This window comes from Pseudomonas sp. C2.3V (assembly GCF_058536325.1).
In genome coordinates this window covers 56,958-167,095 of record NZ_JBZUBN010000003.1, presented here as the reverse complement: position 1 = coordinate 167,095, position 110,138 = coordinate 56,958, and the positions used below count along the sequence as shown (strand labels likewise).

Annotated in this window: 122 protein-coding genes and 5 pseudogenes (1 of these 127 only partly in view); 69 read left to right on the top strand and 58 right to left on the bottom strand. The window is 55.0% G+C overall.

The features are described from left to right. The 5 genes from copD to AC4LF3_RS23875 all read right to left on the bottom strand — a co-directional run. Window positions 1-114, bottom strand: partial view of a copper homeostasis membrane protein CopD gene (gene copD / locus AC4LF3_RS23895; protein WP_125889720.1) — the 5' end (the start) only. It extends 825 nt beyond the left edge of the window; 114 of the gene's 939 nt are visible here — the first part of the coding sequence; the start codon lies at window positions 112-114; its stop codon lies beyond the left edge, outside the window. Between the two features lie 4 nt (window positions 115-118). After that, window positions 119-499 (bottom strand): copper homeostasis periplasmic binding protein CopC, encoded by a 381-nt coding sequence (gene copC, locus AC4LF3_RS23890; protein ID WP_019364380.1) that lies wholly within the window; start codon window positions 497-499, stop codon window positions 119-121. Window positions 500-600: 101 nt separating this feature from the next. Then, a complete protein-coding gene (locus AC4LF3_RS23885) occupies window positions 601-1,440 on the bottom strand; it encodes a copper resistance protein B (protein ID WP_100217705.1) in 840 nt (279 codons plus the stop codon). A 61-nt stretch (window positions 1,441-1,501) separates the two neighbouring features. Further along, window positions 1,502-3,403 (bottom strand): copper resistance system multicopper oxidase, encoded by a 1,902-nt coding sequence (locus AC4LF3_RS23880; protein ID WP_125889721.1) that lies wholly within the window; start codon window positions 3,401-3,403, stop codon window positions 1,502-1,504. Window positions 3,404-3,577: 174 nt separating this feature from the next. After that, the gene (locus tag AC4LF3_RS23875) at window positions 3,578-3,778 is read right to left on the bottom strand and encodes a co-regulatory protein PtrA N-terminal domain-containing protein (RefSeq protein ID WP_026003883.1); all 201 of its coding nucleotides are present in this window, start codon (window positions 3,776-3,778) and stop codon (window positions 3,578-3,580) included. Between the two features lie 323 nt (window positions 3,779-4,101). On the opposite strand from AC4LF3_RS23875, the gene AC4LF3_RS23870 reads away from it, so the two are divergent. From AC4LF3_RS23870 to AC4LF3_RS23845, 6 genes are all read left to right on the top strand, one after another. Next, window positions 4,102-4,791: a heavy metal response regulator transcription factor gene (locus AC4LF3_RS23870; protein WP_019365347.1), complete on the top strand. Its 690-nt coding sequence runs from the start codon at window positions 4,102-4,104 to the stop codon at window positions 4,789-4,791. Continuing rightward, the gene (locus AC4LF3_RS23865; RefSeq protein ID WP_019365348.1) at window positions 4,784-6,193 is read left to right on the top strand and encodes a heavy metal sensor histidine kinase; all 1,410 of its coding nucleotides are present in this window, start codon (window positions 4,784-4,786) and stop codon (window positions 6,191-6,193) included. The genes AC4LF3_RS23870 and AC4LF3_RS23865 overlap by 8 nt, the downstream gene beginning before the upstream one ends. 518 nt (window positions 6,194-6,711) lie before the next feature. Continuing rightward, window positions 6,712-7,971 (top strand): TolC family protein, encoded by a 1,260-nt coding sequence (locus AC4LF3_RS23860; RefSeq protein WP_010799570.1) that lies wholly within the window; start codon window positions 6,712-6,714, stop codon window positions 7,969-7,971. Next, on the top strand, window positions 7,964-9,451 hold the full coding sequence (locus tag AC4LF3_RS23855) for an efflux RND transporter periplasmic adaptor subunit (protein WP_010799569.1): 1,488 nt from the start codon (window positions 7,964-7,966) through the stop codon (window positions 9,449-9,451). Before AC4LF3_RS23860 ends, AC4LF3_RS23855 begins: the two co-directional genes overlap by 8 nt. Further along, window positions 9,448-12,612 (top strand): efflux RND transporter permease subunit, encoded by a 3,165-nt coding sequence (locus AC4LF3_RS23850; RefSeq protein ID WP_019365351.1) that lies wholly within the window; start codon window positions 9,448-9,450, stop codon window positions 12,610-12,612. Before AC4LF3_RS23855 ends, AC4LF3_RS23850 begins: the two co-directional genes overlap by 4 nt. Further along, a complete protein-coding gene (locus AC4LF3_RS23845) occupies window positions 12,609-12,965 on the top strand; it encodes a copper-binding protein (protein WP_010799567.1) in 357 nt (118 codons plus the stop codon). Before AC4LF3_RS23850 ends, AC4LF3_RS23845 begins: the two co-directional genes overlap by 4 nt. Before the next feature lie 134 nt (window positions 12,966-13,099). Here the strand turns inward: AC4LF3_RS23845 and AC4LF3_RS23840 are convergent, their stop codons facing one another. From AC4LF3_RS23840 to AC4LF3_RS23825, 4 genes are all read right to left on the bottom strand, one after another. Further along, the gene (locus AC4LF3_RS23840) at window positions 13,100-13,744 is read right to left on the bottom strand and encodes a class I SAM-dependent methyltransferase (RefSeq protein WP_010799566.1); all 645 of its coding nucleotides are present in this window, start codon (window positions 13,742-13,744) and stop codon (window positions 13,100-13,102) included. A 177-nt stretch (window positions 13,745-13,921) separates the two neighbouring features. Next, the gene (locus AC4LF3_RS23835) at window positions 13,922-14,833 is read right to left on the bottom strand and encodes a cation diffusion facilitator family transporter (protein ID WP_125912973.1); all 912 of its coding nucleotides are present in this window, start codon (window positions 14,831-14,833) and stop codon (window positions 13,922-13,924) included. Window positions 14,834-14,842: 9 nt separating this feature from the next. After that, entirely contained in the window at window positions 14,843-16,270 is a 1,428-nt protein-coding gene (locus tag AC4LF3_RS23830) for a heavy metal sensor histidine kinase (RefSeq protein ID WP_125912972.1), read from the bottom strand. Then, a complete protein-coding gene (locus AC4LF3_RS23825) occupies window positions 16,267-16,941 on the bottom strand; it encodes a heavy metal response regulator transcription factor (RefSeq protein ID WP_010799563.1) in 675 nt (224 codons plus the stop codon). Before AC4LF3_RS23825 ends, AC4LF3_RS23830 begins: the two co-directional genes overlap by 4 nt. A 488-nt stretch (window positions 16,942-17,429) precedes the next feature. Between AC4LF3_RS23825 and AC4LF3_RS23820 the strand changes: the two genes are divergently transcribed. From AC4LF3_RS23820 to AC4LF3_RS23805, 4 genes are all read left to right on the top strand, one after another. Next, the gene (locus AC4LF3_RS23820; protein ID WP_148100951.1) at window positions 17,430-18,647 is read left to right on the top strand and encodes a TolC family protein; all 1,218 of its coding nucleotides are present in this window, start codon (window positions 17,430-17,432) and stop codon (window positions 18,645-18,647) included. A 36-nt stretch (window positions 18,648-18,683) separates the two neighbouring features. Beyond that, the gene (locus AC4LF3_RS23815) at window positions 18,684-20,009 is read left to right on the top strand and encodes an efflux RND transporter periplasmic adaptor subunit (RefSeq protein ID WP_019365354.1); all 1,326 of its coding nucleotides are present in this window, start codon (window positions 18,684-18,686) and stop codon (window positions 20,007-20,009) included. 31 nt (window positions 20,010-20,040) lie between these two features. Continuing rightward, the gene (locus AC4LF3_RS23810) at window positions 20,041-23,196 is read left to right on the top strand and encodes a CusA/CzcA family heavy metal efflux RND transporter (RefSeq protein ID WP_125912970.1); all 3,156 of its coding nucleotides are present in this window, start codon (window positions 20,041-20,043) and stop codon (window positions 23,194-23,196) included. 181 nt (window positions 23,197-23,377) lie between these two features. Next, window positions 23,378-23,596: a YnfA family protein gene (locus tag AC4LF3_RS23805; RefSeq protein WP_425326537.1), complete on the top strand. Its 219-nt coding sequence runs from the start codon at window positions 23,378-23,380 to the stop codon at window positions 23,594-23,596. A gap of 110 nt (window positions 23,597-23,706) precedes the next feature. On the opposite strand, the gene AC4LF3_RS23800 is transcribed toward AC4LF3_RS23805, so the two are convergent. The 12 genes and pseudogenes from AC4LF3_RS23800 to merT all read right to left on the bottom strand — a co-directional run bounded on the left by AC4LF3_RS23800 (window position 23,707) and on the right by merT (window position 35,432). Continuing rightward, the gene (locus AC4LF3_RS23800) at window positions 23,707-24,039 is read right to left on the bottom strand and encodes a DUF2790 domain-containing protein (RefSeq protein WP_019365355.1); all 333 of its coding nucleotides are present in this window, start codon (window positions 24,037-24,039) and stop codon (window positions 23,707-23,709) included. Between the two features lie 191 nt (window positions 24,040-24,230). Then, window positions 24,231-24,440 (bottom strand): hypothetical protein, encoded by a 210-nt coding sequence (locus AC4LF3_RS23795; protein ID WP_019365356.1) that lies wholly within the window; start codon window positions 24,438-24,440, stop codon window positions 24,231-24,233. A gap of 182 nt (window positions 24,441-24,622) precedes the next feature. Further along, window positions 24,623-25,951, bottom strand: coding sequence for an OprD family porin (locus AC4LF3_RS23790; protein WP_073450586.1), 1,329 nt, complete (start codon window positions 25,949-25,951; stop codon window positions 24,623-24,625). Window positions 25,952-26,195: 244 nt separating this feature from the next. Then, window positions 26,196-27,740 (bottom strand): annotated as a pseudogene (locus AC4LF3_RS23785) (heavy metal translocating P-type ATPase); the annotation flags it as partial. 34 nt (window positions 27,741-27,774) lie between these two features. Further along, a complete protein-coding gene (locus tag AC4LF3_RS23780; RefSeq protein ID WP_001138070.1) occupies window positions 27,775-30,741 on the bottom strand; it encodes a Tn3 family transposase in 2,967 nt (988 codons plus the stop codon). A 2-nt stretch (window positions 30,742-30,743) separates the two neighbouring features. Beyond that, complete coding sequence (locus tag AC4LF3_RS23775; protein ID WP_003124096.1) at window positions 30,744-31,304, bottom strand: recombinase family protein; 561 nt, start codon at window positions 31,302-31,304, stop codon at window positions 30,744-30,746. Window positions 31,305-31,434: 130 nt separating this feature from the next. Further along, a complete protein-coding gene (locus AC4LF3_RS23770) occupies window positions 31,435-32,424 on the bottom strand; it encodes a DUF3330 domain-containing protein (RefSeq protein ID WP_003132006.1) in 990 nt (329 codons plus the stop codon). Next, a complete protein-coding gene (gene merE, locus AC4LF3_RS23765; RefSeq protein WP_003132004.1) occupies window positions 32,421-32,657 on the bottom strand; it encodes a broad-spectrum mercury transporter MerE in 237 nt (78 codons plus the stop codon). The genes AC4LF3_RS23770 and merE overlap by 4 nt, the downstream gene beginning before the upstream one ends. Next, a complete protein-coding gene (gene merD / locus AC4LF3_RS23760) occupies window positions 32,654-33,019 on the bottom strand; it encodes a mercury resistance co-regulator MerD (RefSeq protein WP_000995360.1) in 366 nt (121 codons plus the stop codon). Before merD ends, merE begins: the two co-directional genes overlap by 4 nt. A 17-nt stretch (window positions 33,020-33,036) precedes the next feature. Next, a complete protein-coding gene (gene merA, locus AC4LF3_RS23755) occupies window positions 33,037-34,722 on the bottom strand; it encodes a mercury(II) reductase (RefSeq protein ID WP_003158917.1) in 1,686 nt (561 codons plus the stop codon). Window positions 34,723-34,793: 71 nt separating this feature from the next. Continuing rightward, complete coding sequence (gene merP, locus AC4LF3_RS23750; protein ID WP_003131987.1) at window positions 34,794-35,069, bottom strand: mercury resistance system periplasmic binding protein MerP; 276 nt, start codon at window positions 35,067-35,069, stop codon at window positions 34,794-34,796. Between the two features lie 12 nt (window positions 35,070-35,081). Further along, on the bottom strand, window positions 35,082-35,432 hold the full coding sequence (gene merT / locus AC4LF3_RS23745; protein ID WP_003131974.1) for a mercuric ion transporter MerT: 351 nt from the start codon (window positions 35,430-35,432) through the stop codon (window positions 35,082-35,084). Window positions 35,433-35,503: 71 nt separating this feature from the next. Between merT and merR the strand changes: the two genes are divergently transcribed. Further along, complete coding sequence (merR, locus tag AC4LF3_RS23740) at window positions 35,504-35,938, top strand: mercury resistance transcriptional regulator MerR (RefSeq protein WP_003131969.1); 435 nt, start codon at window positions 35,504-35,506, stop codon at window positions 35,936-35,938. 19 nt (window positions 35,939-35,957) lie between these two features. Here merR and AC4LF3_RS23735 read toward each other — a convergent pair. Beyond that, window positions 35,958-37,202, bottom strand: a pseudogene (locus AC4LF3_RS23735) (cation transporter); the annotation flags it as partial. A 78-nt stretch (window positions 37,203-37,280) separates the two neighbouring features. Here AC4LF3_RS23735 and cadR point away from each other — a divergent pair. Further along, window positions 37,281-37,730: a Cd(II)/Pb(II)-responsive transcriptional regulator gene (gene cadR / locus AC4LF3_RS23730; protein WP_073450584.1), complete on the top strand. Its 450-nt coding sequence runs from the start codon at window positions 37,281-37,283 to the stop codon at window positions 37,728-37,730. Window positions 37,731-38,033: 303 nt separating this feature from the next. On the opposite strand, the gene AC4LF3_RS23725 is transcribed toward cadR, so the two are convergent. Further along, the gene (locus AC4LF3_RS23725; RefSeq protein WP_010799555.1) at window positions 38,034-38,423 is read right to left on the bottom strand and encodes a TetR/AcrR family transcriptional regulator; all 390 of its coding nucleotides are present in this window, start codon (window positions 38,421-38,423) and stop codon (window positions 38,034-38,036) included. After that, window positions 38,423-39,850, bottom strand: a complete 1,428-nt coding sequence (locus tag AC4LF3_RS23720) for a hypothetical protein (protein WP_125912969.1) — start codon at window positions 39,848-39,850, stop codon at window positions 38,423-38,425. The genes AC4LF3_RS23725 and AC4LF3_RS23720 overlap by 1 nt, the downstream gene beginning before the upstream one ends. Window positions 39,851-39,955: 105 nt before the next feature. Here AC4LF3_RS23720 and AC4LF3_RS23715 point away from each other — a divergent pair, with 105 nt between their 5' ends. From AC4LF3_RS23715 to AC4LF3_RS23680, 8 genes are all read left to right on the top strand, one after another. Further along, window positions 39,956-40,333 (top strand): hypothetical protein, encoded by a 378-nt coding sequence (locus AC4LF3_RS23715; RefSeq protein ID WP_019364527.1) that lies wholly within the window; start codon window positions 39,956-39,958, stop codon window positions 40,331-40,333. 4 nt (window positions 40,334-40,337) lie between these two features. Further along, entirely contained in the window at window positions 40,338-40,601 is a 264-nt protein-coding gene (locus AC4LF3_RS23710) for a hypothetical protein (protein WP_019364528.1), read from the top strand. 47 nt (window positions 40,602-40,648) lie between these two features. Further along, on the top strand, window positions 40,649-40,804 hold the full coding sequence (locus tag AC4LF3_RS23705) for a hypothetical protein (RefSeq protein WP_019364529.1): 156 nt from the start codon (window positions 40,649-40,651) through the stop codon (window positions 40,802-40,804). Then, complete coding sequence (locus AC4LF3_RS23700) at window positions 40,804-41,268, top strand: DUF4326 domain-containing protein (protein WP_019364530.1); 465 nt, start codon at window positions 40,804-40,806, stop codon at window positions 41,266-41,268. The genes AC4LF3_RS23705 and AC4LF3_RS23700 overlap by 1 nt, the downstream gene beginning before the upstream one ends. Before the next feature lie 69 nt (window positions 41,269-41,337). Further along, window positions 41,338-41,757 carry a hypothetical protein gene (locus AC4LF3_RS23695; protein WP_019364531.1) on the top strand — a complete coding sequence of 140 codons (420 nt, stop codon included), beginning with the start codon at window positions 41,338-41,340 and terminating at the stop codon, window positions 41,755-41,757. Window positions 41,758-41,804: 47 nt separating this feature from the next. Continuing rightward, window positions 41,805-41,987: a hypothetical protein gene (locus tag AC4LF3_RS23690; RefSeq protein ID WP_019364532.1), complete on the top strand. Its 183-nt coding sequence runs from the start codon at window positions 41,805-41,807 to the stop codon at window positions 41,985-41,987. Between the two features lie 163 nt (window positions 41,988-42,150). Continuing rightward, window positions 42,151-42,453: a hypothetical protein gene (locus AC4LF3_RS23685; RefSeq protein WP_019364533.1), complete on the top strand. Its 303-nt coding sequence runs from the start codon at window positions 42,151-42,153 to the stop codon at window positions 42,451-42,453. Window positions 42,454-42,518: 65 nt separating this feature from the next. Further along, a complete protein-coding gene (locus AC4LF3_RS23680; protein WP_019364534.1) occupies window positions 42,519-42,923 on the top strand; it encodes a hypothetical protein in 405 nt (134 codons plus the stop codon). Window positions 42,924-43,338: 415 nt separating this feature from the next. Here the strand turns inward: AC4LF3_RS23680 and AC4LF3_RS23675 are convergent, their stop codons facing one another. Together AC4LF3_RS23675 and AC4LF3_RS23670 are read right to left on the bottom strand one after the other, a co-directional pair. Next, the gene (locus tag AC4LF3_RS23675) at window positions 43,339-44,394 is read right to left on the bottom strand and encodes an RNA-guided endonuclease InsQ/TnpB family protein (RefSeq protein ID WP_125912968.1); all 1,056 of its coding nucleotides are present in this window, start codon (window positions 44,392-44,394) and stop codon (window positions 43,339-43,341) included. Next, window positions 44,394-45,005, bottom strand: coding sequence for a hypothetical protein (locus AC4LF3_RS23670; RefSeq protein ID WP_019367224.1), 612 nt, complete (start codon window positions 45,003-45,005; stop codon window positions 44,394-44,396). Before AC4LF3_RS23670 ends, AC4LF3_RS23675 begins: the two co-directional genes overlap by 1 nt. A gap of 156 nt (window positions 45,006-45,161) precedes the next feature. On the opposite strand from AC4LF3_RS23670, the gene AC4LF3_RS23665 reads away from it, so the two are divergent. Both AC4LF3_RS23665 and AC4LF3_RS23660 read left to right on the top strand, forming a co-directional pair. Beyond that, a complete protein-coding gene (locus AC4LF3_RS23665) occupies window positions 45,162-45,455 on the top strand; it encodes a hypothetical protein (RefSeq protein ID WP_237719513.1) in 294 nt (97 codons plus the stop codon). A 106-nt stretch (window positions 45,456-45,561) separates the two neighbouring features. Further along, window positions 45,562-45,813: a DUF1654 domain-containing protein gene (locus AC4LF3_RS23660; RefSeq protein ID WP_026004153.1), complete on the top strand. Its 252-nt coding sequence runs from the start codon at window positions 45,562-45,564 to the stop codon at window positions 45,811-45,813. 37 nt (window positions 45,814-45,850) lie between these two features. Here AC4LF3_RS23660 and AC4LF3_RS23655 read toward each other — a convergent pair whose 3' ends face one another. Both AC4LF3_RS23655 and AC4LF3_RS23650 read right to left on the bottom strand, forming a co-directional pair. After that, on the bottom strand, window positions 45,851-46,471 hold the full coding sequence (locus AC4LF3_RS23655; RefSeq protein ID WP_019367227.1) for a DUF4113 domain-containing protein: 621 nt from the start codon (window positions 46,469-46,471) through the stop codon (window positions 45,851-45,853). A 60-nt stretch (window positions 46,472-46,531) separates the two neighbouring features. After that, window positions 46,532-47,002, bottom strand: a pseudogene (locus AC4LF3_RS23650) (Y-family DNA polymerase); the annotation flags it as partial. Window positions 47,003-47,288: 286 nt separating this feature from the next. Here AC4LF3_RS23650 and AC4LF3_RS23645 point away from each other — a divergent pair. From AC4LF3_RS23645 to AC4LF3_RS23615, 7 genes and pseudogenes are all read left to right on the top strand, one after another. Further along, window positions 47,289-47,715, top strand: a pseudogene (locus tag AC4LF3_RS23645) (arsenate reductase ArsC). Next, complete coding sequence (locus AC4LF3_RS23640) at window positions 47,712-48,068, top strand: metalloregulator ArsR/SmtB family transcription factor (RefSeq protein WP_019367229.1); 357 nt, start codon at window positions 47,712-47,714, stop codon at window positions 48,066-48,068. The pseudogene AC4LF3_RS23645 and the gene AC4LF3_RS23640 overlap by 4 nt, the downstream one beginning before the upstream one ends. 25 nt (window positions 48,069-48,093) lie before the next feature. After that, the gene (locus AC4LF3_RS23635; RefSeq protein WP_491836864.1) at window positions 48,094-49,377 is read left to right on the top strand and encodes an arsenic transporter; all 1,284 of its coding nucleotides are present in this window, start codon (window positions 48,094-48,096) and stop codon (window positions 49,375-49,377) included. Between the two features lie 16 nt (window positions 49,378-49,393). Then, on the top strand, window positions 49,394-49,864 hold the full coding sequence (locus AC4LF3_RS23630; RefSeq protein ID WP_019367231.1) for an arsenate reductase ArsC: 471 nt from the start codon (window positions 49,394-49,396) through the stop codon (window positions 49,862-49,864). Window positions 49,865-49,911: 47 nt separating this feature from the next. After that, complete coding sequence (arsH, locus tag AC4LF3_RS23625) at window positions 49,912-50,625, top strand: arsenical resistance protein ArsH (protein WP_019367232.1); 714 nt, start codon at window positions 49,912-49,914, stop codon at window positions 50,623-50,625. 26 nt (window positions 50,626-50,651) lie between these two features. Next, on the top strand, window positions 50,652-51,074 hold the full coding sequence (gene arsC / locus AC4LF3_RS23620; RefSeq protein WP_019367233.1) for an arsenate reductase (glutaredoxin): 423 nt from the start codon (window positions 50,652-50,654) through the stop codon (window positions 51,072-51,074). A gap of 39 nt (window positions 51,075-51,113) precedes the next feature. Then, entirely contained in the window at window positions 51,114-52,184 is a 1,071-nt protein-coding gene (locus AC4LF3_RS23615) for an ArsO family NAD(P)H-dependent flavin-containing monooxygenase (RefSeq protein ID WP_019367234.1), read from the top strand. Window positions 52,185-52,254: 70 nt separating this feature from the next. On the opposite strand, the gene AC4LF3_RS23610 is transcribed toward AC4LF3_RS23615, so the two are convergent. The 3 genes and pseudogenes from AC4LF3_RS23610 to AC4LF3_RS23600 form a co-directional block, all read right to left on the bottom strand. After that, complete coding sequence (locus tag AC4LF3_RS23610; RefSeq protein WP_019367235.1) at window positions 52,255-52,806, bottom strand: arsinothricin resistance N-acetyltransferase ArsN1 family B; 552 nt, start codon at window positions 52,804-52,806, stop codon at window positions 52,255-52,257. Between the two features lie 121 nt (window positions 52,807-52,927). Beyond that, window positions 52,928-53,041, bottom strand: a pseudogene (locus AC4LF3_RS23605) (Y-family DNA polymerase); the annotation flags it as partial. After that, window positions 53,034-53,477 carry a LexA family protein gene (locus AC4LF3_RS23600; protein ID WP_019367236.1) on the bottom strand — a complete coding sequence of 148 codons (444 nt, stop codon included), beginning with the start codon at window positions 53,475-53,477 and terminating at the stop codon, window positions 53,034-53,036. The gene AC4LF3_RS23600 and the pseudogene AC4LF3_RS23605, both read right to left, overlap by 8 nt. Before the next feature lie 489 nt (window positions 53,478-53,966). Between AC4LF3_RS23600 and AC4LF3_RS23595 the strand changes: the two genes are divergently transcribed. After that, window positions 53,967-54,203 carry a hypothetical protein gene (locus AC4LF3_RS23595; protein WP_010799301.1) on the top strand — a complete coding sequence of 79 codons (237 nt, stop codon included), beginning with the start codon at window positions 53,967-53,969 and terminating at the stop codon, window positions 54,201-54,203. 1,051 nt (window positions 54,204-55,254) lie between these two features. After that, a complete protein-coding gene (locus tag AC4LF3_RS23590; RefSeq protein WP_239382979.1) occupies window positions 55,255-55,530 on the top strand; it encodes a hypothetical protein in 276 nt (91 codons plus the stop codon). 86 nt (window positions 55,531-55,616) lie between these two features. Here AC4LF3_RS23590 and AC4LF3_RS23585 read toward each other — a convergent pair whose 3' ends face one another. The 9 genes from AC4LF3_RS23585 to AC4LF3_RS23545 form a co-directional block, all read right to left on the bottom strand. After that, on the bottom strand, window positions 55,617-55,883 hold the full coding sequence (locus tag AC4LF3_RS23585; RefSeq protein ID WP_019367239.1) for a hypothetical protein: 267 nt from the start codon (window positions 55,881-55,883) through the stop codon (window positions 55,617-55,619). Between the two features lie 13 nt (window positions 55,884-55,896). Then, the gene (locus tag AC4LF3_RS23580; protein WP_019367240.1) at window positions 55,897-56,097 is read right to left on the bottom strand and encodes a hypothetical protein; all 201 of its coding nucleotides are present in this window, start codon (window positions 56,095-56,097) and stop codon (window positions 55,897-55,899) included. Between the two features lie 211 nt (window positions 56,098-56,308). Continuing rightward, window positions 56,309-56,635: a hypothetical protein gene (locus AC4LF3_RS23575; protein WP_073450571.1), complete on the bottom strand. Its 327-nt coding sequence runs from the start codon at window positions 56,633-56,635 to the stop codon at window positions 56,309-56,311. A gap of 19 nt (window positions 56,636-56,654) precedes the next feature. Beyond that, window positions 56,655-57,410 (bottom strand): PRTRC system ThiF family protein, encoded by a 756-nt coding sequence (locus AC4LF3_RS23570; RefSeq protein ID WP_019367242.1) that lies wholly within the window; start codon window positions 57,408-57,410, stop codon window positions 56,655-56,657. Next, a complete protein-coding gene (locus AC4LF3_RS23565; protein WP_019367243.1) occupies window positions 57,407-58,108 on the bottom strand; it encodes a hypothetical protein in 702 nt (233 codons plus the stop codon). Before AC4LF3_RS23565 ends, AC4LF3_RS23570 begins: the two co-directional genes overlap by 4 nt. After that, window positions 58,101-59,492 (bottom strand): hypothetical protein, encoded by a 1,392-nt coding sequence (locus tag AC4LF3_RS23560; RefSeq protein WP_019367244.1) that lies wholly within the window; start codon window positions 59,490-59,492, stop codon window positions 58,101-58,103. Before AC4LF3_RS23560 ends, AC4LF3_RS23565 begins: the two co-directional genes overlap by 8 nt. A 102-nt stretch (window positions 59,493-59,594) precedes the next feature. Further along, on the bottom strand, window positions 59,595-59,807 hold the full coding sequence (locus AC4LF3_RS23555; RefSeq protein WP_019367245.1) for a PRTRC system protein C: 213 nt from the start codon (window positions 59,805-59,807) through the stop codon (window positions 59,595-59,597). Window positions 59,808-59,818: 11 nt separating this feature from the next. Next, a complete protein-coding gene (locus AC4LF3_RS23550; protein WP_125913228.1) occupies window positions 59,819-60,268 on the bottom strand; it encodes a PRTRC system protein E in 450 nt (149 codons plus the stop codon). Between the two features lie 23 nt (window positions 60,269-60,291). Then, entirely contained in the window at window positions 60,292-62,055 is a 1,764-nt protein-coding gene (locus AC4LF3_RS23545; RefSeq protein WP_125913227.1) for a PRTRC system ParB family protein, read from the bottom strand. Window positions 62,056-62,441: 386 nt separating this feature from the next. On the opposite strand from AC4LF3_RS23545, the gene AC4LF3_RS23540 reads away from it, so the two are divergent. The 15 genes from AC4LF3_RS23540 to AC4LF3_RS23470 all read left to right on the top strand — a co-directional run bounded on the left by AC4LF3_RS23540 (window position 62,442) and on the right by AC4LF3_RS23470 (window position 69,610). Continuing rightward, window positions 62,442-62,795, top strand: a complete 354-nt coding sequence (locus AC4LF3_RS23540; protein ID WP_125913226.1) for a hypothetical protein — start codon at window positions 62,442-62,444, stop codon at window positions 62,793-62,795. 15 nt (window positions 62,796-62,810) lie between these two features. After that, a complete protein-coding gene (locus AC4LF3_RS23535) occupies window positions 62,811-63,296 on the top strand; it encodes a hypothetical protein (RefSeq protein WP_181123720.1) in 486 nt (161 codons plus the stop codon). Between the two features lie 207 nt (window positions 63,297-63,503). Then, on the top strand, window positions 63,504-63,728 hold the full coding sequence (locus tag AC4LF3_RS23530) for a hypothetical protein (protein WP_125913255.1): 225 nt from the start codon (window positions 63,504-63,506) through the stop codon (window positions 63,726-63,728). A gap of 65 nt (window positions 63,729-63,793) precedes the next feature. Further along, a complete protein-coding gene (locus AC4LF3_RS23525) occupies window positions 63,794-64,234 on the top strand; it encodes a hypothetical protein (protein WP_150345843.1) in 441 nt (146 codons plus the stop codon). Further along, window positions 64,231-64,629 (top strand): hypothetical protein, encoded by a 399-nt coding sequence (locus AC4LF3_RS23520; RefSeq protein ID WP_125913247.1) that lies wholly within the window; start codon window positions 64,231-64,233, stop codon window positions 64,627-64,629. The genes AC4LF3_RS23525 and AC4LF3_RS23520 overlap by 4 nt, the downstream gene beginning before the upstream one ends. Before the next feature lie 8 nt (window positions 64,630-64,637). Beyond that, complete coding sequence (locus AC4LF3_RS23515; protein ID WP_125913248.1) at window positions 64,638-64,964, top strand: hypothetical protein; 327 nt, start codon at window positions 64,638-64,640, stop codon at window positions 64,962-64,964. A 28-nt stretch (window positions 64,965-64,992) separates the two neighbouring features. After that, window positions 64,993-65,478 (top strand): SPFH domain-containing protein, encoded by a 486-nt coding sequence (locus AC4LF3_RS23510; protein ID WP_125913249.1) that lies wholly within the window; start codon window positions 64,993-64,995, stop codon window positions 65,476-65,478. Window positions 65,479-65,510: 32 nt separating this feature from the next. After that, a complete protein-coding gene (locus tag AC4LF3_RS23505; RefSeq protein ID WP_150345842.1) occupies window positions 65,511-65,819 on the top strand; it encodes a hypothetical protein in 309 nt (102 codons plus the stop codon). 9 nt (window positions 65,820-65,828) lie between these two features. Then, window positions 65,829-66,467, top strand: coding sequence for a hypothetical protein (locus AC4LF3_RS23500; RefSeq protein WP_181123723.1), 639 nt, complete (start codon window positions 65,829-65,831; stop codon window positions 66,465-66,467). A 419-nt stretch (window positions 66,468-66,886) separates the two neighbouring features. Next, the gene (locus tag AC4LF3_RS23495; protein WP_313727705.1) at window positions 66,887-67,186 is read left to right on the top strand and encodes a hypothetical protein; all 300 of its coding nucleotides are present in this window, start codon (window positions 66,887-66,889) and stop codon (window positions 67,184-67,186) included. Continuing rightward, the gene (locus AC4LF3_RS23490) at window positions 67,186-67,614 is read left to right on the top strand and encodes a hypothetical protein (protein ID WP_181123727.1); all 429 of its coding nucleotides are present in this window, start codon (window positions 67,186-67,188) and stop codon (window positions 67,612-67,614) included. Before AC4LF3_RS23495 ends, AC4LF3_RS23490 begins: the two co-directional genes overlap by 1 nt. Next, window positions 67,611-67,811 (top strand): hypothetical protein, encoded by a 201-nt coding sequence (locus tag AC4LF3_RS23485; protein ID WP_010799339.1) that lies wholly within the window; start codon window positions 67,611-67,613, stop codon window positions 67,809-67,811. The genes AC4LF3_RS23490 and AC4LF3_RS23485 overlap by 4 nt, the downstream gene beginning before the upstream one ends. Window positions 67,812-68,061: 250 nt before the next feature. Further along, window positions 68,062-68,613 carry a hypothetical protein gene (locus tag AC4LF3_RS23480; protein WP_125913165.1) on the top strand — a complete coding sequence of 184 codons (552 nt, stop codon included), beginning with the start codon at window positions 68,062-68,064 and terminating at the stop codon, window positions 68,611-68,613. A 103-nt stretch (window positions 68,614-68,716) separates the two neighbouring features. Then, a complete protein-coding gene (locus AC4LF3_RS23475; protein WP_125913166.1) occupies window positions 68,717-69,079 on the top strand; it encodes a hypothetical protein in 363 nt (120 codons plus the stop codon). A 288-nt stretch (window positions 69,080-69,367) separates the two neighbouring features. Further along, window positions 69,368-69,610 (top strand): hypothetical protein, encoded by a 243-nt coding sequence (locus AC4LF3_RS23470; RefSeq protein ID WP_125913167.1) that lies wholly within the window; start codon window positions 69,368-69,370, stop codon window positions 69,608-69,610. Window positions 69,611-69,657: 47 nt separating this feature from the next. On the opposite strand, the gene AC4LF3_RS23465 is transcribed toward AC4LF3_RS23470, so the two are convergent. Together AC4LF3_RS23465 and AC4LF3_RS23460 are read right to left on the bottom strand one after the other, a co-directional pair. Further along, window positions 69,658-70,137: a hypothetical protein gene (locus AC4LF3_RS23465; protein ID WP_125913168.1), complete on the bottom strand. Its 480-nt coding sequence runs from the start codon at window positions 70,135-70,137 to the stop codon at window positions 69,658-69,660. 301 nt (window positions 70,138-70,438) lie between these two features. Continuing rightward, a complete protein-coding gene (locus AC4LF3_RS23460; RefSeq protein ID WP_125913169.1) occupies window positions 70,439-71,335 on the bottom strand; it encodes a LysR family transcriptional regulator in 897 nt (298 codons plus the stop codon). A gap of 99 nt (window positions 71,336-71,434) precedes the next feature. On the opposite strand from AC4LF3_RS23460, the gene AC4LF3_RS23455 reads away from it, so the two are divergent. Further along, window positions 71,435-72,175: an SDR family oxidoreductase gene (locus tag AC4LF3_RS23455; RefSeq protein ID WP_125913170.1), complete on the top strand. Its 741-nt coding sequence runs from the start codon at window positions 71,435-71,437 to the stop codon at window positions 72,173-72,175. 263 nt (window positions 72,176-72,438) lie between these two features. After that, window positions 72,439-73,230 (top strand): Rossmann-fold NAD(P)-binding domain-containing protein, encoded by a 792-nt coding sequence (locus tag AC4LF3_RS23450; RefSeq protein ID WP_125913171.1) that lies wholly within the window; start codon window positions 72,439-72,441, stop codon window positions 73,228-73,230. 251 nt (window positions 73,231-73,481) lie between these two features. Here AC4LF3_RS23450 and AC4LF3_RS23445 read toward each other — a convergent pair whose 3' ends face one another. The 12 genes from AC4LF3_RS23445 to AC4LF3_RS23390 all read right to left on the bottom strand — a co-directional run bounded on the left by AC4LF3_RS23445 (window position 73,482) and on the right by AC4LF3_RS23390 (window position 84,273). Next, entirely contained in the window at window positions 73,482-73,925 is a 444-nt protein-coding gene (locus AC4LF3_RS23445; protein ID WP_125913172.1) for a TIR domain-containing protein, read from the bottom strand. 11 nt (window positions 73,926-73,936) lie between these two features. Beyond that, window positions 73,937-75,373 carry an SIR2 family protein gene (locus AC4LF3_RS23440; protein ID WP_125913173.1) on the bottom strand — a complete coding sequence of 479 codons (1,437 nt, stop codon included), beginning with the start codon at window positions 75,371-75,373 and terminating at the stop codon, window positions 73,937-73,939. A gap of 24 nt (window positions 75,374-75,397) precedes the next feature. Then, window positions 75,398-75,895, bottom strand: coding sequence for a toll/interleukin-1 receptor domain-containing protein (locus tag AC4LF3_RS23435; protein ID WP_125913174.1), 498 nt, complete (start codon window positions 75,893-75,895; stop codon window positions 75,398-75,400). Between the two features lie 98 nt (window positions 75,896-75,993). Beyond that, window positions 75,994-76,995, bottom strand: a complete 1,002-nt coding sequence (locus AC4LF3_RS23430; protein WP_125913175.1) for an endonuclease — start codon at window positions 76,993-76,995, stop codon at window positions 75,994-75,996. Further along, window positions 76,992-77,819, bottom strand: coding sequence for a hypothetical protein (locus AC4LF3_RS23425; RefSeq protein ID WP_125913176.1), 828 nt, complete (start codon window positions 77,817-77,819; stop codon window positions 76,992-76,994). The genes AC4LF3_RS23430 and AC4LF3_RS23425 overlap by 4 nt, the downstream gene beginning before the upstream one ends. A 58-nt stretch (window positions 77,820-77,877) precedes the next feature. Then, the gene (locus AC4LF3_RS23420) at window positions 77,878-78,933 is read right to left on the bottom strand and encodes a S49 family peptidase (RefSeq protein WP_181123729.1); all 1,056 of its coding nucleotides are present in this window, start codon (window positions 78,931-78,933) and stop codon (window positions 77,878-77,880) included. A 2-nt stretch (window positions 78,934-78,935) separates the two neighbouring features. After that, on the bottom strand, window positions 78,936-81,164 hold the full coding sequence (locus AC4LF3_RS23415; protein ID WP_125913178.1) for a DNA topoisomerase 3: 2,229 nt from the start codon (window positions 81,162-81,164) through the stop codon (window positions 78,936-78,938). Further along, window positions 81,161-81,766 carry a TonB C-terminal domain-containing protein gene (locus AC4LF3_RS23410; protein WP_181123732.1) on the bottom strand — a complete coding sequence of 202 codons (606 nt, stop codon included), beginning with the start codon at window positions 81,764-81,766 and terminating at the stop codon, window positions 81,161-81,163. The genes AC4LF3_RS23415 and AC4LF3_RS23410 overlap by 4 nt, the downstream gene beginning before the upstream one ends. Continuing rightward, entirely contained in the window at window positions 81,763-81,990 is a 228-nt protein-coding gene (locus AC4LF3_RS23405) for a hypothetical protein (protein ID WP_167517147.1), read from the bottom strand. Before AC4LF3_RS23405 ends, AC4LF3_RS23410 begins: the two co-directional genes overlap by 4 nt. Beyond that, window positions 81,990-83,180 (bottom strand): TonB C-terminal domain-containing protein, encoded by a 1,191-nt coding sequence (locus tag AC4LF3_RS23400; RefSeq protein WP_125913180.1) that lies wholly within the window; start codon window positions 83,178-83,180, stop codon window positions 81,990-81,992. Before AC4LF3_RS23400 ends, AC4LF3_RS23405 begins: the two co-directional genes overlap by 1 nt. An 18-nt stretch (window positions 83,181-83,198) precedes the next feature. After that, window positions 83,199-83,966 (bottom strand): hypothetical protein, encoded by a 768-nt coding sequence (locus AC4LF3_RS23395; RefSeq protein WP_125913181.1) that lies wholly within the window; start codon window positions 83,964-83,966, stop codon window positions 83,199-83,201. After that, the gene (locus AC4LF3_RS23390; RefSeq protein ID WP_010799353.1) at window positions 83,959-84,273 is read right to left on the bottom strand and encodes a hypothetical protein; all 315 of its coding nucleotides are present in this window, start codon (window positions 84,271-84,273) and stop codon (window positions 83,959-83,961) included. Before AC4LF3_RS23390 ends, AC4LF3_RS23395 begins: the two co-directional genes overlap by 8 nt. Window positions 84,274-84,431: 158 nt before the next feature. On the opposite strand from AC4LF3_RS23390, the gene mobH reads away from it, so the two are divergent. The 21 genes from mobH to traN all read left to right on the top strand — a co-directional run bounded on the left by mobH (window position 84,432) and on the right by traN (window position 107,075). Beyond that, complete coding sequence (gene mobH / locus AC4LF3_RS23385; protein WP_125913182.1) at window positions 84,432-87,170, top strand: MobH family relaxase; 2,739 nt, start codon at window positions 84,432-84,434, stop codon at window positions 87,168-87,170. Next, the gene (gene traD / locus AC4LF3_RS23380) at window positions 87,163-88,992 is read left to right on the top strand and encodes a conjugative transfer system coupling protein TraD (protein ID WP_125913183.1); all 1,830 of its coding nucleotides are present in this window, start codon (window positions 87,163-87,165) and stop codon (window positions 88,990-88,992) included. The genes mobH and traD overlap by 8 nt, the downstream gene beginning before the upstream one ends. A 19-nt stretch (window positions 88,993-89,011) precedes the next feature. Then, window positions 89,012-89,596, top strand: a complete 585-nt coding sequence (locus tag AC4LF3_RS23375; protein WP_019365470.1) for a hypothetical protein — start codon at window positions 89,012-89,014, stop codon at window positions 89,594-89,596. A 65-nt stretch (window positions 89,597-89,661) separates the two neighbouring features. Beyond that, entirely contained in the window at window positions 89,662-90,246 is a 585-nt protein-coding gene (locus AC4LF3_RS23370) for a hypothetical protein (RefSeq protein WP_010799356.1), read from the top strand. Continuing rightward, window positions 90,203-90,832 carry an IncC plasmid conjugative DNA transfer DtrJ family protein gene (locus AC4LF3_RS23365; RefSeq protein ID WP_125913184.1) on the top strand — a complete coding sequence of 210 codons (630 nt, stop codon included), beginning with the start codon at window positions 90,203-90,205 and terminating at the stop codon, window positions 90,830-90,832. Before AC4LF3_RS23370 ends, AC4LF3_RS23365 begins: the two co-directional genes overlap by 44 nt. Before the next feature lie 186 nt (window positions 90,833-91,018). After that, window positions 91,019-91,300: a type IV conjugative transfer system protein TraL gene (traL, locus tag AC4LF3_RS23360; protein WP_125890224.1), complete on the top strand. Its 282-nt coding sequence runs from the start codon at window positions 91,019-91,021 to the stop codon at window positions 91,298-91,300. A 2-nt stretch (window positions 91,301-91,302) separates the two neighbouring features. Next, window positions 91,303-91,929: a type IV conjugative transfer system protein TraE gene (locus tag AC4LF3_RS23355; protein WP_230382308.1), complete on the top strand. Its 627-nt coding sequence runs from the start codon at window positions 91,303-91,305 to the stop codon at window positions 91,927-91,929. An 11-nt stretch (window positions 91,930-91,940) separates the two neighbouring features. Then, window positions 91,941-92,957, top strand: a complete 1,017-nt coding sequence (locus AC4LF3_RS23350) for a TraK domain-containing protein (RefSeq protein WP_197873359.1) — start codon at window positions 91,941-91,943, stop codon at window positions 92,955-92,957. A gap of 2 nt (window positions 92,958-92,959) precedes the next feature. Then, the gene (locus AC4LF3_RS23345; protein WP_219653488.1) at window positions 92,960-94,309 is read left to right on the top strand and encodes a TraB/TrbI/VirB10 family type IV secretion system protein; all 1,350 of its coding nucleotides are present in this window, start codon (window positions 92,960-92,962) and stop codon (window positions 94,307-94,309) included. A 97-nt stretch (window positions 94,310-94,406) separates the two neighbouring features. Next, entirely contained in the window at window positions 94,407-95,006 is a 600-nt protein-coding gene (traV, locus tag AC4LF3_RS23340) for a type IV conjugative transfer system lipoprotein TraV (protein ID WP_197873358.1), read from the top strand. Then, a complete protein-coding gene (gene traA, locus AC4LF3_RS23335) occupies window positions 95,003-95,434 on the top strand; it encodes a TraA family conjugative transfer protein (protein ID WP_232235679.1) in 432 nt (143 codons plus the stop codon). Before traV ends, traA begins: the two co-directional genes overlap by 4 nt. 146 nt (window positions 95,435-95,580) lie before the next feature. Further along, on the top strand, window positions 95,581-96,006 hold the full coding sequence (locus AC4LF3_RS23330) for a hypothetical protein (protein ID WP_232235678.1): 426 nt from the start codon (window positions 95,581-95,583) through the stop codon (window positions 96,004-96,006). 878 nt (window positions 96,007-96,884) lie between these two features. Then, window positions 96,885-97,154, top strand: a complete 270-nt coding sequence (locus AC4LF3_RS23325; RefSeq protein WP_125890181.1) for a hypothetical protein — start codon at window positions 96,885-96,887, stop codon at window positions 97,152-97,154. A gap of 175 nt (window positions 97,155-97,329) precedes the next feature. Continuing rightward, the gene (locus tag AC4LF3_RS23320) at window positions 97,330-98,058 is read left to right on the top strand and encodes a thioredoxin fold domain-containing protein (RefSeq protein WP_125913207.1); all 729 of its coding nucleotides are present in this window, start codon (window positions 97,330-97,332) and stop codon (window positions 98,056-98,058) included. After that, on the top strand, window positions 98,058-100,718 hold the full coding sequence (traC, locus tag AC4LF3_RS23315; protein ID WP_125913206.1) for a type IV secretion system protein TraC: 2,661 nt from the start codon (window positions 98,058-98,060) through the stop codon (window positions 100,716-100,718). Before AC4LF3_RS23320 ends, traC begins: the two co-directional genes overlap by 1 nt. Further along, entirely contained in the window at window positions 100,715-101,248 is a 534-nt protein-coding gene (locus AC4LF3_RS23310; protein ID WP_125913205.1) for a hypothetical protein, read from the top strand. Before traC ends, AC4LF3_RS23310 begins: the two co-directional genes overlap by 4 nt. Next, on the top strand, window positions 101,245-101,439 hold the full coding sequence (locus AC4LF3_RS23305) for a hypothetical protein (protein ID WP_125913204.1): 195 nt from the start codon (window positions 101,245-101,247) through the stop codon (window positions 101,437-101,439). The genes AC4LF3_RS23310 and AC4LF3_RS23305 overlap by 4 nt, the downstream gene beginning before the upstream one ends. Then, a complete protein-coding gene (locus AC4LF3_RS23300) occupies window positions 101,426-101,953 on the top strand; it encodes a S26 family signal peptidase (protein ID WP_125913203.1) in 528 nt (175 codons plus the stop codon). The genes AC4LF3_RS23305 and AC4LF3_RS23300 overlap by 14 nt, the downstream gene beginning before the upstream one ends. After that, complete coding sequence (locus AC4LF3_RS23295) at window positions 101,928-103,286, top strand: TrbC family F-type conjugative pilus assembly protein (RefSeq protein ID WP_125913202.1); 1,359 nt, start codon at window positions 101,928-101,930, stop codon at window positions 103,284-103,286. Before AC4LF3_RS23300 ends, AC4LF3_RS23295 begins: the two co-directional genes overlap by 26 nt. After that, entirely contained in the window at window positions 103,283-104,368 is a 1,086-nt protein-coding gene (locus AC4LF3_RS23290) for a TraU family protein (protein ID WP_232235677.1), read from the top strand. The genes AC4LF3_RS23295 and AC4LF3_RS23290 overlap by 4 nt, the downstream gene beginning before the upstream one ends. A gap of 13 nt (window positions 104,369-104,381) precedes the next feature. Further along, window positions 104,382-107,075 (top strand): conjugal transfer mating pair stabilization protein TraN, encoded by a 2,694-nt coding sequence (gene traN / locus AC4LF3_RS23285; protein ID WP_197873357.1) that lies wholly within the window; start codon window positions 104,382-104,384, stop codon window positions 107,073-107,075. A 58-nt stretch (window positions 107,076-107,133) separates the two neighbouring features. Here the strand turns inward: traN and AC4LF3_RS23280 are convergent, their stop codons facing one another. The 4 genes from AC4LF3_RS23280 to AC4LF3_RS23265 all read right to left on the bottom strand — a co-directional run bounded on the left by AC4LF3_RS23280 (window position 107,134) and on the right by AC4LF3_RS23265 (window position 109,898). After that, entirely contained in the window at window positions 107,134-107,673 is a 540-nt protein-coding gene (locus tag AC4LF3_RS23280) for a hypothetical protein (protein ID WP_125913200.1), read from the bottom strand. Window positions 107,674-107,687: 14 nt separating this feature from the next. Next, window positions 107,688-108,485 (bottom strand): hypothetical protein, encoded by a 798-nt coding sequence (locus AC4LF3_RS23275; RefSeq protein WP_313727702.1) that lies wholly within the window; start codon window positions 108,483-108,485, stop codon window positions 107,688-107,690. 114 nt (window positions 108,486-108,599) lie between these two features. After that, the gene (locus tag AC4LF3_RS23270; protein ID WP_232235676.1) at window positions 108,600-109,253 is read right to left on the bottom strand and encodes a hypothetical protein; all 654 of its coding nucleotides are present in this window, start codon (window positions 109,251-109,253) and stop codon (window positions 108,600-108,602) included. A gap of 321 nt (window positions 109,254-109,574) precedes the next feature. Next, window positions 109,575-109,898, bottom strand: coding sequence for a DUF6794 domain-containing protein (locus tag AC4LF3_RS23265; protein ID WP_125913232.1), 324 nt, complete (start codon window positions 109,896-109,898; stop codon window positions 109,575-109,577). Window positions 109,899-110,138 lie beyond the last annotated feature (240 nt).

Below are 110,138 nucleotides of genomic sequence, written 5' to 3'. Positions count from 1 at the left end.
AGCTAGGCGCTCTTCTCCACGCAAGGCATAAAGACCAAAAAGTGGTAAGCCAAACAGCAGCATGAGGTCAGCGTAGAGCGCAAACCGAACAGCAATATTTATCCAGTCGCCCATGGCATCACTTCACTTTGAAAACAACACTGCCCGTGATGGGATGGGTGTCAGAGGACACTGCACGCCAGTCAACCTTATAGGTGCCTGCCACCAAAGGCTTTGCCGGGGTAATAACCATAACCTTGGGATCATTACTGCCAGAGACTTTGGCCTCTATATTCATGGGCGGATGCTTCATGCCTGGCATTTCAGTCATGGTGAGTTTTGCACCTGAAAATTGGGTAGAAAGCTTTTCCGAAAATTTGAGCTCTATGTTCGCAGGGGAGGACACCTCGGCATTGGCTGCCGGGGTTGATGCAACAAGCTCAGGGTGAGCCTGGGCCAGGCTGCTCAGCAGCAAGCCAGACGTCATCGCTACGATGCCAAAAAGGGTACGTACATACATGCAAGGCTCCTTACAGATAGGACTGTATAGTGAGTTATAGACACTGTTTTCTGGAACAACTTAAGTGATCGCTCAATCGCTAAACAGGCGATACCGAACCGCTAGAACCACATACGGACACCCGCGACAAAGCGGGCTTCGCTCCTGTCCTCGCCTTCCTCTCGGGCATAGTCGGCCGTGTTTCCATAAGTACGGTTCCACGTCACGCCAATGTAGGGCGCAAACTCCCGGCGGATTTCATAACGAAGCCTGATTCCGATCTCAGTATCAGAGAGACCTGAGCCGATACCGCGGGCAGGATCGTTTTTTCCGTAGAAATTGGCTTCGGCAGTTGGTTGAAGTATCAGGCGGTTGGTCAGCAATATGTCGTAATCGCCTTCCAGGCGGGCGGCGGTCTGTCCATTTTCACCAATGAAAGCCGTGGCCTCTGCTTCAAAGTTATAGAGAGCCATTCCCTGTATGCCAAAGGCAGCCCACGTCTGTGGAGAGCCAGGTTTGAAATCCTGCCGGATACCGCCCACTACATCCCACCAGGGACCAATAGCATGGCCCCAGAGGGCCTGTACTTCTGCTTCTTCCGTTTTGCCATTGGTTCGCTCACCTTCAGAGCGAATCCATAAGCGATCAATATCACCGCCTATCCAGCCTTGAGCATCCCAGCTTAGGGCGCTGCCTTCATCAGCATCCTGCCACTCAAGCTGATCAAGCAGGAAAAAGGTATTAAGAGCCTTATCGTGTACAGCGTGGCCATCGGAATCAATGAAGACCGCTGCGCGATCCGCGTCTGTTAACTCAGGAATAGGCGTGCGGCTCTGGGTTACTTTCTCCTGTCCCATAGCCTGCATCTGACTATGATCCATGCCTTGCATCTGGCTATGGTCCATACCCTGCATCTGAGCTTCTGCCGCCAAGGCTACAGGTATCTGCGCAGCACCCAGCATTACAGCGAGAGCGCCGGCCAGCGTGTTCTTTGATCCAATCAGGTGCGACATATCGATATCCTCATTCTTCCACACGGACTTCACGGAACATGCCCATTTCCATGTGATACAGGAGGTGGCAGTGATAGGCCCATCGTCCGAGGGCATCTGCTGTCACACGATAGCTGCGCCTTGATCCAGGAGGCATATCGATGGTGTGTTTACGTACCATGAAGTTACCGCTCTCATCTTCCAGGTCGCTCCACATTCCATGAAGGTGGATGGGGTGCGTCATCATGGTGTCGTTCACCAATACGATCCTTACACGCTCTCCATATTTGAGGCGAATGGGCTCTGCGTCCGAGAACTTCACACCGTTAAAGGACCAGGCAAATTTTTCCATGTGTCCGGTGAGATGTAGTTCGATGGTCCGGCTGGGATCACGGCCATCTGGATCCGGAAAGGTGCTTCTGAGATCGGCATAGGTCAGAACACGACGGCCATTGTTTCGAAGCCCCAGACCTGGGTCGTCGAGTTTTGGGCTGGTGCTCATTGCCTGCATGTCCACGAGGGGATTGTTTTGCTCGGAAGCGGGATGGGACTGCATAGCTCCCATTCCAGCCATACCGCCCATTGAGGACATGCCCTGCATTTGGCTATGGTCCATGCCTTGCATTTGGCTGTGATCCATTGCCTGCATCTGCCCACCTTCCATACCGGTCATGCCCTTCATACCCTGCATCTGACTATGATCCATACCCTGCATGGACTGGCTGCCACTCATGGTAGACATGCCCTGCATTGAATCCTGAGTCATGCCCTGCATTTGGCTATGATCCATTCCCCCCATACTTCCATGGTCCATCCCACCCATCCCCATATCATCCATGGTGACAAGAGGGCGAAGATCAAGAGGGGGGACGGGCGCTGATAAACCCTCACTAACCGCCAGGGTGCCTCGGGCAAAACCAGTGCGGTCCATGGACTGAGCAAAAAGGGTATAGGCCTCCTGGGTAGGCTCAACAATCACGTCGTAGGTCTCGGCGACAGCAATTCTTAGCTCATCAACGGAAACCGGATTCACATAAAGCCCATCAGCAGCCACAACCGTCATCTTTAGGCCCGGAATCCGAAGATCAAAGTACGTCATGGACGAGCCATTTATGAACCGTAGTCGTAAACGCTCACCCGGTCGGAAGACACCTGTCCAGTTATCATCCGGCGCTTTGCCGTTTAGCAAGTAGGTGTAGGTATAACCACTGACGTCGGCCAGATCCGTGGGGTTCATCTTCATCTCGGCCCACATCTTGCGATCAGCCATGGTTGCAGACCAACCTTTCTCACTGACGTCGTTGATGAAGTCGCCTACGGTGCGCTTGTTAAAGTTGTAGTAGTCCGCCTGCTTCTTGAGCTTTTTCATCAAGCGGACAGGATCCTCGTCGGTCCAGTCGGTCAGCATCACCACATAGTCACGATCGTAGGTAAAAGGCTCAGGGTCCTTGGCATCAATGACCAACGGCCCATATACCCCTGACTGCTCCTGGAAACCGGAATGACTGTGATACCAGTAGGTACCGTTCTGCTTGACCTTGAACCTGTAGACATACATGCCATCGGGCTCGATGCCATGAAAACTAAGCCCTGGTACGCCATCCATGTTGGCCGGCAGGATAATGCCGTGCCAGTGGATGGAGGTTGTATCCTTCAAGCGATTTCGGACTCGAAGCGTCACCGTATCACCCTCACGCCAGCGCAGCAGAGGGCCTGGCAGCCCACCATTGATGGTCATGGCGGGTTTCGATTTACCGGCGATAATGACTGGCGTCTCTCCGATCAGGAGGTCAAACTCGGTACCGGTCAATACATTCGGCACGCCAGGACTTGTGATCGCCCAAACTGGGTTACGCCACAAGCCCAGTCCACCCAGTAGGCCTCCGGCGGCCATACCCTTTACGAACGTTCGCCTTGAAGTTTTGGATTGCATGCCGTGTGTCCAATCAGTCATTGAGTCAGAGCCGTTATGAAAGGAAGGTGTACAGGGCAAGGCAGACATTACCAGCCCTTATGTCAACGCTTACCAGCCTACAAGCGCGACGAAAATGCCATATTTGAGTAAGCCGCATGATTACATTTCTGTAAGGTTGGCCTGCTCAAGCGCTTAGCAGTGCGAGTGCTTCCTGGTCTCCTTATCCTCCGCGACTATGGTGGCTGCTTTGGACTCCTGAGTTTGCATGGCAGCGACCGATGCTTCACGGGCCTGAGCCATACGGTCAAAGACACGATCACCACCGCTTTCGGCCATAGCCAAAGAGGAGAGCATTAGTGCAGAAGCAATAAAGAATGATTTAACAGCGTTCATTTTCAGTACCCTCATGTGATTAAGTATTCCCTGTTCGCCTCTAGGTAATCGCAGGGAAAGCGTTAAGCTCGGGATAACCTTAATCACTCAAGCCTGTCGGCAGGATGAAGTGAAAATTACAGTTTAGTCAGCTGGGGGAAAACGCTGGGCGTCCCTGTCAGGAACTCAATAGGATTGCGGCCTGCAGACCTTGCTGTAACAAACATTGACACTAGACGAGCAACCTGACTGCAACCTTAGCGGCACATTACATTTCTGTAAGGTTCTCGTCAGCTCCACTACGCTAGAGGCACAATCCTCTTTTCTACCTGGGGTACTGTCGTATGAAAATCCTTATTGCTGAGGACGAACCCAAGATAGGAATGTACTTACAGCGAGGACTAGGCGAGGCAGGCTTTACCGTTGACCGCGTGACCTCTGGTACCGAGGCACTCCAACAGGCGCTGGGCGAGGCTTATGATCTATTGATTCTGGACATCATGATGCCTGGTCTTGATGGCTGGGAGGTACTCAAGGTACTGCGCGCGGCCGGCAAAAGTGTACCAGTGCTTTACCTGACGGCTCGGGATCAGGTTGAAGACCGAGTCAAGGGACTTGAACTGGGCGCAGATGACTATTTGATCAAACCGTTTGCCTTTTCCGAATTACTTGCGCGTGTCAGAACGCTGTTACGTCGGAGTACTAGCGCACCAACCCAGACCCAGATGAGCATTGCCGACCTTGAGGTCGACCTTATGAAACGCAGGGCATTTCGGGGTGGAAAACGCATCGATCTGACGTCCAAGGAATTTGCGCTGCTTGAGCTTCTCTTGCGTAGACGGGGTGAGGTCCTGCCTAAATCGCTGATTGCATCCCAGGTCTGGGACATGAATTTTGATAGCGATACAAATGTCATCGAGGTAGCCGTGCGGCGTCTACGGGCAAAGATTGACGACGGCTTTGACGTCAAGCTTATTCATACTTCACGAGGTATGGGCTATATGCTTGAAGGACCGGAAGAAGACAATGGGTAGGCAGCCCTCATTAACAGCCCGCATCAGCTTGATGTTTATGCTGGTCGTTGCAATAGTCCTTACTGCAGCTGGGCTCATTTTCACCCACCTCAGCCATAAGCACTTCCAGATGATGGATCAGATGGCTCTGGAGGAGAAACTGCACGCCGCTGAAAATACGCTTAAGACCTTATCGAGCGTGGCAGATATCGGGCTTTTACACCCTCAACTAAAAGCCCTTTTAAGCGCTCATGAGGAACTCGTGGCCGTTATCCAGGATCATGCTGGAAATGAGCTGTTTGCAAGCTCAAGCCAGCGAACTATTCCCGCACAATTCAGCTCAGAAAAAGCAGGGCAAATCTGGGAATGGCATGATCAGGAGCATATGTTTCGTGGCCTTACCGATCATGTCACCCTACCAGAAGAGCCGCCCCTCACCATTATGGTTGCGCTTGATGTAACCATGCACATGACCTTTTTTGAGTCCTTGCAAAAGTGGTTCTGGATCGGATTGGTGTGCAGTGCGCTGATTAGCGCCGCATTGGGCTGGGTAGTTGTACGCAAAGGACTTCGACCGATTGGACAGGTAGCCAGGGTTGCAGCATCTGTATCAGCCAAATCGTTAAAGGCACGCATTCCCCTGGCGCCTGTTCCGTATGAGTTGCAGGAGTTGGTGTCATCGTTCAATGCCATGCTTGATAGATTGGATGACTCATTTGTTCGACTGTCCAACTTCTCCGCTGATATCGCACACGAGCTACGTACGCCTGTAGCGAATCTAACAACGCATACCGAGGTTATCCTTTCCCGCAAGCGGAATATCGAAGACTATGAGGAAAATCTCTACTCAAATCTTGATGACCTCAAGCGCATGGCTCGCATGATTGATGACATGCTGTTCCTGGCCAAAGCGGATAATGGATTGATCATTCCTGCCCGGCAGAACGTAGATCTACGCGAAACGGCGGAAAAGCTTGCGGAGTACTATCAGCTGCTTGCCGATGAAAAGGACATCAAGTTGATCGTTGAGGGCTATGGTTCAATCAAAGGGGATATCCTGATGATCCATAGGGCTATCTCAAACCTGCTCTCAAACGCGCTGCGCTATACCCCTGAGAGAGAAACTATCAAGGTAGAGGTCAGGGAAGATAATGCCTACGTGGTTCTTACGGTAAAAAACCCGGGCCCAGCCATTGCCCCCGAACACCTCGACAAGCTGTTTGATCGGTTCTACCGGGCAGACCCTGCACGGCGAGAGGGTAGTCCACATAATGCAGGTCTAGGACTCGCGATTACCCGTTCCATTATTGAGGCTCATCATGGACGTGCAGGATGTACCTCGGCAGGGGGAGTGACCCAGTTTTTCTTCGAGTTTCCAAAAGCTGTAGAGTGCACATACTCAAAGACACATTTGGCGCAATAATTTTGCAAAACGCATAGAGCGATTAAGTCTGGTCCTGGAAGCATTGTGGGTTGTCTGAGATTTGGCTAACATCTGAGAGTGAATGTATTTATAAGGTTTTGCCTACTCTTGGTGCTTAGTCTAACGCTTCCCATGGCCGGGACGGCGGGCGCGGCATTTGTAGCTGAACCTTGCCCCATGCAGCAGCTGCACAAGGACATGTCGAAAGGCATAATAGAAGATAGCTGCTTTGATAAAGAAAAAAGTTTTCATAGCGGCAGCAAAATCTGCAAAACAGGTGAGCAGTGCCAAGCCAATAGTGCAATTCAAGTCACTTCTCTGAAAATCTTTCCTCCTCTAGAGTCACTGGTTATTCACCAGCCTCTTGCTGAGTTTATTCCATACCCTAGCCTTGATACGGTCTGGCGACCTCCCCGCGTCTAATTCCTGATTTGTCCTAAGCTTATCTTGCGCCTCGATGGTCGCAGGGATGTCTATGCACGCATGCATGGCGTGCCAGAACATGACGGAATTGTGCAATGATTTTTCAATGTAATCATAACGGGCGCCTGTCCTGGGGCGTTCTAGCTGTGACGTTTATGGCTGTGCCGAGGTTGGCTCCGGCATTAACCCTTGATGAAGCCTTACTATTGGCTGAGCATGAGGCGCCTTCGATGAGAGCCAGGCGGGCGGACATCGAAGCGGCTCGCAGCGCCGCCATCCCGGCTGGTGAGTTACCGGACCCCAGGCTTTCTCTCGGCCTGCAGAACGTACCTGTCGAGGGCCAGGACCGGTACAGTCTTAATCGAGACTCCATGACCATGCAAATGGTTGGCATCATGCAAGAGGTGTCTAATAGTGATAAGCGCCGCGCACGCGTCGAAGCCGCCCAGGCTGAAATACTTCAGGCAGAGGCAGAGCAACAGGTAGAACGGCTTAGTGTCAGGGTAGAAACCGCCCTGGCCTGGATAGAGGCCCGAGCGATCGAGCAGAAACTGGCGCTCTTTGGGAGTCTCTACAATGAAAACCGCCTCTTTGGCAAAGCGGTGCAGGCTACCATTGCAGGCAATGCAGGAATGGCGGCTGATAGCGTCATCCCTAGACAGGAAGCTGCCACTCTAGCGGAAGAGGAGGATGAGCTACATCGCGCTCTAACGCAGGCACGCGCTGCACTGCGCCGCTGGGTTGGACCCGCCGCAGACGAACCGCTATCAGGAAATCTGCCCCTATGGCCTGTTGATACGCATCATTTCAAACATAATCTCAGGCAGCACCCTAATGTAGCCGTTTTCGGGCCCAGAGCCAGCGTAGCAGAGGCTGAAATACAGGAAGCTGTTGCTGAAAAAAAGCCTGACTGGGGCTGGCAGGTAGATTATCAGCATCGCGGTCGCGAGTACGGTGACATGGTCAGCCTTCAGGTCAGTTTTGACTTGCCGCTATTTACCACTTCCCGACAGGATCCCAAGATTGCAGCCAAACGGTCGCAGCTCATTCAACTTGAAGCCGAGCGCGAGGCCATATTGCGCGAGCATGCGCAGATGTTGGAGAGCGACCTGGCTGAATATGAGCGCCTCCATAATTCCCTTGAGCGTAGCCAGAAAACCTTTGTTCCTCTAGCCAAGGAGAAGGTGGATCTTGCCATGGCAAGCTATCGCGCCGGAAAAGGCGATTTGGCCGCCGTGGTCGAGGCGCGCCGTGATCTGATTCAGGCTCGTCTCAAGCTTATCGATATTACCCAGCTGCAAGCGCTGACCAGTGCTCGTCTGCATTTTGCGTACGGAGCACATTCAAATGACTAAACGAATCCTTATAGGGTCATTGTTCGTGTTGATGATTGCTGTGCTTGCCGGCCTTCTGGGCTATTGGCTAGGCAAGCCATCGCCTGCCCCCAATCTGCCTGTGGATCAAAATCAGCCTTCCTCTGTAACCGCTGATCAATCTGAAAAAAAGGTGCTGTATTGGTACGACCCTATGTACCCCCAGCAAAAGTTTGATAAGCCTGGTAAATCGCCATTCATGGATATGGAGCTCCAGCCGCGCTATGCCGATGAGAGTGGAAATAGCGCTGCCGTTACAATAGACCCAGGCATTACGCAAAACCTTGGAATGCGCGTCTCTCCTGTGACTCGGGAGTCTCTCGCTCAAACCTTAAGTGCGTCGGGAGCGCTGACCTATGATGAGCGGGACGTAGCAGTTTTGCAGACACGCAGCGGCGGGTTTGTGGAGCGGGTATATGACCTTGCCCCTGAAGATATTATTAAGAAAGGCGCACCGTTAGCTGACCTGTTGGTACCGGAGTGGGCTGCTGTGCAGGAGGAGTATCTTGCACTTCGGGCATTGAACGAGCCAGCATTGTTGGCAGCGGCTCGCCAGCGGATGCGTCTTGCCGGTATGCCGCAAGTACTGATTGAACAGGTTACGCGTAGCGGCAAGGCCAGTCCTGTATGGACGATTACCAGTCCAATTGAGGGGGTACTTGAAACCCTAGATATACGTCAGGGAATGACGCTTGCTGGCGGTGCGCTCGTTGCCCGGATCAATGGTATCAGCAGTATCTGGCTTGAAGTAGCCGTACCTGAGGCGCAAATTTCTGCTCTGTCTGCTGGACAACCCGTTCAAGCACACTTACCTGCCTATCCAAGTGATGTACTTAACGGCACGATCAAGGCGATTCTGCCGCAAGCTAACCCTGAAAGCCGAACGGTGCGGGTTCGAGTAGAGTTGCCTAACCCACAACAACGTCTACGACCCGGCATGACGGCTGAAGTCATCCTCAGCAGCGATCAGTACGATGCCTTGGTCATACCCGCCGAAGCGGTGATCCGTACTGGCAAACGAGCAATAGTCATGCTTGCTGAGAACGCTGGCCAGTACCGCCCCGTAGAAGTCAGGGTAGGCCGTGAAATAGCAGACAAAGTCGAGATCCTACAAGGTCTGGAAGAGGGCCAGCAGGTTGTTGCCTCGGGACAGTTTCTGCTGGATTCTGAAGCTAGTTTACGCGGACTCACCGCTCAGCCGCTTGAGCCGTCAGCCAGCGCCTCCAAGCCCGCCCTGCATGAAGCTGAAGGCACCATTATTGAGCTTGGTGACGACATGATTACCCTCTCTCATGGGCCTTTCATAACACTTGGCATGCCTGGAATGACCATGGGCTTTCCACTGGCAGACAAATCCCTTGCCGCCAACCTCAAGACAGGTGATCAGGTCCGGTTTGCAGTACGCCAGACGGATGATGGCCTACTGATCGAGCGTATTGAGCGCCTGGGAGGTCAGCCATGATTGCTACAGTCATCCAGTGGTCTGTCGGCAATCGATTCCTGATCCTCCTGGCGACACTGTTTGCGGTGGTATGGGGCATTTGGTCAGTGAAGAACACGGCCGTTGATGCACTGCCTGATCTTTCCGACGTACAGGTCATCATCCGTACGCCCTATCCCGGGCAGGCGCCCCAGATCGTTGAAAATCAGGTTACCTATCCGCTGACCACTACCATGCTGTCGGTTCCTGGAGCCAGGACGGTACGGGGCTACTCTTTCTTTGGCGACAGTTACGTCTACATACTGTTTGAGGACGGCACCGATCTTTATTGGGCCCGCTCGCGAGTTCTGGAGTATCTCAGCCAGGTGCAGGGGCGTTTACCCGCCGCGGCAAAGCCTGCGCTGGGGCCGGATGCTACAGGCGTAGGCTGGATTTTTCAGTATGCCCTGGTTGACCGCAGCGGAGGACATGACCTGGCCCAGCTACGATCACTACAGGACTGGTTTCTCCGCTATGAGTTGAAGACATTACCCAATGTGGCGGAAGTCGCACCGATTGGTGGGATGGTCAAGCAGTACCAGATTGTGCTGGACCCTATTCGTATGGCTAATCGAGGCGTGACTCAGCAACAGATCGCTGAAGCTATCAACAAGGCCAACCAGGAGACGGGGGGAAGTGTGCTTGAGCTGGCTGAGACCGAGTTCATGGTTCGAGCCTCGGGCTACCTGCAGACCCTAAACGACTTTCGTGCTGTTCCTTTGCGGTTGGATACCAGTGGTGTTCCTGTAACCTTAGGTGATGTCGCCCATATTCAGCTAGGCCCGGAGATGCGGCGTGGTATTGCCGAACTTGATGGCGAGGGTGAAGTAGTGGGAGGCGTGGTGATTCTCCGTAGTGGCAAAAATGCTCGGGATACGATTGCCGCCGTCCAGGCAAAACTGGACAACCTCAAGCAAAGCCTTCCGGAGGGCGTTGATATCGTTACGACGTATGATCGCAGCAAGCTCATTGATCGTGCTGTAGAAAACTTAAGCTTCAAACTGATCGAAGAGTTTGTCGTTGTGGCGCTGATCTGCGCCTTGTTTCTCTGGCACTTGCGTTCCTCATTTGTAGCCATCGTGTCACTGCCTGTAGGGGTGCTAATTGCCTTTATCATCATGCAGCGACAGGGGGTTAACGCTAATATCATGTCTCTTGGCGGAATTGCCATTGCGATTGGCGCAATGGTCGACGCCGCGATTGTCATGATAGAAAATGCTCACAAGCACATCGAAGCCTGGCATAGACACTATCCTGACAGGCCGCTTAAGGGTAATGAGCACTGGAAAGTAATCACTCAGGCCGCGATTGAGGTAGGGCCAGCGCTTTTCTTCAGTCTGCTGATCATTACTCTTTCGTTTATACCGGTTTTTACCCTGGAAGCTCAGGAGGGCCGTTTATTCGGTCCGCTGGCCTTTACTAAAACCTATGCCATGGCGGCAGCGGCAGGCCTTTCGGTTACGCTGGTTCCTGTACTGATGGGCTACTGGATCCGCGGCAAGATACCTGAAGAGCATCGTAACCCACTCAACAGGTTACTCATCCGCCTCTATCAGCCCGTATTGGATACCGTGCTACGTTGGCCCAAAATAACGCTTCTGGTAGCACTCCTGGTTTTTCTTACCGGCATTTGGCCTGCTACCCGCTTGGGAGGAGAATTCCTGCCACCGTTGGATGAAGGCGATCTGCTCTACATGCCCACAGCGCTGCCAGGGCTTTCAGCGCAAAAGGCAAGCGAGCTCCTGCAGCAGACCGACCGCTTAATCAAAACCGTGCCGGAAGTGGCACATGTATTTGGCAAGGCTGGACGTGCTGATACGGCAACAGACTCAGCGCCACTTGAGATGTTTGAGACAACTATTCAATTCAAGCCCAGGAATGAATGGCGAGCAGGCATGACCACCGAGAAGCTTATCGAGGAGCTGGACCATACGGTGCAGGTGCCTGGGGTAGCTAATCTCTGGATTCCACCTATCCGTAACCGAATAGATATGCTGGCCACTGGGATCAAGAGTCCAATCGGCGTAAAGGTCTATGGAACGGATATTGCGCAGATCGATAAGGTGACTCAATCAGTTGAGCGTATCGCCAAAACAGTACCAGGCGTTACGTCAGCGCTGGCTGAGCGCCTGTCGGGTGGACGCTATATCGATGTGGATATCGATCGTAGCGCTGCCGCCCGCTATGGTCTGAATATCGCTGACGTACAAGCTATCGTAGCCGGTGCCATTGGCGGTGAGACCATTGGAGAGACGGTCGAGGGCCTGGCACGCTATCCGATCAATCTACGCTATGGGCGTGAATGGCGAGACTCTCTGACAGCGCTGCAGCAGTTGCCTATTTACACTCCTCAAGGTAGTCAGATCACTCTGGGGACCGTGGCATCGGTCAAAGTCAGCGACGGGCCACCCATGCTGAAAAGCGAAAACGCTCGTTTGACTGGTTGGGTATATATAGATGTTCGCGGTCGCGATATGGCGTCAGTTGTAGCTGACTTGAGTCAGAAGATCGAAGCTGAGGTCAAGCTGAGCCCAGGGATGAGCGTTAGCTATTCTGGACAGTTTGAGTTCATGGAGAGGGCTAATGCACGGCTCAAGCTTGTGGTGCCTGCCACGCTTTTGATCATCTTTGTTCTCCTATATTTTATCTTCAATCGTTTTAATGAAGCACTTCTTATCATGGTCACGCTTCCCTTTGCTCTTACTGGAGGTGTCTGGTTTCTTTATGTACTGGATTATCACCTTTCAATTGCAACAGGGATTGGTTTTATTGCTCTGGCCGGAGTTTCGGCGGAGTTTGGTGTAATCATGCTGCTTTATCTGAGAAATGCATGGCATGAACGGTTAGAAGCAGGCCATAACCATGAGCGTGCGCTGGTTGAGGCTATTCGTGAGGGTGCTGTACAGCGTGTACGTCCTAAAGCAATGACCGTTGCGGTGATCATTGCCGGCCTTCTGCCCATTCTCTGGGGAACCGGTACCGGAGGAGAGATCATGAGCCGCATCGCCGCACCAATGGTAGGCGGTATGATCAGTGCGCCCTTGCTCTCCTTGTTCGTCCTGCCAGCAGCCTACCTTCTGATGCGCCGTCGACAGTTTCGCGATTCCTTCAAAACAGATAACCCCCCTGGAGAACACTCATGAAAATCGCAAGTATCGTTTTCGCCTCATTGCTTGTTTCACCTGCGCTATTTGCTGCGGAAAAACAGTCCATGGAGGGTATGCCGATGGATCATAAGGGCATGGACATGCCGATGGATCAAAAGGCGACCACAAAGACGGGCAAGGCTACTGGTGTTGTCAAAAAGGTTGATACTGAGAAGGGGTCCGTGACGATTGCTCATGGGCCGGTCGAAGCATTGGGCTGGCCATCCATGACAATGGGCTTTAAAGCCGAGGCCACCCAGTTACAAGGTCTCAAGCAGGGCGACAAGGTAAAATTTGAGTTTGCCTCCACGGGAATGGACTCAACCATTACCCGTATTGAAAAGCAGTAACTGAAAGGGCCACCGTTCACGGTGGCCCTCTGACATGGCTGTTATTTAACTAAACGCTTGCAGCAAAAACTCTTAGTTGCACCTAATAATAGGGGTGTGTATGAATGCTGCTTCTGGTTGGGTAAGGGTAAATGTCAGAGAGCATCAGCGGTTGACTTGGCACCCTCTAGATCAGCCAGCCCTTCATACATATAGCTCATTGGCTTAACCATGCTCTGGTAGCTGTTCTCAAGCCTGGCTATTCGAAAACCGCTGTCCCTGAGCAGTTCATCAATGGAACGATCCAGATGGCATCCGCCTACAAAACGGCTCCACATGGGCGTCAGCTTCTGCTGCCAGCGAGCAACGCCTGGATCCGACGCCAAACCATGTTCGCAAAAGGCGAAATACCCATCAGGTTTGAGTACTCGACGAATCTCATGGAGAGCCATGCGGATATCTGGAACGCTACATAGTGTCCAGGAGCAAAGTGCAGTATCTATGCTCCGATCAGGCAAAGGAATATGCTCAGCCGTGCAATGCAGGATCTCGATGGGAAAAGGCGCATGCGATACGTCCTTCTGACCCAGCTTTAACATATTGGCGTCAGGCTCAAGCGCATAGAGCCGCTCAACCTGATCCGGGATGTAGAAGGGCAGATTGCGTCCTGAACCAAAGCCAATTTCCAGTGCTACCCCCTTGGCCTGAATCGCTAAACGCCTTCGGTAGGCGTCAAGGCGCCGGGAGTTCATTACTGAATGAATAAGACAGGGTAATACGCACTGGTCGTACACTTTCATAGCTCAGCTTCCACACCCAGGAGCGATGGCTCTACCGATCAAGATTAGCTATTTCCTTTTATCAGGAAAGGGATAGCAAAGGGTATTCCCAGCCAATTTACTCAGGCCATCCCTGGCGCCGAGTGTTAAGTATGTAGGCCAAGGCCCATAATTATTGTTTAAAAGCAGTGCTGAGCGTTAAACCAGCTGGGTCTCATGAGGGGCCAGTCCTTGCTCTACCTGAAGCGTACAGTGATGAATTGAATACCTGTCCTTGAGCGTATGCATTGTCTCATTCATGAAGGTATCTCCCGGATAGCCATTGGGCATCACCAAATGCACCGTCAGGGCGTTTTCTGTAGTACTCATCCCCCAAATATGAAGGTCGTGTATGTCTTTCACGCCGTTTAGCTGCAGGAGGTAGGTCTCGATCGCATTACGATCAACGCTGTTGGGTACAGCATTAAGTGCAAGATCTACAGAGTCACGCAATAGTGACCAAGTGCTGATTATGATGATGGCTACAATGATCAGGCTCAGGATGGGGTCGATCCAGTGTGCGCCTGTAAAGTAGATAGCGACACCTGCAAGGACCACGCCGAGTGAGACGCCTGCATCAGCTGCCATATGAAGAAATGCGCCTTTGACATTAAGATCACTTTTGCTGCCCTTGATGAAAAGAAGCGCTGAGGCACCGTTTATGAGGATGCCGATGCCAGCTACTATGGAAACGGTCAGCCCGGATACCGCTCCGGGGTTTGAAAAGCGGGTGACTGCTTCCCAGGCAATGGCACCGCAGGCAACAAGAAGCAGCGCGGCATTACCTAGTGCAGCAAGAATAGATGTACCCCTCAAACCATAGGTGAATTTATGGCTAGGGGCTCTTCTCCCTAAAAGAGCAGCTCCCCACGCCAGTATCAAACCTAATACGTCAGACAGGTTATGCCCAGCATCAGCAATAAGGGCCGTTGAGTTTGCAGCGATGCCGTAAACAAACTCGACAATAACAAAGCCGGTATTCAAGGCTGTCGCTATCAGGAAGGCCTTGTTATTCGTGTCAATGTTTCCATGTGCATGTGCATGTGCATGGCTGTGCTCGTGATGGTCCATAAAGGCCCTCTAAAAGACGTCGTAAGTAGGGGTAAGGCTTGAAGCACGGACCTGTCCTATGGGGAATATCAGGCGGAAGCGAGTCACGTGGCCAGGAATGCTTTCGACCTCACAGCGTCCTTGATGCAGACTCATGATGGAGCGTACGATGGCCAGCCCCAGTCCTGTACCGCCCTGTTCATGCGTCCGCCGGCCATCAACCCGATAGAACCGTTCAAAAAGATGCGGTAGGTGATGTGCACCAATACCGGCACCCGTGTTCTCAACAGTGACACTGGCCTCGTCTGCTTCTTCCGTTAGAACAATGGCCACCGTGCCGCCGTAAGGCGTATGCCCAATAGCATTTGAGAGCAAGTTGGACAGAGCACGTTGGATCATTAACCGATCTCCCATCGTGGAGGCTTCTCCTCTGATGCTTATCGATATGTCCTTGTCTTCGGCACTGATTGCAAAGAGGTCCATGATTCGCATGGTCTCGTCGCGCAGAAAGATGGGGGTGAAGGGAATCAGTGTATGGGGATGACTTACCTGGGCGAGAAACAGCATGTCCGAGATAATTCGATTTAACCGTTCATACTCTTCTATAGCAGACTCCAGGACGTGGCAATATTCCGCCTCGGAGCGTTTACGCGAGAGGGTAACCTGTGTCTTGATCATGAGATTGTTAATTGGGGAGCGCAATTCATGAGCAAGATCGTCCGAAAATTCAGAAAGCTGTTGTACACCTGTATCTAGCCGGTGGAGCATAAAATTCATGCTATGAGCAAGATCCTTCAACTCCCTGGGCAATCTGTCAGTTTTGATTCGATGGGAAAGACTTTGGGTCGATATCTGTGCGGCAACACTGCGAAACCGTCGTAACGGCCGGAGTTCCTTTTGTACAAGCAACCAGGCACTAATGCCGATGAGTATCAAAAGTACCGGTACGGAGACTAGTGATGACTTTAAAAAGGCCAATAGCAAGTGGCGGTCAGCTGAACGATCCAGAGTCAGCAGTGCTTTAACCAATTGACCGTCTTGAGTCGGGATAACCTTGGAGACAGTCAGCATCTCCTGGTTGGTTGCTGAAAGCCAAGAATGAAAGGCGATAGAGGTGCCTACTGCCAGGGTACGAATCTCGGGAGCAAGAGCATATTGCCCGATGCCCAGCATGACAGCAGGCGCCTGATCGGCGTCAAGGATACTAAGGCTCAGGTTGTCATGGCCCAGGATGAGATCCAGCAATGCGTGCGGCTTGTTTGATAACTGCTCAGGTGCTACGTCTACCTTAAGGTTATGTTCGATACGCTCGAACTTGCCAGTCAGGTTTTCATGAGCAGAGAGATCAAGCTCACGATCAAGCGTTATGTAGGAGAGCCCTACAACAAGCATGACGAGCATTGCTCCCAGCAGGATAACCTTGAGGCTCAGGCGAAACGACAAGCTGGTCGAAATCATCCACGCTCCTCAAGAATATACCCCGCACCACGAATGGTATGGATTAGCTTTATCTCAAAGGGATCGTCGATCTTGGCCCGCAGCCGTCTGATTGAAACCTCAACGACATTGGTGTCACAGTCAAAATTCATGTCCCAAACCATCGAGATGATCTGGGTACGGGTGAGCACCTCACCCGTCTTGCGCATGAGCAGATGCAGGAGCGCAAATTCCTTGGTCGTCAGGTCAATACGCTGGTTGCCACGAAAGGCACGGTGCCGATTCGGATCAAGCTCCAGATCGGCCACCTTAACAACATCCGATACCTGGACTGCATCACTTCGGCGAAACAACGAACGGATACGGGCCAGTAACTCTGGGAACTGGAAGGGTTTGACCAGGTAATCATCAGCGCCCAGATCAAGACCTTTCACCTTTTCTTCAAGACGCCCTCGTGCTGTCAGCATGATCACACGCGTCTGCTTGCGCTTTCGTATGAGTTCGAGTACTTCCCAACCATCCATCTCTGGAAGATTTACGTCCAGCAGAATAAGGTCATACGTCTGCTGGTGAGCTAAATAAAGTCCATCGATGCCAGTATTGGCACAGTCAACAATATAACCACTTTCAGTCAAACCTTGCTTTAAATATTCGGCAGCTTTTGGCTCGTCCTCAACAATAAGGATTCGCATGGTGTACTCACTATTAAAATAATAAACACTTAATTAAGGATGAATTTTTATTATTTGTTTTGATAGCGCTGGAGTTTATAGTTCAAAGCATAAACCCTGTAGCGACTACAGAGTCAAGAAAGCTTTTTAAAAAGCAGGCGCCATGGGTCAAGAACGCGGCTTGAAAGGCTCTATCTCAGCAGCTCTCATATCTCATGCATTGCAAAAGCAGTGTCATGAAATAGGTAAATTGTAGCGAGGTATTCCCCCTCTGTTTGAACATTACAGATTTGTAATGTTCAGGTCACTTCCCCGATAAGTTCTGTCTATACAGTGATAATCGAGATAGCTTTATTTCATTGCTGGAAATAAGGGCGCTCTTTTTATTTCTCATAAAGCCTAACTGTAAACCAAGATGTCGGGAGCAATTTTTGTCTGTACTAGATACTTTTTGGAAGTTTCCAAACACCAAGCTTATTAGTTATGGATTAGGGCTTCTTGGTTATTTAATGGCATCTCCATTGACTGCAGGCCCTTCGATGGGGGCTTTGACACTGGAAAGCGCTTTATCCAAAGCTTATGAGAATAATCCAGAGTTTTCTGCTGCTCGTCAGGAGGCAGACGTATCGCTTGGGCTTAGGCAGCAAGCGGGATTGATACCCAACCCAGAACTCTCCTGGGATGTAGAGGATACTCGCTCCAACAAACAGATCAGCAGCGTTACTCTTACTCAACCTATTGAACTTGGAGGGAAGCGCCAGGCAAGGGTAGACGTGGCTAATGCCTCTCAGGTGCTCGCTTCAGCGGATATTGACTACCGGACCAACAGCTTGCGCGCCGATGTCATGCAAGCCTTTTATGCTGCACTAAAGGCTCAGGAAGGCCTGCAGCTTGCCAAGCAAGCGGTAGAGTTGGCAGACAATGGCCTTACCATCGCCAAGGGCCGAGTGGAGGCAGGAAAAACCTCACCCGTAGAATTATCTCGAGCGGAGGTTCAACTTTCTACTGTACGCGTTGAAGTGCGCCGGGCTCAGCTTGAGCGCGATAGTACCTACAAGCAGTTGGCAGCACTGTTAGGCGAGTCGGTGCCTGTTTTTTCTCAGGTTCAGGGCAGCTTTGAACATCTGCCCGGCCTTCCAGCCAGAGATGAACTGCTGGGTCGTATACGCGGCACGCCAGAGCTGCGTCGTGCTTTGCTACAGATCGATCGAAGCGAGGCCGAGCTCCATCTGGAGCGCACTCAGCGCATACCCGACATACGCGTCAGTATCGGTAGCCAGTACGATGAGCAGGAACGAGAGCGGGTAAACCTGGTCGGCATTTCCTTGCCGCTACCTTTGTTTGACCGTAATCAGGGCAATATCTATGCAGCCTCACGCCGGGCGGATCAGGCACGGGACTTACGCAATGCAGCAGAGCTTCGTCTAAGGAGTGAAACCCTGCAGGCTTATGAGCAGTGGGAAATAGCTGTTGCCGACATCTCGGAGTTTCGCCAATCGATTCTTCCTGCGGGCAGGCAAGCCGTCGAAAGCGCGACCCGTGGCTTTGCCATGGGCAAATTCAGCTTCCTGGATGTCTTGGATGCCCAGCGAACCCTGATTTCTTCGCGTGGCCAGTATCTTCAGTCTTTAGAAAGTGCAACTGACGCCCTAGTACGCCTTGAGCGGATTTACGGCGACGCCGTTTCTTTTTATCCATCCCAAATCACCCATTCGATTTCTCGATGACGCCGTCGCGCTGACCATGTATTTCCGGGAGCATTCATGAGTAAGAAACAAAGGGTCTCTATTACAACCATCCTTGCGGTGGTTATAGGACTGGGGCTCAGCTTAGGTATTGATGGAGCTGTGACAAAACACGAGCTCCGAGCGCAAGAACATGATCATCCGCATGGAGAAGATGATCATTCCAGTGAGGTGAAAAAGGAAGCTGCTTCTGCTGCCCCTCATCATGAGGAGAAAGGCGCGCATGAAAAGCATGAGGGTGAAAGCCATGCTGAGGAAGAACAAGGTGATAAACATGGAGAAAACCACGAAGGGGAGCATGGAGACGAGCACAAGGAAGGAGCGATCGAGCTCAGCGCTGAACAAATCAAGGCTGCAGGTATCACGCTAGGCACAGCTAGGTCCGGGCAGATCAATAACGTGCTGTCGCTACCTGGCGAGATTCGCTTCAATGAGGATCGAACGGCCCATGTAGTACCTCGGGCTGTGGGTGTCGTCGAAGCCGTGAAGGTCAATTTGGGTGAGCAGGTAAAAAAGGGTCAGGTGCTGGCCATTATTTCCAGCCAGCAGGTCTCCGAACAGCGTAGCGAGCTGGCAGCAGCCCAGCAGCGTGCCGCACTCGCACGTACGCTTTTCAGTCGGGAAAAAAAGCTCTGGGAAGAAAAGATCTCTGCTGAACAAGACTATCTGCAAGCACGGCAAGCCTTGCAGGAGGCAGAGATAAACTTGAAAAATGCCCTGCAAAAAACGCAGGCCCTAAGCGGAAGTAGCAGTCTTTCCGGAGGAAACCGCTATGAAGTCCGTGCCCCCTTTGATGGTACGGTTATTGAAAAACATGTTGTCCTTGGTGAAGTTGTCAACGATACATCCAATGTATTTGTGCTGACAGATCTCTCCCATGTATGGGCAACGTTTAACGTATCAGCACGTGACTTGGGCAGAGTGGTGGTAGGAAAAAAGGTTGAGGTGGTCGCGGCCGAGCTTGGAAGCACCGCTCAAGGGGTTGTTGCCTACGTGGGTAGCCTTCTGGGTGAGCAGACGCGTGCAGCAACAGCACGCGTTACATTGGACAACCCTGAGGGCGCTTGGCGTCCGGGGCTGTTTGTCACAATCAATGTAGCAACGTCAACACAGAAAGCCGCTGTGACCGTTCCGGTACAGGCTATTCAGACCCTTGAGGATAAGCCCTCCGTTTTTGTTCGTACACCAGAAGGTTTCCAGGCTCAGCCTGTGCAGCTGGGCGTACGAGACAGCGGCTTTGTGGAAGTCACTAATGGTCTGGATGCAGGTACTCAGATAGCCGTCGAGGGCAGCTTTATTCTCAAGTCCGAATTAGGAAAAGGTTCAGCCGAACATTCCCATTAAGTGCCCCAGGTCCTGCCACGAGTATTTTCCAATGTTCGAACGTATTCTCAGATTTTCCATTGAACAGCGATGGCTGGTCATGCTGGCAGTGCTGGGCATGTCTGCGCTAGGAGTTTTCAGCTATCAAAAGCTACCTATTGATGCTGTGCCCGATATCACAAATGTCCAGGTTCAGATCAACACGGCCATGCCTGGCTTTTCGCCTCTGGAGGCCGAACAACGGCTGACCTATCCCATCGAAACGGCTATGGCCGGATTGCCTCATCTTCAACAGACCCGCTCATTGTCCCGTTCAGGTTTTTCGCAGGTAACGGTTATCTTTGAAGATGGTACTGATCTTTACTTTGCCCGTCAGATGGTTAACGAACGCCTGCAAGGCGCTCGTAATCAGCTTCCAGAGAGCGCTGAGGCAATGATGGGGCCAATCTCAACCGGATTAGGTGAGATATTCCTGTGGACAGTCGAAGCGGATGAGCAGGCGCGAAAAGAGGATGGTACGCCCTATACACCTACTGACCTGCGCGTCATTCAGGACTGGATTATAAAACCACAACTGCGCAATGTTCCTGGCGTAGCGGAAATCAATACCATTGGTGGTTTCAACAAGGAATATCAGGTCGCTCCCAATCTTAAGAAGCTTGCCTCTTATGGCCTGACTTTAAATGATCTTTTCTCTGCGCTTGAGCGCAACAATGCCAACGTCGGAGCAGGGTTTATCGAGCGTGGCGGCGAGCAGCTGGTTATTCGCGCGCCTGGCCAGGTAGGGTCGGAGCAGGACATTGCCAATATAGTGCTTACAACCGTAGACGGCTCTCCCATTCGCATTCGTGACGTAGCTTCAGTAGGAATCGGAAAAGAGCTTCGATCCGGCGCCGCCACGGAAAATGGTCGTGAGGTAGTACTGGGCACAGTGTTTATGCTGATTGGGGAGAATAGCCGGTCTGTTGCTCAGGCGGTGTCGAAAAAGATTGAGGATATCAATCGTTCATTACCCGCTGGTGTTTCAGCGGTTCCGGTGTATGACCGCACCACCCTGGTGGACAAGGCCATTGCTACCGTCAAGAAAAACCTGGTCGAGGGCGCTATTCTCGTTATCGCCATTTTATTTCTGTTCCTTGGCAACATACGTGCTGCACTGATTACAGCAATGGTCATTCCGTTGTCCATGCTGTTTACCTTTACCGGGATGTTTGCCAACAAGGTCAGTGCCAATCTTATGAGCCTGGGGGCGCTTGACTTTGGTGTCATTGTGGACGGTGCTGTAGTGATCGTTGAGAACTCAATTCGACGCCTTGCTCATGCGCAGCACCACCACGGACGCATACTGACTCGTTCCGAGCGTTTCCATGAGGTATTTGCAGCAGCCAGAGAGGCCCGACGTCCGCTGATATTTGGCCAGCTGATCATCATGGTGGTTTATCTTCCGATTTTTGCCCTGAGCGGCGTAGAAGGAAAGATGTTCCATCCCATGGCATTTACCGTAGTGATTGCACTACTGGGTGCGATGATTCTTTCCATCACGTTTGTTCCGGCAGCCATTGCCCTGTTTGTGACGGGTAAGGTCAAGGAAGAAGAAAACCTGGTTATGCGAGCGGCGCGGCAGGGCTACTCTCCCATCCTGAACGGGGTAATGAAGCATCGCCCGGCAGTTTTCGCAGCTGCCGTACTAGTGGTGGGTCTGTCTGGTTTTCTAGCAAGCCGCATGGGCAGTGAATTCGTACCCAGTCTGAGTGAGGGAGACTTCGCCCTTCAGGCACTCAGGGTACCTGGGACCAGTCTTACGCAATCAGTAGATATGCAGCAGCGCCTGGAAAAAGCACTGATTGAGCGCGTCCCTGAAGTCCAGCGTGTCTTTGCCCGGACAGGAACAGCCGAAATTGCGGCTGACCCCATGCCACCGAATATTTCGGACAGCTATGTCATGCTCAAGCCACGCGAACAATGGCCTGACCCGGACAAGTCACGGGATGTGCTTATCGAGGAGATTCAAAAAGCCAGCGCGACCGTGCCTGGTAGCAACTATGAGATGTCCCAGCCTATACAACTTCGCTTCAACGAGTTGATTTCAGGCGTGCGCAGTGACGTTGCGGTCAAGGTATACGGGGACGATATGGAAGTTCTCAACCAGACGGCCGCCAGAATCGCCTCAAGCATGCAGAAAGTAGAGGGCGCATCTGAGGTAAAGGTTGAGCAAACCTCCGGGCTCCCATTACTTACGGTCAATGTGGATCGTGACAGGGCTGCCCGCTTTGGCCTGAACATTGGCGATGTTCAGGATGCTGTCTCCGCAGCCTTTGGTGGACGTCAGGCCGGTACATTGTTCGAAGGGGACCGCCGCTTCGATATAGTGGTCCGGCTCTCCGATGAATTGCGAACTGATCTGGATGCAATGTCGCAAATGCTTATCCCTGTTCCTGCTTCAAGTAGCGATACGACAGGCCGGATAGGATTTATTCCTCTCTCTGATTTAGCAACACTGGATCTGGTACTGGGACCAAATCAGATCAGTCGTGAAAACGGTAAACGACTTGTCATTGTCAGTGCTAACGTACGAGGCCGTGACATTGGTTCATTTGTTCAGGATGCCGCGACACGTATTGAGCAGGACGTAAAGGTACCCGCAGGGTATTGGACAAGCTGGGGAGGGCAGTTTGAGCAGCTTAAGTCAGCGGCGCAGCGGCTTCAAATCGTTGTTCCAGTGGCCCTGCTTCTTGTTTTTGTACTTCTGTTCATGATGTTCAACAACATTAAAGACGGACTTCTAGTCTTTACAGGGATTCCCTTTGCCTTGACAGGCGGGGTGATGGCTCTGTGGCTTAGAGACATACCCTTATCCATCTCGGCAGGGGTTGGCTTTATTGCCCTGTCTGGTGTAGCCGTGCTTAACGGTCTGGTTATGATTGCGTTTATACGCAGCTTGAGAGACAACGGCAGCTCCCTTCATGAGGCTGTGACGCATGGCGCTCTGTCACGTCTTCGGCCTGTGCTCATGACTGCGCTTGTGGCCTCACTGGGATTTATACCAATGGCACTGGCAACAGGTACAGGCGCTGAGGTACAGCGGCCGCTTGCCACTGTTGTAATAGGGGGAATTCTCTCCTCAACAGCACTGACGCTGCTTGTGCTTCCAGCGTTGTACTTTGCGGCTCACCGCCGCTCAGAGCAAAGGGACACGGCTGGCCAGTAACCCAGTCGATCTAGCGGGCAGGCTCTTTAACTGGCCTTGCCAGGATGGACACCTCTGGCCGGAGGTGTCCATGTCTAAACTCAAGCTCCAAGCCTTTTCATCCCTACCTCTCTGGCCGAAACCATAGGTTGCTATCTGCCTTAGCTAGGATTTGGCAAGGGCATTCCCCGCGGCCTTATTCGTGTGGACTCTCACACTGCATCCAACCGCAGCAGGACGAGTTGAGGCGGCCTACGGTGGCGTCTATGCCTTTGCAGCGATTCTCTGGCTGCTACAGGTAGGCGGTATCAAACCATCGCTGTGGGATGTTATCGACCCCTTTGTCACCCTGTGTGGTATAGCCTCTATTGAGACTGGGCACACTGCAATTATGTCGATAATCAACGGGACGGGACTGTAAAAAGGGAATGGCGGAACCAGGCGCAAAGGGCGTCTATCGACGTCGGGCTCTGCGCTTGGTTATAAGATGCTTATTGAAAGGGATATCTTTTCTGATAACCAGAGGTGAGCTTAATTTTGATTAGAGCAGTAAAGCCCTAGTGTCCTATAGCTGATGGCCTTCACGTCGCCTGCAGCATCCTTATAAACCATTTCCGCAGGCTGCACGCCACATCCTGATCCATTTGAGCCAATAAATAGAACTTCCTGGATATCCAGCTTCATTCCATACTGATATTCCACACGCTCTACTTCACTCAGTTTGGAGAAATTGTTTTGTAGAACATGAACTCGTGCCTGTTGCATGCGGTTAAAGACGCGCTCGCCGCCATTATCTGCGAGGGCTGCTAATGGCAGAGCCATGAGTAATGATGCAGTGAAAATTTTGGCTAAATACGTTGGCATGATCTTCTCCTTTAATAATTAATTGAACTTTAATGGAGTCAACCTTTCGAGGTGCTTAGAGCAAAATTACAATTCTGTAATCTGATATTGTGCTGTGAAAAAAATAATAGGCACAATAAAAAAGGCGCCTGATAGGCGCCTAAAGCACATCTTCCGGCCAAAGGAGCAAAAGAAGATGTGTTACTGCTCAGTTAATCTTTCCGTCTGGTCTCACCCGGTTGCCTGCTCTGTTTTCGCTGACTATCAAGGTGTTCACGCTGTAATTTCTGCTCATGCCTTTTTTTCAGTTCCAGGCGAAACGCCTGATTTCGTTCAATTGAGCGCTCGCTACCATCAGCAGCAATCGCCATGCTTGATTCTAGAAAAATGCTACACATGAGAAGGGCAATTAAAACTTTCATATTGATCACTTGACTGTTGAGATTACTCGCTGAGTACCTTGCTATCACTCGTTGCGAATAGTGATAGGGTAACTAAGACAAGTTATCGCCAAGGTGAGGTGAACATTACAATATTGAAAGCTTTTGACCCCCAGCCGGTTGTATGGATGAGTTACAGCGTTGATATTCAATAAATAAATGATTTAAAGAATTTCCAAAGGGTATTCAACTATCAATCTGACTTCATCAAGGTCGGACTCAAAGCTGGTAGCACGAGTCGTAGCCTGTCGCATCCGGAACGACATATCTTTAAGGGTGCCGGTCTGAACGACATATTTGATCTCAACATTCCTCTCCCAACGCTTCTGATTGGTAAGCGGATTACCTTCATCATCCGTCCGCATATACACATCGTTTGCCTGAGAGTAATCAGCGTCCCAACCTCGGGCATAGCGAGTCATGAAGGAAAGACCCGGTACTCCATAGCTGGTCATGTCCAGATCATAGCGAAGTTGCCAGGACTGCTCCTTGGGCGAGTTGAAGTCGCTATACTGGATAGAGTTGTTGAGGTAGATCGAGTCAGCCTGACGAAGGTAGTCAAAGTCGTTATTGCCGTTGTTGCGCTGATAGGCGACTGCGACGGTGTGCGCCCCAAACTGGATACCGGTACTGGCGCTCCATATATTGGTATTGAAGCGGCCAAGAAGCTCTTTGCCTTCATCAACTGCCTTGTAGTAGTTGAAGGTCCCAATCAGCGCAACAGTATCGGACAGGGGATAGCTGGCCGAGGTACCAAAATAGTATTGATCCCAGGCATCCTTTAACCGACTGGTATAGAGGCTGAATTTTACATAGTCATTAACGGTGTAATCACCTCCGAGATACCCAATCCATGGAGAGTTTACCTGTCCTCCATAAAAGGTAACAAATTCATCGCGCATGCTACTCGTATTGGGCTGACTCATGGCGTGCAGGCGTCCACCCTGAAGCGTCAACCCTTCAAAGGAGCTATTTTCAAGGGTAATACCCTTAAAGCTTTCGGGTAGTAGACGTGAATCACCGTATTGCACAACGGGCGTTATCGGAAAGACATCACCCACTTTAAGCACGGTATCGAACAACCGGACCTTGGCTGCTCCACCCAGTTTGGAATAATTATCTGCAGCCTCACCACTACTGTTATGGGGAAGTAAATCAATGCTTCCTCCGGCGCCGGACCGGCCACTACCAGTGTCAAGCTTCAGACCTAGCATGGCAAACGCGTCGACACCAAACCCTACAGTACCTTGTGTAAATCCAGACTTAAATACAGCCATTACGCCGTGAGCCCACTCTTCAGAATAACCGTTGCCCGTTGCGCTTGACTGTCCATGCCGGAAGTCTCGGTTAAAGAAGAAATTTCGGTTCGTCAGGGTCAGACTGCTTCCTTCAATAAATCCATCGCCTTTTCCTGTCTCCTGGGCGACCGCAGTCTGGGCTGCTCCCCATACAACTGCCAGGGCTACAAGCGAAAGCTTAGCCTTATTGCTCATCACTGATGCTCCTATTAATCGGCAGGTCGATTACGAAATTGCCTTGCGTCTTATTATTGGGCTCTTCAAAAGGCTGTCTTCTGAAGACCAGGCGCTATCGTTACAAGCCTTGGATAACAGGGAGGTGAGCTGAAAATTACAATTTTGTAAGAAGGGTCAGGGCTCAATAAGGCAATGTACTCTGAGCCTAAAAGATAAGCCCCTGATGGTCAGGGGCTTGTAGTTCTCACAAATCAGAACGCTACTACTGTCTCAAAAGCCGCAGACCATTGAATACAACCAGTAGACTTACACCCATGTCGGCAAACACTGCCATCCACATGGTGGCATGCCCTGTTAATGTAAAAATCAGGAATATAGCCTTGATTCCAATCGCAAAACTGATGTTTTGCTTCAGCACAGTAGCTGCCTGACGCGATAAGCGAATGAAATCCGCTGCTTTTCGCAGGTCATCGTCCATGAGTGCAACATCTGCTGTCTCAATAGCAGTATCTGTACCTGCAGCGCCCATCGCCAGGCCGATGTCAGCCTGAGCCAAGGCGGGGGCATCATTGATACCATCACCGACCATTCCGACTACATAGCCCTTTTGCTGGAGTTCCTTTACAGCGCTAAGTTTATCGTCAGGCAACTGGTTACCACGAACCTGATCGATACCGACTTGTGATGCTATAGCCTGAGCGGTATAAGGATTATCCCCTGTTAAGGTCAGGGTTTTGATTCCCAGGGTCTGTAAGGCACTAATGGCTTCACGGCTTGAGGGTTTAACCGTGTCTGCAACGGCAAACAACGCAAACACACGGCTTTCATCCATCAACATCACAACGGTCTTGCCTTGTCGTTCCAGTTCCTGGGTCTTGGATTTCAGCCAATCGGAAACAAGCTTTCGCTCTTCAGCCAAACGGTAATTGCCAAGCAGATAGATATGACTGCCGATCTTTCCTCTAATACCACGTCCAGCCAGCGCTTCGAAATGATCTACCTCCTGTATGAAAATTCCTTTTCGCAGCGATGCGTTAGCGATGGCTTTAGAAACAGGGTGGTCCGAGCGGTTAGCCAGACTTGCAGCCACCGACGCATACACATCGGGAGAGGCCTGCATTTCGACAGGAAAATAGTCAGTCTGCTCGGGTCTGCCATGAGTAAGCGTACCGGTCTTGTCAAAGGCTAGATGAGTCAGCTTGCTGCCTGTTTCAAGATATAGACCTCCCTTGATCAATATACCTTTGCGGGCCGCCGCAGCCAGTCCGCTCACTATGGTAACCGGCGTAGAAATCACGAGCGCGCAGGGGCACGCCACAACCAGCAGCACCAAAGCACGGTAAATCCATGTAAACCACTCACCGCCCATAACAAGCGGGGGAAGCACCGCTATGGCCAGAGCAAACAGGAAAACGCCTGGCGTGTAGATCCTTGAAAACTGATCAACAAAGCGCTGAGTAGGCGCCTTATTGCCTTGAGCTTCTTCTACTGCATGAATGATGCGAGCAAGCGTCGACTGGCTGGCCGGCGCAGTCACCCTGAATTCCAAAGCTCCCTCCTGATTGATTGTCCCTGCAAAAAGCATATCGCCGGGAGCCTTTTCAACAGGAAGGCTTTCACCTGTAATGGGGGCCTGGTTGACGCTTGAGCTACCCTCCTCAATTATACCATCCAGCCCTACGCGCCCACCGGGCTTGACACGAACTCGATCACCGACCAGTACATCATTGACGGCTTTTTCAACCCAAAGGCCGTCAGCTTGCAAGACAGTAGCCTGGTCGGGTGTTAACTGCATTAGGCCCTTAATAGGGGTCGCCTCAGAAAACGGAAAATAAAGCACGCTAAGCCGGTTGCAGCGGTCGTAGCGGCCTGAACTTGCCCGCGCCGATCTTGGCGCTGCTGCGCCAGAGGTAATCGCCGGTGAGGTTGATGTGCTCCCAACCGAGCGGCGACAGGTACTGCAACAGCGCGTCATCAACGGCATGGCCGTTGCCACGCAGCGCGTGCGCAGCCCGTTCCAGATAGACCGTGTTCCACAACACGACGGCAGCCGTTACCAGATTGAGGCCGCTAGCCCGGTAGCGCTGCTGCTCGAAACTGCGGTCGCGGATTTCACCCAGGCGGTTGAAAAACACTGCCCTGGCCAGCGCATTGCGCGCCTCGCCCTTGTTCAGGCCGGCATGCACGCGGCGGCGCAGTTCCACGCTTTGCAGCCAGTCCAGGATGAACAGCGTGCGCTCGATGCGGCCCAGCTCGCGGAGCGCCACGGCCAGGCCGTTCTGGCGTGGGTAGCTGCCGAGCTTTCGGAGCATCAGGGAGGCCGTCACCGTGCCCTGCTTGATCGAGGTGGCCAGCCGCAGGATTTCGTCCCAATGGGCGCGGACGTGCTTGATGTTGAGCGTGCCGCCGATCATGGGTTTCAGCGCGTCATAGGCGGCGTCGCCCTTCGGGATGTAGAGCTTGGTGTCGCCCAGGTCGCGGATGCGCGGCGCGAAGCGGAAGCCCAGGAGGTGCATCAGGGCGAAGACGTGATCGGTGAAGCCCGCCGTGTCGGTGTAATGCTCCTCGATCCGCAAGTCGGACTCGTGGTACAGCAGGCCGTCGAGCACGTAGGTCGAATCGCGCACGCCGACGTTCACGACCTTGGTGTGAAATGGCGCGTACTGGTCAGAAATGTGGGTGTAGAACGTCCGCCCTGGGCTGCTCCCGTATTTCGGGTTGATGTGGCCGGTGCTCTCGGCCTTGCTGCCGGTGCGGAAGTTCTGGCCGTCCGACGATGAGGTGGTGCCGTCGCCCCAGTGCTCGGCGAAGGGATGGCGGAACTGTGCGTTGACCAGATCGGCCAGCGCCGCCCCGTAGGTTTCGTCGCGGATGTGCCAGGCTTGCAGCCAAGCCAGCTTGGCGTAGGTCGTGCCGGGGCAAGACTCCGCCATCTTGGTCAGGCCCAGGTTGATCGCGTCGGCGAGGATCGTGGTCAGCAACAGGTTCTTGTCTTTGGCCGGGTCGCCCGATTTCAGATGCGCGAAATGCCGAGTGAAGCCCGTCCATTCGTCCACCTCCAGCAGCAGTTCGGTGATCTTGACGTGCGGCAGGATCATTGCCGTCTGGTCGATCAGCGCTTGGGCGGTGTCGGGTACCGCCGCGTCGAGCGGCGTGATCTTCAAGCCTGACTCGGTGATGATGGCGTCCGGCAGCTCGTTGGCCGTCGCCATACGGTTGACGGTGGCAAGCTGTGTTTCCAGCAGCGTCAGCCGGTCGTTCAGGTACCGGTTGCAGTCGGTGGCCACGGCCAGCGGCAATTCGCTGGCCTGCTTGAGGCTGGCGAATTTCGCGGGCGGCACCAGGTAGTCCTCGAAGTCCTTGAACTGGCGCGACCCCTGCACCCAGATGTCGCCGGAACGCAACGCGTTCTTCATCTCCGACAGCGCGCACAGTTCGTAGTAGCGCCGGTCGATGCCGGTGTCGGTCATGACCAGCTTCTGCCAGCGCGGCTTGATGAACTCGGTCGGCGCGTCGGCGGGCACCTTGCGGGCGTTGTCGCTGTTCATGCCGCGCAGCACCTCGATGGCGTCGAGCACGTCCTTCGCGGCGGGAGCGGCCCGCAGCTTGAGCACGGCAAGGAATTCCGGCGCGTAGCGGCGCAGCGTGGCGTAGCTTTCGCCGATGCGGTGCAGGAAATCGAAGTCCTCGGGCTGCGCAAGCTTCTGCGCTTCGGTGACGCTCTCGGCGAAGGCATCCCAGGACATGACGGCCTCGATGGCGGCGAACGGATCGCGGCCCGCCTGCTTGGCCTCGATCAGCGCCTGGCCGATGCGGCCGAACAACCGCACCTTGGCGTTGATCGCCTTGCCGGACGCCTGGAATTGCTGCTGATGCTTGTTCTTGGCGGCGTTGAACAGCTTGCCCAGGATGCGGTCGTGCAGGTCGATGATTTCGTCGGTGACGGTGGCCATGCCCTCGATGGCAAGCGCCACCAGGGTGGCATAGCGTCGCTGCGCCTCGAACTTGGCCAGGTCGGCGGGCGTCATCTGGCCACCCTCACGGGCGATCTTGAGCAGGCGGTTCTGGTGCACCGACCGCTCGATGCCAGAAGGCAGGTCGAGCGCCTGCCACGCTTTGAGGCGTTCGATGTGTTCCAGCATGTGCCGCGAATTCGGTTTGACGGGCGATTGGCGCAGCCAGGCCAGCCAGGTCGTTTTGCCGTTGTCCCGACGCTTGAGCAGATCGTCGAGGCGGCGGCGATGCGCGTCCGACAGCGGTTCGGCCAAGGCATCGTAGATGCGCCGGTTGGCGCGGGTGATTGCTTCGGCGCTCGCCCGCTCGACGGCGTTGAGGGCAGGCAGAATGACCGACTGCTGCCGCAGGTGCTCGATCAAGGTGCTGGCCAGCACGATGCCCTTGTCGGTCTGCAAGGCCATCTCGGTCAGCAACTGGACGGCCTGCCGGTAGTGGCCCATGGTAAAGGGCTGGAAGCCGAACACCGTTTGCAGTTCGACCAGGTGCTCGCGCCGGGTCTGCTCCCGCTGCCCGTATTCGTCCCAGCTTTCGACGCTGACCTTGAGCTGGTCGGCGACCAGTTTCAACAAGGGCGGAAACGGCGGCTCATCGACGCCCAGGATGACACCAGGAAAGCGCAGGTAACAGAGCTGCACGGCGAAGCCCAGCCGGTTGGCCGGGCCGCGCCGCTGCCGGATGATGGAGAGGTCGGTTTCGCTGAACGTGTAGTGACGGATCAACTCATCCTTGGTGTCCGGCAACGCCAGCAGGCTTTCGCGCTCGGCGGCGGACAGGATTGAACGACGTGGCATATTTACTGATCCGTTCTCAAGTATTGATACAGGGTTTCGCGACTGATTCCGAATTCACGAGCCAGCTTGGTCTTTTGCTCGCCAGCCTCGACACGTTGGCGCAGTTCGGCAATACGCTCAGACGACAGGGATTTCTTCCTGCCACGGTAGGCCCCGCGCTGCTTGGCGAGCGCGATGCCCTCGCGCTGCCGCTCGCGGATCAAGGCGCGTTCGAACTCGGCGAACGCGCCCATTACCGACAGCATCAGGTTCGCCATCGGCGAGTCCTCGCCGGTGAAGGTCAAATGCTCCTTAAGGAACTCGATGCGTACGCCGCGCTGGGTGAGGCCCTGCACCAGGCGGCGCAGGTCGTCGAGGTTGCGCGCCAGACGATCCATGCTGTGCACCACGACCGTGTCGCCTTCGCGCACGAAGGCGAGCAGCCGTTCCAGTTCGGGCCGCCGTGTGTCCTTGCCCGACGCCTTGTCGGTGAACACTTTATCCACCTGGATCTGTTCGAGCTGCCGTTCTGGGTTCTGGTCGAAGCTGCTGACGCGGACGTAACCGATGCGCTGACCGTGCAAGGTATCCTCCTGAGGGAAATGTGTCAGGAAGAAATCTATGACCCTTGACGGCGTATGTCAATCAATTCGGAAGGCAACTCTATTCTGACGATTTAGCGCCGGATGGTCTGACGCCAAGTTAGGGTATGCCTCAATCTGACGGTAGCGAGTCGCAGGCGTTCGGATCGGCATCGGTTTCGTTCCCTGTCTTGGCACGCGCTTCGAAGCGTTGATAACACTCCAACCCGCAGAAGTGCTCGACGTATTCCGCGCCTTCCGGGGTGAAGGCGGCATCGAGCGGGATTTCCTTGCAGCACACGCAGCAACTGGTGGTGGTCGAGTCACTTGCATTCATGGTGGCACCCCTCCATTGACTGACGAAGACGGCGAATGCCGCCGCCGGCATTGGCTTCGCGAACAGGAAGCCTTGTCCTGTGTCGCAGTCCGCTTGTCGCAATAGATCAAGACTCGCCGATGTTTCCACGCCTTCAGCCACCACATCCATGCCCAGCCCGTGCGCAAGCTGAATCACGGTGTGCACGATGGTTTGGTCGCGGCGGTCGTTGGCGAGCCCGGCGACAAACGATTGGTCGATCTTGAGCGTGCTGATTGGGCAGCACTTCAGATGTTGCAGACAGGAATACCCCGTCCCGAAGTCATCGGCGGCGAAGCGCACACCGATCTGCCGCAAGGCGTCCAGGGCGGGGAAGATCGCCGGATCACCAAACGCGACCGATTCGGTCAGCTCGATTTCGAGATACTCGGCGGGCAACTCGGCATCAGCCAGCACGCCCTTTACCCACCCGTCGAAGTCCGGTCCCACTTGGCTCGCCGAAACATTGACGGCCAGCCGGAACGGTCGCCATGCCAGCATTCGCCAGTCACGCATCTGGCGGCAGGCTTCGCCCAGCACCCAAGCGCCGATTTCAGGCATCAGGCCGGACGATTCGACCACGGGCAGGAACTGGCCCGGTGGCAATAGTCCAAGCGTCGGATGACGCCAGCGCAACAGGGCTTCCGCGCCGACAATCCCACCACTGCGCAGATCGACGACGGGCTGGTAGTGCAGTTCAAGCTGCCCGCGCTCGACCGCTTGGGCCAGTTCCGGCGTCGTCCATCCATCCGGCCGGAAAGCGCTCATTCTCTTTCCCTGAATGCCCGCAACGCCCGCGACAGGGACAGAAGGAACAGGCCGGTCAAACCGAGCGCCGCGATGACCCAATGCTCGCCGAGGAAAGCACCGGCGGTTGTGCCGGCCAGCACGACAGCGAGGATGGGCAGGTGGCAGGGGCAAGTCAGCACAGCCAGTCCGCCCCACAGGTAGCCGGTGATCGGTTTGTGCGTCTCGGACGGCAAGCGCTCGGGGTTGTTCATGGCAGACTCTCCGCGTGCTGTGCCGGCTCGGTCGGCAGGGTGGCCAACTGCACTTCCAGATCGGCCAACGCTTCGCGCCGACGCTCGACGAACTGACGCAGCAGGGCAAGCTGCGCGGCCGCTTCGTCGCCGTCCGCCGCATCCAGCGCCCGGCACAGCCGCGCCAGCGCGTCGAGGCCGATGCCCGCCTCGAAGGCCGCCCGCACGAAGCACAGCCGTTGCAAGGCGGCGTCATCGAACAAGCCGTAGCCGCCTGGTGTGCACGCCACCGGGCGCAGCAATCCGCGCAGCAGGTAGTCGCGCACGATATGCACGCTCACCCCGGCATCAAGAGCCAGCCGGGACACCGTGTAGGCGTTCATTGAACACCTCCTTTTTCTCACCCGGCGCAGCAGGAAAGCTGCTTCACATCCTTGTTGAAGGTCTGCGCCGCGAGCTTCAACCCCTCGACCATCGTCAGGTAGGGGAACAACTGGTCGGCCAGTTCCTGCACCGTCATGCGGTTGCGAATGGCCAGAGCCGCCGTCTGGATCAGTTCACCCGCTTCCGGCGCGACCGCCTGTACGCCGATCAGCCGATGGCTGCCTTCCTCGATAACCAACTTGATGAAGCCGCGTGTGTCGAAGTTGGCGAGCGCACGCGGCACGTTGTCCAAGGTCAAGGTGCGGCTGTCGGTCTCGATCCCGTCGTGGTGGGCTTCCGCCTCGCTGTAGCCCACGGTCGCCACTTGCGGATCGGTGAACACCACGGCCGGCATTGCGGTCAGGTCGAGCGCCGCATCGCCGCCGGTCATGTTGATCGCGGCACGGGTGCCGGCCGCTGCCGCCACATAGACGAACTGCGGCTGGTCGGTGCAGTCGCCGGCCGCGTAGATGTTCGGGTTGCTCGTGCGCATGCCTTGGTCGATGGCGATGGCACCTTGCGCATTGACAGTGACCCCCGCTGCGTCCAGCGCGAGGCTGCGCGTGTTCGGTGTCCGACCGGTGGCAACCAGCAGTTTGTCGGCGCGCAATTCACCGTGCGTGGTGGTCAGCACGAATTCACCGTCCATATGGGCGACCTGGCTGGCTTGCGTGTGCTCCAGCACCTCGATGCCCTCGGCACGGAAAGCGGCTGTCACCGCCTCGCCGATGGCCGGGTCTTCACGGAAGAACAAGGTATTGCGCGCCAGGACCGTGACCTTGCTGCCCAGCCGGGCAAAGGCTTGCGCCAGCTCCAGCGCCACCACCGACGAGCCGATTACGGCAAGGCGTTCGGGAATGGTGTCGCTCGCCAGGGCCTCGGTGGAAGTCCAGTAGGGTGACTCTTTCAAGCCCGGAATCGGCGGGACCGCCGGGCTGGCACCCGTGGCGACCAGGCAGCGGTCGAACATCACGACGCGCTCGCCACCCTCGTTCAAACGGACGGTAAGGCTCTGGTCGTCCTTGAAGCGCGCCTCACCGTGCACAACGGTGATGGCCGGATTACCGCCCAGGATGCCTTCGTACTTGGCGTGCCGCAGTTCGTCGACGCGGGCCTGCTGCTGGGCCAGCAGCTTACTGCGGTCAATCGTAGGCACAGTTGCCGCAATACCGCCATCGAACGGGCTTTCCCGGCGCAGATGGGCGATGTGGGCGGCGCGGATCATGATCTTGGACGGCACACAGCCGACATTGACGCAGGTGCCGCCGATGGTGCCGCGCTCGATCAGCGTGACCTGCGCGCCTTGCTCGACGGCTTTCAGCGCCGCCGCCATCGCGGCTCCACCGCTGCCAATGACCGCTACCTGCACCGGGGGCTCGTTGCCACTGTGCTTTTCGGCGGCGGCCATCCATCCCCGCACCTTGTCGAGCAGTCCGACGCGGTTGTCCGCCAGTGGCGCATCGGCTAGCGTTGCCTTGTAGCCCAGTCCGGCCACGGCGGCAGTCAGCGCGTCCGGCGATGTGCCCGGCACGATGGCGAGTTGCGCTGTGCCCTTCGGATAGGACACCAGCGCCGACTGCACGCCTGGCACTTTTTCCAGCGCTTCCTTGACGTGCGCCGCGCACGAGTCGCAAGTCATGCCGGTGATTTTTAGATGGGTCATGCAACAGATCCTTTATCGTTTGTGGCGCCAGACAATGACGTCCGTTGTGCTGCGGTGCCGTTTTCAGTGACTCACTGCTTGACGCTGGACGGATAGCCCGCGTCTGCGGTTGCCTTGGTCAGCTTCTGCACGCTGGTCTTGGCATCGTCGAAGGTGACGACCGCTTGGCGTGTCTCGAAAGTCACGTCAACTTTGCTGACGCCTTCGACCTTGGAAATCGCCTTCTTGACAGTGATCGGGCAGGCGGAGCAGGTCATGCCCGGTACGGACAGCGTGACGGTCTGGGTGGCGGCCCAGACGGGGGCAACAACGGCGGCGAGGGCGAGGGAGGCAAACAGTTTCTTCATGGTGAACTCCGATCAGTAGAAAAATGGCATGACGTAGGGAAATCCGAGCGCGACCAGAACCAGCGCGGCCACGATCCAGAAAATGAGCTTGTAAGTAGCTCGCACTTGGGGAATCGCGCAGACCTCACCCGGTTTGCAGGCCGCTGCCTGCCGGTAGATGCGCCGCCAGGCGAAGAACAACGCCACCAGCGCCACGCCGATAAAGATGGGGCGATAGGGTTCCAACACCGCCAAGTTGCCGATCCAAGCGCCGCTGAACCCCAAGGCGATCAGAACCAACGGCCCGAGGCAGCAAGCCGAGGCGAGGATGGCGGCAAGCCCTCCAGTGAAGAGCGCGCCGCGCCCGGTTTTTGGTTCAGACATGCGCTTGTCCTTTCGAATTGAAATTGGATAGCGTAACCTTACTTCCGTACTCATGTACGGAGTCAAGCGATATGGAAAACAATTTGGAGAACCTGACCATTGGCGTTTTCGCCAAGGCGGCCGGGGTCAATGTGGAGACCATCCGTTTCTATCAGCGCAAGGGCTTGTTGCTGGAGCCTGACAAGCCCTATGGCAGCATCCGCCGCTATGGCGAGGCGGATGTAACGCGGGTGCGCTTCGTGAAATCAGCCCAGCGGCTGGGCTTCAGCCTGGATGAGATCGCCGAGCTGCTGCGGCTGGAGGATGGCACCCATTGCGAGGAAGCCAGCAGTCTGGCCGAGCACAAGCTCAAGGACGTGCGCGAGAAAATGGCTGACCTGGCGCGCATGGAGGCCGTGCTGTCTGAGTTGGTGTGCGCCTGCCATGCGCGAAGGGGGAACGTTTCCTGCCCGCTGATCGCGTCACTACAGGGTGGAGCAAGCTTGGCAGGTTCGGCTATGCCTTAGCGTGCTTTATTTTCCGTTTTCTGAGACGACCCCTAATAGCATTACGAGCTCTATCAATGGACTTTGCTTCAATCAGCTCGGCAATGGCAAAGAGCACCATGACCATTGCGGCCTCTGGCCATTGACCGATGAGGAGGGCACCTGTGACCGCAATACTCATCAAGGCATTGATGTTCAAATTTCGGTTTCTAAGTGCAATCCAGCCTTTTTTATAAGTGCTTAAACCACTTCCCAGCACAGCAACCAGGGCCAGCGCAGCAACTAACCATTCAGGGGCGGCCTGGGTAAAATGAAGGAGTTCAGCACCTAACGCGCTCATCCCCCCTAATGCCAACGGCCACCATTTCTTTGCCGCGGGCAATGAAGCGGTTTGTTGAGACGTATCGGATTGAAGCTCTGGTGTAAAACCCAGGCCGCGTATGTTGTCCAGCATCGGCGTAAGCACTTCAGGATCATGGTGTACCGTTAACACGCGCTGGATCAGGTTGAAGTCCAGTCCAAGTATGCCCTCCATCCGTGAAAGCTTGTCACGGATAAGCTTTTCCTCAGTAGGGCAGTCCATCTGCATGATCCGTATGCGTGTACGGGTCGTATCGTTGACGGGTTCAGCCTTCATGCCCAGTGAGGAAATGGCTTTTTTTATAGGCTCTTCTGAGGGCAACAGATGCCTAACACCAAGGGTACGCTTGAGTAAGTTGAATTCCAAAGACTGGACTCCAGCCATACCTTCAAGCTTGTTCCGGATCAGACCTTCCTCAGCAGGACAGTCCATTTGTTCAATTTTGAAAATGGATAATTGTCCGCCTTGAGAAGCAGAGGGCGTAGTATGAGTATGGGCAGTTTTAATGGTAGAACCGCCACAGCAGCTTACAGCAGCTACTGGGTTTGGCTTCGGTGCGCAGCAGCTGGTGGGATGCTTTGATCTTTCTAATGGTTCTGCCTGCATGTCCAGCGATTTTATCGCTTCAATGATGGGCGTTTCAGAAGACAAGGTATGTCCAACCAATAGCGTGCGATTGCTCAGGTCGAAATCTAATGATGAAATGCCATTCAAGGCTTTCAGCTTTTGCCTGATCAAACGCTCTTCAGTAAGGCAATCCATAGCCTCAATCTTTAACGCAATCTGGCGCACCTGTGGTTTAGTAAGCTTTACAGGATTAAACACCGCAGATTTTAAACCACACTCAGGTGAGGTAGCCGTGGAATTACAGCAGCTGTCCTGAGCCTTCTTGGGGGCAGGCTCATGGCCACAACAATTTGACATCAGGATGTCCTCTATATAAATCACGTATAGAGTGAACACCCTGTAGCAGCTACAGGGTCAAGTAAAAGAGGAAAATCCATGCAAATAGGGACACTGGCCAAACGAACAGGCTGTCAGGTTGAAACAATCCGCTATTACGAAAGAGAAGGTCTCTTGGCGGAGCCTGAACGCAGCGAGGGAAACTATCGCCTGTACAACGCTGAACACGTTGAACGTTTAATCTTCATCCGCAACTGCCGTGCACTTGACATGACCCTGGATGAGATTCGTAGCCTGTTGCGTTTCAAGGAAAATCCTCGCGACAACTGCTCAAGCGTTAACGATCTGATCAATGAGCATATCCAGCATGTCAGGACTCGAATCAACGCGCTTCAGGCGTTGGAGGAGCAATTAAATGACTTGGGTCGGCGGTGCGCAGTAGAGCAGGCTATCGGAGACTGTGGAATTCTTCAGCGGCTTACCGATATAGACGTCGCTAATACGCTTCCCGAGGCTGCCGATACACATGTCGGTAAGAGCCATCGTTGACGCCCATCATGGATGTGCAGTTTGCAACTTGCCAGGGGATGGCTCAGTTTTTCTTCGAATTTTCTAGGGGGCATAATAGGTTGCGCAAACTCGATAAAGACCTAGGGCAATGATCCGTTAGATACAAGATCATTTGGCTTGCCCTTTAGTCTGATGGAGATGTATGCGCCCTAACCAAAATCTTAGAGCAAGCACGACAAGGCTCTGCTACAACCATCTAAGCAGCACGCTGCCTAGGCTTAATGGGCGTCAGTAGCTTAGTCAGGCGATCACTCTAGAGTGTTTTACCTGGTTTAGGTTGTATCAGGGCTTGCTCAACCTTTCTACAAGTCTGTTTCTGTCTTCAAGTAACTGATCATACATAGAGTACACTTGCTGGAGATGGGCTAGTAGTTGGTTAAGGTTTTTTTCTTCCTGTCTTTTTTCTTGCACCTCTAACTTTTTTAACAAGACCTTATTTTTAGCTAACAAATTGTCAATTAGCTGTTGATCAGTCGTCGTTTTTTGCCGGTCTTTCTGAACACGCTTGAACTCTTTGATCCTTTCTTTGAGGTCCGGGTAACGGTTATAAATGAGTGAGTGCGAGACACCACATATAGCCGCAACCGCACTAATACTGATGCTACCACCTGAATTTACAAGCTGATCTATAGCCTGAAGAAGCTGATCTCTAGTATTTGAGCTTTCATCCATCACGTCGCCCTTTTTGTAGTCATGTCATCAGGAAGGAGGCGGCAAATGATCTTGTTAGCCGCAAACAGGTTGTCCTCCAGTGACTGCTTGAACACTTGAAACTGCTGCTGTGTGTGATCAGGCATTGCCGAAATACGGGCAAGCTTACTCTCACAATTGCTTTTTATAGCCTTCCAGTAGGGAAGATGCTTTGGGGTTGTAAAATATGTGTCGCAGTAAAGGCAGTGGGAGGGATCAGCTATATTCTTGATCTTGCATGACGGTCCCTTGATACAGTACCCGTGAGGTAGGCCTCGAATGGAGTCGCTGTGTCGAGTCATGAATTTGATTATGTCTTTTATTTCATGAAAGTGCGGCTGTATATCTGTGCCAAATATCATTTCCTCCTCTGTACTATTAAGAGCCTGCAGCATACGGGTCAATCGCTCACCGCCACCACCGGCGACAATACCTGTTTCAGCTGCTTGCACAATATCGTCTAGTGAGCGCTTATTTAGGAGATTTCCAAAATGCTCAATCACAGCTCTGAGCTCATTAAATGACTGGAAGCCTCTTTCAGCGTAGACAAGGCTCATGGCGCGGTGCAGATGTTTGAATTGGTATTTGATATCGTCCAGATCACCTAGACGATTAGCTATGATGAACCAGGCAAAGGTATGTCGGAACTGATGAGCCGTAAACTTGAACACATCCCCGACCCTGTAAGGTACTCCTCGGTTGCCACTATTGGCAGCTACAGAGCGGTAGTTACACGCCATCGTTTCAAGCTGCTGTAAATCCTGCTCTGTCACTAAGATACGGTAAAGGCCAAGGCGTAAGGACTTCACGCAATCACCGCCTTTTGTGCACACTACGAAATTAGATGTACACACCGTTAGGCGCAGGCCAAATAACCACTGGTTTTTCAAACCAGATGTCAGTTTATTGCGTGTCGTCTCAGTTAACCTGTGCGATTGATACTCCAGAATTAGTCTGGCACGTTCATAGTAAAGGGCGTTGACTTTTGATAGTAACGTTACAGCACGATAGATGAGCTCATTAGCTATCCAATCCAGCTGGATAGCATTATCCGCCGTTTTGGTCATTACGCTGTTCAGGTAATAAAATTGCTCTCCGTCTTCGATACGGCTATGGGCCGAACCTGTCTTCAACGCACCTACCTCAGCATCACGCATACCAGTAAAAGCTAGGATTAGAGTATATGTGTGTCGTTTCAGGTCTCTAAAGTAACTATAAAGCGTTTCTTTTAGTTGCTTTACCAAGTCATGCTCGGCTGAAGAAATAATGTGCTTAAGCGTCTTACAATTTCCCTTGATAATTGCGTGATGCGTCTGACGAAAAGCTTTCGAAAAGTCCTCAAACCGGTTTTCTGCATTTTCTAAATAGGCATCACAGGATTTGGATGTTAGGTTCGATTGAGTCTGCAAAATTGAGAGCAATCCATACCTATCCAAGAATCGTGTGAGTGCTGTGGTGACAACCTGAAAGCAGGGCAAACGGGCGAGTGCGACTTTTGCCGTGATGAGGGGCTTTTGATCGATCTGTGCGGTGGCCTTGATACCCAGGCTTACCAGCTGATCGAGGAGAAACGACGCACTGGAGATGATGCCTGCTTTAATCCAGTAACGACCGCCAAGCAGGTGCGGTTTGATATCAGCAAGGCGACTCCCAAGCTGCTTGAGAGGTCTGCTGCCATGTCCGATATGGACGAAGCATTGATCGCCATCCAGTCGGCATGTGGGATAGAAACCGGCGATCTGGCAGGCCTGTTTTTCAGTGGAGAGCAGTGGTCCGAAACCACGGGTACTGACTGGGTGGATCGAGGTGAGGCTGAACGGTTACAGTTACTGCACGACTACCTTGCGTTTGAGCAGAAGTTTCGCGCGGCCTTCTCAGCTACGTCGGAGTAGAACCATGCAAACGCTTAAGACAGTCAATCAGGAAACTACTTGGCTACATTTTTCTGGCGTCAGTACTACCTACCATTTGGATTGGCATCGCAACGGCTTGCGAGTAGTTGTTCTGGAGCTGGAAGGTCTGCCAACAGTGGCTCAATTAATTGAGGGAGAAAGTCTTGCCCAAAACTTCACTGTACTGTGTACGCTCAAGGAATACTCTAGCTCAGGTAGTGGGTGCGCTTTTAACCAGCAAGATCACAAAGGTGAACCCAATGGATAGCTCATGGGTTCAACGGTGCCTTTGAGGCAGCAGCAGAGCACTACTGCATGGTGTACAACCTGAACGACCGGGAGCAAGAAATCGTTCTTGCAAAAAAGCCCAGTCGGGACCTGTTTGTACATACGCTACGGCTGGGACTACTCAAGCGCGGCCATATCATCACTGCTGCCGAGGTTGCTAGAAAGCTGGAGTGTTCATCCTGATGGGGCATATCTGCGGAAAGCTCGGCCCACATTGCGCTGAATGCGGAGATGTCGGGACAAACCTGTGCGATTACGTGGTTGGCGCGCGTAGCAAGACCTGTGATCGGCCACTATGCGACTATTGTGCTCAAGAAGTCGGCGATAACCTCCACTACTGCGCTGAGCATCATGCGCTGGTGACCATGAATGACTTGCCTGCGCGCATTCAGTTACGTCGCATCAAGGGCTGGCGCTTGCCAGAAGGCGCTGTACGTGTTGCCAGACCGGGCAAGTGGGGAAACCCCTTTAGTGTTGCCGAGCATGGTCGTGAGCAGGCCATAGCGCTGTTTTCAGCGTATCTGGATCAGCAGCTGGCGGCGGGTGCCCTTGATATAACGGAGCTGCGTGGCAAGGCTCTGGCCTGTTGGTGTCGCCTGGACGAACCCTGCCATGCAGATGTTCTGATCAAACGCGCCAATATCTGACACTCAAGCCCTTGCATCCCGCAATTCCCATGAGAGAGTGAAAGTGTCTTCCACTTTCAGGACTTTCCCATGAATACGAAGCAGCTCGTGATTATCTACATCGCGTCCCTAAGCGTGACCTGGTGCCTGGGCCACATGCTGGGTATCTACGCCTCCATCAATCCGATGATTGTTCTTCTGATGGTAAGCCTGTTGCTGGCGCTGGGTTGGCTCGTCACGCAGCTGATCAGCGAAAAGGAGGAGCCAATAACGCAAAGGGCTCCAGCTCAGCCCGCAACGAGTCAGCGCAAGAACACTTTCCGCGCCAGTAGCTATACCTCTCGCAATTACGCATCTCAATCAGGTAGCTCCTCAAACAGCAGCGGAGCCGATCTCACGACCCTCGCTACGCTGGCGATACTGAGCAATACCGACACGGGGCCTACCTGTACCGGGGGCGTCAGTGATTCAGGTAGTTCCTGTGGTGACAGTGGCAGTGGTGGCGACTGATCAGAGCGAGTCCTGCCAATCCTTCCATATGCCACGAGGACATAAAAGTGAGTGAATATTTTGAATGGGAAGAAGCTGTCGTTGAGCAGGTCGCAACTGCACTGGATGTAGGCCATTCGAATGCTTCGGCCATCGTAGAGGCTCAGCTGTTCAGGTTGCAGCAGGCATGGAGCATGGGCATGGATGCAGAGCAGGCGGCGAGAATCGTCGTGGAGTCTAGCGCTGCGTAGGGATTAAGGAATCGAGCTGGACTCGTGTAGGCCCGCTCGATCACAGCTATGTGATTTGACGGTGCACCTTGGTGCACCTAAGATCCATTTCGAAGATCTGCATAACCTGTACTGCCCTGAAGAAGCCGGCATCCCATGCACGGCATGCACAGAGGACAAAACAATGAAAGCAGCAACTGTTCGTCTTAATGTTCTATCTGATTCTATCGGCTCTGAGTGGAGTGATATCGATGCCGCAGGCGAGGCCTATGCTTCCCTCCTCGAATCCAGATTGCAGCAGTCGGCAGGCGAGGCGGGATTCGCTACCGACGACATCTCTGTAACCTACCATCACAGCCTGGCTGGCTATTCCAGTGATTCTGTATGGGCTGATCAGCTTGAAGCTGAAGAGCAGCTCCGGGAAATCGTGCGCAATACCCGAGAATCTGCCTGGATAGAGTTCTGCGAATCCAACAGCACATTGTAATCACCTTCATGTAATCACCTTCACCGGCCACAGTGCCGAGAATTCTTTCGCAAGAAGGCAGCACCATGTCCAAGAAAGCTGGAATTCACATAGGTCCCCAGCTGGACGCCGTTATTGGCGTTACAGGCGACAAGGCGGGCATCACGACGAGCAGGCGCGTCAACGTGATTGGCGACCGCTATGCAGAAATCCTGCGCCGTGAACGTATCGAGAAGCTATTTAGCGATGCTGAGTGGAATGCTCTAAGGGATTTGCTGGGGGGTGTTTGCAGCGAACCGGCTGCGCTGATCCGTGGCAGCCTGTCCATGGGGTGGGAAGACGCGATTGAGGATGGCCTGGCGGATAAATGGGACGTTGATCCTGTAGGGATGAGTCGCAAGCTTGCCGAGCTTAACTATCTGCAGGAAGTGTGTGTAATCGAGGCGGTTGAGCGCTGGTGGCGGAATCAGGACAATGCCGGCACCGCTTGATCTAACGGGTAGCCGCTTTGGTCGTCTTCGTGTACTGGCTGCGAATGGACGAGTGAAATTCGGACGTGAGCAGACTGCGTGGCTCGTGGTGTGCAATTGCGGCCGGCAGGAGACGCTGGCCCAAAGCCTACTCACCCAGCGCGGCTGGCGCGAGTGCTCATGGTGTCAGCGTCCGGAATGCGTGATCTGTGGCAACAAGGTCCCCTCGGACAGGCCGCGCAGCAATACGTGTTCTGACGCCTGTGCTTCTAAGCAGCGTCGCAGGACCAATCTGGAGCACTATCACCGACGGGCTGCTGATCCCGAATTTAACCGCAGACGCTATCAGCGATTGGCTGATCGGATGGCGCGGGATACCGAGCTGGTCGAGCGGGTTCGCCAGATGCAACGGGAGTCCATTGACATCCTCCCCGCCCTAAAGGACGGGGATTCCCACAGATGGACGCTCATGCCCGAGCGCGAGAATGTTCCTGGCCGCGTTGATATCGCGGTCGTGAGCGACACCGCACTCACAGCAGGCCCATTCTCTTATACGCAGCCCATTGACGCCTTTTGGCCCCGTTAAGGAGCCGCAAGCCGAACAGGCGCGGGTGGTGTACGCCTCGTTTACTTCCTTAAAAACAATGCCTGCGTGATCGCATTTATATTCCAGCATTGTTTTCAGCGTGGACCAGCCAGCGTCATAGACGGACTTAGCCATTTTTGTTTTAACGAGTTTTGAAGAGCTTATATTGCCCACGATGATCGTGCCGTAGCCGTTCACAAGCTGACGGCTAAACTTGTGTAGGGCATCCTTGCGCCGGTTGGCGATCCTGGCATGAATAGCACGTGTTCTGGCCTTGTTTCGGCTGCGCTGAGCGATGGCAAGCTTTGGCTCCAGATCACGATAGAACCTGCCATTTTCCAGCGTTCTGCCGTCACTGCATGTCGCCAGGTCTTTCAGGCCGAGGTCAATACCCACCGCGCCCTGGCCCATTGATACCGATTCCTCAACATCAACCACAACATTGAAGTACCAGCGCCCGCGCGCGTCTTCACTAAAGCTGCCTGAGCGGAATTTATGCCCTGCCAGGCCGTAGCTATCCCATACTTTGAAATAGTGGCCGTTATGATAGACCTGCCCATTTTTCCAGCTTGCAGCGCCGGTATTTACAGGAATCCAGCCAAGCGAGCGCCGGACGCCAGCCGACTTGCGCCAGTTGAGACGGACCTTTTTAAACTGCTTTCGGCGAGTAACATATTCCTTACTGACGCACTGTACGGTCTGGCTATGTAGCCCTAGTTCTTTAGCGCATCCGTTCGTGTACTTCTGCAAGTCATACGCCGACAAGAACCCTCCGCGCTCACGAATGTAGCGCTGACTAAGTTCGTTTAGGTAGTTCCAGACAAAATTAACGCTACGCGCCATCTGCCGAAGCAAAGGAGCGTGCTTGTCTCGAACTCGAACTTTGAGAGTCTTGGTATGTAACATTACGCCATCAATAGATATGGATACGGCGATTGTAGGGCCGCTTCGCTGCCCGCGCTATCCATCCCCGCACTAAAAGTACGGGGCCTTTCGCGCCTTTCGGTAAGGGTCTTATTGATCTCAGTACGGATTAACCAGCCCGCATCAACATGAATAAACGCAGGGATGGCCAGCCACATACGGATGCTCTGCGCGATAGCATAGAGTTCGTGCGTGTCGATTTCGCCAATGCAGGTGATCAGCCCTGGGTAGACCTGAGTGGGATCATCCTGGCCGGGTATGCAGTCAGCCCATACCAGCTCACCGCGGCTATTGATCCAGAAAAACAGCCCATCCTCTACATTGGCCACGGTTCCTGAGGGCAACGTCAGGAGTGCTTCTTTCAGTCGCAACGCCTCTCGTTCCATCTGTTCACGGGATGCCGCCGTCACAGCCATAACCTCAGCCACTGTCAGCTCGATCCCGGTAGCCTGTTTAACCCTTGCTTCGAGTGCTTCGAAGCTCTCGCTGAACGGGGCAATAAGGGTAGCTGAGCCTATCTGGATACGGCAGTGGCTGATATCACCTCTTGGATTCAGGACCTTTTGGATGATTACGGCGGGGCGTGTGCACATGATGTTCTCCTTGGCTATATACCCAAGGTCTCACGAGTTCTCGATGATGCAAGTTCGCCCACGCAGCATTCGGAGCGCTGGGTTCAGACAAGCTGCACGGCCTTTGCCGCAGAGGCAGGTATCATTGTGCTGTTTGATCAGGAGTCTCTTGTACCTATGGAAATCACGTCCAGCGCCAGCCCCACACTGTCCTTGAACCTTGCCAATCACCCGGCCGAGTATCGAGCCGCGCTTGAAGCCCAAAAGGCCGAGATGTTTGCGTTCTGGCAGCAGAATCGCGAGCGCAGCTATGCCGAGGCGGGGAGGATTTTCAGCGAGAAGGAAAAACGCAAGGCGGGCTTTCGGGCCTGGGCAGATGCCCAGATCGAAGCATTGGAGCCGCAGCAGTATCGCAACATGGTTCGCACCGAGCTGAACCGGCTGGTGAGCGGAAAGCCAAGTACAGAGTGAATATTGGTTGCTTGGCTCCTGGCGCTCAGGAGCTGCCCTGTGAAATAGCTTGATCTAGATGCGAGGCATGTAATACTGTAAATGTATACAGTATTGGGTTGTACACATGGCAAAGAAAACTGCGTCGGCTCCACATGCTCCAAAACCCTATGAGGTCCTGGCGATGCGTCTTCAGCGCGTGATTAACAGTCCAGCGGCTCAACGTTCTAAAACAGCCCTGCTTGAACGACTGGAAAGCGATCCAGATGACGCATGGGAGCAGGTCATGGAAGAGCTTGAGGAAACCGACAACGTAACCCTGGCTTTTCGCGATGATGGCAATGTCCAGATCTTCTGGACAGTTCCGCAGGAAGGCTGACCGTACCTTCTCTCGATCTTTGGTCGAAGCGACTCTCTCAACTACGCACCGTCCAAAGCTGATCCAGCCGGGTGGTGTAGCTCTGGGTCATCAGCTCGCGCCGCATGGCCCAGCCGGGTTGAGCCGTGATACGCGCAGGGCGGAGCATACCTTTGCCGAACTTGCGGTTAATACTGTCCATGGTACTCATGAGCCGATCGGCCCCAGCTGACTGCTCGGGCTGGAATAGATCCATGGAGTACTCGCCACGCTGCTTTAAGTCCATGAGCAGGATCTCGGATTTGGCGTAGCCATAGCCTTCGCGGTAGATGTGTTTCAGGCCGTGCAAGGCGTACTGGACCAGTACACGGGTGTCATCGGTGGGGTAGGGCAGGTTCAGGATGACTCCATTGGAGTAGCGCTCCTCCGGCGGGCCGTGCATACCCGTCTGAATGCCTACACGCATAACCTGGCAGAGCGACTGCTGCGCTCTGAGCTTTTCTGCCGCCCGAGCCGTGTAGCTGGCCACTGACTCAGCCAGCGCGGAAAAGGTGTACTGGCGCTGACCAAACATCCTGGACGTGCAGATCATCTGCTTGGGTGGTGCCACCTCTTCCAGATCGATGCATGAGATGCCGCGCAGCTCGCGTACTGTTTTTTCCAACACGACGCTAAACATCTTGCGGATCGACCAGGCGTCGTACTGGGCGAGGTCCCATGCCTTCTCGATGCCCAGCAGCTTGAGCTTTTCCTCAAGTCGTCGCCCAACGCCCCAGACGTCACCGACATCGATGTGCTGCAGCGCCCGGTTGCGCCGCTCCGGGTCGCGTAGATCCAGTACACCGCCAGTGGACTTGTACCAGCGCTTGGCTGCATGGTTTGCCAGCTTGGCCAGCGTCTTGGTAGTACTGATCCCAACGCCTATAGGGATGCCGGTACATTTGTATACCCGCGCCTTGATTTCCCTGCCAAGCTTTTCAGGGCATTCCTGTATTCCTGATAGATCTAGGAATATTTCATCTATAGAATATATCTAACAGGCAGGGCTAATAGATTCTATACATGACATGACCCGAGCACTAAGGTCGGCATAAAGCGCATAATTGGAGCTAAATACTTGAACTCCAAGGCGTTTTAGCTCGTCCCTGATCTGGAAATAGGGCGCTCCCATCTTGATCCCTAATTTCTTGGCCAAGGCGCAACGAGCAATAACGCAGCCATCGTTGTATCTGAATGGTGCTAACGATTAGAATAACATAACCTATTGATTTATAAGAATTATATTTCGCTAACAGATTTGCGCTTTGATGGGTCGTTGGGTGTAATTCAGATGTAACGTGCGTCGTATCCCTATGCTCGGTTCGTATGTGTACCCCTTTGCCGGCCCGGCCGGTTACCCGCCGCCGTCCTAAGCGTTGAAGCAACGAACACATATACGCTTTACCGCATATCCGTATTCGCGTATGTTTAAGACTCTATATTCGCACAGGTGAATTATGAGCCTTCCTATCAGAGTGCTTTTCGTATGCGTTGCCAACTCTGCTCGTTCCCAGCTCGCAGAGGCATTGCTTAGGCATACCGATCCTCGCTTTGAGGCCTTCAGTGGCGGGTCCGAGCCTTCGATTGTCGACTCGCGCACCATCGAAGCCTTGGAGGACGCAGGTATAGATGCGTCGGGCCTGCGCAGTAAATCCATCGACGAGTTTCGTGACGACCGATTCGATTATGTAATCACCTTATGCGACAAGGCTGCGAGCGAATGCTATGCAATTCCAAGTACCGGAGAAATCATTGCATGGGATTTTTCCAGATCCTGTGACAAGCGAAAATCCCGCTGCATTTCGCCATACGCTCGAGGACATTCACGAACGCATAAAGCTCTTTGTGTTGGTTAAGACCAGGCAGCTGGAAGGGCCAACATGATGCTTCCTATGACCCCAACCGCGTTATTCAAATGTCTAGCAGATGAAACCCGGACCAAAATCGTGATGCTTATCGTGAGCGAAGGCGAGCTATGTGTTTGTGAACTCACCGCAGCCCTTGACCTGAACCAGCCGAAGATTTCCCGTCATCTGGCCCTGCTGCGTTCGTCCGGGTTGCTGATGGATCGCCGCCAAGGCCAGTGGGTGTACTACCGCTTACATCCCGAGTTGCCCGCATGGGTCACTGCCGTGCTCAAAGACGTAGTGGACGCCAATCAGCAGTGGCTGGAAACAGAGACAAAGCGCCTGTGCGGCATGAACGACCGTCCCGTCAATCAGGCCGTGTGCGATTGAATCACCTCCCAACCGAGTTACCGAAATGCTGACTGCCGTACTGATTTTCATAGCCACTATCGTGCTCGTTATCTGGCAACCCAGAGGGCTGGGGGTAGGCTGGAGCGCTACTTTTGGCGCCGTGCTGGCCCTGCTGACCGGTGTAGTCAGCGTTGCTGATATCCCTCAGGTGTGGCACATCGTCTGGAATGCCACCGCGACTTTCATCGCGGTCATCATCATTAGCCTGCTGCTAGATGAGGCCGGCTTTTTCGAATGGGCCGCATTGCATGTCTCACGATGGGGAGGAGGCAGCACGCGCAAGCTGTTCGCCTTCATCATTCTCCTAGGCGCGGCGGTATCTGCTCTTTTTGCCAACGATGGCGCCGCGTTGATCCTCACCCCGATTGTGATCGCGATGCTCTTGGCGTTGCGCTTTTCCCCCGCCGCCACCCTGGCCTTTGTCATGGCGGCCGGTTTTATCGCAGACACGGCGAGCTTGCCCTTGGTGGTGTCGAACCTAGTCAACATTGTCTCGGCGGACTACTTCAATATCGGCTTCAGTGAATACGCGTCTGTCATGGCCCCGGTGAACCTGGTCAGCGTGGCGGCGACCTTGCTGATGCTGATGTGGTTCTTCCGCAAGGAGCTGCCCAACACCTACGACCTCGCGCAGCTGCATCATCCTGACGAGGCGATCCGCGACCGTCCAACGTTCGTAGCCGGCTGGTGGGTATTGGCGGTGCTCCTGATCGGCTTCTTCGTAATCGAGCCACTGGGCGTTCCAATCAGTGCCATCGCAGCGGTGTGCGCGTTCGTTCTGTATGTGATCGCGGCCCGAGGTCATGCAATCAACACCGGTAAGGTGCTCAAGGGCGCACCCTGGCAAGTGGTGATTTTCTCCCTCGGCATGTACCTGGTGATCTACGGCTTGAAAAACGCGGGCCTGACGGACTACATCGCACAAATCCTCAACGTCTTTGCGGGCTACGGCCTATGGGGAGCGTCACTGGGCACGGGTCTGCTGACCGCCTTCCTGTCTTCGATCATGAACAACATGCCCACGGTGTTGGTTGGCGCCTTGTCTATCCATGCCGCCGACGTTGATGGCGTGGTCCAGCAGGCCATGGTGTACGCCAACATCATCGGTTGCGACCTGGGGCCGAAGATCACGCCGATTGGCAGCCTGGCCACGCTTTTGTGGCTGCATGTGCTGGCCAAGCGGGGCATCACCATCAGCTGGGGTTACTACTTCAAGACCGGGATCGTGCTGACCCTGCCTATCCTCATTGCCACCCTCTGTGCTTTGGCCTTGCGCCTGAGTTTTTGAATCAAGGAACCCACTTATGAAAGTCCTGTTCATGTGCACCCACAACAGCTGCCGCAGCATTCTTTCCGAAGCGGTGTTCAATCACCTGGCCCCGGATGGCTTCGAAGCAGTCAGCTCGGGCAGCTTTCCCAGTGGTCGGGTCAACCCGCGAGCCCTGAAAACGCTAGAGGCCGCGGGTATTCCCACCGAGGGTTTGAGCAGCAAGGCGTCGGACGCTTTTGAAAGCTCGCCTCCGGACATCGTGATTACCGTCTGTGATCGGGCTGCTGGCGAAGCCTGTCCTATCTTTTTCGGCCCAGCCTTGAAAGCACATTGGGGCCTAGCCGATCCCTCGGAAGCCACCGGGTCAGAAGCCGACATTGCGGCGGCGTTCGCTACCACCCTAGCCAAGATCCAGGAGCGCGTGCGCGCCTTCCTGGCGCTGCCCTTCGCAACGATCGGCGATGAGCAGTTGAAAGCCGAACTGGGCCGTATCGGAACGCTTTGAAGATCAACCAAGGCGGTGCCCGCGAGGCACAACCTTAGGAGAGTGCTATGCAAGAAGCCTTACCCAATGTGCAGACAGACCTGCTCAACCTTCCTACGCTGGAGCAGCTGACACCCGCCGCCCCGTCACGGCACAAGCCTAGGATTCTGCTCCTGTACGGCTCGACGCGGGAACGCTCATTCAGCCGCCTGGTGACTCAGGAGGCGGCACGCCTACTGGAAGAGTTTGGCGCTGAAACCCGCATCTTTAATCCGTCCGGCCTGCCGCTGCCGGACGATGCCCCCGAATCCCACCCAAAGGTGCAGGAGCTGCGCGAATTGATGCAGTGGTCGGAAGGGCAGGTGTGGTGCTCGCCTGAACGGCATGGCGCGATGAGCGCAGTATTCAAGGCACAGATTGACTGGGTGCCACTGGCCATCGGCGCGGTACGACCTACCCAAGGTAAAACCTTGGCCGTAATGCAGGTGTGCGGGGGCTCGCAGTCCTTCAACGTGGTGAACCAGCTGCGCGTGTTGGGCCGCTGGATGCGTATGTTCACCATTCCAAACCAGTCTTCGGTGGCCAAAGCCTTCACGGAGTTCGATGAGGCTGGCCGGATGAAGCCCTCATCGTATTACGACCGCCTGGTGGACGTGATGGAGGAGCTGATGAAGTTCACGTTGCTGCTGCGTGATCGCCAGGACTACCTGGTTGATCGCTACTCCGAACGCAAGGAGTCTGCTGAAGAGCTCTCCAAGCGCGTCAACCAGCGCTCCATCTAACGCATCCCTACCGCGAGCCTTCTCGAATGAGCCAAATCACGATCTACCATAATCCGCAATGCGGCACCTCTCGCAATACCCTGGCGTTGATCCGCAACAGCGGCGAAGAGCCCACCATTATCGAATACCTAAAGACCCCGCCGGATCGCGCAACCTTGGTCGGCCTGATCGAGGCAATGGGTACCGGCGCGCGTCCCCTGCTGCGTATCAAGGGCACTCCTTACGAAGAATTGGGGCTGGGCGATCCGGCCTTGACCGAGGACCAGCTCATCGAAGCCATGCTGGAGCATCCCATCCTGATCAATCGTCCTATCGTAGTGACGCCCTTGGGTACCCGCCTGTGCCGGCCTTCCGAAGCGGTGCTGGACCTGCTGCCGCAGGACCAACGTGGCGGCTTCGTCAAGGAAGACGGGCAGGTCGTCGTTGATGAACAAGGCCGCCGCGTCTGAATCGAAGCTAGTGACGCCAGGTAGGCGGGAGGATCAACGGTGGATCGAGCGGAGCGCGTAGACCGCGTAGACGTTGTAGTCATTGGCGGTGGCCAATCGGGACTCACCGTGGCTTATTTTTTGAAGCGCACCGGCTTGTCCTATGTGGTGCTCGATGCCGAGCCGGGCCCCGGAGGGGCATGGCGTCATGCCTGGGATTCGCTGCGGCTGTTTTCGCCTTCGGCCTGGAGCTCCATTGCCGGCTGGCCGATGCCCGCTGTGCCCGAGGAGACGCCGGGGCGGGACGATGTGATTGACTACCTGAGCCGCTACGAGCGCCGGTATGACTTCCCCATCTACCACTCCACGCGGGTAACCCGAGTCGAAAGGACCGAGGATGGGTTGCAGGTCTTTTCCGCAAACCGCCACTGGGAGGCCAAAGCGGTCATCAGTGCAACCGGCACCTGGAGCCATCCCTTCATTCCTACCTATCCAGGGCAAGCGGCGTTCGAAGGCCAGCAGCTGCATTCGGCGCATTATGTCGGGCCAGGGATATTCGAGAGGCAGCGTGTACTGGTCGTTGGCGGTGGCAACTCGGGAGCCCAGATTTACGCGGAGGTTTCAAAGGTGGCCAAGGCGACGTGGGTGACGCAGGAGCTGCCGACCTTTCTGCCCGATGAGGTCGATGGGCGTGCACTGTTCGAGCGAGCCACCGCACGATTGCAAGCCCAACAAGCGGGTAAGGACGTTCAAAAGCCTGCTGGCGGGCTAGGCGACATCGTGATGCTGCCGTCGGTAAAGGAAGCCCGCGAACGCGGTGTATTGAGTGCGGTACGGCCCTTCACCCGCTTCACGTCAACTGGGGTGGTATGGCCAACCGGCGACGAGACGACAGTGGACGTGGTGATCTGGTGCACAGGCTTCTCCCCGGCACTCGATCACTTGACCAGCTTAGGGATTGTCGGAAAGGACGGCAAGGTCGCGCTGACCGAGAACCGGAGCGCTGATCTACCTAATCTTTGGCTGGTGGGCTATGGCGATTGGACGGGGCTCGCTTCCGCCACGCTGATCGGAGTCACTCGAACCGCCCGCGAGGTGGTTAAGCAAGTGCAAAGCTATCTCGCTGAGTAGCCTGGTGCTCCCGTTATGGGATTCCCGGCCTCCAGTCCGTCCGCGCCAAAAGTGCGTATGCCGGTTCGGGCTATTTCAAATCATCCTCAAGGTCGGGGAAAAGCACAGGGTCCAACGGTGGAGTTAACGGGCATAGCCCGAGCCGCCAATAGCCAACGTCGTGCCATTTACCGAGTTTAAAGCCCACCTCGGGGTAGGTCCCAATGTGCACGAAACCTAGCGCCTCATGCAGTCTTACGCTGCCCACGTTAGGCTGCGCTATACCTGCGTAGGCAGCTCTAAACCGCTGCTTCTCAAGCGTCGGAAGCAGCTTTTCATAGAGCAGTCGGCCGATGCCCTGACGGCGCGCCGATGCAGCGATGTACACCGTCACGTCCACGGCCCACCGGTAGGCTGGGCGTGCCCGGTGTTGACTTGCATAAGCATATCCTTTGATTACTCCTGCCTCCTCGGCCACCAGGTAGGGGTATGTCTCAAGCGTTGTCGCTATCCGCTGCGCGATTTCTTCAACGGTCGGAGGCACTTCTTCAAAGGAGATCGCCGTTTCAAGTACCACGGGTGCGTAAATCTGCTGAATGGCTACGGCGTCTGTTTTTACCGCCGTGCGAATGCTCAAGGCCATAGAAGTCACGCCTGATTCAAAAACTCAACAGTACCTTTTCGAATCACCTCAGCCTATGAGGAAAACAAATTTTAACTTCCTTTTGAAACGTACACATTGACTAACAGACGCGATCCCTCAGATCGTTGTTGCTTAAGACGACAATCGGAGTGTGTTCTAAATCAGGCCTGAATACTCTTTCACACGATGCGTAGAAGCTATTACAATCTTCCAGACAATAGATTTTATCAAACATGACCGCGATGCGTCCGCAGACTGCACCGCACAACGCCCCACACCTCAAGGTCGTCGCCTTCAAGGATCAGCCGGGGCTGGTAGAGAGGGTTATCGGAAAGAAGCGCCAGCGTTTCGCCAACTCTGCCAAGTCGCTTGACCACGGGATCGCCATTGATGGCAGCAATGATCACGTCACCCTGTACCGCATCTGCTGATCGATCAACGACCAGCAGGTCACCGTCGTGGATACCACTCCCAATCATGCTGTCGCCATGGGCACGCACCAGGTAGGTATGGGGTGCCTGGATCTCAAGCAGATGGTCCAGCGATATGCGTTCCTCGATGTGGTCCTGGGCGGGACTGGGAAAGCCTGCCGGAACGCGATACCCATAAAGCGGGAGGGTTAAATCCGTGGCCGAAAGCGGGCCTAAAAGGGTGATGTGGTTGGGTTGCATGACGACATCCGAGCGGCATGGTTGTGTGTATTTTTATACAGCATGGCCATGCATACAGTTCCCGTCAATGTTTCAACCTATGCAAAGGAGCACAGCGAACATGCCTCGTTAAGCGAGAAAGCTAATTTTTAGGCGATGGACGCTGGAGTATCCAAACAAATGCCATCTAAATGGCATCATCTATTGAAAGGGAATAATCTTCCAGCTTGAGGGCAAAATCAGGTGGTTGAGTGTAGTCGTTAGGTGTAGCGAATAGGCGGTGTAGTCGTTTAAGTCCCTTTGCCTATTTATCGCTACACCCAGACGATAGCTGCTCGCTGTTACCGCTGGGGTACACCCTAATGAATACAGCTAGGTGGCTGTCATTCTGGGCAGGTTTGCATAACCAGTGGTGATAGTTAAGCTACCAATGCCGTTTCTTTGATGAAAATGGTTTTGCAGGTAGATTGGCCTTCTTCAATGCTGATATCTCAGCTCACTGAGGGAACAATGGACGAACCTATTGCTTTCAATCCTGACGCCTCTTATGAGGTCAGATATAACGGTGTGAGGTTTGCTGAAATTCATAAGGGGCTGTTTTACGAAGGTAAAGATCGAGACCTAAACACGGGTGAGATTCTGGATGGCAAGCTCTTCATTAACGGGACGCCTGTGGGCATCGTGTCAGGACTAACCATTACTCGAGTTAATGACAGTACTGATTTTGAACTACACCCCATTCTCTGAATCTGGCCTTAGTCCTGTTTATTAGAATCCTTCAGGGTATTCCGGATCTCTGCCTTTACGGCTGCCAAATCCTGAGCCGTCTCGTGTTGCCTAATCTCCCTTTCGCAGTCGGCAATGATCAGGTCCAGGAGAGCGCTATTTGCAATATGGCTGGGCTTAAGGTTTCGGGTTAGCAGCGTCTCACCTGATCGCGTCTTTATACATAGCAACGTTTCATCGTCGCTTACAGGGTGGGCCTGGATTTCATAGGTATTGTTGAACACCTGAACCAGGCGCTCTATACGACGTCGCAAAGGCATAATCTTTCGAGTTATCAATCATCTGGCAATTCGCCAGTTAGCATAGACCATAGAATTTAATACTGCCTGTCTAGTCTTGATTAATCCTCAGCCTTTGGTCCGCCTGGACAAGGATCTGCTGAATCAAATGATCTATACGGCCTGAGTCACTCAGATCGTCGAAGGAAAGAGAGCAGGAGTAAATCAACATGCTTTCTACTGCGTGATATATCGAAAGGCAGATGCTGCTTTCCGTTAAAAACTCATATCTACAGCGCAGCGGATACAGTTCACGAGCAACACGTTGCATCGCAGTATTGAAATGGTCACTCAAGTTAATCTTTTCCAGATAGGGCAATAGCTACGTAGCCCAGGAAGAGCGGGCCGCGTAGCTAATTTACCATTCTGGAAATAGGTTACTGATACAAGACGATGACTGGTCAACTATTGTTGGAATAGCCTTTCTATCAAAGTACCGATAAACGGTCGCAACCCTCTAGAGACTATATAGGTCAGTTCTACGGGAGCAATGGATATTGCTTACTCTTGTGTAAGCTGCCGCAGGTACAAGCGCGACCCCAAGCCTGCGGCAGCTCTTTTTCCCAAATCCGGTTTCTAGAGATACCACAATGACGATAAAAAGCTGCTGCCCTAAGTGCGGCACCTTCGAACTCGTATGCATGCCTACCCTTAGCATGCTTCATTGTCCCGATTGCAACATCTCTTTCAGATGGCTGTGATTTATCTAGTAAAAACCTGCTGAAGGCTATCTGATGAACCCTCCTCATAAGCAGAACAGCGCCGAATTCCGTGAACACCAGATTGATCAGATTTTTGCGCAGGCCCACAGTTACCTGGGGGAGGGAGGCTACCTCGCACAGCTTGTAGAGAGTCATCGGGCAGGAATTATCAATACCGACCCTACCGCGTTATTAAGGCTTCAGGCCATTCTTCAAGGTATCTGGCATGCAGGCGGGCTTGAGCAAGGCCAGTTTCAAGATCTGATAACCATGATCTTTACCGGTCAGGCTGAAGGTTGGCTTAGCTAGACGATACTCATCCTGATCATCTAATCATTCTCGTATCTTTCCGAATGTCTGACATGTAGTCGCTGGGGTATGCCCTAATGACTACATTAATCTTCGAGTAGCGCCTGATTCAAAAGAGCTGTTTCTGGACATACGCAGATCATCCCTTGCTGTGGCCGCTTCGATACGAGATGAATGACCGCTGCCGGATATCTCAATCCGAACAGGCATGACCTGGCGCTGATATCGCCGGTAATGAAGGCACTCAGCACATTCCAGCGATGCTGGACCTTGAAACGCAGCGTTCTTGCCTTCCAGACGGTTTCCCGATCCGGTGAGCCAAAGCTCAAGTGCAGTTCAGTCTGTTCGCTCACGTTTCTCTCCTTGCTATGTAGCTAGGATAGTTTGGTTTGAATCGACAATATCCCACGAATACTGCCAGCCCTTGCGCTGCATAAACCAGCCTACACCGACATCACTGCGGCCCTTGAGCCATGCCAGTGTTGTGTCTGCCTCGATGCACGTCCAGCCCTCCGGCCCTTGCTCCCAGATTGCGCTGGCCACAAAGTTCGAACCTTCGACTTTCAAAACCTTCCTTTGCAACACCTCTAATCCCGCTCATGTTTCAAACAATGTGTATTGTGCTTTTTCTCGCTCAGGGCGTCATTCAGGGACGGCCAGATAGCACAGGAAACCAAACGCCATAGCTGAGGAAATACCCATTCCAGCCAAGAAAAATGCTAATGCCATTTCTGGCTCCAATTAGGTGCTGGTTGGACACAAGAGTCTTTTTAACCTGTTAAGGCGCATTCTTCACGATCTCGCCGGTTTCCACAAAATGATGCAAATAGGGTAGTAACTCAGCGACCTGCTCACGTGTTAAGTGCATTCGCGTGTTAATGACAACATCATCCGGTAACGGGAAAGGAACCCATCCAGTTGTTTGGTGTGTGTGTATGCCGTACTCCATTGCCCGTGAAGCCATGATCTTCGGGTCGCTATCGTCACAACCCAGCCAGATAGCATCTTCTTCGGCAAGGCTGCTCTTTTGCAGGCTGCACTTGACGCCGTATCGGTCTTCAAACGTGACCAGATCAAAGCCCCGTAAGGTATGCTCAATTTTCATAGCTCAACACCATGTGAGTTTAAGGAAACCCTGCTGTCATCTGCTCACCCGTTTCCAGATTGACCGAAACGCAGTGCTTGCTGGTCTGCCCGTAGCGCAGCAGCTCCCACACAATGCTCATCCCTGCCGTGGTGACGGCGCGGTTGACGAGGCAGTCCTGCGTGGCAATCGACTCGGCGGCTGAACATGATTTACGCAAGTCGTCTTCCAGCGTAGCGATCTCGGGAAATACGTCCATTACGCACGGATAGCGGCGGCGATTCTGCTCATGCAGCGCCCCGAAAACAGCCTGTCCGTGGCGGTGGCCATTGCCAAGGTCCAGCCACATGCACAACCGTTTGCCGTACTGGATACGGGATATATCACGGCGAGCCGAGGGCAGGTCTACCGCCGAGATGATAAGGTCAGCCCCTTCAATGGCGGAATAGGTCTGTTTGCAGGGGAAACGGCAGGGAAGGCCCGTCCATGACAGGCCCAGCATCAGGTTGTAGCGGTTGGCAAGGCTCACGGCCTTGTTTTGCCCTAGATCACAGGGCCAGAAGCGCTGGCGCACCAGATTCGGCTCACGCACAACGCTGTCGTCAATGATCGTGACGTGTAGTCCTGTGGGATGCCCCAGCGAGACCAGCGCATGATGAAACGCGGCAAGGGTATCCACGACCTCACTGCCATTGCCGCCCGCGCCAATGACCACGATATTCGGTGCCTTCGAGCGCCAGTGATCGGGCGTCTTGAAAACGGTGGGTTCAGGGTACAGGGGCGTGGCAGCGCTCATACGGCAGCCTCCGGTTTGATTACATCACTCAGCCGAATTTTGTCACCGAGGCATGTAAGCGGGACAAGTCGTGAGGCAGGAAATGTTTTGGCCTTGGCCGAAAGGTTGCGATAGAACTCGATCAAGTCCTCAAAGCCTCGAATACCCTTCATTGGGCAGATGGTGCCCTGATGGGTGTTGGTGCTTTCCAGTACAAAGCGCTGCCAGACTTCGATATTGGAAGGCGATATGTTGCGCGGAAGATTAACGTTTCCGTTGCAGAACGTGCCGCCGGAATACACATTGCCCAGCGGCACGTAGAAAAGCTCGGTATCAGGCGTGGGGCGAGCATTGCCCTTGAAGGCAAAGCTGCGTAATGCACGGTTTGCTTGAGCGACGTAGATCAGGCCCGGAATGGGCGCTCGGATCAATTCACCGCGAAACGGAATATCAATAATCTGCTTGGGCGTGTACCAGACCAGCATATTACGGCCACGAACCAGTATGTTTGGTCCGATAAATTCGGCCTCGGGCATCTCGTCCAGCAGCACGTTCAGAAGCGTCTCTTTGTCCCACGCACTAAAGGCTCGGCCTGCCCCAAGGGTAAACTGCCTGCCCTCATCCAGCGGCATGATGTCGTGGCTGGTCAGATCAAGTCTGCCGGTCTGCTTGTGATGATGAATCAGAAGGGCTTTGGAACTGATCTGCTCGTTAAGCATGGCTGAATTCCTTCAAGGCGATGTCGAGTCTGTCCAGCAGGTAAAGGCATTGCTGCATCCGGTGAAGGATGGGCAGTACTTCCTTTTCCAATCTCTCATGAGAAAGTGGGAATGCAACAAACAACGCGCAGGAGTTCTGCGCGTACCCGTCGAAATGCTCAAGGGCATCCTCTTCCAGACAGGTGAAGCGTGGGCCTGCAACCGAGGCATAAAGGGTTTCGAAAAAAACCACGCTTTCCTCGGCGGACCCGTTGTAGAAATGCTCATGAATGGGGAAGTAACTGTCTGCGCCAGCCATGCAGACTTCCAGCGCTTCCGAAAGGACATCCAGTACCGGCGCTAGCGATGAAGCATCTGCACGTAGCTGCTGGAGTTGGTCAAGCAACTCCCTCATCTCATCGCACAGGTGTCCGTCTACATAGTCATAGTTCAGTCTAATGTTGTAGTTCTGGTCAAAGTCGCGCATTTCTTCGAGCAGCGCTGCTGCACGCTCGCAGGTGCCTTCATCTCGGCTACCGTCCAGCCCCAAGGCCCATGATTCAAACGGGTATTCATCTTCATGCGTGTCGGCCAGATAATCCATCAGTTCCTCATGGGTCCATCCGGCCATTCTTTCCTTCATGGCGTCATAGGCTTCACCGTAGATGGTTGAATACATACCATCAGGCCCGATAAAGCTCGCTGGCGTATGGAATGGCACCAGAAAGTGGCTCATGGCATCCAGTGTTTTCAGGATGAGGATGCGAATTTCCTCATGCCTTTCGCCTTCGGGAATCATAAGCTCTATCTGGTTGAACTCGGTCGCACTGAGGACCAGTTCATCTCCCTCAATCGTTGCGTCGAAGTGCCACCGGAGCCTTTCTCCGTTGGTTTTAAGCACCTCCTGCAAAGCGCCTTCACATAGCGCCAGCAGTTCAGCGGCGCATGCTGGTCCCTGTGGTAGAAGCGGCTCGACATCCTCTGTCTCGATCAGGTGTTGGCGGATACAGGCGGCAGTCAGACGAGATGCGAATAGCTCGTCAATCATGGGTTGGCTAAGGCGCTCGATGCGTTTCCTGATACCTGGGATCAGTCCTTTTCTGCTTATGCAGGTTCTTGCTTCAAGAGCCTTGATGACGACTTGGGTAAGCTGGTACAGCCCATAGCGATTGGGATAAAGGGCCAGTAATGCCAGCGCCTTGTCGTCAATCAGTCCGCCTTCAAAAGCGGCGCGACAGAACAGGGCATGACTTCTGTGATCGACGAGGAAAGCATGTGTTTGCTCGAACTCATCCCCTAACACTTGCCGCATGGCTACTGAAACATGCGGCAATGTCAGAGGGGTTAGCGCGGCAGGACCAAATCTATAGTGCCCGGTGCTGATGGAGTATTCAGGAGTGCCCATAGCTTCCTCAACTGGTCGTGAGTGAGCGAATTTTTAGTGTGTAGCGGCGCAGTGTGGGCAGCGAGATCGCCGCTGCCCCATGCGTCCAAGATGGCCAGTGGATCAACCTTTGGCTCCAAACGATGCTTGCCGGAACTCGTAGACATGGCGGTCTCCTTCGATAATGGGATCAATGATTTTTGCTCCTAACAGGCGCGGGTAGCTGCGGGCGTAATGGCGCAACACTTCTTCGGGCGAAAGCTCAGGGTTCGGGTCCGGCAGGTCTTGGCCGCTGGAACGGAAAATGCGAGTGAGCGTAAGAATGGATGCAGGCATGGTCATGATCCTCAGAAATGGTCGCCAATGGAGAAAGGAATGTCTTCCGCCTCGGCGGGTGACGTGACGGATTCACGTTCATCCTCACTGGCGTCCTCGGCTGGCGCGGGTGCGGTCGCGGCTGGGGTGGTGGGTACAGGAGCCGCTACCGCCTTGCTGCTGGCCTGTTCCCTGATCTGGCGCAAGGCTTCAAGCGTGGCGGTGCCTTCGGCTACCACGGCGCTCACCTGCGCGAGCTTGGCGGTTAGCGCGGCTTCCAGTTCTTCCGGTGTGCCGGTGGCTACCAGCGGGCGGGTCATCAGCGCGTGGACCTGTTTGATCTCGTCGCTGGCGTTGTCCTCGACAGGGCCGAGGTTGGCTGACAGGACCAGCCGAACGCGGCCTTCGCCTGCGCCGGAGGCTTCGATGTTGATGCGGCCTTGGGCGGTAACAGCACTGGCAATGGAGGTGAAAAAAGTCATGTGAGGCTCCTTTAGTTATGGGTTCAGGCAGCTACGGAGGGGCTGCTGTCAGCCGCTTTTGCCGGTGCGGGAGTGAGGAAGACGGGGAGGTAGCCCTGCCATGAGAAGCCGTCTAGCGGAAGGAGCATGGCCTCGACCAGTTCCTTCTTGCTTGAGGTGAGCTTCTTGAATGCCCCCTTGCCGTGTGTGTTCTCGTAGGCCACTCCAAACCCCGAGCGCTCGCAGTCCGCTACCAGTTCGTCCTTGGTCAATATGTCCAAGTATTCGCGGGTGACGCTGAATGTCTGGCGCGGATCAAGGCTGTGACGTGCGATCAGCTCGCCTGCCAAGAGGCCGGATTCATGATTATCAAACTCGTCATTGGTGACAGTTCGGCAGAAGGTGAGGCCCGAAAGCTGGACCAGTGCGGCCAGCAATTTGGCTTCTTCGTGCTGGGCAAGATCAGCAATCCATTTCACGCGCTCACGAACCATCGAAGGGCGTGGGGGAAGACCCTCGGACTTGAGCATCTTGTCTGCAAGTCCTGCTTCAATGTCGCGGCTCAGGTCATTCACGACGCTTGAGATAGCCTGTGCGTAGCCGTAGGCCGGAGCACTGGTAAAGTGCCCATGTGCGAGTTTGACATGGGCCTTGTGTGCCACGCGGCGAAGGGCTGTGCGAAGCGTTTTGGGCTTGCTTGCAGCCTTGGCCTTGGGCGCGGTTGTGATTGAGGTTGCGCCAGCCGTGCCCGTAGTTGTCGTGGGTGCGGGTAGGGGCTGAGTTGCCGCCTTCACTGCCGCTTGGTAGTCGCTGACTTTTTCTTCATGACATGCGCTGTTGAAGCAATAACGGCCTACCAGTGAGCCTTCCTTGCCGTTGCGGGTATCAAGGATGACGCCGTAGCTGGCGCAGGACAGGCAGGCTGTTGCCTGCTCCTGCCCCACACCTTTACTGCCGTCTGTGGCAATGATCTGGTAGCTGTTGGCCGGAACCTGATCGGCGCGGTGAACGGTGCCGTATTCGGCCTTGGCGTCCTCGATAGCGGCATCCAGATGAGCCTTTACCTTGTCACCCCAGCAGGTGAGGTTCTGACACTGGCCTGAACCTACGCTGGTATCAAAAAGGTCTGCATAAGAAGATGAGTTGTGCGAGCAACCGATGCACTTGGCGGTATCGAACACTGCCTGATCCAAGCGGCGGGTGAGCTTTATCAGACGGTCCCGCGCCTCGGTAACGCCAACATTGCCTTCTATGATCTTGGCCAGCACCATGTCCTGATCGTGGTGTTCCAGGGGGCACAACAGTTCGGCATGGCCGAGCTTGATCTGGCCGTCCAGTAGCGCCTTTTCCACCGCACCGCTGGCATGGGTCAGGAGGATACGGGCGCTGAGTTTGGAACGGCTCCAGCCGAGCAGCCGCATCACCTCGTCGTGGTCGTTCTCGCACTGCACCAAGAGCGCTGCTGCCGCGTTGGCTTCCTCAATCGGCGTCATGTCGCTGCGCTGTACGTTCTCGGTCACAGCCGCCACGCGAGCCTCATCGTCCGACATTTCCTTGACCAGACAGGGGATCGTCTCGATGCCCAGCTCGCCAGAGGCCAGCCAGCGTGTTTCGCCTGCCACCACCTCGTAGTCGTGGTCTGGATCATTGCTGACGGGACGAACAAGGATCGGCTGCAAGACGCCCTGAGCCTTGATGCTTTGCTTGAACGCCTCGTAGCGCTCGGCATTACGCCCCTTGCGCGGCTGGTTGGAGTTGCGGCGGATACGGGCAACTGCAAGGTGCTTGATTTCGACCGATTCAGACATGGCTGACCTCTGTTCAGACGGTGGGTTTGTTCCTGCTTCCTAAATCCAGCGTCTCATCGAAATCCGGTTATGCAAGGGCTGAAAAGGCACTTTAAGGCATTAATTTTTAAAGTTTTTTGGGCTTCCAAAGAGGATTTTTACGGGTACAGGCTGTACAGCCAAAAATACCCTTTAGGGGCGTTTTTAATCGGGGCGGCAAAAGGTTTGTGCATTCTGTACAGCGCCGCTTTGGGTAAGGCGGCTAGCAGGTTATTCCAAGAAATCAATATTTTTTTTATACCCCAAACCTCGTGGTTGATACCCGCGCGGGTATCAACCACGAGGTTTAGAGGGCCTGTACCCGCTTTACACTGGCAGTCCTTTTCATGGGGACGTGAGGGCGGGTAATGCCATTCCTACTGGTTGCACTGCTGGCGTGGGGTATCTGGCTCTGGAGCGGCGATGCAGAGCAGGCTGCACAGGTGAACTACTCGGCCCAGCGCAATGAAGCGCAGGACAGCATTCTGGTCGGCCTCACTGCACTGAACGATCCAGCCGTCAACGCGTTCGTGAACGAATGGCGCCGCGCCTATCCCTCGCCAACCCCCGAGCAGTTGTCCCGGCTGCGCATTGCCGCAACGAGTATTCATAACGACCCGCGTGTAGCGCAGACCTACACCGTTAGCTGGAAAAACACCCATGCGCTGTGCGGGCAATTGACTTCACCGTTTGGCGATATCGAGTGCGAGCCTGGAATCTAGCTGGAGGGTTAAGCCATGAATGCATCACGAGAACTGATCTGGACCGTGCTGGTTAATGGTGTACGGGTTGGCCGGATCGAGGACAGCCGCTATCAATGGCTGATCCAGCAGAGCCGCCGTGACCGGCGCCTGCATCTGGCGCAAGCCGTTGAAATACTCAAGTACGCACTGCGCATGTTCACCCTGTTTTTCCGGGCTGTGCCTCTCTTTGCCTTCTGGGCGCTGCTGGGCCTTGGCCTGCTGGCGCCAGACGACTTCCAGTTATTGATCTCCCGTGGCCTGCCGGCTCTGCTGTCATCCCCGCTGACGTCGGTAGCTATGCTGGCCGTTGGGCTTTCATGCGGCATTACCACGCTGTTGCGCGGTGGTATGCGCAATGTCTTCAACGACCGCCGCGATGAACTCCTGCGCCGGTATCTGAAAGTGGCCATTCCGGGCGAGCTGGTGCTCGTCTGCTGGGATGCACGCTCTGCACTACACCCTGTGTCACCCACCCCATAAAACGAGAGAAGGAGGATGTTATGGCTATTGGTATTCCTGAAGCACTGACCCTGACCGGTATCTGCACGGTCATGCTGCCCATGCTCACCGCATGGATCGTTGGCGGCGAGTGATCTTGTCATCAACTGAGTATGCCCTGCCAGTAGCCGTACCGCTGAACAGGGCATCCCAACCCAGCGAGGTATCAACCTTGACGGAGATTCCAAGATGAACAAAGAACAAGATGAAAAAGTGAGAGTGGCGTTCGCTGTAGCCTTATCCCTCTGCGGCTGCTACGGCTTGAGTTTACCCAACGATGAGTTTCTCTCCAGCAAGATCATCCTGACGGGTATGGCTTTTACCTTTGCCTACATGTTGTTTTTCGAGAAAGGAATCTACAACCCGCGCCTGGTTAAAAAATGCAAACAGTGGCTGGCTAAAAAGCCAAAGTAGACCGCTTGCATCCCGAATAACCCGTGAGAGGGTGGATATACACCCACTGCTCAGGAGATCCAGCGATGAGCATTCAATGCAACGCAGAGCTTTTTCCGGAAACGCTGGAGGCACTCGTGGATCCGGTCGTGTTTGAAGGCGAGCACCGCTGCAAGTTCGGCCATGCCACGGTAGTCGTGAAGCTGTTGCCATCCTGGAGCTCCGACACGGGTTTATGGACGGTGGGGTGGTTCTGTCTGGTTGATCGATCCGTGGACGAGTGGATGCCGGGCCAGCGAACACATGCCGTCTGGCCATGGTACCGCCCTGCCCAGCAACCCTGCTCCCGCAGCTATGACATCGCGTGTGCGGTAGCGGCAAGGGCCGCAAAGATCGTGCTCGAGCAAATGCTTGAATTCACATGCAGTGAAGACGTGAACACTTCGGTCAGGCAGCTGCAGGACCGGATCGAGAAGCAGGCCATGCAATGGCTACAACCCGAAGCGTACGGAGAGAACAGAACATGAGCCTCTTTGACAGGATCACCGGGACCGAAGACAAGCCGGACTACTTTGATCGCAACCGCAAATGGCTGTATCCGCTGGCGGGGTCAATTACATTAATGGCCGCATCTTTGACTCTTTCCATGTGGCAGGCGACGCCTGGCGGGGAAGTAAACCTGTTTATCCCGGAGTGGCTGATCGCGCTTTTTGCCTTGCTGGGAATTGTCATGGCGGGCTTTGGTTTGGCGGTCACCGACACGCTTTCCGCCGCCATTATGCGCTGCGTACTGACAGTGGCCGCCTTTGGCTTAGTGGCTTATGCCCTTTCAACCGTGGACACGCCTGACCTGTACCGCTATCTGATCGGCCTGTTCATCGCGGCTTGCTTCTACTGCATGACGCTGAAGACACGTAGATAGGAGCAGCCATGTCCACTTTTCGATACATCTGCATAGGCCTTGGGACGTTGGTGGTCTTCGTAGCTGCTCTATGGGGAGGCTTCCATGGACTGTATGGACTGGGCTACCTGATTACCGCTACTGCCAGCCACTTCGGGATCAACGCCGCGCAACTGATCATGAGTTTTTTCGGGGGCGCATCGGAGCCGGGCCCTGTCTTTGTTGCAGTCACCAGCATCATGGCCATAGTGCTGTTGGGTGCACTTCTAGCGCTTTTCCTTCTATGCATGGCCGCACTGGGCAAGACAGTTACTGAGCGGTTCGATCAGGCTAGAAATCAACAAATCCAGAGATAATCCCAGCCACTCCAAACGAGGAGTAACCATGAACACTAAAGCATCTGTGGGTGAGATATCAGCCGAGCCGGCTGAACAAACGAAACTGGTTCCGCTGCGCTTTCCTACCATGCTGCGCAAGATGTGGTCCGGTGGGGATGTGCAGGACTGGTTGGACCGCCATGGTCCTGTTTATGTACTGCACGTGAGCAAGGAAGCTGAGCAGGCCAAAGCCGAGCCAGCCGAACAAAGACTCGCTGAGCTGGAGGCCGAGCGTGAGCAGCTCATGCAAGCCCTTAAGCATAAAGACGCAGAACTTGCCGAGAAGGAGGCTGCACTGAAAGAGCATTATCGCGCAAGGCAAGGATTAAGGGCCGAGGCAGCAAACTATCGATGGCTTCGCAGCAATGCCACGCTGCACCGCAGCGCCATCCCGGGCTTTTATGAAATACGGGTACCAGAGTCTCTCAAGGCCCCAGCAGGGTTCGACGATCTGGTAAACCAGATCCGTACTCAGCATCAATCGCCAGCCTGAACGAAGGCTTGAATAGACAGGGGATTGCAGCCTTGAACGAAAGCATTGAGCACAAAGCAGAGCAGGTTGGTACCGACAAGACAGGGTTAGGCCCCTTTCTGGTATCGCTCATCCTGATGCCTGTAGCGTTTTTCGTATGGGAATTGGCCTACTACGAAACCATCTTTGCCGTGCTGGCTGAGCAGTCTCAGGTCTGTGACAGTGGCGCCTCAGGCGCTGTGGACTGCATTGAGTTTGTGTTCACCTGGTTAATGTCGATGGGCCTGCTTGTGGCGCTTAACCTTGCCGCAGCGGTACTGCTGCTGGGCACTATTGCCCTGGCAATCAAAGATCAGAAATAGGGAAATACAGTGTATCTACTTGCATGCTCGATCATGATGGGCGCGTCCGTCACCTACCAGTTCAACCTGATATTCACAAACAGGTTGTGGCAAAAGGCCGAGTACATGGCGCTCCTGTTTTTGGCTACTTGTTTGATGGCTGCGCCAGTACTGATGACGGTCTATCAGGGGGTTATGGTAGCGCGCGGTAACGAGATCACCATGGGTTCCGGAAAACTGGTCATCTGGCTGGCGCTGGCAGGCTCGATACTGGTTGCAGGGATTGGCGCTTTCAAGCTACGAGGCTTGAGCCAGCGCAGCTCCTTCTCAGCGGTTGGCTTTGCAGTAATGCCCATCCTGATCGGTCTTGTCAGCGCCATTGCTGTCGTCAAGCAGCTCGCCTTTATGGATGAAAACAGCGGCATGGTGAACTACGGCGCCATCAAACAGATAGCCGAGATCACGGACATGCCCGACTGCAAGAGCGATATCGTGCTGGCGCACTACGAAAAGGGCCAGCCGGTGGTGTATCGCTGCCCCAAGGCCTACGTGCTTAACGCATTGACCTCAAATCCCTTCGTGCCATGGCCGGACTATATCGAAGGCACCAGCGTACAGCTGGGCCAGGCAATGGATCAGTTTAACGAGCAGGCAAAGAACGAACAGTGAATTTGTAGTTGCCTGGAACGGCTTGAATCCCGACGATTCTGAATCAGAGGACAACCGCAATGAAGCGCGACGACTCGGTGTCAAAGGAAACCGAAATAAAACTGACAGCTGTCGACAAAATCGTTCGGTTAATACTTTCATGCTGCGTAGCAGCAACAACAATAGTGTACTTCTTCCTTCCTCCATCTTTCCTGGAGCGAGCAGAAGAAAATGGTCTTTTTTATAGCACTGAGACCGGAGTAACCACTGAAGCGGAAACCCTGGCCCTCCTCCTATTCTTCTGGATATTCGTATGCATGCTATGGAAGAAAGATCGCACGTAGCAGCCCTTGCATCAGGCATTTTCCATGAGACGCTGACAATGTCCGACCTGCTTTGAGTAGTCGACTTTTCCGACACAACTGCAATGGAGTACAGACATGAGCTTTCAAAGAACCAAGAGGATAGCCAGGTATTTCTGGATTGTTCGCAAACGCCTACTGTTGGGTTCTCTATTCACCGTGCCTCTCCCTCTGATGACATATCTTTGGTTTAACGTGCTGTTACCTCTTGAGAACGTTGATCCTCATCTCGCACCCTGGTTCAAGCCCGGCTATCTTGCTCTTCCTGCCATGCTTAGCATTTTTTGGTTTATTGTCGGTGCATGTATGTTGCTATTCACACTAAGCCTTGGCGACATTGACGATGTATTGGAAACCCCGCAAAAGGGTACCGAGTGATGGAGGGATCTGCGAAGGCACAGCCTTTTGGAAAAAGGGTAGCGGCGATATGTATATACGCGACTATCTATTACGCCGTGCTGGCCCTGGTTATTGGCTTTGGGAGTGAGGTTTTTGCCAGAGCAGTCTGCGCTTTGTGGGTACTGGCCGTGGTAGGCCCCGGCCTCACCCTGAGCCGATTATTCACTATATGGCAGGCCTTCATAGTGAGTATTGGAGTGGTCTTAGTGCCAGCATTGATACTCCTGTATTTCGCTTACGGGATACGCGAATACACGCCGGGCTTTGAGTCCAGCCTTGGCCTGACCGTAGCGGCAGCAGCGTTTCTGCTGATCCTGTCCGAAGCTCTGAAGTGGCTGGTAGGCACAGCGACAGGAGTCACTTTAAGCACTTTTTCAAGGGTCTACCACGAAGGAAACCAGCCATGATCCTGGCAGCCCGAAACGGAAACCTCATCGCAACCTCATTAATCCGCGAGACCGATGAGTACTGGGTTCTCCAGATCCGTGACAACAAGCGAATCCTTGAGGTCAGCAAAACTGACAACCACTGCCGCGCCTTCAATGATATGGCTGATGCGCTTGAGTGGGCTGGCGATTCTGAGCTTGCAGCTGAGTTTCGTTGATGCTGCGTGTTTTGAATGGTGACATCAGACAAAATTTGAGCACCCGCTAGAGATGCTCGGCCAAGTTGGTTTCCACTCCTTGGCTACAGCGATGCTTCTCCTTGCTTTCACTGGTTTCACGCTCTGGGCAATTGAGCGCAAATAGTTAAAGGAAAACGCAATGGGCCTCTACAAACATGTGCATTAGTGATTGTCGGCACTGCGATTGGTGTTTGGCTTGAACTACCCACCATTTTGAATAGGAAAAAAGATGCCTGCTATCCCTCGCTTCCTGCCAGACAACATCACCGTCCCAGGCTACGATGCCTATCAGGTCAGGATCGTGCGAGGTGACTACGAATATTCTGCCACATTCGCCTGGTCGCGATTCGTCAGCAAAGAAAAGGCGCTGCGTGCGGCCGTAAACTGGCGAGACCAGATGCTTGCGAAACTGCCCAATGCTGGGAATGGACGTGGCAGCTTCCGCACTTCCCCAATGGCGCACAAACGTAGCGTCGGGCGCGTCGGAATCACCCGCTATCTGAAAAAGGATCGCCGCCGCCTCGGCTGTCCAGTTTATGTGGTGTACGGGGTTAATTGGACAGATGACCAAGGCAGAAAACGGATAAAGCAGTTCCAAGTAGGCCGCATGGGCACTTTCGAGTGGCATCAGGAGTTGCATGCCTCGCTTACCGCTGAGGCCTTTCGAACCGAATGGGAGTTTTGCCGCAGTACCGGGCAGGTCTTTGAGCCTGATTCTTACCACCGCTGGACAGAGGTGGAGTTGTATCCATTCTTGCCAGCGACTGATCAAAGGCATTAACCATGGATCAACAGACGAACTTCGCTGCATACCACCGGCCCTTGATTGGGCCTTTGGCAGTATCAGGGCGCCGCTTTAGCGCCCGCGAGCTTACGGATATCGCATGAAAATCATTTGTCGAGTGCTAGTCGTAATGACCTATACAGGCTTTGCAGCAACCGCCATTGCTCAAAGCTTTCCGGACAAATCGGCACTAGGGACAACGGACCTAGCGATGTGTACTGCCGCCGCGATGAAATCGGGTCAAGGGATTGAGCTGTACAAGGTGTGGTCCAGCGCACTCGATTCCCGCTACAAAGTGATCTATCCGACGCTATCGGATGCTGATCGCGATGCGTATACCTCGGAACGCATTATCGATAAGCGAAAAAGTCTTCAAACGCAAGGTATTGGAACCACTCCAGCATTCAAAAAATTCTACGATGACAACTGCAAAGCATATCTGCCGCAGCGGGTTTCAGAGTAATCCATCATGCAGAATGAATGTCCTGAATGCGGATCGCAGGTCAGCATGGCGGCATATGATTGTCCGCCTTGTGGTTTCGAGGGTGTGCATCCGGGATACGTTTTTGCATGCTCGGCATGCAGGGTTCGCCTTGATGCCTGGAGCTACCTACGGCCAGTTAGCGCACAAAAGGCCATCAAAAGTTGGAATCACCACTCCGCGATATGGCCTGGAGAGAAAGCGCGTGAGCGCCGGAAGATGGCTATTCACTTACTGAAGATACCCAGTCCTGAATGCGAGTAAAACACTATGTTTGATCGCATCAATAACCTGGTTGCCAAGGACGGATTTACTCTCCTGATCTGGAATGACCGCTACGGCAAGGGAGTCAGGGCAGGACTGGGCATTGTTCATTCAGATATGGATACCGTCTCCAGTCTCTATTCGCTCTGGTCAACGCTCACCAGTCATGCGATTGAAGCTCTAAACCAAGAGTCGACTGAGTATAGTCAGCTTAATCGGCAGCTTGCTCCGCATCCGCCCAAGAAATAGGGAGCCGACTCAAGCGGCCGTCAAGCTGGATATTAGGCCGACAACGCCTATGACTCACTCCTCTTGTACTCATTGAGCACTGAGCTGATTAGCACCACAAGCTCAGCTGCTGTAACTTCGGTGCGCTTGCCCTGAGTCGATCCCCGCAATGCATCTATACGTGACCTGGTTGTAGGCAGCCCGTGAGCGGTCATGGCCTCGGCTATCTCCTTGGCGTCCCAGCCATCATGCCTGAGCAGTAATAACAAGGACTTTACGACATCGCGTAGATCGCATTCAGGTTCGTCGTGATCAGGCCATGGGAGGCCCTTGAGGGTTTGTGGCTGACCGCTGGCCAACATCTGCCCATCCTTTTTGAGCGTTGCTATGCCATCATGCTGGGCGGCATTACGGTCACGCCCAGCACGGTTCCATGCAGCCTGAGCCATGGGCGGCCAATCAGTTTCACATTGCAATTCGTCGTTCAAATAGATGCTATACCGCGCCATGTTCATCCACTCTGGAAGTTGCCCGCGCTCGATAGCCAAGGGCTTCTCTGGTCTCTTTGATGCATGCTTCAACCAGATCTCGGCGGTTGTGGTTGAGCCAATGCATTGCTTTGCGTTGAGCGCTCTCGAAGCTGTGAAAAAAAGGCCTCACAGCCCATTTACTCAGGTCTCTGTGGGTGCGGAGCTTTTCCGCTGATTTGCGCTCAATCCAGACCTCTCCGTCGTACTCAACCTGAAAGCCTGTGCAGCCGACAGGTATTGACTGGCCCGGTAGCAGCGGTTCGGTTGCAAAGCCCTGCAGAGCCCAGGGTGTCATTAGGCGAATATAAGAGTCGCGGCACTATTGCGAAAACGCACCGACATGATTCAAAAAAGCCCGAAGGGGAGCTGCCATATGATGTCTGCTGGGGTAGTAGACATAAAAGCCTGGGAATGGGGGCGTCCAGTCTTCCATTAGCCTGATCAGTTTCCCTTCCGCTATGAGCTCCTTGACTTGATGCCCAAACAGGTAGGCGATACCAGCACCCTCCAAGGCGATCCGAGTAAGCATTTCAGGCTCGGTTACAACCAGCGGACCCTCTATGGAGACTTCCAGCGCTTTTCCTGCCTGCTCGAACTCCCAGCGGTACAGGCTTCCGTCGGTTGGCCAGCGATAGGATAAACACCGATGATCCTTCAGATCCCGAGGTTCGCCTGGAATGCCGTAACGTTCGAGATAGGCAGGTGAGGCTACTACCATCATTTCCAGATCACCACTCAGCTTTACGGCAACCATGTCCTGTTCAACTCTTTCGCCTAGCCGAATACCGGCATCATAGCCCTCCGCCACAATATCGATGAGTCGCTCATCGGTAACGACATCCAGCTGTACACGGGGATAGGCTTCAAGAAACGAAGCGATCAGCGGGGCAAGGTAATGGATGGCAGCTACACGGGTGCTATTGAGTCTTAGCCTGCCGGCAGGCTCGTTACCAGCGGCGCTCACCTCTAACACCATGGCGTCCAGTTCTGCCAGTGTTGGTAGGAGACGCTTGAGTAATCGCGAACCTGTCTCGCTCGGTGCAACGCTGCGCGTCGTGCGATTGAGAAGACGCGCGCCCAGGCGAGTTTCGAGCGACTTTATCGTCTGGCTCAGGGATGAGGCAGACATACCCAGATGAGCAGCGGCTCGGGCAAAACTTCCTTGCTCCACCACAGCAGCAAACGCCCTGAGCTCGATGTATTCACTGCCTCGCATTATGCATTCCTTTTTAAATAACTCATGTTGATTATAGTGTATTAACGATACGAACGAGTCGTGTCACGCTCTTCAGGCCATTAGATACTGGAGAGAACGATGGGAAGGTTCGCAGGCAAAAAGGTACTGATTACAGGCGGAACCCGTGGTATAGGTCTGGCAGGTGCGCAGCGAATCATTGAGGAAGGAGGGCAGGTGATTCTGACGGGGCGCAACAGGGAGTACGTTGCTCAAGCGGCCAAAAAACTACCGGTGGGATCGCTTGCGATACTCAATGATGCTGCCGATGCATCCGCTCCCGCAAGGCTTGTCGAGACTGTCTTACAGTGGGGTCGGCTCGATGGGCTATGGTTTAATGCAGGTTACGCACAAGTTGAACCGCTGGAGGCTATAACAGCTGATTCCTTCGACAGGATGATGGCCGCCAATGTAAGGGGGCCTTTACTGCAGCTTGCCGCATTATCATCACTTATTAATCCATTCGCTTCGGTACTGGTTACTTCTTCATCCTCCGCCTATGAGGCAGCAGCCCTGACCAGCCTTTATGCGGCTACCAAGGGTGCACTCATTTCCATGTCTCGTTGCTGGGCGGCCGCCTTGGCTGAGCGCAACATTCGCGTCAATGTATTGATACCTGGCCCCATAGAAACAAGCTTTCGAAGCTTTATGGATGAAAGCACAAGACAGGAATTCGAGGAGGGAGTATTGAAGCAAGTGCCACTGGCTCGTATAGGAACGCCTGAGGAGGCTGCTGCGGTTGCGCTTTTCCTGTTATCCAGTGAATCGTCATACGTTACCGGCAGCCAGTACGCTGTGGATGGCGGTTTACTTATGAGATAGGCGAAGGCTAAACAAGCGCACTTGCAGTGTTGGCTCCCTGCGGGTTCGGTTATGAGCCTTTCTAACAAGATCTGGCAAGCTTGATTATATGGCTGATGCTCGTGAGTAGGCTGAAGATCCGGAGCGTGCCGAGAGTTTTATTGAAATGATCAGCTATTCCCATCTTTTAGCTGCAGCTAAGCATTGTGGTTACTTGAGTGCACTGCGGCTGAAGACCAAAGTAGGATAGATGGACGTCTTCTACGTTATATAGGTTTGTCTGAATGAATCTTATCCATCTAGCTGATTTAAAAAGTGCGGACATATACTCTATATGGTCACTTGTTGGATCAGCCAGTTCTTATGAAGGAAGCGTCGCTTGGTCATTTGAAGGCAACGGCATACGGACAAGAACCACCTTTATAAAGGCATTCCAAGAGTTAGGACTTAGCTATATTGAACTACCTAACCTGCTGAAAACCTCTGAGCGTGTTGAAGATCTTGCAGGCTATCTAGATCCATTTTATTTGCTATATGTCATTCGTGAATCCAGCCACTCTCGCTTGATGGAGTTTGCTAACGCGTCAGAACGTCCAGTTATCAATGCGATGTCAAGTCAAGGTCACCCATGCGAAGTTCTTGCTGACGCTTATTACATCGAGACTTCCATTTGCCCCATCAAAAAAGCCCGTATTTGCCTTTGGGGACCGACTACTAATGTCTTACGATCGTGGCATGAGCTGGCTGAAATACTTGATATCGAGATTGTGCACATCTGCGACCCTACATTTCATGAAAGAAAAGAAAATGTATGTTTTAGTGAGTCACCAGGCGGGGCTGTGGATGTAATAATCACCGACGCTTGGCCTGCTGGATACCATGATCAAGCTTGGTCCCTGAACTCTTCGCATCTTGAGGCACTTGGTCAGCCCAGGCTGCTCCCGACCCCGCCATTTACGATAGGCGAGGAAGTTGCGACAGACCCTTTAGAATACAAAGGCTTCACAGGTTACCAGCAAAAAATGGCACTCCTTTCGGTACAAAAGGCAATAGTCCAGTACATGATTGCTGGTTAAAGGGGTTTGATATTCAGCCATCTTGTACTCATTAAATACCGAGCTGATCAGCACCACCAGCTCGGCAGCTGTAACTTCGGTGCGCTTCCCGGAGTAGAACCTCTTAACGCGTCAATGCAAGACCATGTGATGGGTAATCCTTGAGCAGTCATGGCCTCGGCTATCTCCCTGGGGTCCCAGCCATCGCACGAGCAGTAATGAGAAAGGTAAAGACACCCAAAAGATAACTATATAGCGCTTCGAGTTCCTGGTTACGGTTTACCAGCCGCCTTCGCTGCCGCTTCAACCCACTTACCTAGATTGTCACGACCATTATCTCTGTTCCATAGGTAATGGGTGGCGCCTGGTGCACGAAGGGAGCAGCAGCTGGTGGTTTTTCCATTGAGGTCTTCAATGTTGCTGATATCTATGGTCAGAATACCATTACCACGCTCAACGCTTTGCTCTATCTCGTACTTTACCCATTTGCTCTTGTCAGTCGTTGCGCCAACCAGAACTACCGTAACACTCGTTCCGTGCAGCTGTTCATTTATCCATTTCTTGATGGCTGCATCGCCCTTGCGCTCCACCTCTTCGAAATCCGCCTTGTCGATGAAGCCTACCTTGGTATCAGCAGCAATCACGTTGCTGTTCCGTACGTTCATCGCACGATGCACGTCTTCATATTGGAAGCTAAAAAACACCTTTCTGGCCATGTTGTTCTTCCTTAAATAAGGGGCAGTAGGGAGAGGATGATATCGTGAGCACGAGCTAGATCGGTGCCTTCAGCACCCAATTCGTGAAGCAGCGGGGTTATCTCCTTACCATGTTCGTAATTTGATTCGTCGTACGCTTGGATTACTTCATCCCACAGGTCAGCTGAGATTGAGCCAGTAATACCAACAGGAATAACGAAGAGACCATTGGCAACTGCAATCTCAAATTCTTCGCGCATGCCATTAGACGGAACCACATCCCCTGTCTCGTCCAGTTTGTTGCCAAACAAAAAGATCGCAATACCTGCATGAGCGAGCATGTTGCGACGATACTCTGTCCAGAGTTCTTGCAATGGCCGTTCGCCAGACTGGCTTTGGGGAAAAGGACGTAGTACTAATTGATCGTTATCGAGGCGACCACCGTTCATGATGGTCTGTTCGAGTACACCAGTGATAACAGCACTGCCAATGCCCAGTCCAAACCCGGAAATGACCCGATACTGCTCCTTACTGATAGCTTTGCTCAGTTTATAAACAAAGTGCTCCGCGTCGGACTTAGTCCACGGGCTGTAATCATGAGCTGCGCCAGAAATGAAAATGGTTTTGCGTTTATGACGGCGCTCTATCTCCCGCAGAATGTCGGTAATCTCTGAAAACTCATCAACATAGACGACCTTGATTCCAACTCTTAGAAGCTCGTGCTTAAAAAGCTCTTCCTTACGCTGGCGATATTCGAAATCAGCCTGATCCTCTTCTGCCTGTCTGCTTGCCTTTCGAAGGAGGCAGTATTGTTGGCGTTGATCTTTTGCGAATTGAATCCGGACCCTACTCAAAATGTACTCTAGGTTAGGGTCGGTAAAGCTGAAGCCTAGAAATAAGAAAGTCTTGGCGATGAGGTCACCACTCAGCGCAGCAATAAAAGGCTGCATCTTCACGTGATAGCGTTCGTAGTCATCACGGATCAGCACAGCTTCTGACGAGTGATCGACGTCTCCATGCATCTTATAAACCACCGCATCTCGTTTAGGATGGGTAGTTGCTAGCTGTTTGTTGGTGTGTTTGACGTCAGGAACCTTCCCATTTCGCTCTAGCGATTTCTCGATGAGCTTGTCGTAATTGGTAGTCCAATAGGTCTGAATCGGTAGTCTGGCTAGAATCTCATGGTTTTCTGTCGGCGCTACGCCGGAAGAGGAGAATTCAGTGACCAACATCTGATTCAGCTTCGAGCGGTTGGCCCCATTAGCGTTAGCGTGATATTGCGCCAATGTCACCAGATCCCATTCTTTCTCGACATCAAGGTCCAAGTCGTCGGCGATTGGCTTCAGCAATGACTTCCAATCCACAAAGCCTGCCGCCCGGGACAACCCCGCACCTGCAAAAATTGCCAGATTCCCTTCGGCCAGCTCTTTGGATAAGGTATTTATAAGCCGCAGATGGTCCTTTTTCATGTTTTAGGCACTATAGGTCTGAAGTTAGAGAGCGCGCACCCATTTGCTATTGCCCTGAGTATCGTAGAATGCAAGGCCAGCAGCGCCAGTAGTGACGTCTATTTTGTTATAAAGGTTAAGGTACTCGTTGCCATAGAAATGGCCATGGTTGTCCTGTGTTGGGACAATCGCGATGCGATCATGAGCCTTTTTGGCGTCTGCAAACCCTATTTCCCAAGGGCACCAACGTGATGCCATCGAGTTCTGCGTTGCCAGAAAAAGAAACCAGTCGGCGCGGACAATAGCGGCTTTGATATTAAAGGCTGTCTCAGCGTCTGGCTTTTCGGGCATCTTGAGATCCTGCCAGTCGATATAGACGTCCCATCCTTGATTATTGAGCAGTTCCTGCAAGCCTAAAGCAAGCATCGCATCCTTGTGACTATGGCTCAAAAAAGCAGTAGGTTGTCCGAATCGCTTGCTAGCTCGCCCTTGTATAGAGCGGCGTTGGCCTGCATTTAGAAGGTCTAACTGGCGAATCGGCATAAGTAAGCTTCCCTAGCATTTTGTGAACGAAGATGCCACTTTTCAACACGCGACTCAAGCAGCCGGAATTTCTTGAATCTATTTATTTTCAACGCCTCCTAACGGCACTCCACATCCCTCCTGTACCCATCAGATTGCGCCTCACGCTCGGTTCGATAGGCTACCCGGATACGCGCCGGAATAGAGTGGTAGGAAGGGCAGAGCGTCGGTATAAAGTAGGTACCGGTCCGGCGAGAGGCATACACCATGCCTTCCGTGCGGGTTGGATCAAAAGGTTCGATTTCCTCTTTTTCAACCTCATTCAAGGCAGAGGCCTCCTGCAGGTCGGGGAAGAGTTCCTTGACCGTCTTGTCGCGCTTGATGATGCCGGCAAGCCCGGGCTTTCGATCCAGCGTCCAGCTGGCCTGCCCGGTCACAAAGGGGTTGTGGTGCCCCATGACCTTCGCTATACGGTTGTCTCGCTCCTTTTCCCATTGGCTGACCGGAAAGCGCTTGTCCCAATCCATGAACAGCTTTTGCTGGAGTCGGGAAAGGGTAATGCCGTAGCGGTCGCTCATGTAGAAGTGGGTCCGCGCAATCAGCCCCTTTACGGCATCCCGTGGCTCGACTGTACGCAGCGCAGGATCGATCCGGAGATCACAGCGCCCGTAGCGGCTGGCCGTGCCCGGCAGTTCACCGTACAGATAACTGCCGCGATCGGCATTGGCTTCTCCAATGGCAGGTGCCAGGTTATGCAGGTCGGCATCGATCCGGTTGAACAGAGGATCGGCCCGGCAGGCACCTGAACCGCCTTCGCGCCAGCATTGCAGTTGATGGCCAAAGGACCAGACACTCTGGATGTGCTCCCACTCAAGGCGAATGGCGCGGTCGGGCAGGGCGCGGGTCTGATAGCCGCAGGATTCATGATCCATGACGCCCCCGCTACGGCCTACCCATTCCCACTGGCAGCCGCAGTAGAGTTCACCCGAGGCCTTCTCGCCTGCATTCTGATCACCGTAGATGTCGTTACGCAGGAAGTGCTTGGCATCGTAATAGGTTTCCGGGGCCGCCCATGTCACTCCCGAGAAGGTTAGCGCCAGCAGGACCAGAGTGGCTCTCATGGTTCAACTGCCTCGGGGTTGGCAACCGGCTTGCGGGTAAGCTTATGCCAGAGCGCGACGGCAAGGGTGGGGATCACAACAAGCAACAGAGCCGACAGCACCGCCGCCACACACAGCATGAGGCTGCTCACCGCTATCCACTGCACGGCCTCAAAGGTCCACGGGATCAGCCAGCGCTCGACCTGGATAAACAGGCCCTCGATATAGGGAAAGTGGGCTGAGCGGATAAACCAGAGCAGGGCGCCAATAAACGCGGCAATAGGGGTAAAGGTAATCAGCCCATAGCTCAGCCGGTAGAGATCCGTTAGCGTCGGTACCGCATGTAGCGATACGAGAAACAAACCGGTGATGATCAGAAGGCTCAAGGGATCGCTGTCTGCCTCGGTCCATAGGCTCCAGAGAATTTCCTCAATTGCTGTCGGTATCCAGACGAGAATGTCTAGTGGATTCTGAGGGGGAGTAGGGACGTCATAGGCAATGCCCGTCAGCAGGCACAACAGCACGCAGCCCACCGCGCAGGGTGCGAGGCCTTCCAGTGCTCGCCCCATATAGCTGAGCGGGCCGGGGAAAAAGGTGTAGTCGACATGGCCAAGCGTGCCATCGGCATCACTGCGCTTGTACAGCGCTATGCGGGTGAGCTTGAAGCCCATGCACAGGCAGACAACGGCGCGGGCGGTTTCGCGTATGGGTGAGCCCACCATGCCGGTAAAGGCATAGGCAGGCCATGTGGGCAGTCTGGGACTGGCAATCAGGAAATGCTTGGCAAGGCCGGTCAGGGCCAGCACAGCGGCGGTCACACCCAAGAGAGCAAGTAACTGTGTCATGACGGTTTTCCTGGTGGGGTGGCCCCTGTACGCATCAGCGCTTACAGGGGCTTATTGCTTAGGGAAGCATGGCTCTTACAGGTGAGCTGTAGCCTTCAGACGTACCTAGCCCCAGCGCCTCCTGAAAACTCAGCGAGATGCCTTTCTTGAAGTCGGCAAAGGGACTCAGGCGCGGAGTGTAGTTTTTCATCTTGAGCTTGCCGTCATCGTCCGGTACCAGCTGGCGCACCAGCTGCTCAAGGGTCAGCTGATCGTCAATGATGCCGATGGTTTTGGCCGTACCAGCTTCCCAGACCAGCCCCTCAAACATACCCTCGGTGGGTTTTAGCCTGTCTCCGCGGCCCTGCTTTACGTCCGCGATAAACCGCTGGTGAGTAGCGCCCAGCACGGTCTTCCAGTACTGGACCTGCTCATCCCTGGCCGGTGAGAACGGGTCCAGCATCGACTTGCTGGTGCCGGCGGTATACACGCGGCGCTCGACATCAAAGAGCTTGATGGTCTTGTCAAAGCCAAAGCCGGTACTGATCACGCCAATCGAACCCACAATGGCGGTAGGCGAGGCATAGATCTCCCTGGTAGCCGAGGCGATGTAGTACGCACCGCTTGCACCAATGTCCTCGATCACGGCAAAGATGGGCTTTTCCGGATGACGCTGGCTTTCGTAGCGGATCTCGTCATAGACGCGCTTGGACTGGACCGGACTGCCACCGGGGCTGTTGATGCGGATGGCCACCGCCACGGTGTTGGGATTTTCCATGGCCTGGCGCAGGCCCTTGTTGATTCGATCGGCACTGGCCGGTTGCTGGGCATCGATCGGTCCCATCACATCCACCACGCCGACATGGCTGGCCCCTTCGTTGACTTCCGAGGCCTCATCAAACAGGCGCAGGAAGTACCAGGTGTTAAAGGCGCTGAGCAGGACGATCAGCAGCAGCATGCCCTTGAAGATCAGGGTCCAGCGGTGCCGCGCGCGGCTCTGCTTGACGGTGCCCGACACCCACTTGTCAAAGGTGTGGATCTGCATCAGGCGCTGGCGCTCCTGCAGGACCTCGATGGAGTCATCCGGGGAATAGGGCGGTACATCACTACTTCGGTTGCGTTTAAACCAACTCATCGTCATGCCTCCAGTGGATCTTTTTTGGGTTTGGTATAGGGCGCAATGGCGCGGCATTCGGGATAGCCTGAACAGCCCCAGAACCGGCTGGCGCGTTTGGCATCCCCTTTCCTGCCCATGCGAAGGGTCATCGGGCGCCCGCAGTCGCCGCACAGCGGGCGGTCTTCATCACTGATGGGTTTTTGCGGCAGGCCCTTCTGGTCGGGAAAGGTCTTGTTGCAGGTGTCGCGGTTGGTACAGCCCCAGAAGAAGCCCTTCTGGCCCTTTACCCGGCGTAGCTCAGCCCCGCAGGCGAAGCACTTATGGAGCGTGCCGCGGGCCTCGCTAAAGGTCTGCTTGAGCGCTGCCGCCTGGGTGCTGCCCTGTCCCTCAGTGGCCGCAAGGCTGGCTTTAAAACCGTGAACAATGCGCGAGACCCAATCGGTGATCTTGCGCATGAACTCATCCTGCGAAACCTCTCCGCGTGCAACCCGCTCCAGCTCCTGCTCCCACGCGGCGGTAAGCCCGGGTGATTTCAGAGCAGGCGGCAGGGCCTTCATCAGCGCCACAGCCTTGTCGCTGGCGTGCAGCTGGCGCTTCTTGCGGATCAGGTAGCCGCGATCTACCGCCGTCTTGATGATGCTGGCGCGTGTGGCGGGTGTACCCAGCCCCGAGGTCTCCTTGAGGATGCGGCGGAACTGTTCTTCGGTGACGTAGCGGCTGATGTGCTCCATGGCCGAGAGCAGGGTGGCCTCGGTGAAGTAGGGCGGGTGGCGCGTGTGCTTGCCGGTGACTTCCGGCCCGCTGATGATGGCCGGCTCGCCCTGGTTGATCGGGGGAAGCGCGGTGCTCTGCTCCTCCGCGTCATCCTCTTCATTGCTATCGGCTTCGCTAAACGCTTCAGTGTCCGGAAACAGGATCTTCCAGCCCTGTCGAGTCGGCTGGCGTCCCTTGGCAATGAACTCGTGCTTACCGGCCCGGACATGGATCACCGTGCGGTTGAATTCATGGTGCTCATAGAACTGGGCGATGTAGAAGCGGCGGATGGCATCGTAGAGGTTGCGCTCGATTTCACTCAAGGCGCCAAGGTTTATCTTTTCAGCAGTCGGAATAATCGCCTCATGGCTCTTGCCTTCGAGCTGCTTGTCGTTAAAGCATCGACCCTTGCGCTTGAGGTCAGCGCCAGCAATCAAACCGGAAATGCTCTGGTCGCTGAGCATCAATGCCTGCATGACCTCCGGCGCTTCGGCGTGCATGTTTTCCGGCAGGTACCGGCATTCGGTACGGGGGTAGGAGATAGCCTGATGGTTCTCGTACAGCGACTGAGCCGCGGCAAGTACCTCATCAGCGGTGTAGCCAAAGCGCACGTTGCCATACTGCTGAAGACTGTTCAGGTGAAAGGGCAGCGGGGCGCTTTCCCTGGAAGGCGTCGTCTCCGCCTTTTCAATAACCCCACCGGTGCCGGTCAGCTGCGCAGAGACCTGCTCGGCGAGCGTCTTGTTGATGCAGCGTCCGGCCTCGTCCGTGCATTCTTCTAGCGGTACCCACTTCGCCCGGAACTGGCCACGCTGTACGGCGACGTCGGCCCACAGGTCCCAGTAGTCCCTGGGAACAAAGTTGGCGATGGCCTGATTACGGGTCACGACCAGATTGATCATGGGACAGACCACACGGCCCACATGCAGGGTTTCCTGAAAGCCTGCGCCTCGGGCAATGAGGGTAAACAGGCGGGTACCGTTCATGCCGACCAGCCAGTCGGAGCGTTCACGGCACACGGCGGAGTGGTAGAGGTTGATGGTGTCCTTGCCCGGCACAATGGCGTCCAGCGCCTTGCGCAGTCCCTTGGGATTCAGGGCCTTGATGCACACCCTGTACAGCGGACCCTGATAACCGGCGTAACGGATAACGTTGCGGGCAATGGCTTCTCCTTCCCGATCAAAGTCGGTGGAGATATAGACCTTTCCCGCCTTCCTTAACAGTTCAGAGACAACCTTTAGCTGGTCGCGAGTCTTGTCATTGGGTTGATGCTTCCAGTCGCCGGGCACCATGGGCAGGTGATCCAGCTTCCAGCCCTTCCAGTCCTCGGAGTAATCATCAGGCTTGAGCGCCTGAAGGAGATGACCAATGCACCACGTCACAAAGGTGCCTTTGCCATTGTGCATGCAGCCCTTGCCGGTCCTGTCACAGCCGAGCACGGCTGCCAGCGAGCGGCCCTGCTTGGGTTTTTCGGCCAGATACACGTCCACACTCATAAATCACCCCTTGATCGTCTGATCGAGGCCAGTTGGCGTTCGGTGGGAGGCTTGCCTGCGCCAAAGTGCAGCACGATCTCGGTAAGCTGCTCGCGCTGGCGCGTCGTCATGTCCTTGAACTGGCGATAGGGCTCGCCCTTGCGGATGGCACGACGCAGGCTGTTATCAAAGAAACGGTTTTCGGTGGAGTAGAGTGTCTCGACCGCCGCGACCTTGCCGCTGTCCTTGAGGGTGATAGCCACGATGGCGTAGTTCTGGGCGTACAGCTCGTCGCTGATGCGCCAGTTAAGCCCGATCTCCTCGGCAATCTCGGCGGCGACAGAGCGTACTTCCTCGACATCGGCGTTACGGCGCCTCTCCTCGGCTTCTTCCTTTTCCGGCCCGGAGAAGTCAGTAACATGGGTGCCGCTGCCATCCTTGAGCTTGCCCAGCAGTTCCTGATTGACCAGGTTGAAGGCCTGGGCAATGTCTCGTCCGCCCGGACTTTGCTGGCTGGACTCGGGTGCATTCCCCTCGGGAATATCCTCCTTGTTGAAAAACAGCACATTGGTTGAATAGAGCAGCGCCACGATGACGCCAAGCGCCACCAGCTGAGGAATCATGAGCGCTTCTCCCTGGGCTGGGGCCGTTCCTTGTGCAGGGCATAGAGCAGCTTCCAGTCCCTGACCACCGTTTCCAGCTGTGGGAGGCGGTGGTTCTGCTGGATGTCCTGCAGCATGACCGTAATCAGGCATACCGCATCCAGCGGGCTCTGCGCGTTGGCGGCTTCGGAGAGCATGACCAGAAGGTCTCTATAGGAATCTTCATCTACCTGCACGGCGTCCATCACTGGCCTCCGGTCATCGCATGGCTGGTTTCAAACATGGCCTTGAGCGGGTCCTGTACCTGGCGCGCGGCCATGGGAGCTGCGGCCAGAGGCCCGCTTGTGACGTCCTCAGCCTGAGCCTGCTCGGGCAGATCCTCAGGCGAAGCCGACTCGTTGGCCGCGCTGTGCTCGGCATCCGAAATCCTGCGACCAAAGTTCAGGGTGAATTCGGTGACGACATCCCGATCGGCTGCGGGCAGGGTCTTGATCTCAATAAAGGGCGAGGCCTCGACGGCAGCGCTGATGACGGATTTGTTGTAGGCGTCGTTATGGGAAGAGCGGATCACTTCGAACCCGGTCAGAACGCCGTCCGGTCCCACTTTTACCCGGACCTGTGCACCATGCTTTTCGTAGTCCTCGGGTGCTTTCCAGTTCTGGCCCACCCGTATGCCCACCGCTGTAACCATGTTCTGGTAGGCCGGGGTCTGCGCCAGTGCTGCCAGTCGCTTCTGGTGTGCATCCTCAGCTTCTGGAGGTGTGCCTACCTGACTGGGCTTGATGCTGTAGCCAAAGCTTGCGAGGTCTTTTTCGGACGGGGATACCTCATCCTGACCCTGTGCCAGTCCCGCTTTTTCTACCTCATCCTGACCTGAAGGGTGTTCTGTAGCATCAATGGCAACAGTGGAAATAGCTGCCTTTGAGTCTGGAGAGGGAGTGATCTCAGAAGATGCGCCAGCGGTCATCTCCTCTTCAACAGGCTCCGTGGTAGGCGGAACCGTCTCTACACCCTCGCGGGTAATCTTGTGCTCAGGCGCCTGGATGGGCTGAGGTGGAGGCGAGGTTTCGCCTGCGAATTCATCCTCTTCAAAGTCGGCGTCCGGGTCGATGGCGAGGGAGGTATGTGAGGTCCCGACGTTGGCGGCCTCACTGCTTGATTCAGGTGCTGCGGTATCCAGATGAGCCGCGTCTGGTTTGAGCGGCGAATCTACTCCACTGGCCTGTGACATCGGCACATCACTGCTGACGGGCGTCTGTGGGATCGAATGTTCCGGCTTGCCCTTGTGGGTGGCTACGTAGGAGATGCCCAGTCCGCAGAGGATGGCCACGGCCAGAAGCGTCATCCTTTTAGGCGACTTTTGTTTCTTCTCCTGTTCAGGTTCGCGCTCTGCCTTGATCTCGGGAAGTACTGTTTCATCAGTAGGTGTGGTCATGGTCCGGCTCCGTCAGGATCAGTGGATGTTCAGGGCCGCGCAGCCGCCAATGGATTTGGGCCGCACACTGTTTTTCACGATGGCGCGGGTCGGCGCCGAGAGGTCTGATCGACTACAAAAGCCCCGCCATGCCGCCAGATAGCTGTTGTAGTCATAGGCGGGCGCGCGGCACCGTCCGGTGAGGTAGTCCGGAATGCCCAGCTGCTGGCCTTCATCGGTCACAAATTGCCAGTCGGCTTCGTTCATGCCCTTGCCGTTGTCGCAGTAACGTACCCAGCGAGAGGTCTCGTAGATGGAGTAGCCACGCGCCCGGTCTGGGCGTGCCGCAAAGGTCTGGGTGTGTACTACCGGCACCATGGGTACGGAGGGCGTCCGGGCACGGGCAGGGTCGTAGACGATGCCGCGCCGTGGATCGAGCGCCGCGCCATTGCGGGTCTCGGTGTTGAAGTCACCGCCCAGCGAATGGACGTAGGCGGGCTGGCGCATGGCGGCACCGGCGCGGCCGGTGTTGATCCATGCCAGTGACAGCGAGCGGTCCACCCGTGAGGCGCGTAAGGTCAGCTCCTTGTAGTAGGCCGCATACATCTCCAGACGGTTAAGCGCGGCCCGGTTTTCCTCGGTCGGGTATTGCTCAGCGATGCGCTTGAACTCGGGCAGGTTCATCTCTACCCATTCGCGCGAGGGCTCGCCCGGTATCTCAGGAAGTGGGTGCAGCCTGGCTTGCAGGCCCATGCAGCCGGACAGGGCAGCGGTGGCCAGGGCAAGGGAAAGAATGATCTTAAACATGGCTGCCCCTGCGCCGCGCGAGCGGCCGAAAGAACAGGGTGCCGTCCAGATATTGGCCGTATTGGTTTTCCAGCACCGCGCTGGGATCGCCCGGCTGGAGGTTGGGGGTATCGGTTTCATGCTTTGAGGCAAAGGGCAGCAGGGCGTCCTGAAGGCCCGGCTCAGCCGTTGTGCCGTCACAAAACACTGCCCGCAGGGTCTGGGTAGTTCCGCCGATGTGACTGGCAATGGACCAGAGTGCATCGATCTCGGCCTGCGTCTTCAAAACAAGGTGAACACAGCCGTCAGTAGCGAGGTAAGCCTTCATGTGAACTGCTCCGTGGTGAGGTGGGAACAGTCTACGAACAAAAATATGTGGCTATTCCTCGTGGTTGGTACCCGCGCGGGTATCAACCACGAGGTTTGGTAGCAAAAAAATCTGCGACGATAGCTTTCAGGATCGATTGACTGGAGTCGCAGCGCGTCATGTTCAGTTTTTTGCGTGGTCTTTTAGGAAGGCAGAAGAGAAATCCAGCCGATGGCTCCAGTGCCCCGCTGTATTTTGTCGAGAACATCTATCTGCCCGATTTTGAGGCCGATCCCGGTACGCGCTATCCACCCTTCCCCGAAGGCTGCGAGATAGTCGAGCCGCGCAGGCTGCTGGCGGGGCATCGCACCCAGATAGCGCGCCTCAAGCAGTCGCTGGGGCTCTCCGAGCAGGAGTTCAGGACGGTTATCGATCCGGTCCTGGTGCGCTATGCCGAGTTTGTGCATCTGCTGCCGGCCTCGCAGGATCACCACCACAAGGGGCGCGGCGGCCTGTTGCGCCACGGCCTTGAAGTGGCCTTTCATGCAGCGCGCATGAGCGGGGCGGTCATCTATGACGCGGACGCCACGCCTCGTGAGCGGCGTAACCGGGAAAAGGTCTGGCGTGTGGCAACTGCCCTTGCGGGTCTGCTGCATGACGTCGGCAAGCCGGTCTGTGACATGAAGATCACCAGCGACACGGGCCTGCTCTGGAACTTTGCCCTTCAGGAGTACGGTTACCGGTTGGTGCCCTGGGCGCGGGACAACAAGGTCCAGCGCTACTTTGTGTCGTGGCGCGAGGATCGGCTGCATAACCGGCATGCCTTTCATGGACCGGGAATTGCGCGTCTTCTGATTCCCAAGCAGACGCGGACCTTTCTGACGCCGGATAACACCATGGAGATGCTGGACCAGATCGACGAAGCCATTGGTGGCTACGCCGTGCAGTCCAAGATTGCCCACGTGGTCCTCAAGGCAGATCAGGCCAGTGTCACATTGGACTTGAAGCTCAACGGCGGTGGGGATGGCTCTCAGGCCTTTATGCCCTCGGTTGAGCGCTACCTGGTGGAGGGGACTCGCCGGATGATCAAGTCCGGGCGCTGGAAGATCAATGAACCCGGCGCAATGGTGTATGTGTTCAGGGAAGGCCTGTTCATCAACTGGAAGGCGGCGTCACGTGATGTGGTGGACCGCCTGAACGAGGACGGTATTCAGGCCATTCCCAAGGACATCGCTATTCAGGCAGACATGCTGATTCAATGTGGGGTCGCAACTGCACGTGAGATCGAGCCAACCCGCCCTGGCGAACCCGTCATCACCTACCGCTACTGGGCCATCAAGCCCCTGTTCGGCAATGGGGAGGGGCCGGTACTGGCGCTGCTCAAGATTCAGGAGACCGGCCTCTTTTTCCCCATGGGCCTACCGGCTCCGATAGAGGGTGTCCTGACCGATGCGCCTGAAAAGGAGCAGGTCATTACTCAAGCGGCTGTAGCAACAGAAAGGGATGACGCCGCTGAATCCGTATCACTTGAGACGGCAGGAGTGTCTGACAAGGGCGCGGCCCGACGCAAGAAAAAGGCAAAGACAGGCGAGGAAGCGGCTGCCACTGGCCCGTTAGAGACAGAGACATCATCTACGCAGGAAGACGTATCAGCGGTATCTTCCAAGGCGACCAGTGAGTTTGATGCGCTGCTTGAACATGTCACAGGAGGACCGCAGCCAAAAGTGGGGAACGCTGGAGCAGGGACAGGTGACGATAATGCCTTTATGCCTGAGGCTACTGAATCTGAGTCCGTAGCGGAAAGCGCTATTGGCATGGACCTGGGCGCAGATTTTTTTGGAACACTGGCCGGGCCTCCACTGGACGCCTACGAGCAGGAAGTGGAAGCCATTGAGGCGCAGGAGCGGGACGTCGAGCAAATGCATGGTTTCCAGCTGCTCGAACCTGATACCGGCCGCAAGCCCAAGCGCAGCAGCAAGACATCCAGCAAGGCGAAAACCAAGGCTCAGCAGACAGAGGCCGCCGTACCTGACGACGCTCGTCCAGCCATGCCAGGCCTGCTGGACCTTGTAGATGATGAACTAAAGCCTGTCGTGCCCGTGGTGCATCAGGACGACGCCTGCTTTGAAGTCATGGACCTGCCTTTTGGTGCGCCGGTGGATCAGGCAAGGCTACCGGTTAATGTCGGTCCGACCGAGCAGGTTATGTCAGGGCAGGCTGATAGAAAAAGCACTGGCCAACACGCCCTCATAACGCCTCCCCAACGCAAGCCCCGGCACCGGCGATCAAAGGCCGAGGAGATCAGACACAGCGATTCGCGACTGCCCGGCTCGGTAGACGGTTTCAAGCCGCTCACTATGAAAGTACCGGATCTGCGACTGGACCGGTTTGTAGACATTAGCGCCGCCAGCACAGCAGTAGCTGAAAATTCAGAGCGACCGATCCCCATTGTCCTGGAGCAGCCGAGACCTGTGCCCATCAAGTACCTGCATACGGTCGAGGCGCTTAATACCCCGCTTGCGCCAGAGCCGGTCCAGATCGTGATCGACCCCATGCATGAACTGGCGGAGTCCGAGGTAGAGCAGGCATGCGATGAGCATGAGCATGTAGAGCTGGATGTCCAGTTTGTTGCCAGCGCGACACCAGAACAATGCCTTGGGGAACTCTTCGAGATGATCATGAGAGGTTATGGTCGCTGGCTACCCGACACCCTTCGCAAGACGAAAAAGGGGATTGCTGCCGGTATAGCGTGCCTGGATATGGTCAGCGCCGACTACCCCAACATCAGACGCAAGGATCTGGAAAAGGCGCTGCGCTACATCATCAGGAAAAAAACGGCCCGCTATGACCTGGAAGTCGACAGGTACTTCATTTACGTGAGACCCAAGGCGCCTGAGCGGGAGGGCAGCCATGAATGATCGTTATGAGATGCCCTTTCGGCCCAATTATGAATTCATGGCCTGCATGGGCTGGGTCGCCGCGTCTTCGGTTGCCTACCTGGTCAATCAGGTCACCGACATGCCACCCGAGCCGGTGTACTGGATGAGTGGCATCTGCTCGATCATGGCCATCAGTCGCCTGCCGGCGGCGATCCGCCTGCACTACGTCAAGCGCAACCTGCAGGGCAAGAAACTCGAATTCATCACCCTTGAGGGGCTGAACAAGGCCATCCGAAAAAATCCTGATCAGTTATGGCTGGGCAAGGGCTTTTACTGGGAGAACCGACACTGCCAGCTGGTATACGAGATCCTCAAGCGCAACCTGTCCGAGATCGTCAATCCCCGCGCCAGCAAGGGTATTGAGGGCAGGGATGAGATGCAGATGGGTGCGCCATGGATTCATGGGCTTGAGCCGCGTGAGATCGTGATCACTCAGCCGATTGCTCACACCGAAGGGCACGTCCTGATCAAGGGCACGACCGGCGCGGGCAAGACCCGCCTGTTTGACCTCCTTATCAGCCAGAAAGCGCTGCGCGGTGAGGCCGTGCTGATCATTGACCCGAAGGGTGACAAGGAGATGCGCGAGAATGCCCGTCGCGCAGCGGCATTTGTGGGACGGCCTTTCTACAGCTTTCACCCGGCCTTTCCGGATGAATGCATGCGCATCAACCCGCTGCAGAACTTTACCCGCGTGACCGAGATTGCCTCGCGCATCGCCGCCCTGATTCCTTCCGAGACCGGTTCGGACCCGTTCAAGAGCTTTGGCTGGCAGGCGCTTAACAACGTCTGTCAGGGCCTGTACCTCATCGACAAGCGCCCTACGCTCAAGCTGTTGCGCCGGTACCTTGAAGGCGGCGTGGACAGCCTTGTGATCAGTACCGTCTCGGCCTATGCCCGGCAGGCACTGGGTGAGGACTGGGAGTCCATGATGGTGGCCCTGTTTGATAAATGGCTGGAGCCCCTGCCAATCCGCAAAAAGGCAATGATGGCCAATGCGTTTTATAAGCAGGTCATTCAACCGGTACGGGCCAGTTCAGAACTGGAAGGGCTGCTCAACATGTTTGAGCATGACAGCGCGCACTTCTCCAAGATGGTCGCAACGCTCCTGCCCGTCCTGAACATGCTGACCTCGGGCGATCTTGGCCCACTTCTTTCGCCTGACCCTGAAGACCCTACCGATGACAGGCCTATAACCGATAGCGCCTTATTAATAAATGAGGGCGCAATTACCTATATTGGGCTGGATTCTCTTACTGATAACATGGTTGCGTCAGCCATTGGTTCTATTCTACTTTCGGACCTGACTGCTGTTGCCGGTGATCGCTATAACTTTGGGGTGGATAACCGTCCAGTAAATGTGTTTGTTGACGAGGCGGCCGAAGTTATCAATGAGCCCTTTATCATGCTGTTGAACAAGGGCCGGGGAGCCAAATTGACATTATATGTGGCTACCCAAACTTATGCGGATTTCTGTGCGCGACTTGGCAGTGAGCACAAGGCGCAACAAGTACTGGGCAATGTTAACAATACCATTGCACTGCGCTTAAAAGATGCTGAAACACAGGAACAGTTTGTAAAGGATATCCCCGAAACCCGTATCAAATATGTAGTACGGTCTCAAAACATGAATTCCGGGGGAGAGGACCCGTTACTTCATGGCGGTGGACAGGGTGAGCGACTTATGGAGGAGTTGGTGCCTCTGCTTGATTACCAACTTTTAACCATGCTACCGAATCTGGAATATTTTGCGAAGTTATCTGGCGGAAAAGTAATCAAGGGAAGAATCCCGATTCTACATTAGTTGAGCCCTGGACAAAGACATGAATAATTTCAGTTACTACACTTTAAATCCTGAAGTAAACCTGATCGTTCAGCAGCATGGATTCAACCGCAGATTCAGGGCAATACGCTCGCTTGAAAAACACCACCATTACTGGAATATTCTGGAAATAGACTGGCCTTGTGCAAAAGATTATATGGAAGATATCTATCACACTATTGGTGAAGGTATCCTGCACCAGAACCGCCCGATAATCTGGTCTGTGGTTGACAAGGCCATGGCTGAATATGCCGCTGCTGTTCAGAACGTCAATGGCGATGGCAAGTTGAATGACTTCTACCGATTCGCAACTATTATCAATAACATTATATCCAGTACGGTCAAACTTCTTGATGTCACCATAAGTGATACATCAGGAAACGCATGGAATCTTTTCTCTGAAAAAACCGCCTGTGAAGTTCTTGAGCCCGACCAGAGGCTCTCTGCCACGCCCTTGTCTGCCAGCCAGATAACTGAGGCCAGGCGCCGGCTGTTAAACCTTCTGCATGAGCGCTATCGCGGAATCCTGACGGATACGCGATATGAAGAACCCATCGTGGCTAATGCTCTTCCTATTCTCTATTAAACAAGCCAAATCGTTATCAAGGGAAGTATCCCGATCTCATATGAGTGGCAGCCCTGGACGGACCTATGAATAATTCCAACTACTACACCTTAAACCCGGAAGTAAATCTTATAATCAAGCCACTGGGATTCAATCGAAGATTCAGGGCCATTACTTCACTGAATAAGCATATTCATTACTGGGAAATACTTGATATTGACTGGGCACGCATCAACGCCTACATGGAAAATGTCTATAACCATATTGGCGAGGGAATCCTGCACCAGAACCGTCCGGTTATCTGGTCGGTTGTAGACAAAACCATGACCGAATATACCGCCGCCGTACTCAATGTAAACGGCGATGGCAAACTTAATAATTATTATCGGCTCGCAGTCATCGTCAATACGATCATATCCACTACCGTAAAACTCCTGGGCGTGACCCTTTCGGACAGGTCCGGTCATTCGTGGAACCTGCTTTCTGACAGGACTGCCTGTGAAGTGCTTAATGCCGATGACCCGCTGACTGCCACGCCGCTTACGCAAGCTGAAATCACCGAGGCACGGCGTCTGCTGATCAGCCTCCTGCATGATCGCTATCTCGACATACTGACGGGTACCAAATATGAAGACGCCATTGTGGCTGACACTCTTCCTCGTCGCTATTGAGCTGTTGCTGGTTACGGTCTTTATTCCGGGCGACTGGACCGAACGGGTGATTCGGGAGGAGTCGGCCATGGTGCGTAGCCACCTGGGCGAGGAATCGCAGGCCTACGTCAACACCAAGGCCATGAACTGGTACAAGGGCGCCGTGTTTGAAACCGGCGTCTATCCGGCGCTGCATCGCCTGATGATACCCAGTGAAGAGGAAGCCGCTCGCAGCCGGGGCATGGAGCGCATGGGCGATTTTCTCTTCTCGTGGATGGAAGACCGCCTCAATGCGCTGATGCACATGGTCTACCAGATCTGCGCGCGGCTGGCGCTGTTGTCGATCTGGCTCCCCTATATGGCGCTGCTGCTGATCCCGGCCATCTGGGACGGGTTCATGCGGCGCAGGGTCAAGCAGACCAACTACGATTATGCCTCTCCGGTGTGGAACCGCTACGGCATGCTCAGTGCCTCGGTTGCCGCGCAGGCGGTGCTGATTGCCTTTATCAGCCCCATTGCCATCAACCCGGCGATCCTGCCGATTGTCATGATGTTTGTGTGCGTGATGATGGGCGTGTTTGTCGGCAACCTGCAAAAGCAGATTTGAAGATGTACGAGCATCATCCTCCAATACGTGAAAGAGTATTTTTTCAGAGCCGCGCCTAAAAATTTTAGAATTATTTATACCCAAACCTCGTGGTTGATACCCGCGCGGGTACCAACCACGACCATAGCCCGTCTACCTCTTACTTCACAATAAGCCCTGACCTGGTAACAGACTGAGGGCTCTACTGTGAAAGCCATAAACATCCCTACGCGCTGTGACGATCCGCTGCATGTTCTGATCTGGAGTCTTGATGAGCTGGTGCCTCTGGGCGTTGGCCTGCTCTTTGGCATGGCCATCGGCAAGGCGCTCCTGTGCGGTGCTATCGGTTATGCCGTGACGTTTCTCTACCAGAAGTACAAGGACGGTCATGCCGATGGCTACCTTGTCCATATCGCCTACTGGTTTGGTGCGATCCCGGCCCGTTCGAAAACGCTGCTCAATCCCTTTATTCAGAGGGTACTGCCGTGAAGATGAACGCCATGCTGAGCAAGTGGAACTGGGCATTGCTGGAAAACAAGTACTCCCGCTACGCCGTTGTGGGTCTGGTGGCTTGTCTTGCGCTAACACTGGGCATGCTGGTGTTCAAGAGGCCGGTTGTGGTGCTTCAGCCCTATACCCTCAAGCAGGAAGCCTTTGTTACGGCTGACGAAGCGGGCCAGTCCTATCACGAGGCCTGGGGCATGTTTCTGTCGCTCCTGATGGGCAACATCACGCCGGGTAATGTGCAGTTTGTGCGTGAGCGCCTTGAGCCGCTGCTGTCGCCCCGAATCTTTCAGGAAGCCATGGAAGCGATCCAGTCTCAGGCCGAGATCATCCGAAAGGACCGCATCAGCATGACCTTCGAGCCGCGCAACGTGGTGTTCGAGCGCGCGTCCGGCAAGGTCTTTGTGTTTGGTAACAGTTCGGTGATCAGCCCCAACGGCGAGACGCGCCGTGACCGCCGCACCTACGAGTTCAGGATCAAGATCGACAACTACCTGCCTGTCGTCACGTTCATGACGACCTACGCCGACCGCCCCCACACGCTTGATGTGCTGGAAAAGCAGAGCAAGGCCGCCGAGCGTGCGGCTGAGCGCGCCAGCAAAGCCGGTAAATAGAGGAGCCACCTGTGAAACCTATCCCTTTCATGACAGCGCTGGCCCTTGCCCTGGGCAGCATGCAGCAGACGCAGGCAGCCGGTATCGATATTCCGGTTATTCCGGCCAACCACGCCGAGGGGGGCGGCCCGGCCATTTCCGTACAGGCGCCGGTGCATCCGTCCTCGGTTCGAAGCACAACCCCCGAGATTCCCTCGGTCAGTCGCAGCGTAATGACCGAAGGCGTACCGCGGCCCATCACGCTGTCGCAGGCGCGTAGCGGCCAGACCCCTACCAATCCCGCCAGCATGGAGCTGAACCATGCCTCGCATATCCGGCTCAAGTCCGGTGAAAACGTGCTGGTGCCCATCGCCCGCTATCAGCTCAACCGAATAGTGACGCCTTTTGGCAAACCCGAGGTCAAGACTACCTCCAGTGCTACGACCGAGATTCTTAACAATATCGTCTATGTGGCCTCCTCGGATGAAGCCCCGGTGACCCTGTTTATCAACGACAAGGGCAATCCCGGCGTTGCCCTGTCCATTACGCTGATTCCGCAAACCATCCCGGCGCGTGAGGTCTCCTTTGAGCTGGATGAGCAGGGTCTTTCCGGCATGCGCCTGCCGCAGGCCAGCGAAGAGGCCGAGAAGTGGGAGACCAGCCAGCCCTATGTCGCCACGATCAAGGAGGTCATGCGCGACCTGGCGCTGGGGCAGACGCCTAGTGGCTATTCCATGAAGCCGGTGGGAAACAACACCTATGACCTGCCGCGCTGCGTACAGAATGGACTGGCCTTCGACTTCTCCCGTGGCCAGCAGATGCTGGGGCATAACCTCAAGGTCTTTATCGGGGTAGCCAAGAACACCTCCTCACAGCCGGTCGAGTTCAAGGAAGCGGCGTGTGGCAACTGGGATGTGGCGGCCGTCGCGGCCTATCCACGCAACATCCTGACCCCGCAGGAGCGCACCGAAGTGTTCGTGATCATGCGTAATGCGCCGGATCGCACGCGCACCACGCCACGGCCATCGCTGCTTTCCGGAGGGCAGTAAGTATGAATACGCTCACTACGGTTAAAGCGCGCTGGGATAACGTGAATCCCAGATATCGACGCATAGTTATGGTTGGTGCAGGCGTGCTCGTCATGGGGGTGGTGATATCCATCTTTGCCGGGGAAGGCGAGCGCACTCCCAAGAACACCGTACCGGACAAGCCTGTCACGACTGGCCTTACCGACCAGAACCTCAAGGACATCACCCTCGACTCGCTGGTGGCGCAGCTGCAGAAGTTTGACAAGGACAAGGACGACCTGTCGCGCAAGCTGGACGTGCTCTCGCGCGAAATGGAAGCCAGCAACCGCCCCGGCCTGATTGATGAAAAGATCAAGGCGGCGGTAGGCGGGCTTCAGTCACAGGTGGACGAGATCCGCAGCAGTGGCGTTGGCGGGGCAGCCCCAAACTACTTTGCACAGGCACCGGGTGAGGCAGGTACGCAGGAGGGACGCAAGACCGCTTCACGCGAACGCTATGTACCCGAGCGCAGCAAGGCCGACCCTAATCCTGTCCGTGAAGCCTTTAGCCGCAATCCGGCTGTAGCCACCGGACCGGATGGGCAGGGGCCGGAGATTCGCAGCACCGGTCGTGGCGAGCGCCAGCAAAAGGCACCCGAACCCATGCAGATCCGGACCTATCAGGAAAAGGAGGACGAAGCAGCCAAGCCCAAGGCAGCCGATGAGGAATCGGTATATCTGCCGCCTGCGTCGATCGTGACGGTCGCGCTGATCAACGGCATGGACGCCCCGACGTCACAGGGCGCACGGCGCGATCCCTTCCCGGCCATGGTGCGGGTGCAGTACGACGCCATCCTGCCCAACCGGTTCAAGGCCGACATCCGGGACTGTCACGCCATTATCAGCGGCTTTGGCGACCTGTCGTCCGAGCGCGCGTACCTTCGCGGCGAGCGGATCTCCTGCGTACGCAACGACGGCCAGGTGGTGGAAGCGGCGCTGGATGCCTATGCAGTCGGGGAGGATGGCAAGGCCGGTATTCGTGGCCGTCTGGTCTCCAAGCAGGGCTCGATCGTGGCGCGCTCGCTGCTCGCCGGTCTGGCCTCTGGTGCAGCCGAAGCCTTTAACGTCAGCCCCATCCCGGTACTGCAAACCGGAAACGTTGGCTCGACCAAGCAGTACCAGCAGAACTATTCCCCCGACATGGTTCAAGGAGCGGCGGCCAGCGGCGCATCCAGTGCGCTTGAGCGTATTGCCCAGTTCTACATCGACATGGCGGAAAACATCTTTCCGGTCATCGAGGTGGATGCCGGACGCCAGATCGAGCTGGTACTGAGCAAAGGGGCGGAGCTCAAGTTCTCGCAGGTCAAGAAGCGTAACCCACGTGAGCGTCGCTAGTACCGTTTATCGGGAACCGGCCTGAAAAGAGCCTTGCGCAAAATAAATCTTCATTTAGGTGCCCGCGCGGGTACCAACCACGAGGATAGGTACCGAAATGATCAAGTTAGGATTCGTTCCAGTTGCGGTGATGACAGCGTTCCTGAGCGGTTGCTCATGGATGCAGGTAGGCGAGAACGACTACAGCTGTCCGGGTATGCCGGGCGATGCGTTGTGCAAGTCGAGTCGCGATATCTACAGCGCGACCGACGATGGAAATGTGCCCTTGCCCATGGACCCGTCAGGGGAGGGCAGGGAAGGCAAACAGGAGGGACACGCAGAAAGCCGGGAGCAAAAACTCTCCGGCCGCAGCGAGAACCCGCAGGACGTGGTGAGCACCTTTGTGTCACCGCGTCTGCCGGATCAGCCGGTTCCGGTACGAACCCCCGCGCAGGTGATGCGGGTCTGGCTCGCACCCTGGGAGGACGACACCGGTGATCTGGTGGTGAGTGGATATATCTACACGGAGATTCAGCCGCGTAGATGGGTTATTGGCGAAGAGGCGCCGACAGCCGCCCCGAGGCTCAAGGCACTCTCGCCGGTAAGCAGTGGGAGCAACACCAGCAACACCAGCAGTACCAACAGTACCAGCAGTCACGGTACCGAACAAAAACCGGGGATCTCGAACGAAACTAAACGTACGGAGCGATTGCAATGACCAAGAACTTCCAGCTGGTTGATGTAGTAAGCGCATTGAAAACCAAGGCCACTCAGGTACGCAGCAAAGTAACAGGACGAGCACTGACCACCGCAGCGGTCATGGGTGCGATGGGCGCAATGATGGTTGTACCGGAAGCGGCCATGGCCGGTACGGGCGGTGCCGAGTTTGAGGATGTGTGGCAAACGCTGGTGGACTGGACGCAGGGAACGCTGGGCCGGATCATTGCCATCGGTATCATTCTGGTCGGTGCGTGCGTTGGCGTTGTTCGCCAGTCGCTGATGACCTTTGCCGTGGGCCTTGCCATGGGCATGGGCCTGTACAACGCGCCTACGGTCGTGGAATCGATCATGGGCTCCACCCTCTCGCACATCGCGGCCATGCCGGCCACCATGCAGTTCATCTCCAACGGACTGAGCCTGTTCTAACCCTCCCTTTAACGCCCTCTCCTTTAAGCGGTAGCCCTGGAGCTACCGCTTTTTGTTTGTGGCTCTTTTTGACCACTTGCACTTGCATCCCTGAAAACCCGTGAGACGTTGGTAGTACACCCCTTGAGATGCGCGAGGTCACGTCCATGCAATCCACCACCCTGACGAACATTTCCGATCGTATCTGGCTCGCGGAATACCACTTGAACCTTCAGACCTGGAGTGCCTTCTTTCTGGCGCGTCTTCGTGGGCTGGATTCGATACGGCTGCGGGTACTGGCAGGGCAGGTGCCGGTCTATGAGGCGGGCCGCTATATCGATGCCTTCGATCTGTATCACGCCATCGAAAAGCGAGCCGGTACCTCTCATATTGCGGAGCAGTGGGAGTACGAAGTGGCCTGCGAGGTGCATCGGGTCGCTGAAGGAATGTCGGCCTCGGATGCCGAGGTACTCCTGTATGCGTCAGGACTTAACGGCGTCTCGCTCGATGAGCTTGAGTACGCATCCCTGAAAGCAATTGCAGAGGCGCGGGAAGCTTTGGAGGGTGCCCTGGAAGACATTCCTTTTATTTGATTCTAGTGAGGTCCGATTGGGAGGTTTAAGGTGATAACTCAAGCCAACGGGAAAGGGTATTTCGAGCTCTTGCTGGCAGCCGCAATAGCCTGTGCACAGCACAGGCTAGTCTTTTCAATTCATGCTTGCCCAGCGGCTGGGAGCGATGCTGAAAAAGCATGCAGTGCAGCGGTGTATAGCGCTGTCAGCGCGCTTGAGAGGCTGGCAAGGCATTGCCGAAAGACGGGGCAAGATGCTCGGCATTCGCCTCTCTTTGATGCCGTTGGTGATCTGGCTTATATCTACGAGGCCACCTTTGAGCATGGCCGGGCTGTGCGTTGCGTTGACCTGAGTCCCGAGGCTATTCGCATAGCCCTTGATCGTGGCAACACGCTCCTTTGTGCGGAATGAGAGATCAGGGTTTCCAGACCTCGGGAAATCACGGATGAATATGGCATGCCACGCTGGGGCTATTTAACGGAGGTGCGTAGCAAAAAGGGCAAGGTGTGGAAATTTGAGGAGGCTGATCCGGCACGCCTCGCTCAGGCGATTTATGCACTGTTGGCATCCTGCCCGCCCTAAAGCTCACCGCTTGTACAGCACTTAGGAGCCATTTCCAGCGCACACAAAAAACCCGCCGAAGCGGGTTTTTGCTGACCGTGCTCAATGTCCGTATCAAGCTGCCATCCTGGCCTGGTCATCATCCTTGACCTGACTGAGCGCGTCCTGCGCTCCATCCAATGCGCATAGATTAGTGATCTGCCGCTGCTGGAGAAAGAGCTGCTTTTCCTGTCGTCGTGTAAGCCTTTTGCTATAGCACCAATCAAAACGTGGCCGTTGATCAATTATCCCTGTATGCAGACTAACTCAGTACACTCTGCTTTTTAAGGAACGCGCCAATGCTCATCGTGCGTCTGCAAAGTGGTGTGACCTATACACTGGAAAAATCGGTTGGCAATGCCGGCAAGCACGGCATCTGGGAGTTTCACCGAAGTGCCAACTCCTACATGCGTCCGCCGGATTACACCCCGTTTCGACATGCCGCTATCCTTCCGGCTGAGCCTGCCGATGGCCAGTCGGTCAGCCTGTCGATCTGCAAACCCGGTATGCCCGAGGAGCAGTGGATCGAGGTAGGCGAGGGGACTGCAACCTACGATTCGGATCGCTGATCCAGCTGCCAGAAAAGGCAGAATTTACCCTCACAGCAGCTCTCGCCTGAAAATATTTTATTTTTTTATAGCCAAACCCCGTGGTTGGTACCCGCGCGGGTATCAACCACGACCATAGCCGTGTCCCTCTTGGGTTTACGCTTGCAGACCTCACACTTAGCGTTCCGAGGTCCGCATGTCTCGTCCAACTTTCAACCTTGCGCTCGCGTTGGTAGTGGGCCTCGGCTTAGCCGAATCGGCCCTGGCTGCAAAGCCTATTACCCCCCAGACCATCGAACAGGCCGCAAAGACCATTACCGGGCAGGCCAGCCTTCCGGTGGATGGCATGAAGGTGCTCCAGTCCGAGGGCAAGCTCTACTTCATCAGTGGCAACGGTCGGTATGTCTTCAGGGGTGAGGTGTACGACACCTGGCTACAAAGCCATATCGACACTATTGCACAGGCGCAGGAGTCCTCCTCGCGCATCCTGCTCTCGAAGATGGGCGTCAAGGTTGATGACCTGCTTTCCATACGCATGGGCCATGGCGCAAAGGAAGTGGTGTTCTTTACCGATCCCCAGTGCTCCTACTGCCATGCGCTGGCCAATGAAGCCAACCAGTACACAAGCGAGTTCACCTTTGTGTTTGTGCCGGTCCCTGCGCTGGGCGATGAGTCCAATCGCCTGATCAAGCGCCTGGCCTGCGCAAGGGATGAGCGCCAGCAGCTCGATGCCCTCCTGAACGGCACGATCGAGCAACTCGAAACGCTCAACAAGTGCCCCGAAGAGAAATACGCCAAGTCCCTGGTGACCGCCAACCTGCTCGGTGTGGACGGTATTCCGTACCTCATCAGCGACGACGGCCGGGTTTCGCGTGGGCGCCCGAAAAACTTCGAAGCATGGCTTAGTGGCAAGGGGGATCAATAATGGAATTCATCAGCTGTAGAGAAGAGCACGCCGAGGGCATTATTCCTCGTGAGGTCAGGGCCTCCCAGCTCTCACCTGTCATCGCCTATGACGAGGAAAAGGAATACTTCTTCAATAACGACGGCACCATTGGCTTGGGCTTTATGTGTCGGCCACTGCCGGGCGCGGATCAGGGCCTGCAGGACCGCATCAACAACATGCTCAACCAGCCCTTTCCCAACGATTCGATCATCTCGTTTCTGCTGTTTCTGTCGCCTGAAATACAGGCCTCCCTGCACTCCATGGAACGGCTTCGTGAAGGCTTTCATCACCCGCTTTTAAGTGAGATCGTCACCAACCGCGTAAGCTTTCTGAACCACCATACCCGTGAACCCATGGTCTCGCGTGGCCAGAAGGGCTACTTCAACAATGGCGTGATCCATGACCAGAAGCTGGTCATCACGCTAAAGATCCCGATCAAGGAACGTCTGCCCAGTACAAAAGAGCTGGAAGAGCTGTTTACCGCAGGCGAGAAGCTTGAGTCCTCGCTCAACAATATTGGCTTTGCGCCGCGCAAGCTTGACGCCTACCAGCTCAAGCGCACCCTGACCACCCTGCTCAACTGGGGTGAGCGCTCCAGCTGGCGGCTCGGGGAAGAACCCTGGGACGAGACCTCGCCTATCAATGAGCAGATCTTTGATTACGACACCGATGTCGAGGTCAAGAAAACTCATCTGCGCATGGGTGAAACCTACGTCAAGATCCTCTCGGCCAAGCGTCTGCCCAAAACCGCGTTCTTTGGCGATGCCATTGGCTACGTGGGCGACCTGAGCGGGCAGGGGCAGTCGATCAAGGAAAACTATGCCGTCTGCTGCAACGTGTACTACCCCAACGCGCAAAAGCAGAAGAAGAGTCTGGATCGCAAGCGCACCCTGACCGTGAATCAGGCCTTTGGCCCGCTGCTCAAGATCGTCCCGGTACTGGGCGAGAAAAAGGAGAGCTTTGACGTACTCGAAAGCTCCATGCAGGCTGGCAATCGGCCCTTGCGCATGAACTACTCGGTCATGATTTTTGCGCCCACGCTCAAGCGTGTGGAGTCGGCTGCGACCGCCCTTCAGGATATCTGGGCGGAAAGCAAATTCACGATGATGCAGGACAAGTTTATCCAGCTGCCCATGCTGATCAATTCCCTGCCTTTCGGTGCTGATCACAAGGCGGTTATTGAGCTGAACCGCTACAAGACGCTGACCTCCGAGCACGCCACGGTTCTCTTGCCGCTGTTTGGGGAATGGAAGGGTACCGGAACCCCTCATGTGGGCCTGGTCTCGCGCAACGGCCAGTTCATGTCGCTGTCGCTTCACGACTCGCAAACCAACAAGAACGGTGTCATCGCAGCGGAGTCCGGTTCGGGCAAGTCGTTTTTTGCCAACGAACTGCTGACCGCCTACATGAGCGAGGGCGCGCATGTCTGGGTGATCGATGCGGGCAAGTCCTACGAAAAGCTCTGCGAGACGCTGGAGGGCTCCTACGTCCAGTTTGGCGAATCCTCGACGATATGCCTGAACCCCTTCGATATCGTGGTGGACTATTTCGATGATGAGGATGCCCTGGTCGCTCAGGTCATGGCCATGGCTTCGCCCAAGGGCAACCTTGAGGAATTTCAGATCGCTGAGACGCGCCGGCTGATGGCAAACATCTGGAGGCAGAAGGGCAATGCGATGCTGGTGGACGACATTGCCGAGGCCTGCCTTGCTCATCATGATCAGCGTGTAAAGGATGTGGGTAGCCAGCTGTATGTGTTTACCAGGGACGGCAGTTATGGCAAGTACTTCCACGGCAAGAACAACATGCGCTTTACCAACCAGTTCACGGTGCTTGAACTGGATGAATTGCAGGGTCGTACACACCTGCGCCAGATCGTTCTGCTCCAGCTGATCTACCAGATCCAGCAGGCGGTGTATCACGGTGATCGTAACGTCAAGAAAATCGTATTCATCGACGAGGCCTGGGACCTGCTCAAGGAGGGTGATATCTCCAAATTTATGGAGCATGCCTACCGCAAGTTCCGTAAATATCAGGGCTCGATACTGATCGCCACGCAGTCCGTCAATGACCTGTACGAGAACCCTGTCGGGCGGGCCATTGCCGAGAACAGTGCGTTCATGTTCCTGCTGGGACAGACCAGCGAGACGGTAGAGTCGATCAAGCGCTCGGGTCGACTGACGCTGTCCGATGGTGGCTTTAGTCTGCTCAAGACCGTGCACACCGTCACGGGGGTGTATTCCGAGATCTTTATCCGCAGCAAGGCAGGTATCGGGGTCGGTCGGCTATTCGTTGGCCCCTTCCAGAAGCTCCTGTACTCCACCGATCCCAATGACGTCGGCCAGATCGATCGTTATCGGGCCATGGGACTGGGTGTATCTGATGCCATTTATGCCGTGTTGCGGGACCGGGGCGAGCTGGACACGCGGGCAGACGATGAGGTGATTGAACAGGCCCAATCCCATGAGCGCAAGCTTCGCAAGAGTCGCTCAGCCAGCGCCAAGAGTGACCCCTCACCGCGACTGGTTCCCCTGTCGCTTCCAGAGGAGCCAGCGGTATCCGCTGAATCTCCTGCCTCCCCCGACAATCCTGCATCCACGCCAGCCACCGCCACCGCTGAAGAGGAGGTCACTCCATGAGCCAGTTAATAGCACATCCAACAGGCGCCAGTCCCGCTCATGATGATCATCGAGAGCAGACGGCAGCTCCGCACTCAACCTCTACGGTTCAGGAAAGTACAGGCGCTACAGGAGCCTCAACCCATGTACCGATTGAGCAAAGCTCGGTGACCACCTTGCAGATGCTCATGCTGGTGTTTGTGATTGGCCTGTTCATCATCTGCGGCATTCTTTTCAAGCGGGTCGTGGCGCTGGAGACCAGCCAGCCTTCGCTCGTGGTGGTGGACTTTGTGGCGCTGGCGCAGCGCTACAGCCGGGAAGGGGCGTCTGCCGAACAGGTTGCCCAGATCATGGCCAACACCAACCGGCGCGTGCTTGAACTCAAGGCGCAGGGCGTCACGGTGCTGGATGCCCGAGCGGTCCTAACCGCTCCTGATGATCTGTATCTGCCTGTTGAGCAGCTAGCCGCTTCTGGTGCGCCAGCCGCCGGTTCGGCTTCCGGCGTACCAGCCCTTAATCCCCTGTCAGCCCCTGCGAGGACTCAGCCATGAGTTACCGAAACGATGCTGCCATGCGTGAGCAGCTAGCCCAGATCATTCTGGCCAACTGCCGTATCGCCTTCAGGCTCAAGGAGGAGGGTCGCCCATCAGCCAGCAGCGCCGTACAGGATGTGCGGGATCGTGCGGTCCTTGGTCAGTCCTCCACTGACTTATCGGGAGGGGACCGTCATGAGAAGGTTTGATCGTATCGTTAACAAGAAGGAGTCCTGGGGCCGCTTCACCGTAAAGATGGCCCTGACTACGGCGCTGATCGTGGGCAGCGGGGCCATGTTCTTTTCCCGCTTTACCTTTGCCTATGACCCGCAACAGGTCATCAGCATCAAGGGCTACAGCTTTTACCTGATCGATCGCGGCGACAAGAGCATGGAGAAGGGCAAGCTCTACGCCTTTCACCCCAAGGTTATTCCGGGCATCTACACCCCCGAGCATCGACTGGTGAAGTACCTGCGTGGCGTACCTTCGGACAGGGTGGAGATCAACCTCAAGGAGCAGGTCAAGGTCAACGGCGAGATCGTGGCCGTGGGCCTGGTGCATGCCGACAAGCTTGGGCGCTCGCGCTCGTCCTTTATTGGCAAGGGCACCCTGGGTCCCAACGCCTACTGGTTCATGGGGGATGCCCCGCTTTCCTTTGACTCCCGCTACTGGGGCACCGTGACCAAGGAGCAGATCATTGGACGCTCATATCCCCTTTTCTAGGGCCATGCTGGCTCTTTCACTGGTACTGGGGGCGGCGCAGGCCGCCTCTGGTGCTGACCTTCCGGATCTTGAAAGCATGCCACCGGAAATCGAGCAGGGCCGCGATCTTCGCACCTTCCTGACACCCCGGCAGGACACCGAGAAGAGCGCAGTGGTAGGCAGTACCCATCTGGGCAGTACGGCGCTGACTGCTGAGGATCAGGCCATTGTGGAGCAGGGAGAGGCCATCAAGCAGGGTGCTGGCGCAGCCATTGACCTCAATACGCTCAAGAACTCTTCGATGGACAAGGCCATGGGGGAGGCCACCGAGCTGGTGCGCTCAATGGAGGAAACCGATCCCACGCTACGGGCGGCCAGGATGGAAGCGCGCAAGAACGAGACCTATGCCCATCACTCCATGCTCCTGTTTGTCTCGCTTTCCCTGGGCAAGGCGGCGCTCAAGGAAGTCTTCGAGATGGCCTCCGAGCGTCAGGACGTGGTGCTGGTGTTTCGTGGCGTACCGGAAGGCATGAAGCTCGACGAGGGGATGAAGCACTACCAGCATCTGATCGCTGAATACGACCCGCTGCCCAACCTCGTGATCGATCCTACGTTGTATCGGGATTACAAGGTCACAGAGGTGCCCACCCTGATTACGATGGAAAAGGGTACTGACACTCAGTTCACCGACAAGCATGAGCTGGCACGGGTAGAAGGCTTGAGTTCACCGGAATGGCTGGAAAAGCAGGTCGCCGAGGGGCAGACCGGCGATCAGGGCCGCCGAGGGCCGGTGATGGAAATAGCCGAGCAGGACCTGATCGAGATGATGCAGGAGCGCGTGGCGGGTGTTGACTGGGAAGCCAAGAAGCAGGCCGCCGTTGGACGGTTCTGGCAAAAACAGCAGTTCAACTATATTCCGCCCGCCTCGCACTCCCGTACCCGCACCATCGATCCCAGCGTGACCGTGCTGCAGGATCTGACTGGCGCAGACGGCAAGGTCCTGATGAAAGCCGGTACGGTACTCAACCCACTGGATCAGGTGCCCTTTACGCAGGCGCTGGTGATCTTTGATCCATCGGTACCGGGCCAGATGAAGATTCTTGACCGTGTTCTTCCTGAACTGGCCAAACAGCCCAATATCAGGCAGCTGACCTATCTGGCCACCCAGATGGACAAGGAGCAGGGCTGGGAAGGGTATACCAGTCTCTCCAACCGTTTCGAAGCACCCGTGTACCTGGTGACCAAGGAGATCATCGAGCGCTTCGAGATCGAGCATACCCCCAGCATCGTGACCAGTGACGGCAAGGTGTTTGTGGTCAAGGAGCTGACAGCCAAGGACGGGAGCGCATTATGAATATGCAAACCTCCCGCTTTTTATGCAGCGTCACTCACCTCTTATTCATCTTTCTTCGTTTTGGACGCACGCTTGGGCATTTCCTATGCGCAGTCGCGTTTAGCCTATGCCTGGGTATGACCTCCTCTGCCAATGCTGCGGTGGGCTGCTACAGCGGTGATGTGATTGGCCCCAAGCTGATTACCGATATCTGCTGGGATTGCCTCTTTCCCCTGCGGGTAGCAGGCGTTTCCATCTCGGGTGAAACCAGCGGTGTGCCGGAGGGCGCCAGCAAGAAGTCGGCCTGCATGTGCTGGGACACCAACAATGTGCCGCGTCCGGGAATCAGCTCTGGCATGTGGGAGCCAGCGCGTCTGGTGGAGTTTCAGCGCGTACCGGGCTGTTCGTCAGTGCTCAACGGCGTGCGCTTTCCCTTTGACCGCACCTTTCAGGGCACGCATGGCTATGGCAGTGGCGGCAAGCAGGACGGCATGTTCATGCACTACCACTACTACGCCTTTCCGCTGCTGGTGATTCTGGATCTCTTTACCTCGGGCTGGTGCCAGAACGACGGCTACATGGACCTGGACGTGATGTACATGTCCGAGCTGGACCCGACCTGGAACAACGCCGAGCTGGCTTTCTTTGCCAACCCTGAAGCGGCTGCGGTGGCCAATCCGGTTGCGGCTACTGCCTGTAGCGCTGATGCCGTGGCGTCTGCTACCGGCAACCCCATTGAAAGCATGTTCTGGTGTGCGGGCAGCTGGGGCACGTTGTACCCACTGGTCGGCAGCGTGCCGGGCAATCGCGGCGTGATCAAGGGCAGCTCACTCCTGAGCGCGCGAGTGCTGGCAGCGCTGCATCGTCGCGGGCTGGCACACGGGACCATGGGTGATGGCGCCATGTGTGGCGGTGAGATCACGCCAACGCTTCCCAAGAGCCAGTACAAGCTATCCATCCTGCATCCACTGCCCGAAACCAAGAAGGGCCACAAGATTGGCGAGTCCACGCTGATCTGGGGGCAGGCCAGAACCATTCCAGCCGAAGGGCAGGACCCGATCTACACGATCTGGCGCTGGAAAGACTGCTGCATGACTCAATAGAGGTCAACCACCCATGAATAGAGCCGGACTTGTTTACCGCTCCACGGCCTGGGCCATGACAGCCCTGATGCTCTGGATGCCAATTGACCAGAAGCATGCGCAGGCGGCGGACATGAGCGCCATTGGCCATGAGGCGCAGCAGTTCGGGCGGGACATTACGCCTAACCCTTCTGACCTGGCCACCTACAGCGAGGATGGGACTCTGACGCTACCGGGTGCCAATACCTCGCTAAACATCAACGAGCTGTTTCCGGGCGGTACGGGTGATGAGGTCAACAAGTACTTCCCGCATGCCGCGGACCCTACGGATCTTCAGCAGCTCTACAACGATGGCGATGCGATGAACTCGGCGGGCACCGAAGCCCTGAGTACGCTCAGGTCCGAGCAGGACAGCGGGGAGGTGTCGTTGCAGGGACAGGCCTTTGAAGTGGTTCAGGGCGCACGGGCGGTGGGCAAGATGGATCTCACCAATGATCCCATGATGAACCAGACCAACCAGCTGTATACGGCCACCGACAGCGCGGATGGACTGTTTCCTGATTGTGATGACGGCACTGACCCGACCGCCAGCACCAACAAATTCCAGCAGTGCACCCGGCCCAACATGCCCAACGGCCAGTGCGAGGCGGACCATGACTATACCGTGGGCGTGATCGAGCACCATGCAGGCCCAGCCAACCTCAACTCCTGTGGTGCAGGCTGCATGCAGCTGTGGATCGGCGAGGTGGGTGACAACTACTGGTCCGGCAACTGTTCGATCAAGGAGCAGTACACTGAAGTCACGGTGATCAATCCTGAAGCAGTGATCAGTGCCCAGCTGGAGTACGCCAAGTGGGACGACTACATGCAGGTCTGGGTAGGACCCGCCGGTAACGAAAAACTCATCTGGCAGGGCCCCAACAATAACTTCCCACCCGAGACGGCTGGTGCCTGTGAGCTGAACAAGAGCTGGACCGCCAACCCCCTGGTTGATGTCACCAGCCTGTTCAAGAACGTCAAGGCAGGCGCCACGGTGCGCTTCAAGATCCGTGTCTCGGTTACTGGCGAAGGGGAAGGCTATGGGCGTATCCGGCTCAACTATGACTCGACCAAGGCGGTACAGGACAATGGCTGGGACCCGGCGGACTGCCTGGCGCGTACCAAGGAGGCAACCAAGTACTACAGCGACGTCTCCTACAGCTGCACGGAGATGCCGGCGCTGGATGGCGCGGGATGCATGACCCAGAACGGCGTCAGGGTGTGCGAGAGTGATTTCCCAAGTACGGGGCTTTCAGGTATCTCGCCCATGTGCCGCAGCATGACCGCCACGATCGATGCCAGTAAATCCATCGACGGCTACGAGGACACCTGTACCCCTCTGGCAGAAAATCCCCAGTGCGGGCTGGTGAAGTCGGTGTGCAGTGAGGCCACCGAGACGGGCGAGTGTATTCGCTTCACCGAGACCTATGACTGTGGTGCAGCGACCTCGAACGTAGCGTGCAAGCTCAAGATTGATCTGGCCGAGGCATTTCCGGGGTGCGTGGATAATCCCGAGGCCTGCCAGCGTTCGGTGAGCTGCATGGGCGCGGAGTGCATCGGCATCACGCGAGAGGTGAGTCAGGACTTCGACAAGGCGGCGTCGCTGCTTCAGGCTGCGCAGTTCATGGGCGAGGATCTGGCTTGTGCCGAGGCCGATGCCACGACAAACGTTGAGTGTGAGATCTTCAAGGCCGAACCGGGTGAATGCAAGAAAGCCATCGGTGGCTCGGTGGACTGCTGCGAGCAGCCAACCAACGTCTCGGTAGGCGACTACCTGACACTGGTCCTGGCGGTACCCAAGATCGATTCGGCGCTTATGAGTATCAAGAGTCAAAGCGCGCTCGGAGCTATCAAAAGCAGCTATGCCAGCTTGCGGAATCCCGTGGTCAATACCTTCCAGCCCATCACCAAGCCATTTACATCGTTTTACGATGGAATTATTGGTTTAAAGGACAAAGCTATTGAGACCGTGCAAAAGGAATTAGCAAAGCAGCTCAATAATCTGTTCTATAAGGCAATGGGCACAGCTGCTGAACAAGGAGGGACCGGAGCAGCTGGAGCAGCAGCAGGCCAAGCTACTGACTCTCTGTTAGGTAACACGCCAGGAGGAGAGATTGTACAAGGGGTGTCTAGCTCACTAGGCTTCTTGATGACAGTGTATACATATTACGTCATCGCCATGGTGATCATGGAAATGATCTGGGAGTGCGAAAAAGAGGAGTTTGAGCTCAATGCGCAGCGTGAGCTGGGCAACTGCCACAAGGTCGGCAAGTACTGCAAGACCAAGGTAGCGGGACTCTGTATCGAGGAGCGCGAATCGTATTGCTGCTTCAACTCACCGCTGTCCCGCATCATTCAGGAACAGGCCAGACCTCAACTCGGCAAGAACTGGGGCGACGCTGAGGAGCCGGAGTGCGGTGGGCTTACAATCGACGAGATTGGCCAGCTCAACTGGGACACGATTGACCTTACCGAGTGGGTCAATCTCCTGAACCTGCACAACCTCTATCCGACTACCGAAAACGTCACGCTGGAAACGCTCACAGGGCAGGGCAGTCTCCTGAACACCGACCAGCTGCGTGAAAACAGCGTGGACCGTACTGTCCGGGCTACAAATGAGGTAGACCTCAAGGGTGCGGCCAAGCGAGCAACGGATGCGATGGCTGCACCAGGAGGGCTGCAGAATTAAACGGAACAAGTAGCGGTAAAAAGGGGACCTATTAGGTCCCCTTTCTATTTACACTCTGTTAAACCCCTTTTGATTCCTTAAACCTCTGGATGGCAGCGCACAGGGCCTGGGCTCTGGCTAGCGCATCCTGATACATGCCTGTATCCCTTGATATCGGCTTGTTGAGGTTCAGGTACAGGTACAGCGCAGGGCGGTAGGCGGTGACCAGCTTGACCGCCACCATGAACAGCGTCCTGCTCTGAAGCTCCTCCCACGGAAAGAGCTGCCTGTCTTCTTCAGTTAGCGTCTCGATAACTTCGACCGAGACGATCTGATCAGGCGCGAGCGACTTTCGGCCAAACACGCATTTCCGGTGATTGGCCGCGACAAACACTGGGAAGCCATGCTCGGTATAGCACTGGCCAACGGTAAAATTGATCAACCGTCTGGCCTTTGTGCCAAGGTGTGCAATCAGGTTCTTTTGCAGCTCTGGATCATAAGGGTCCACCGATACGGTTTGCGGCTCGATCTTGAGCAGCGCCGGCCCTCTGACTCGCAGTCTGGCCAGCGCCTCGATCGCTTCCTGAAGCTCATCCGTCTGTTCCGACTTCATTGTCATGACCTGAGCCTCGGTTAAGCTTCAGGTACGACAAAATAGTGAACCTTGCCCTTATGAAAAATCATGGGTGGCGAGACCTTACGCACCGGCGCGGCGTAGACATATGCCCAGTCAGGAAGATGCTTACTTACGTTAAGCAGGAAGGTTTGCTTATCAAAAGCATCAGCGTCATATGTATCCTCAAACAGTACCTTATCCGTTGCGCTGAAAAGGTAGGTTTCATGCTGGTCAGGGAAGACTGCTTTGGGAGACTTATAAACGCTTGGCTTTTTGAGCCTTGCTGTGAATACACACTTCCTATCAGGAGAGTCTGGACTCTTGGCACAACCTGGCCCGACCCCGGCGACAAGGTAGCGCTTACCAAACATGTCCTGGAAGCCCACTCTAGATGCTTCAAAGCCTTCCATCTCTTCAAATGCTTTCTTGTAAGCCTCACCCACCATTTTCGCAAACATGTCCGAGGCTTGGTCTTTATTCCCCAGACTCATCGGCGCGAATGCTATCACTGCATCTTTTTGCTCCGGTGCCGCAGGGCTAAACAACCACGCAGCCAAACCTACTCCAAGCGCAGCACCACCGCCCATGTTGAAGCCATGGGAGGAGGCCAGCACGCTTGTGTTAAGGCCGGCGTCGGTTACAGAACTCAACGCTGCGTCGTACTGGGCCTTGGGCACTTTCTGATCCTGAAGATTGAGCCCGCCTGCTTCGGCGATCTGATAGGCATAACTGCCGGTGGGCTCTGAAGAAGTGCTGGCACATCCGGTCATGATGGCCGCGGTCAGCAGTACAGATGCAATCTTTAATGTGTTCATGGCTGTTCTCCCCCGTTCCCTTGAAACTACCAGTAGATGTCCTGCAAGCAAGTATTGGCGCCAAAAAAAGAGCGACCTAAGCCGCTCAATATAGACACTCTTCATTGATCTCGCCTAAACCGGCACCGGCTCTGTCAGGTCGTCCTCTGAATCAGGCTTGCCCCTGGGCTTTCGTTTATCGCTCGGCTCGGGCTGATCCTCAACTTGAGGTAGTACGCCGGCGTCCTCGATGCTGTCCTGAGGGTTCATCGCTTCGTTAAGCGAGGCGGCGGCATCGTTTTCATCTGCTCGCGCAGGAGCGGTTTTGTCTACCTCCTCCTGCTTGCCCCGCTTGTGAGCGTCGATGCGGGCATTTTTCTCGATGCTGATGATGCGGCTGGAAAGACGAGAGATATTGTTGCGCCAGTCATGCAGGGCTTTGGTACGCTGACGTGACTCCAGAAAGCCATTCATCCACAGGACGTCGATCATCTTGACCATGTGGTCGAACTTGAGCAGCAGTTTGGCGTACTGCATGGCCAGAGGACTCGTAATGTCTGCATGGTAGATGGCCGGGTTCGAGTAACCGGAGTTCTCATCAAGCTCATGCTTCTTGTTGAGTTCGGTAATCTGAGCAATCTGCTTGTCGATCAGATCTTCACTGTTCTTGATGAGTTTACTGATGGTCAGAAGCGCCTTGTCGACTAACTTTTCCTCTCCAATGATCTGCAGGATCACTTCAATGGAAAAGCACGAATAGGAGGTGCGACTGAAAGTACGTTCAAACATTTTTTGGGCGTGGTCAGAAGCAACCTCAATTGACCGTCGCAGTATGGGCCGGGAATAGCTGCTGGGCATAACCGACGTGCGGGTGAGCTGAATGGTCTTTTTTCCTGATGGCTCGGGTATTGAACCGGGCGGAATGGTCATATCGTTCATAAGGCAACCCCTGTGGATTAGTGCAAGGATCACCCTACTACAAGAAATGCCGTCCAAAGCCTCGTGGTTGATACCCGCGCGGGTACCAACCACGGGTTTTGGGGTCAAATATTTTCGAAAATTCGGTTTGACAGATCGGCGGTCCTGGACTTGTCCTGCATTCCGTACACGTTAATGGAGGGTCTGGTAGACGCCTTCTATGACCTGCTTTGAACGAAGCCAAACCCATAGCGCCCGAATGATGACCATCGAAGCATCGTCAGGGTGCCCTCCCGCTGGACAGGCTGCCTTGAGAAGTTTCTCGTTTCCCTTCCAGAGGCCGAATTCGTTGCGGATGGCCATGCCCAACCCATAGTGGCAATGGATCAGCTCTTCTTCTGGCAGTTCGCGAACGGTGGCCTTGGATTCTTCACTGAGCATGGCCAGGAGCTGCTCAACGGCTGACTCGACAGTGGTGGGCCATCGGCCTGGAACCGAAATAGCGGGATCTTGCATGTGGAAGTCCTCTTGAAGCGGTAGGCCATTGATTTCAGCACTACCGTACCCCACGAACCTCTGGATGCAAGTCCGCTTGATCGCACCTTGCCACGCTTGCATCGGCGAGATTCTGAAGTATTTTCAATAGAGCCATCCCAATCCGGAGCGCAAAGTATGAGAACCGTAGAAGAGTCTGAAATATATCTGGCCCAGCTACGCGAACAAGAAGCAAAACACCATGCTAAATTCCTCGAGCAG

What these genes read in the sequence shown, in the direction of transcription:
- AC4LF3_RS23355 (WP_230382308.1), top strand. Translation starts at nt 91,303, where the DNA reads ATGAACGCCATGCTGAGCAAGTGGAACTGGGCATTGCTGGAAAACAAG.
- AC4LF3_RS23560 (WP_019367244.1), bottom strand. Translation starts at nt 59,492, where the DNA reads ATGGGCACTCCTGAATACTCCATCAGCACCGGGCACTATAGATTTGGT.
- AC4LF3_RS23795 (WP_019365356.1), bottom strand. Translation starts at nt 24,440, where the DNA reads ATGAAAGTTTTAATTGCCCTTCTCATGTGTAGCATTTTTCTAGAATCA.
- AC4LF3_RS23495 (WP_313727705.1), top strand. Translation starts at nt 66,887, where the DNA reads ATGAGCTTTCAAAGAACCAAGAGGATAGCCAGGTATTTCTGGATTGTT.
- AC4LF3_RS23670 (WP_019367224.1), bottom strand. Translation starts at nt 45,005, where the DNA reads ATGTGCACACGCCCCGCCGTAATCATCCAAAAGGTCCTGAATCCAAGA.
- AC4LF3_RS23845 (WP_010799567.1), top strand. Translation starts at nt 12,609, where the DNA reads ATGAAAATCGCAAGTATCGTTTTCGCCTCATTGCTTGTTTCACCTGCG.
- traD (WP_125913183.1), top strand. Translation starts at nt 87,163, where the DNA reads ATGAATGATCGTTATGAGATGCCCTTTCGGCCCAATTATGAATTCATG.
- AC4LF3_RS23470 (WP_125913167.1), top strand. Translation starts at nt 69,368, where the DNA reads ATGTTTGATCGCATCAATAACCTGGTTGCCAAGGACGGATTTACTCTC.
- AC4LF3_RS23525 (WP_150345843.1), top strand. Translation starts at nt 63,794, where the DNA reads ATGAGCATTCAATGCAACGCAGAGCTTTTTCCGGAAACGCTGGAGGCA.
- AC4LF3_RS23485 (WP_010799339.1), top strand. Translation starts at nt 67,611, where the DNA reads ATGATCCTGGCAGCCCGAAACGGAAACCTCATCGCAACCTCATTAATC.
- AC4LF3_RS23870 (WP_019365347.1), top strand. Translation starts at nt 4,102, where the DNA reads ATGAAAATCCTTATTGCTGAGGACGAACCCAAGATAGGAATGTACTTA.
- AC4LF3_RS23320 (WP_125913207.1), top strand. Translation starts at nt 97,330, where the DNA reads ATGTCTCGTCCAACTTTCAACCTTGCGCTCGCGTTGGTAGTGGGCCTC.
- AC4LF3_RS23655 (WP_019367227.1), bottom strand. Translation starts at nt 46,471, where the DNA reads ATGTTTAGCGTCGTGTTGGAAAAAACAGTACGCGAGCTGCGCGGCATC.
- AC4LF3_RS23305 (WP_125913204.1), top strand. Translation starts at nt 101,245, where the DNA reads ATGAGTTACCGAAACGATGCTGCCATGCGTGAGCAGCTAGCCCAGATC.
- AC4LF3_RS23535 (WP_181123720.1), top strand. Translation starts at nt 62,811, where the DNA reads ATGAATGCATCACGAGAACTGATCTGGACCGTGCTGGTTAATGGTGTA.
- AC4LF3_RS23290 (WP_232235677.1), top strand. Translation starts at nt 103,283, where the DNA reads ATGAATATGCAAACCTCCCGCTTTTTATGCAGCGTCACTCACCTCTTA.
- merR (WP_003131969.1), top strand. Translation starts at nt 35,504, where the DNA reads ATGGAAAACAATTTGGAGAACCTGACCATTGGCGTTTTCGCCAAGGCG.
- AC4LF3_RS23325 (WP_125890181.1), top strand. Translation starts at nt 96,885, where the DNA reads ATGCTCATCGTGCGTCTGCAAAGTGGTGTGACCTATACACTGGAAAAA.
- AC4LF3_RS23425 (WP_125913176.1), bottom strand. Translation starts at nt 77,819, where the DNA reads ATGACACAGTTACTTGCTCTCTTGGGTGTGACCGCCGCTGTGCTGGCC.
- cadR (WP_073450584.1), top strand. Translation starts at nt 37,281, where the DNA reads ATGCAAATAGGGACACTGGCCAAACGAACAGGCTGTCAGGTTGAAACA.
- AC4LF3_RS23345 (WP_219653488.1), top strand. Translation starts at nt 92,960, where the DNA reads ATGAATACGCTCACTACGGTTAAAGCGCGCTGGGATAACGTGAATCCC.
- merD (WP_000995360.1), bottom strand. Translation starts at nt 33,019, where the DNA reads ATGAACGCCTACACGGTGTCCCGGCTGGCTCTTGATGCCGGGGTGAGC.
- AC4LF3_RS23635 (WP_491836864.1), top strand. Translation starts at nt 48,094, where the DNA reads ATGCTGACTGCCGTACTGATTTTCATAGCCACTATCGTGCTCGTTATC.
- AC4LF3_RS23555 (WP_019367245.1), bottom strand. Translation starts at nt 59,807, where the DNA reads ATGCCTGCATCCATTCTTACGCTCACTCGCATTTTCCGTTCCAGCGGC.
- AC4LF3_RS23815 (WP_019365354.1), top strand. Translation starts at nt 18,684, where the DNA reads ATGAGTAAGAAACAAAGGGTCTCTATTACAACCATCCTTGCGGTGGTT.
- AC4LF3_RS23675 (WP_125912968.1), bottom strand. Translation starts at nt 44,394, where the DNA reads ATGTTACATACCAAGACTCTCAAAGTTCGAGTTCGAGACAAGCACGCT.
- AC4LF3_RS23550 (WP_125913228.1), bottom strand. Translation starts at nt 60,268, where the DNA reads ATGACTTTTTTCACCTCCATTGCCAGTGCTGTTACCGCCCAAGGCCGC.
- merP (WP_003131987.1), bottom strand. Translation starts at nt 35,069, where the DNA reads ATGAAGAAACTGTTTGCCTCCCTCGCCCTCGCCGCCGTTGTTGCCCCC.
- AC4LF3_RS23855 (WP_010799569.1), top strand. Translation starts at nt 7,964, where the DNA reads ATGACTAAACGAATCCTTATAGGGTCATTGTTCGTGTTGATGATTGCT.
- AC4LF3_RS23415 (WP_125913178.1), bottom strand. Translation starts at nt 81,164, where the DNA reads ATGAGTGTGGACGTGTATCTGGCCGAAAAACCCAAGCAGGGCCGCTCG.
- AC4LF3_RS23695 (WP_019364531.1), top strand. Translation starts at nt 41,338, where the DNA reads ATGAATACGAAGCAGCTCGTGATTATCTACATCGCGTCCCTAAGCGTG.
- AC4LF3_RS23365 (WP_125913184.1), top strand. Translation starts at nt 90,203, where the DNA reads ATGAAGACGCCATTGTGGCTGACACTCTTCCTCGTCGCTATTGAGCTG.
- AC4LF3_RS23430 (WP_125913175.1), bottom strand. Translation starts at nt 76,995, where the DNA reads ATGAGAGCCACTCTGGTCCTGCTGGCGCTAACCTTCTCGGGAGTGACA.
- AC4LF3_RS23435 (WP_125913174.1), bottom strand. Translation starts at nt 75,895, where the DNA reads ATGCCGATTCGCCAGTTAGACCTTCTAAATGCAGGCCAACGCCGCTCT.
- copC (WP_019364380.1), bottom strand. Translation starts at nt 499, where the DNA reads ATGTATGTACGTACCCTTTTTGGCATCGTAGCGATGACGTCTGGCTTG.
- AC4LF3_RS23545 (WP_125913227.1), bottom strand. Translation starts at nt 62,055, where the DNA reads ATGTCTGAATCGGTCGAAATCAAGCACCTTGCAGTTGCCCGTATCCGC.
- AC4LF3_RS23330 (WP_232235678.1), top strand. Translation starts at nt 95,581, where the DNA reads ATGCAATCCACCACCCTGACGAACATTTCCGATCGTATCTGGCTCGCG.
- AC4LF3_RS23455 (WP_125913170.1), top strand. Translation starts at nt 71,435, where the DNA reads ATGGGAAGGTTCGCAGGCAAAAAGGTACTGATTACAGGCGGAACCCGT.
- AC4LF3_RS23515 (WP_125913248.1), top strand. Translation starts at nt 64,638, where the DNA reads ATGTCCACTTTTCGATACATCTGCATAGGCCTTGGGACGTTGGTGGTC.
- AC4LF3_RS23880 (WP_125889721.1), bottom strand. Translation starts at nt 3,403, where the DNA reads ATGCAATCCAAAACTTCAAGGCGAACGTTCGTAAAGGGTATGGCCGCC.
- AC4LF3_RS23600 (WP_019367236.1), bottom strand. Translation starts at nt 53,477, where the DNA reads ATGCAACCCAACCACATCACCCTTTTAGGCCCGCTTTCGGCCACGGAT.
- AC4LF3_RS23570 (WP_019367242.1), bottom strand. Translation starts at nt 57,410, where the DNA reads ATGAGCGCTGCCACGCCCCTGTACCCTGAACCCACCGTTTTCAAGACG.
- AC4LF3_RS23710 (WP_019364528.1), top strand. Translation starts at nt 40,338, where the DNA reads ATGCAAACGCTTAAGACAGTCAATCAGGAAACTACTTGGCTACATTTT.
- merT (WP_003131974.1), bottom strand. Translation starts at nt 35,432, where the DNA reads ATGTCTGAACCAAAAACCGGGCGCGGCGCGCTCTTCACTGGAGGGCTT.
- AC4LF3_RS23700 (WP_019364530.1), top strand. Translation starts at nt 40,804, where the DNA reads ATGGGGCATATCTGCGGAAAGCTCGGCCCACATTGCGCTGAATGCGGA.
- AC4LF3_RS23565 (WP_019367243.1), bottom strand. Translation starts at nt 58,108, where the DNA reads ATGCTTAACGAGCAGATCAGTTCCAAAGCCCTTCTGATTCATCATCAC.
- AC4LF3_RS23725 (WP_010799555.1), bottom strand. Translation starts at nt 38,423, where the DNA reads ATGGATGAAAGCTCAAATACTAGAGATCAGCTTCTTCAGGCTATAGAT.
- mobH (WP_125913182.1), top strand. Translation starts at nt 84,432, where the DNA reads ATGTTCAGTTTTTTGCGTGGTCTTTTAGGAAGGCAGAAGAGAAATCCA.
- arsC (WP_019367233.1), top strand. Translation starts at nt 50,652, where the DNA reads ATGAGCCAAATCACGATCTACCATAATCCGCAATGCGGCACCTCTCGC.
- AC4LF3_RS23595 (WP_010799301.1), top strand. Translation starts at nt 53,967, where the DNA reads ATGGACGAACCTATTGCTTTCAATCCTGACGCCTCTTATGAGGTCAGA.
- AC4LF3_RS23420 (WP_181123729.1), bottom strand. Translation starts at nt 78,933, where the DNA reads ATGAGTTGGTTTAAACGCAACCGAAGTAGTGATGTACCGCCCTATTCC.
- AC4LF3_RS23310 (WP_125913205.1), top strand. Translation starts at nt 100,715, where the DNA reads ATGAGCCAGTTAATAGCACATCCAACAGGCGCCAGTCCCGCTCATGAT.
- AC4LF3_RS23390 (WP_010799353.1), bottom strand. Translation starts at nt 84,273, where the DNA reads ATGAAGGCTTACCTCGCTACTGACGGCTGTGTTCACCTTGTTTTGAAG.
- AC4LF3_RS23800 (WP_019365355.1), bottom strand. Translation starts at nt 24,039, where the DNA reads ATGCCAACGTATTTAGCCAAAATTTTCACTGCATCATTACTCATGGCT.
- AC4LF3_RS23275 (WP_313727702.1), bottom strand. Translation starts at nt 108,485, where the DNA reads ATGAACACATTAAAGATTGCATCTGTACTGCTGACCGCGGCCATCATG.
- AC4LF3_RS23450 (WP_125913171.1), top strand. Translation starts at nt 72,439, where the DNA reads ATGAATCTTATCCATCTAGCTGATTTAAAAAGTGCGGACATATACTCT.
- AC4LF3_RS23885 (WP_100217705.1), bottom strand. Translation starts at nt 1,440, where the DNA reads ATGCTGGGTGCTGCGCAGATACCTGTAGCCTTGGCGGCAGAAGCTCAG.
- AC4LF3_RS23440 (WP_125913173.1), bottom strand. Translation starts at nt 75,373, where the DNA reads ATGAAAAAGGACCATCTGCGGCTTATAAATACCTTATCCAAAGAGCTG.
- AC4LF3_RS23370 (WP_010799356.1), top strand. Translation starts at nt 89,662, where the DNA reads ATGAATAATTCCAACTACTACACCTTAAACCCGGAAGTAAATCTTATA.
- merE (WP_003132004.1), bottom strand. Translation starts at nt 32,657, where the DNA reads ATGAACAACCCCGAGCGCTTGCCGTCCGAGACGCACAAACCGATCACC.
- AC4LF3_RS23475 (WP_125913166.1), top strand. Translation starts at nt 68,717, where the DNA reads ATGAAAATCATTTGTCGAGTGCTAGTCGTAATGACCTATACAGGCTTT.
- AC4LF3_RS23640 (WP_019367229.1), top strand. Translation starts at nt 47,712, where the DNA reads ATGATGCTTCCTATGACCCCAACCGCGTTATTCAAATGTCTAGCAGAT.
- AC4LF3_RS23835 (WP_125912973.1), bottom strand. Translation starts at nt 14,833, where the DNA reads ATGGACCATCACGAGCACAGCCATGCACATGCACATGCACATGGAAAC.
- AC4LF3_RS23300 (WP_125913203.1), top strand. Translation starts at nt 101,426, where the DNA reads ATGAGAAGGTTTGATCGTATCGTTAACAAGAAGGAGTCCTGGGGCCGC.
- AC4LF3_RS23660 (WP_026004153.1), top strand. Translation starts at nt 45,562, where the DNA reads ATGGCAAAGAAAACTGCGTCGGCTCCACATGCTCCAAAACCCTATGAG.
- AC4LF3_RS23630 (WP_019367231.1), top strand. Translation starts at nt 49,394, where the DNA reads ATGAAAGTCCTGTTCATGTGCACCCACAACAGCTGCCGCAGCATTCTT.
- AC4LF3_RS23850 (WP_019365351.1), top strand. Translation starts at nt 9,448, where the DNA reads ATGATTGCTACAGTCATCCAGTGGTCTGTCGGCAATCGATTCCTGATC.
- AC4LF3_RS23400 (WP_125913180.1), bottom strand. Translation starts at nt 83,180, where the DNA reads ATGACCACACCTACTGATGAAACAGTACTTCCCGAGATCAAGGCAGAG.
- AC4LF3_RS23840 (WP_010799566.1), bottom strand. Translation starts at nt 13,744, where the DNA reads ATGAAAGTGTACGACCAGTGCGTATTACCCTGTCTTATTCATTCAGTA.
- AC4LF3_RS23270 (WP_232235676.1), bottom strand. Translation starts at nt 109,253, where the DNA reads ATGTTTGAACGTACTTTCAGTCGCACCTCCTATTCGTGCTTTTCCATT.
- AC4LF3_RS23405 (WP_167517147.1), bottom strand. Translation starts at nt 81,990, where the DNA reads ATGGACGCCGTGCAGGTAGATGAAGATTCCTATAGAGACCTTCTGGTC.
- AC4LF3_RS23530 (WP_125913255.1), top strand. Translation starts at nt 63,504, where the DNA reads ATGAACAAAGAACAAGATGAAAAAGTGAGAGTGGCGTTCGCTGTAGCC.
- AC4LF3_RS23265 (WP_125913232.1), bottom strand. Translation starts at nt 109,898, where the DNA reads ATGCAAGATCCCGCTATTTCGGTTCCAGGCCGATGGCCCACCACTGTC.
- traV (WP_197873358.1), top strand. Translation starts at nt 94,407, where the DNA reads ATGATCAAGTTAGGATTCGTTCCAGTTGCGGTGATGACAGCGTTCCTG.
- arsH (WP_019367232.1), top strand. Translation starts at nt 49,912, where the DNA reads ATGCAAGAAGCCTTACCCAATGTGCAGACAGACCTGCTCAACCTTCCT.
- AC4LF3_RS23705 (WP_019364529.1), top strand. Translation starts at nt 40,649, where the DNA reads ATGGTGTACAACCTGAACGACCGGGAGCAAGAAATCGTTCTTGCAAAA.
- AC4LF3_RS23825 (WP_010799563.1), bottom strand. Translation starts at nt 16,941, where the DNA reads ATGCGAATCCTTATTGTTGAGGACGAGCCAAAAGCTGCCGAATATTTA.
- AC4LF3_RS23590 (WP_239382979.1), top strand. Translation starts at nt 55,255, where the DNA reads ATGAACCCTCCTCATAAGCAGAACAGCGCCGAATTCCGTGAACACCAG.
- AC4LF3_RS23575 (WP_073450571.1), bottom strand. Translation starts at nt 56,635, where the DNA reads ATGAAAATTGAGCATACCTTACGGGGCTTTGATCTGGTCACGTTTGAA.
- AC4LF3_RS23685 (WP_019364533.1), top strand. Translation starts at nt 42,151, where the DNA reads ATGAAAGCAGCAACTGTTCGTCTTAATGTTCTATCTGATTCTATCGGC.
- AC4LF3_RS23395 (WP_125913181.1), bottom strand. Translation starts at nt 83,966, where the DNA reads ATGTTTAAGATCATTCTTTCCCTTGCCCTGGCCACCGCTGCCCTGTCC.
- AC4LF3_RS23680 (WP_019364534.1), top strand. Translation starts at nt 42,519, where the DNA reads ATGTCCAAGAAAGCTGGAATTCACATAGGTCCCCAGCTGGACGCCGTT.
- AC4LF3_RS23820 (WP_148100951.1), top strand. Translation starts at nt 17,430, where the DNA reads ATGGCATCTCCATTGACTGCAGGCCCTTCGATGGGGGCTTTGACACTG.
- AC4LF3_RS23410 (WP_181123732.1), bottom strand. Translation starts at nt 81,766, where the DNA reads ATGATTCCTCAGCTGGTGGCGCTTGGCGTCATCGTGGCGCTGCTCTAT.
- AC4LF3_RS23280 (WP_125913200.1), bottom strand. Translation starts at nt 107,673, where the DNA reads ATGACAATGAAGTCGGAACAGACGGATGAGCTTCAGGAAGCGATCGAG.
- AC4LF3_RS23860 (WP_010799570.1), top strand. Translation starts at nt 6,712, where the DNA reads ATGATTTTTCAATGTAATCATAACGGGCGCCTGTCCTGGGGCGTTCTA.
- AC4LF3_RS23510 (WP_125913249.1), top strand. Translation starts at nt 64,993, where the DNA reads ATGAACACTAAAGCATCTGTGGGTGAGATATCAGCCGAGCCGGCTGAA.
- AC4LF3_RS23460 (WP_125913169.1), bottom strand. Translation starts at nt 71,335, where the DNA reads ATGCGAGGCAGTGAATACATCGAGCTCAGGGCGTTTGCTGCTGTGGTG.
- AC4LF3_RS23540 (WP_125913226.1), top strand. Translation starts at nt 62,442, where the DNA reads ATGCCATTCCTACTGGTTGCACTGCTGGCGTGGGGTATCTGGCTCTGG.
- AC4LF3_RS23375 (WP_019365470.1), top strand. Translation starts at nt 89,012, where the DNA reads ATGAATAATTTCAGTTACTACACTTTAAATCCTGAAGTAAACCTGATC.
- traA (WP_232235679.1), top strand. Translation starts at nt 95,003, where the DNA reads ATGACCAAGAACTTCCAGCTGGTTGATGTAGTAAGCGCATTGAAAACC.
- AC4LF3_RS23780 (WP_001138070.1), bottom strand. Translation starts at nt 30,741, where the DNA reads ATGCCACGTCGTTCAATCCTGTCCGCCGCCGAGCGCGAAAGCCTGCTG.
- AC4LF3_RS23875 (WP_026003883.1), bottom strand. Translation starts at nt 3,778, where the DNA reads ATGAACGCTGTTAAATCATTCTTTATTGCTTCTGCACTAATGCTCTCC.
- AC4LF3_RS23810 (WP_125912970.1), top strand. Translation starts at nt 20,041, where the DNA reads ATGTTCGAACGTATTCTCAGATTTTCCATTGAACAGCGATGGCTGGTC.
- merA (WP_003158917.1), bottom strand. Translation starts at nt 34,722, where the DNA reads ATGACCCATCTAAAAATCACCGGCATGACTTGCGACTCGTGCGCGGCG.
- AC4LF3_RS23520 (WP_125913247.1), top strand. Translation starts at nt 64,231, where the DNA reads ATGAGCCTCTTTGACAGGATCACCGGGACCGAAGACAAGCCGGACTAC.
- AC4LF3_RS23830 (WP_125912972.1), bottom strand. Translation starts at nt 16,270, where the DNA reads ATGATTTCGACCAGCTTGTCGTTTCGCCTGAGCCTCAAGGTTATCCTG.
- AC4LF3_RS23665 (WP_237719513.1), top strand. Translation starts at nt 45,162, where the DNA reads ATGGAAATCACGTCCAGCGCCAGCCCCACACTGTCCTTGAACCTTGCC.
- AC4LF3_RS23770 (WP_003132006.1), bottom strand. Translation starts at nt 32,424, where the DNA reads ATGAGCGCTTTCCGGCCGGATGGATGGACGACGCCGGAACTGGCCCAA.
- AC4LF3_RS23490 (WP_181123727.1), top strand. Translation starts at nt 67,186, where the DNA reads ATGGAGGGATCTGCGAAGGCACAGCCTTTTGGAAAAAGGGTAGCGGCG.
- AC4LF3_RS23610 (WP_019367235.1), bottom strand. Translation starts at nt 52,806, where the DNA reads ATGGCCTTGAGCATTCGCACGGCGGTAAAAACAGACGCCGTAGCCATT.
- AC4LF3_RS23790 (WP_073450586.1), bottom strand. Translation starts at nt 25,951, where the DNA reads ATGAGCAATAAGGCTAAGCTTTCGCTTGTAGCCCTGGCAGTTGTATGG.
- AC4LF3_RS23445 (WP_125913172.1), bottom strand. Translation starts at nt 73,925, where the DNA reads ATGGCCAGAAAGGTGTTTTTTAGCTTCCAATATGAAGACGTGCATCGT.
- AC4LF3_RS23865 (WP_019365348.1), top strand. Translation starts at nt 4,784, where the DNA reads ATGGGTAGGCAGCCCTCATTAACAGCCCGCATCAGCTTGATGTTTATG.
- traC (WP_125913206.1), top strand. Translation starts at nt 98,058, where the DNA reads ATGGAATTCATCAGCTGTAGAGAAGAGCACGCCGAGGGCATTATTCCT.
- traN (WP_197873357.1), top strand. Translation starts at nt 104,382, where the DNA reads ATGAATAGAGCCGGACTTGTTTACCGCTCCACGGCCTGGGCCATGACA.
- AC4LF3_RS23480 (WP_125913165.1), top strand. Translation starts at nt 68,062, where the DNA reads ATGCCTGCTATCCCTCGCTTCCTGCCAGACAACATCACCGTCCCAGGC.